This window comes from Verrucomicrobium sp. BvORR106 (assembly GCF_000739655.1).
In the GTDB taxonomy this organism is placed as follows: domain Bacteria; phylum Verrucomicrobiota; class Verrucomicrobiia; order Verrucomicrobiales; family Verrucomicrobiaceae; genus Verrucomicrobium.
This window is the reverse complement of record NZ_BATR01000137.1, coordinates 1-87,003: the sequence shown is the minus strand read 5'-3', so window position 1 is coordinate 87,003 and position 87,003 is coordinate 1. Positions and strand designations below refer to the sequence as shown.

General features: G+C 60.9%; 69 protein-coding genes and 1 tRNA gene. 40 read left to right on the top strand and 30 right to left on the bottom strand.

The features are described from left to right. Nucleotides 1–201: 201 nt before the first annotated feature. Nucleotides 202–711, bottom strand: coding sequence for a pyridoxamine 5'-phosphate oxidase family protein (locus BV106_RS25825; RefSeq protein ID WP_051946336.1), 510 nt, complete (start codon nt 709–711; stop codon nt 202–204). A gap of 64 nt (nt 712–775) precedes the next feature. Next, the gene (gene pssA, locus BV106_RS25820; RefSeq protein ID WP_038169513.1) at nt 776–1,645 is read right to left on the bottom strand and encodes a CDP-diacylglycerol--serine O-phosphatidyltransferase; all 870 of its coding nucleotides are present in this window, start codon (nt 1,643–1,645) and stop codon (nt 776–778) included. Between the two features lie 418 nt (nt 1,646–2,063). On the opposite strand from pssA, the gene BV106_RS36255 reads away from it, so the two are divergent. From BV106_RS36255 to BV106_RS25805, 3 genes are all read left to right on the top strand, one after another. Next, complete coding sequence (locus BV106_RS36255) at nt 2,064–2,618, top strand: hypothetical protein (RefSeq protein ID WP_265596070.1); 555 nt, start codon at nt 2,064–2,066, stop codon at nt 2,616–2,618. 147 nt (nt 2,619–2,765) lie between these two features. Continuing rightward, nucleotides 2,766–4,094, top strand: a complete 1,329-nt coding sequence (locus BV106_RS25810; RefSeq protein ID WP_265596069.1) for a gluconate:H+ symporter — start codon at nt 2,766–2,768, stop codon at nt 4,092–4,094. A 409-nt stretch (nt 4,095–4,503) separates the two neighbouring features. Further along, nucleotides 4,504–5,028 (top strand): hypothetical protein, encoded by a 525-nt coding sequence (locus tag BV106_RS25805; protein WP_038169511.1) that lies wholly within the window; start codon nt 4,504–4,506, stop codon nt 5,026–5,028. An 820-nt stretch (nt 5,029–5,848) separates the two neighbouring features. On the opposite strand, the gene BV106_RS25800 is transcribed toward BV106_RS25805, so the two are convergent. From BV106_RS25800 to BV106_RS25785, 4 genes are all read right to left on the bottom strand, one after another. Then, nucleotides 5,849–6,301 (bottom strand): hypothetical protein, encoded by a 453-nt coding sequence (locus tag BV106_RS25800; RefSeq protein ID WP_038169509.1) that lies wholly within the window; start codon nt 6,299–6,301, stop codon nt 5,849–5,851. Nucleotides 6,302–6,408: 107 nt separating this feature from the next. Next, nucleotides 6,409–7,824: a sulfatase gene (locus BV106_RS25795; protein WP_265596068.1), complete on the bottom strand. Its 1,416-nt coding sequence runs from the start codon at nt 7,822–7,824 to the stop codon at nt 6,409–6,411. 430 nt (nt 7,825–8,254) lie between these two features. Further along, nucleotides 8,255–8,326, bottom strand: a tRNA-Lys gene (locus tag BV106_RS25790). A 55-nt stretch (nt 8,327–8,381) separates the two neighbouring features. Continuing rightward, nucleotides 8,382–9,104, bottom strand: a complete 723-nt coding sequence (locus BV106_RS25785; protein ID WP_051946333.1) for an HAD-IA family hydrolase — start codon at nt 9,102–9,104, stop codon at nt 8,382–8,384. 216 nt (nt 9,105–9,320) lie between these two features. Here BV106_RS25785 and nusA point away from each other — a divergent pair, with 216 nt between their 5' ends. The 8 genes from nusA to BV106_RS25745 all read left to right on the top strand — a co-directional run bounded on the left by nusA (nt 9,321) and on the right by BV106_RS25745 (nt 19,755). Then, nucleotides 9,321–10,574, top strand: a complete 1,254-nt coding sequence (nusA, locus tag BV106_RS25780) for a transcription termination factor NusA (protein WP_038169507.1) — start codon at nt 9,321–9,323, stop codon at nt 10,572–10,574. A gap of 81 nt (nt 10,575–10,655) precedes the next feature. Then, entirely contained in the window at nt 10,656–12,968 is a 2,313-nt protein-coding gene (infB, locus tag BV106_RS25775) for a translation initiation factor IF-2 (RefSeq protein ID WP_038169505.1), read from the top strand. A gap of 102 nt (nt 12,969–13,070) precedes the next feature. Then, nucleotides 13,071–13,547 (top strand): 30S ribosome-binding factor RbfA, encoded by a 477-nt coding sequence (rbfA, locus tag BV106_RS25770; protein WP_051946332.1) that lies wholly within the window; start codon nt 13,071–13,073, stop codon nt 13,545–13,547. 141 nt (nt 13,548–13,688) lie between these two features. Further along, on the top strand, nt 13,689–14,669 hold the full coding sequence (locus tag BV106_RS25765) for a bifunctional oligoribonuclease/PAP phosphatase NrnA (RefSeq protein ID WP_038169503.1): 981 nt from the start codon (nt 13,689–13,691) through the stop codon (nt 14,667–14,669). Beyond that, nucleotides 14,647–15,375: a tRNA pseudouridine(55) synthase TruB gene (gene truB / locus BV106_RS25760; protein WP_038169501.1), complete on the top strand. Its 729-nt coding sequence runs from the start codon at nt 14,647–14,649 to the stop codon at nt 15,373–15,375. Before BV106_RS25765 ends, truB begins: the two co-directional genes overlap by 23 nt. A 106-nt stretch (nt 15,376–15,481) precedes the next feature. Further along, nucleotides 15,482–16,414 (top strand): bifunctional riboflavin kinase/FAD synthetase, encoded by a 933-nt coding sequence (locus BV106_RS25755; RefSeq protein WP_051946331.1) that lies wholly within the window; start codon nt 15,482–15,484, stop codon nt 16,412–16,414. An 80-nt stretch (nt 16,415–16,494) separates the two neighbouring features. After that, entirely contained in the window at nt 16,495–17,961 is a 1,467-nt protein-coding gene (locus BV106_RS25750; RefSeq protein WP_038169499.1) for an MBOAT family O-acyltransferase, read from the top strand. A 51-nt stretch (nt 17,962–18,012) separates the two neighbouring features. Further along, nucleotides 18,013–19,755, top strand: a complete 1,743-nt coding sequence (locus BV106_RS25745; RefSeq protein ID WP_038169497.1) for a hypothetical protein — start codon at nt 18,013–18,015, stop codon at nt 19,753–19,755. A gap of 372 nt (nt 19,756–20,127) precedes the next feature. Here the strand turns inward: BV106_RS25745 and BV106_RS25740 are convergent, their stop codons facing one another. The 3 genes from BV106_RS25740 to BV106_RS25730 form a co-directional block, all read right to left on the bottom strand. Next, nucleotides 20,128–20,676, bottom strand: a complete 549-nt coding sequence (locus tag BV106_RS25740; protein ID WP_038169494.1) for a hypothetical protein — start codon at nt 20,674–20,676, stop codon at nt 20,128–20,130. A 567-nt stretch (nt 20,677–21,243) separates the two neighbouring features. Next, nucleotides 21,244–21,780, bottom strand: coding sequence for a hypothetical protein (locus tag BV106_RS25735; protein WP_038169492.1), 537 nt, complete (start codon nt 21,778–21,780; stop codon nt 21,244–21,246). 56 nt (nt 21,781–21,836) lie between these two features. Next, nucleotides 21,837–22,547, bottom strand: coding sequence for a DNA alkylation repair protein (locus tag BV106_RS25730; protein ID WP_038169490.1), 711 nt, complete (start codon nt 22,545–22,547; stop codon nt 21,837–21,839). A gap of 155 nt (nt 22,548–22,702) precedes the next feature. On the opposite strand from BV106_RS25730, the gene BV106_RS25725 reads away from it, so the two are divergent. The 8 genes from BV106_RS25725 to BV106_RS25690 all read left to right on the top strand — a co-directional run bounded on the left by BV106_RS25725 (nt 22,703) and on the right by BV106_RS25690 (nt 32,760). Continuing rightward, nucleotides 22,703–24,031, top strand: a complete 1,329-nt coding sequence (locus BV106_RS25725; protein ID WP_051946330.1) for an MFS transporter — start codon at nt 22,703–22,705, stop codon at nt 24,029–24,031. A gap of 192 nt (nt 24,032–24,223) precedes the next feature. After that, nucleotides 24,224–25,147 (top strand): D-alanine--D-alanine ligase, encoded by a 924-nt coding sequence (locus tag BV106_RS25720; protein ID WP_038169488.1) that lies wholly within the window; start codon nt 24,224–24,226, stop codon nt 25,145–25,147. Nucleotides 25,148–25,165: 18 nt separating this feature from the next. Continuing rightward, on the top strand, nt 25,166–26,179 hold the full coding sequence (locus BV106_RS25715; protein WP_038169485.1) for an FtsQ-type POTRA domain-containing protein: 1,014 nt from the start codon (nt 25,166–25,168) through the stop codon (nt 26,177–26,179). A 41-nt stretch (nt 26,180–26,220) separates the two neighbouring features. After that, nucleotides 26,221–27,438 carry a cell division protein FtsA gene (gene ftsA / locus BV106_RS25710; RefSeq protein WP_009962556.1) on the top strand — a complete coding sequence of 406 codons (1,218 nt, stop codon included), beginning with the start codon at nt 26,221–26,223 and terminating at the stop codon, nt 27,436–27,438. A 183-nt stretch (nt 27,439–27,621) separates the two neighbouring features. Beyond that, on the top strand, nt 27,622–29,673 hold the full coding sequence (locus BV106_RS25705) for a cell division protein FtsZ (protein WP_038169483.1): 2,052 nt from the start codon (nt 27,622–27,624) through the stop codon (nt 29,671–29,673). Between the two features lie 67 nt (nt 29,674–29,740). Further along, nucleotides 29,741–30,136: a hypothetical protein gene (locus BV106_RS25700; RefSeq protein WP_038169481.1), complete on the top strand. Its 396-nt coding sequence runs from the start codon at nt 29,741–29,743 to the stop codon at nt 30,134–30,136. A 134-nt stretch (nt 30,137–30,270) separates the two neighbouring features. After that, a complete protein-coding gene (locus BV106_RS36250) occupies nt 30,271–32,445 on the top strand; it encodes a multicopper oxidase domain-containing protein (protein WP_051946329.1) in 2,175 nt (724 codons plus the stop codon). Nucleotides 32,446–32,505: 60 nt separating this feature from the next. Then, nucleotides 32,506–32,760 (top strand): hypothetical protein, encoded by a 255-nt coding sequence (locus tag BV106_RS25690; protein ID WP_265596067.1) that lies wholly within the window; start codon nt 32,506–32,508, stop codon nt 32,758–32,760. Between the two features lie 67 nt (nt 32,761–32,827). Here BV106_RS25690 and BV106_RS25685 read toward each other — a convergent pair whose 3' ends face one another. Then, entirely contained in the window at nt 32,828–33,064 is a 237-nt protein-coding gene (locus tag BV106_RS25685; protein WP_038169476.1) for a thioredoxin family protein, read from the bottom strand. A 182-nt stretch (nt 33,065–33,246) separates the two neighbouring features. On the opposite strand from BV106_RS25685, the gene BV106_RS25680 reads away from it, so the two are divergent. The 7 genes from BV106_RS25680 to BV106_RS25650 all read left to right on the top strand — a co-directional run bounded on the left by BV106_RS25680 (nt 33,247) and on the right by BV106_RS25650 (nt 44,723). After that, nucleotides 33,247–33,606 (top strand): helix-turn-helix domain-containing protein, encoded by a 360-nt coding sequence (locus BV106_RS25680; protein ID WP_038169473.1) that lies wholly within the window; start codon nt 33,247–33,249, stop codon nt 33,604–33,606. Continuing rightward, nucleotides 33,603–34,328: an MOSC domain-containing protein gene (locus tag BV106_RS25675; RefSeq protein ID WP_038169471.1), complete on the top strand. Its 726-nt coding sequence runs from the start codon at nt 33,603–33,605 to the stop codon at nt 34,326–34,328. Before BV106_RS25680 ends, BV106_RS25675 begins: the two co-directional genes overlap by 4 nt. Nucleotides 34,329–34,420: 92 nt before the next feature. After that, nucleotides 34,421–36,733: a UDP-N-acetylmuramate--L-alanine ligase gene (murC, locus tag BV106_RS25670; protein ID WP_038169469.1), complete on the top strand. Its 2,313-nt coding sequence runs from the start codon at nt 34,421–34,423 to the stop codon at nt 36,731–36,733. 221 nt (nt 36,734–36,954) lie between these two features. Continuing rightward, complete coding sequence (locus BV106_RS36245) at nt 36,955–40,665, top strand: PAS domain S-box protein (RefSeq protein WP_051946328.1); 3,711 nt, start codon at nt 36,955–36,957, stop codon at nt 40,663–40,665. 70 nt (nt 40,666–40,735) lie between these two features. Beyond that, a complete protein-coding gene (locus BV106_RS25660) occupies nt 40,736–42,175 on the top strand; it encodes a Gfo/Idh/MocA family oxidoreductase (RefSeq protein ID WP_038169528.1) in 1,440 nt (479 codons plus the stop codon). Between the two features lie 8 nt (nt 42,176–42,183). Further along, nucleotides 42,184–43,467: a hypothetical protein gene (locus tag BV106_RS25655; RefSeq protein ID WP_265596066.1), complete on the top strand. Its 1,284-nt coding sequence runs from the start codon at nt 42,184–42,186 to the stop codon at nt 43,465–43,467. Between the two features lie 47 nt (nt 43,468–43,514). After that, complete coding sequence (locus tag BV106_RS25650; protein ID WP_038169465.1) at nt 43,515–44,723, top strand: sialidase family protein; 1,209 nt, start codon at nt 43,515–43,517, stop codon at nt 44,721–44,723. 796 nt (nt 44,724–45,519) lie between these two features. Here BV106_RS25650 and BV106_RS25645 read toward each other — a convergent pair. The 13 genes from BV106_RS25645 to BV106_RS25580 form a co-directional block, all read right to left on the bottom strand. Then, complete coding sequence (locus tag BV106_RS25645; protein ID WP_265596065.1) at nt 45,520–46,059, bottom strand: hypothetical protein; 540 nt, start codon at nt 46,057–46,059, stop codon at nt 45,520–45,522. 189 nt (nt 46,060–46,248) lie between these two features. Continuing rightward, nucleotides 46,249–48,921: a secretin N-terminal domain-containing protein gene (locus tag BV106_RS25640; protein WP_051946326.1), complete on the bottom strand. Its 2,673-nt coding sequence runs from the start codon at nt 48,919–48,921 to the stop codon at nt 46,249–46,251. Between the two features lie 104 nt (nt 48,922–49,025). Next, nucleotides 49,026–49,682: a hypothetical protein gene (locus BV106_RS25630; RefSeq protein ID WP_038169458.1), complete on the bottom strand. Its 657-nt coding sequence runs from the start codon at nt 49,680–49,682 to the stop codon at nt 49,026–49,028. 14 nt (nt 49,683–49,696) lie between these two features. After that, nucleotides 49,697–50,395, bottom strand: a complete 699-nt coding sequence (locus tag BV106_RS25625; protein WP_038169456.1) for a hypothetical protein — start codon at nt 50,393–50,395, stop codon at nt 49,697–49,699. Nucleotides 50,396–50,448: 53 nt separating this feature from the next. Further along, the gene (locus BV106_RS25620) at nt 50,449–51,666 is read right to left on the bottom strand and encodes a PilN domain-containing protein (protein ID WP_038169454.1); all 1,218 of its coding nucleotides are present in this window, start codon (nt 51,664–51,666) and stop codon (nt 50,449–50,451) included. 10 nt (nt 51,667–51,676) lie between these two features. Then, entirely contained in the window at nt 51,677–52,624 is a 948-nt protein-coding gene (locus BV106_RS25615; protein WP_038169452.1) for a type II secretion system protein GspK, read from the bottom strand. Nucleotides 52,625–52,635: 11 nt separating this feature from the next. Further along, nucleotides 52,636–53,712 carry a prepilin-type N-terminal cleavage/methylation domain-containing protein gene (locus tag BV106_RS38865; protein WP_265596064.1) on the bottom strand — a complete coding sequence of 359 codons (1,077 nt, stop codon included), beginning with the start codon at nt 53,710–53,712 and terminating at the stop codon, nt 52,636–52,638. Then, a complete protein-coding gene (locus BV106_RS25605) occupies nt 53,675–54,112 on the bottom strand; it encodes a hypothetical protein (protein WP_038169451.1) in 438 nt (145 codons plus the stop codon). The genes BV106_RS38865 and BV106_RS25605 overlap by 38 nt, the downstream gene beginning before the upstream one ends. A 13-nt stretch (nt 54,113–54,125) precedes the next feature. Beyond that, on the bottom strand, nt 54,126–54,836 hold the full coding sequence (locus tag BV106_RS25600) for a prepilin-type N-terminal cleavage/methylation domain-containing protein (protein ID WP_038169449.1): 711 nt from the start codon (nt 54,834–54,836) through the stop codon (nt 54,126–54,128). 32 nt (nt 54,837–54,868) lie between these two features. Then, on the bottom strand, nt 54,869–55,333 hold the full coding sequence (gene gspG / locus BV106_RS25595; protein WP_038169447.1) for a type II secretion system major pseudopilin GspG: 465 nt from the start codon (nt 55,331–55,333) through the stop codon (nt 54,869–54,871). A gap of 66 nt (nt 55,334–55,399) precedes the next feature. Next, on the bottom strand, nt 55,400–56,635 hold the full coding sequence (locus BV106_RS25590; RefSeq protein ID WP_038169445.1) for a type II secretion system F family protein: 1,236 nt from the start codon (nt 56,633–56,635) through the stop codon (nt 55,400–55,402). A gap of 45 nt (nt 56,636–56,680) precedes the next feature. Beyond that, the gene (locus tag BV106_RS25585) at nt 56,681–57,109 is read right to left on the bottom strand and encodes a four helix bundle protein (protein WP_051946324.1); all 429 of its coding nucleotides are present in this window, start codon (nt 57,107–57,109) and stop codon (nt 56,681–56,683) included. 63 nt (nt 57,110–57,172) lie between these two features. Beyond that, nucleotides 57,173–58,867, bottom strand: coding sequence for a GspE/PulE family protein (locus BV106_RS25580; RefSeq protein ID WP_038169443.1), 1,695 nt, complete (start codon nt 58,865–58,867; stop codon nt 57,173–57,175). Between the two features lie 523 nt (nt 58,868–59,390). On the opposite strand from BV106_RS25580, the gene BV106_RS25575 reads away from it, so the two are divergent. From BV106_RS25575 to BV106_RS38860, 5 genes are all read left to right on the top strand, one after another. Beyond that, nucleotides 59,391–60,086 carry a hypothetical protein gene (locus BV106_RS25575; protein WP_265596063.1) on the top strand — a complete coding sequence of 232 codons (696 nt, stop codon included), beginning with the start codon at nt 59,391–59,393 and terminating at the stop codon, nt 60,084–60,086. Between the two features lie 498 nt (nt 60,087–60,584). Continuing rightward, on the top strand, nt 60,585–61,901 hold the full coding sequence (locus tag BV106_RS25570) for a hypothetical protein (RefSeq protein WP_038169439.1): 1,317 nt from the start codon (nt 60,585–60,587) through the stop codon (nt 61,899–61,901). 125 nt (nt 61,902–62,026) lie between these two features. Beyond that, a complete protein-coding gene (locus BV106_RS25565; RefSeq protein ID WP_265596062.1) occupies nt 62,027–63,292 on the top strand; it encodes a vWA domain-containing protein in 1,266 nt (421 codons plus the stop codon). A gap of 35 nt (nt 63,293–63,327) precedes the next feature. Continuing rightward, nucleotides 63,328–64,323: a hypothetical protein gene (locus BV106_RS25560; protein ID WP_038169435.1), complete on the top strand. Its 996-nt coding sequence runs from the start codon at nt 63,328–63,330 to the stop codon at nt 64,321–64,323. Continuing rightward, entirely contained in the window at nt 64,245–64,772 is a 528-nt protein-coding gene (locus BV106_RS38860; RefSeq protein ID WP_265596061.1) for a hypothetical protein, read from the top strand. The genes BV106_RS25560 and BV106_RS38860 overlap by 79 nt, the downstream gene beginning before the upstream one ends. Nucleotides 64,773–65,185: 413 nt before the next feature. Here BV106_RS38860 and BV106_RS25550 read toward each other — a convergent pair whose 3' ends face one another. Next, on the bottom strand, nt 65,186–65,506 hold the full coding sequence (locus tag BV106_RS25550; RefSeq protein ID WP_038169431.1) for a multidrug efflux SMR transporter: 321 nt from the start codon (nt 65,504–65,506) through the stop codon (nt 65,186–65,188). A 230-nt stretch (nt 65,507–65,736) separates the two neighbouring features. Here BV106_RS25550 and BV106_RS25545 point away from each other — a divergent pair, with 230 nt between their 5' ends. Next, nucleotides 65,737–66,567, top strand: coding sequence for an arylamine N-acetyltransferase (locus tag BV106_RS25545; protein WP_038169429.1), 831 nt, complete (start codon nt 65,737–65,739; stop codon nt 66,565–66,567). A gap of 30 nt (nt 66,568–66,597) precedes the next feature. Here BV106_RS25545 and BV106_RS25540 read toward each other — a convergent pair whose 3' ends face one another. Beyond that, nucleotides 66,598–67,515, bottom strand: coding sequence for a LysR family transcriptional regulator (locus BV106_RS25540; protein ID WP_038169428.1), 918 nt, complete (start codon nt 67,513–67,515; stop codon nt 66,598–66,600). Nucleotides 67,516–67,621: 106 nt separating this feature from the next. Between BV106_RS25540 and BV106_RS25535 the strand changes: the two genes are divergently transcribed. Continuing rightward, complete coding sequence (locus BV106_RS25535; protein ID WP_265596060.1) at nt 67,622–68,656, top strand: NAD(P)/FAD-dependent oxidoreductase; 1,035 nt, start codon at nt 67,622–67,624, stop codon at nt 68,654–68,656. Between the two features lie 378 nt (nt 68,657–69,034). Here BV106_RS25535 and BV106_RS25530 read toward each other — a convergent pair whose 3' ends face one another. After that, nucleotides 69,035–70,627 (bottom strand): phospholipase D family protein, encoded by a 1,593-nt coding sequence (locus BV106_RS25530; protein ID WP_051946323.1) that lies wholly within the window; start codon nt 70,625–70,627, stop codon nt 69,035–69,037. A gap of 155 nt (nt 70,628–70,782) precedes the next feature. Here BV106_RS25530 and BV106_RS25525 point away from each other — a divergent pair, with 155 nt between their 5' ends. The 4 genes from BV106_RS25525 (at nt 70,783) to BV106_RS25510 (ending at nt 78,622) form a co-directional block, all read left to right on the top strand. Further along, nucleotides 70,783–74,946, top strand: coding sequence for a translocation/assembly module TamB domain-containing protein (locus BV106_RS25525; protein WP_038169426.1), 4,164 nt, complete (start codon nt 70,783–70,785; stop codon nt 74,944–74,946). 89 nt (nt 74,947–75,035) lie between these two features. Beyond that, on the top strand, nt 75,036–77,069 hold the full coding sequence (locus BV106_RS25520) for a BamA/TamA family outer membrane protein (RefSeq protein ID WP_081892269.1): 2,034 nt from the start codon (nt 75,036–75,038) through the stop codon (nt 77,067–77,069). A gap of 135 nt (nt 77,070–77,204) precedes the next feature. Continuing rightward, on the top strand, nt 77,205–78,152 hold the full coding sequence (locus BV106_RS25515) for a hypothetical protein (protein ID WP_265596059.1): 948 nt from the start codon (nt 77,205–77,207) through the stop codon (nt 78,150–78,152). Further along, nucleotides 78,149–78,622, top strand: a complete 474-nt coding sequence (locus tag BV106_RS25510; RefSeq protein WP_038169422.1) for a hypothetical protein — start codon at nt 78,149–78,151, stop codon at nt 78,620–78,622. Before BV106_RS25515 ends, BV106_RS25510 begins: the two co-directional genes overlap by 4 nt. 186 nt (nt 78,623–78,808) lie before the next feature. Here BV106_RS25510 and BV106_RS25505 read toward each other — a convergent pair whose 3' ends face one another. Then, nucleotides 78,809–79,699 (bottom strand): protein-disulfide reductase DsbD domain-containing protein, encoded by an 891-nt coding sequence (locus BV106_RS25505; protein ID WP_265596058.1) that lies wholly within the window; start codon nt 79,697–79,699, stop codon nt 78,809–78,811. A gap of 37 nt (nt 79,700–79,736) precedes the next feature. After that, nucleotides 79,737–81,101, bottom strand: a complete 1,365-nt coding sequence (gene asnS, locus BV106_RS25500) for an asparagine--tRNA ligase (protein WP_038169420.1) — start codon at nt 81,099–81,101, stop codon at nt 79,737–79,739. 124 nt (nt 81,102–81,225) lie between these two features. On the opposite strand from asnS, the gene BV106_RS25495 reads away from it, so the two are divergent. The 3 genes from BV106_RS25495 to BV106_RS25485 all read left to right on the top strand — a co-directional run bounded on the left by BV106_RS25495 (nt 81,226) and on the right by BV106_RS25485 (nt 84,266). Beyond that, nucleotides 81,226–82,113, top strand: coding sequence for a M48 family metalloprotease (locus tag BV106_RS25495; protein ID WP_081892265.1), 888 nt, complete (start codon nt 81,226–81,228; stop codon nt 82,111–82,113). Between the two features lie 301 nt (nt 82,114–82,414). Beyond that, nucleotides 82,415–82,783, top strand: coding sequence for a 50S ribosomal protein L19 (rplS, locus tag BV106_RS25490; RefSeq protein WP_038169418.1), 369 nt, complete (start codon nt 82,415–82,417; stop codon nt 82,781–82,783). A gap of 196 nt (nt 82,784–82,979) precedes the next feature. After that, nucleotides 82,980–84,266 carry a glycosyltransferase family 4 protein gene (locus tag BV106_RS25485; RefSeq protein WP_038169417.1) on the top strand — a complete coding sequence of 429 codons (1,287 nt, stop codon included), beginning with the start codon at nt 82,980–82,982 and terminating at the stop codon, nt 84,264–84,266. Nucleotides 84,267–84,736: 470 nt separating this feature from the next. Here BV106_RS25485 and BV106_RS25480 read toward each other — a convergent pair whose 3' ends face one another. Beyond that, complete coding sequence (locus BV106_RS25480; protein WP_038169415.1) at nt 84,737–86,152, bottom strand: DUF1501 domain-containing protein; 1,416 nt, start codon at nt 86,150–86,152, stop codon at nt 84,737–84,739. A 22-nt stretch (nt 86,153–86,174) separates the two neighbouring features. Then, nucleotides 86,175–87,003: DUF1553 domain-containing protein (locus BV106_RS25475; protein ID WP_038169413.1), on the bottom strand; the 829-nt coding region annotated here is incomplete at its 5' end.

Genomic DNA, 87,003 nt, shown 5'->3' with positions numbered 1-87,003 from the left:
CATGATGCTGGTGCAGAAGCTCCTCCTGGCGCTTTTCCCTTGCGACGTGCTCTGCCAGCCCTGTGGCATCGGTAATCGTGTCCGTTTTCATATTGGCGTATGGGTGGGGGGGTTAAGATTGCAAGCAGGCAAGTCCGAGCAGGACCGCCAGTCGCCCGCCTGCGACCTCAAGAACGGTCCTGAAGGGTGGAGTGGCCGTTCTTAAAGATGGACGACGCCGTGCTCCTCACCTTCCTCGATGCGGGGCTGTCGTCCGGCGACATAGGCTGCGGCCGACTCCATGAAGGACTTGATCTTGCGAAAACCGGAATTGTCCCAGAACTCTCCGTCCTCGGGAATGACGGAGATCAGCACGAGATCGGGGTCCTCAACACCATCGGGGAACCAGACGCGGAAGGGCTCCTTCCAAATGGCTTCCGTCTTGGCGCGATTCTCCACCAGGGTGGCGCGCCCGCTGAGGGTGAGGTAGGCATCGTGCTCCCGCTGGCAGATCACCAGCACGCGGGTATCCGTCTGGATCTCGTGCGCCTTGGCAGACTCCCGGTGGGTGAGGAACCAGATGCGACAATCGGGCTCGATCTGGGCGATGGCCATCGGGCGTGCATGAAAGGAATCCGCCTGCCCATGAGTCACCAGCATGGCTGTGGAGAATCTGCTCAGCAGCCGACGGAAATGCTCCTGCTGCTCTTCCAGGGAGGGAAGCGTTTTCATAACTTGAAATCGGATCTCAATCCGCCTTCGGCCGTCTGGCTTCAGGGTTGGGGCAGGCTGAACTCTAGATCAGGGAAGCGGGGTCCTCCGTGCTGTCGTCACGCCGTGGGGCGGGAGGGGGCGCTTTGGCCGACTTTTCCTCCTCGTCCTCTTCCTCCAGTTGCTGTCGCCATTGACGGGAGATCCAGGGCCGCACCAGCCCGTAGGCCAGATAGGAGACAAAGAGCACCATGGGCATCCACTGCCAGTACCGCACGGTGAAAAAGAGGACCAGGATGCTCACCAGCACCCAGTGGAAGGAGCGGCGCGTGCGGAAGTTCACCGCCTTGAACGAGGGGTACTCCACATTGCTCACCATGAGGTAGGAGAGTGCCATCATCAGCACGGGCAGGGCATAGCGCCAGCGCCCGATCTCGCGATTGGAGCCGTCCAACCAGAGCAAGAAAAGGGTGAGGGACACGATCACCCCCGCGGCGACGGGAATAGGACAGCCCCGGAAATGGGTGGAGCCTCCCTGGTGGGGCATGGCGGCGAGGCAGTTGAATCGCGCGAGTCGCATGGCACCGCAGACGAGATAGATACAGGCGATCAACCAGCCCAGACCGGCCATCGATTGCTCAAACTCGGCCAGCACGATGTCGTGCATCAGCAGGGCCGGGGCCACGCCGAAGCTCACCACGTCCGCCAGTGAGTCGAACTCCCGACCAAAGGAGGATGACTGTCCCGTCATGCGCGCCAGGCGACCGTCCAGGAGATCGAAAAAGCAGGCCAGCAGGATGAGGCCGATGGCCCAGATGTAGCGCTGGTGCCCGTCGTCTGGCTGGAACCTGCCCACAATGTGCAGCGAGGCGAGGAAGCCACACAAGAGGTTGCCCGCCGTCATCAAATTGGGCAGGACGAATATCCGGGGCTCGCGTTCAGCGGTGTCTGACATGGATGGGTGCCTCAGGAAGGTTGGTGGGGGTAGGACGCCCGCTGTTCATTCAAGCGGATCAGGAATTTAGCCCGGGGCTAGTCTCCAGTGTATCGCTGGAAAAAGCGATCACGGATGCTGGAAAGATGGAGGAGGGGGCTGCGAGCATGGCCTTTGAGGAAGGATGTTTTTGCAATGGGAAGTGTGACGGATATGGATGCGAGTCATGGACGACAAGAAAATCTTCCGTCATGTCTGGGTAACAGCTGGGACCAGCGAGCTCTGGTGCGACCCAGGTGATGCCCACAGCACCTACCGGTCCATAGAGGGACCTCTGCTCCCAGAAATTGGTGTGGAAAATTTGCAACAGCATGGGCCGTGGGTGTGGCCTATTTCTGAACACGAATCTGCATTGGTAGAGGATGGTTGTGTGCTGCAGATGAGTGAGCACGGCTCCGCTGATCTGACCGTCGTGCGCAACACTGTGGCCAAGCTGGGATTGAGAGGGTCGGAGACCTTGGCGCGTCTTTTTGAAGACTCCGCTTTCCAGTCGAGAATCCTCACCTGCACCGGGTGTTACCTTGAGCTCTCAGAGCAGTTGGTACCCATCCCCACCCGCGGTGATTCAGGCTCCGATGGATACTTGTTAAGATTTCTTCATGACTCGCAGTGCTGCTACATTTGGTATCTGTGGTTGAGCCCCAGGGAACCCGCCGGTGTGGTGGCTGCACCGTACTTCTACGAGAAGGAATATTTCGATGCCCTCCAGGACGAAGAGGCACCGGTGGAGTATGACAAGGCCTTCAAAGAAGCAGTGCTGTGTGCCCACTCCCTGGAGGAGTTTCTCTACCGGTTCTGGATCGAGAACCAGATCTGGTATGCCCAATACAGAAAGCTGTCTCTGTCACCCTTGATGGCCGGCTATCTTGCCACGGCGCAGGCGAACCGTCGTGCAGATGTGGGAGGCGATACAGAGCGGGGGTTCGAGGTGTAATTTGACGCCGGGCCTCGGGTGCTGGCAGAGAGCCTGGAGGCGGTCGCCACCCGCGCCCCAACCCCCGGAGCCATGAGTAAAAACTTTCAATAAAACTAAACCGATACTTTATTGACGGAGCGTGGCGCTGCTGTCTTTATCAGCGCCGTGAGTCCGGAATCTATCAACCTGTTGTCACTCTCCCTTGGGGCGGTTGCCGTGCTGATCTTGCTGATCGCCTGGCTGCGTCTGAACGCGTTTTTGGCCCTGTTGTTCGCCGCCCTCCTCATGGGCCTGGGCGCGGGGATGACCCCGGCCAAGGTGGCCACCGCGTTTCAAGACGGGATGGGGGCTACTCTGGGCGGCATTGCCGGGGTGCTCGGTCTGGGCACGATTCTGGGCGGCATGCTGGCCGTGTCGGGCGGGGCCGAGGTGTTGGCCGTGCGATTGGTCAAGATCTTCGGGCCCAAGCGTGTGCACTGGTGTCTCATGATCCTGGCACTGGCCGTGGGCCTCACCACCTGGTTTGCCGTGGGCTTGGTCATGCTGGCCCCCATTCTCCTGACCCTGGCAAAGGAGACCAAGGAGCCTTTCCTCAAGCTCGCCATCCCCATGCTGGCGGTGCTCTCCATCATGCACGGCGTCATGCCGCCGCACCCTGGCCCGCTGGTGGCCATCGAGGCCCTGCATGCGAACCTCGGCAAGGTCATGCTCTGGGGCCTGGTGGCGGCCATTCCCGTGGCGGCCATCTCCGGACCCATCTTCGCCAAGTGGGCGGTGAAGAACGTGGAGGCCTCCGCGCCCCCACCGGTGGCGGCACCCTCCACCGAGAATGAACGCCCCAAGCCCTCTCTTCGTGCCACGGTGGCCGTGCTGAGCCTTCCGGTGATCCTCCTTCTCAGCCAGACGGCCGTCGAGCTCTGGCCAAAAGCACCTGAAGCACTCAAGAACATCGCTGGGGTGATCGGCAATCCCACGGTGGCACTTGGCTTGTCAGTCATCTTTGCCTCGATCCTCTTCCGATTTAAGCGTGAGGAATCCCTGAAAGTGGGAGAAAAGGCCATCGCCACGGTGGGCATGACCCTGCTCGTCGTCGGTGGTGGTGGTGGCTTCAACCGCGTGCTGCGTGAGAGCGGTGCGGCCAATGCGATCGGTGAGATGGCCATGGCCTTCCACCTGCCCACGCTGGTGTTTGGCTGGCTTTGCGCCGCCCTTATTCGCGTGGCCACCGGCTCCGCCACCGTGGCCATCACGGCCGCCTGCGGTCTCGTGGCTCCGCTCATGGTCAACTCCCCGGGCGTCAATCCGGAGCTGCTCGTTGTAGGCATCGGCTGTGGCTCGCTGTTCCTCTCCCACCTGAACGACGCCGGCTTCTGGATCGTGAAGGAGACGCTCGGCCTCTCCGTCTCTCAGACCCTCCGCACGTGGACCCTGACCGAGACCCTCGTCGGCATCAGCGGTCTGCTCGTGACCCTGGCGTTGGACGCGGTGTTTTAAGTCTGAGACAGCTCCCATAGAACGTGGTCAGTAAAGGGAGTGAGGGACATTCCTGTCCCGGTCCGCCCCAAGCGTCCCAACACATCGCCTTGCATCCCCGAGGCCAAACCATCAGGGGCTGTAGGGCAAGCGCTTCGCTTGCGGCGAATGTCCCCTGGGACAGGGTAACCGAAGCGGTCGCCCTACAGCCCAGGGCGAATGGGAGGCGTGGGTGAGAGGGCGACTTCCTGGGACGTTTGTTGCGGTCCGGGACAGAAATGTCCCTGCCTCCTTTTACTGAACTTCGCGTGCAGCATGCGCGTCGATGCACCAGCTCAGTTCTTGTGTCATCCTTACGGCGTACAGATTTTTGCTGATTGACTGGCAAAACGGTCGTGCCGTAACATCCGTTCCAATCTACACACTCCATATGAAAAAACTCCTCACCTGCTTCGCCGCCTTTGCCCTCATTCACGCCACCACCCTGCGCGGTGCGGATCTTGATGCTCTGCAGAAGTTCCCGGCCATTGTCGGCGTGCTGAACATGAAACCCGTCACTCTGCAGGTGGGGGAGGGGAAAGACACCTGGTCCCGGGTGCCGGACCAGCTGACCAATCGGAAGGCCATCATCTTCAAGCCTGATGGAGGGGTGAACGGGGTCGCGGACATCACCGTCGTGGAAGAGGGGTGGGTGCTAATCGCGGTGAACTACGACTACCAGGGCAACAGCGGCGGTGACTGGGACAAGGAAATCTGGACCGCCCGCAACTTCAAAAGCAAGGGATGGACTCAACTCTCTGCCAAGGAACTCGGCGGAGAGCTCGTCAAGTCGGACGGCCGAGCCCAAACCATCTTCGCCAAACGCCTCAAGAAGGGCACCAAGGAGCGCATCCGGTGCAACAAGTACGATCCTCCGTTTGTGATCATCCTGGACAAGGCGGGGAAGCCGATTTGATTCCTTGAACTGGTGGTGTGGAGTTGGTTGGTCGGGGGGGCAATTGATGAGATCTGGGACAAGATTGTCCTCGTTCCCTCTACTGATGTCCACGCCCAACACGACTTCGGAGTGGCGAGCCCTGCGTTTGCCGCGAGCGTTCCCTGATGTGGCAACTGGCAACTTCTCAAAACGACCTTTGCCGGATGAGTTTGGGGAACGCACGCATCTTGCGTGTTGTTCGCGGCATCTTGCCGGGAACGTCAGTCAGCGTGGGGCCTCGCGAGGTGCAACCAAGCATCCATGCCACATCGCCATTTGAGCGGGCGTTGAAGATGGTGGGAGGGAAAGCGGATGCTGTCGGCCTTCTCACCTGAGTATCATCGTTGGACGGCACCCAACGTAGACTCGCTGGAAGCTCGCCAACGTTGGGCTTTTAGCCGCATCCTCTTCGAGGAAGAACTCCGACTGAGCGCGTGGAAGACGTCGGTTCAGCCCGTCTGCAGTTTATCCCTGAAGGGGATATCTGGCACAGCCCAGTGGCTGGACGAGCCTCAAGGGTACTTCCGGGGAGGATGATCAGGTGGGGAGGCCGACAGCATCCGCTTTCTCCCCACCGCCATCAATGCCTCCACGTCAGATGGACGCGATGTCATCTGTTGCCTGCCGTTCGCGGCAAGATGCCGCAAACAGCACGCAGGGATACGTGCGCTCCCCGAGTTTCCTCCGCCCCACACCCCACTCAAGGATCCATCAGCTCCCGTTGCTCCCGCAGCCAGGCATCCAGCTCCGCTCGCAACGTGTTCAACCGATCGGCCTGCGCGGGATCTTGCGGACCGGTTCATTTCGATTTCATCGCCCTTTTTTTCAAGTTTTCCAGATGTTCGGAATGTAGCGGGCGTCCATCCGCCCCCTTGGCGACGTTGCTGAACTCGATAAAGACAAACCTCCAGGTGCCGTCGAATTCGGATGGCACCTTGGTATCGAGGAAACGCGTGCTCTGGGTGAACAGTTCGGGGTTTGGCGAGACCGCCAGCGCATTCATCAAAGTGATGAAGAACCCTTCCGTGATCCGGTTGATAGTCTGATCTTTTTCGGTCGGCCTTTTATCGCCTTTCGCCCAATCTTCCGACCACGCTTCGTATTCGGCCATGATCCCTTGGGCCGATTTGTCGATGGATATCAATAGCGGTTCTTTTTTCCAATCCGCCTCACTTCTAGCGGGTGGGGATCCGCAGGCTGCGGCAAGAAGCAGTTGCCACAAAATGATCGAATATGGTAGATGCGCTTTCATGCCTGTAGCTTTCCTGTGTAGATGAATTGAACGGTCATGGTTTGGGCTCCATCCACGCTGCCTCCGGTTCAATGGAATGTCATAGTATCCGCGTTCCTCACCTCCACTCAGGGCCTCATCAACTCCCGCTGGTCGCGTCTCCAATCATCCAGCTCCGCCCGCAACGTTTTGACGCGCTCAGCTTGCGCCGGGTCTGCGGCGAGGTTGTTCAACTCAAACGGGTCATTGACCAGATCGTATAGCTCGACGGCGGGACGATGATGGTAGCGATTGACCTTGGCGGCGATGGCGGGATCCGTCTCCGCGGCCTTCTCCCAGGTCTCCCAAAAACCGCCCCAATAGCCGGTGCCATTTCCTTTGGGGGCGAGGTCGATGTGAGTCGTGTAGTTGGCTTCTGGCGTAAGGTTCTGGATCAGTTTCCACTCTTGCGTGCGGATGCTGCGCATAGGGTAGTTGTTCATCTTGCCGTCCGCACTGTGGGTGGTGAGAATGCGGTCGCGCGCCACCTTGGTCTGGCCGCGCAGGACTGGTGCAAAGGATCGGCCGTCGATGCCCTCAACGTCCGTCGCGAGTTCCCAGTTCGCCATGTTGCGGACCGGCGGCGGCTTCCCGCCCCCCAGATCCACGAGAGTGGGCAGGATATCCACCCAGCTGACCATGGCGTCCACCCGCGATCCCGGGGCAATCACGCCAGGCCAGGACACGACCATAGGAACCCTGATGCCTGCGTCATAGCAGTTCCACTTGCCAAAAGGGAACTGGGCACCGTGATCGCTGGTCATCATGAAGGCCACCTGGGTACCCAGTGTCTCTTTCACCGTCGTCATCACCTGTCCGAGTTCATCGTCCATACGCTTCACCGCTGTAGCGTAGGCGAACCGGGCGCGACGGGTCTCCGGGGTATCGGCTTGGGAAGGGGGGAGCTCAGCCTTGCTCAGATCCGCATCCGCCGGTGGCGCGGGCCAGGGGACATGAGGCCAGTTCGAGCCGACAAAGATGCACAACGGCTTTTCACTCTTGCGCTGCTTCAGCCACCGGATAGCCGATGGGATGCCCTCAGGATCGTGAAATGTGTCGTGCTCGAAATGATCGAACCCATAGTCGGCCGTGTGCTTGTAGTGGGACACCTTGCCAAAGGACACGACCTCGTACCCAATCTCCTTTAGATAGGCTGGGAGCTTCTTGATCGCCGATCCCGGCTTTGAGTGGTTCACCTGGGCCCCATTGTGCGCCGGCGTCAATCCGGTCAGCAATGCGGCCCGGCTCGGGGCGCAACTGGGTGAGGCGACAAAGGCATGCGAGAACGTCATCCCTGCCGCGGCCAGTTTAGTGAGGTTCGGGGTGCTAACGTCTTTTGCCCCCTCGGATTCGGAATCGAGGAAACTATAGTCGTCCGCCAGGAAGACGACGAGATGAGGCGGGTGCCCAGATTCCACAGCGGTTTTTGGCTCCTGGGCGTGACTCGTGGCGGTACTGAGCAGGGTTGCGGCGCCTACTACGAATGCCAGTGCCAACAACTTCAATGAGCGTGAGGTTTGAGATCCAAGCCGCAAGAAGGAACTTGGAATCATGCCTGCTGTCCACTGAAAACGAGAGTCGCTTCGCTGCATGGCGTGATCCCAGCAGGAAACAAGTGGCCGCGCAAGTCATGACGTGTGGCCCACCTCGCGGACCTGGCACCGGACAAGGGATGTCTAGCTTCATTTAGACCCTCCCAACTCTCACACGATCAACGGGAATCTACTGTGAATCATCCTGTCTCAATGACCCGAGCATGTGGATTCGAGATAGGAGTTGGTGCGGACTGAGTATCTGCTTCGCTCAAACCAGCGGTGGATTGCTGCCCGGGAAAATTGTTTCAGCGAACGGGGCTGCACACATGTGGCATGCTAATCCCTGGCGGCAGAATGTGTCCCTCGAAGTATTTCCTCAATTCTAGTTTGAAGGAAAAAGTGCGTGGGCTGGGGATCGAACCCAGGACCAATTGGTTAAAAGCCAACTGCTCTACCGCTGAGCTACCCACGCGTTTTGGAAGGGGAGTTTTAGATATGCATTTCTGAGCTTGGTGCAAGTATCAAATTCACTTTTTCGCATTTTCTTTTTCATCGTCTCGGGTGGGCTTGGTGTTGGCGCCGAGTTCTGTCACCAGAGTGAGCAGGGTGGTGCCGGGGCGGTCCACGAGTCGCGAGTGCATACCGGCCTGTTGTGCGCCTTTGAGGTCGCACTTCCGATCGTCACCCAGATGGAGGCATTCACTGGCGGGGACGCCGGCGGCAGCGAGAGCTTGATGGAAGATGCGCGGGTGGGGCTTGCTGGCTCCGACCTCGCTGGAGACAAGGATGCGCTCGAAGCGGGAGGCGATGTCGAGGTCCTCCAGAATGGTGAAAAGGCGGCGGTCGAAATTCGAGAGAACGAAGAGCCGGTGGGAATCGCGGAGCTGGTCCAGGGCGGGGAGGGTGTCCTCGTACAGTTCCCAAACGCCGGGCTGGGCAAAGTGAGCGTACAGTTCCTCAAAAAGCGGACTCAGCGTCTCATCCGGTAAAGGGGCGCCGGTGACGGTGGCGAAGGTTTGGGAGACCAAGGCGCGCCACCAGGAGGCATCGTCATCGGCAGGAGGCTGGTCCTCGGGGTGGAGGAGGGGAGGCGTCGCCTTCCAGGCCTGGCGGAAGGCGGTCTCAACCGACTGCGGTTCGACTCGAATCCCGTGCTGGGCAGCGATCCTGGCATAGGACTCGCCCACGGGTTCTCGCAGGCGGATTAGGGTTCCGGCCGCGTCGAAGAAGACACACGAAACAGGGGGCATGCGCCGCTTGTCGCACGCGCTATTTCGTTCTGCCAGAGAAAGCTACGGCAGAGTTTGGTACATGAAGCCATTTTAGAGAAAACACTTGCCACATCCTCACAATCGAGTACTTTTATCGTTCCTTTCCGGGGCGAAGACTTGAGAGCGAATCTCCTGACGCAAGAGTGGGACGAGTCCCGCTCTTTTTCGTCCAGGACAGGCAGCCCTCAAAGTTTTATGGTCAGCGAACTCAAAGCCCTGTTTGAATATTACGAGAAGGAGAAGGGAATCGACCGTTCCAAAATGGTTGATGCCCTTCAGAGCGCCTTGCTGGCCGCCTCGAAGAAGAGCATCGGTCCTGCCCGGGAACTGCGCATCGAGATTGATCCCGACAAGGGTTCCATCCGCGCGTTTGCGCGTTTGCTGGTTTCAGAGACCGTTGAGAACCCCTTCGAGCAGCTTTCCGTCAAGCATGCCCGCAAGCTGAAGGCCGACGCCCAGCCAGGCGACGAAGTGGACATCGAAGTCACACCCAAGGACTTCGGTCGCATCGCCGCTCAGACTGCCAAGCAGACCTGGATGCAGCGCCTGCGGGAGGCCGAGAAGGCCAACCTGTATGACGAGTTCAAGGATCGCACCGGTGACGTGGTCAGCGGCACGATCCGTCGTTTCGACAAATCTGACGTCGTCGTGGACCTCGGCAAGTTCGAGGGCATCATGACCTCCCGTGAGCGAGTGCCCACGGAGGACTACACGTCTGGTGATCGCATGCGTTTCTACGTCAAGGCGGTGGAGAAGAGTACTTCCCGGGGTCCGGAAATTATTCTTTCCCGCAGCCACCCGAACTTCGTGCGCCGGTTGTTTGAATTTGAGGTCAGCGAAATCGCCGACCGCACCGTGGAGATCGTGAGCATCGCCCGTGAGGCGGGCTACCGTACCAAGGTGGCCGTGCATAGCGCAGACGACAAGGTGGACCCGGTGGGTGCCTGCGTCGGCCTGCGTGGCGCGCGCGTAAAGAACATTGTCCGTGAGCTCAACAACGAGAAAGTGGATATCATCCGCTGGAGCAAAGACGTTGCCGAGTTCACCAAGGAGGCGCTCAAGCCCATTAAGATCCTCTCCATCAAGGTGGATGAAGATCATAAGCGGGTGCTGCTCACTGTCAGTGAGGAGGAGCTCTCCAAGGCCATCGGCCGCAAGGGGCAAAACGCCCGTCTGACGTCCCGTCTCATCGGTTACGATCTCGTAATCGAGAAGGACGAGCACGCAGCCAAGGTGTTTGAATCCCATGTGGAGGAGGCGGTGCATCGCATCGCTGCTGACCTCGACATCGACAGAAACATCGCCCGCAAACTGGTGGGTGAGGGCTTCTCTGACCTTTCCAACTTTGCCGGTGCAGACGCCGACGATATCGCCCCCATGCTGGACGGCGACACGGAGCTTGCACAGCAAATCGTGGACAAGGTGGCCGCCTTCACTTCTGGTTCGTAATCGTTATTTCACCGATCTTTCGCCAATTTTCTTCAGCATCGCTCGTTCCTCTTTCAGTTTTTGAACTTTTCCAACTCTCGCATGGCAAACAAGCCCCCGTCATCCTCCAAGTCCGTCAAGCGCACCTCTTCCACCGAGGAGGCGCAGGGAGCGTCTGCGCCCGCGGCAAAGAGTTCCGGCAAACCCGGGGCGGTTTCGCTCATCGACGACGACGGCAGTCCCCGGAAAAAGCGTACGGGCGAGCTTAAGACTGGCTCTGCCTTTGCCCCCCTGGGCTCCCGCCCCCAGCAACCGGTGGTGCCTGTGGGCAAGCCTGCCTCCGCCACGCCAGAGCCTCCGAAAAAGACGCTGGATCAGGTGAAGGCTGAGGCGTTGTCCTTGTTTGACGAGGTGGAAAAGAAGGAAGCCCGCCGTGTGCGTCGTGCGGAGGAGGGGCCGAGCGAGGCTCCTGTCCGCCCGTTCCAGGTGACGTCTTCCAAAGTGTTGCCGCCCATTTCCCTCCTCCGTCATGAGGAGCCGCCGGAGCCGCCAGCGCCCGTCAAGGCTCCTGAGCCTGAGGCTCCCGTTGCGGAAGCGCCTGCCAAGCCTGCGGAGGACAATGCGGAGTCCAAAATCATCCACCTGAAGCCGCCGATCATCGTCAAGGAACTGTGCGAACGCATGGGCCTGAAGGTGTTCCACGTCATCAAGGATCTCATCGAGTTCAAGGTGTTCGCCAAGGCGGATACCGCCATCGAGCCTGACATCGCCGCCAAGGTGTGTGAGAAACACGGCTTTGTCTTCGAGAAGGAGAAGCGCGAAAAAGGCGCTGGCATCCACAAGGTCGAAGAGAAGATTGAAGAGCCGCCACCACCGCCGCCTCCCAAGGCTGAGGAGAAGGATGTGTTCGAGCTTCGTGCTCCCATCATCACCTTCATGGGTCACGTGGACCACGGCAAAACCTCGCTCTTGGATGCGGTCCGCAAGACCAGCGTCACAGCAGGGGAAGCTGGTGGGATCACGCAGCACATCGGTGCCTACAGCGTCAGCTACAACGATCGGCCCATCACTTTCATCGATACCCCGGGTCACGCCGCCTTCTCAGAGATGCGCGCCCGTGGTGCCAACGTCACGGACATCGTCGTGCTCGTGGTGGCAGCGGACGACGGCTTCATGCCGCAGACCGTGGAGGCTCTCAACCACGCCAAGGCGGCTGGTGTCACCATCATGGTGGCGATCAACAAGTGCGACCTGCCCGCTGCGAACTCCATGCGAGTGAAGCAGCAACTCCAGGAAGCCGGTCTCATGCCGGTGGAGTGGGGGGGCGAAACGGAAGTGCTGGAAGTTTCCGCAACGAAGGGCATCGGCATCGACAACCTGCTGGAGACCATGTCTCTGCAGGCTGAAGTGCTCGACCTGCGTGCCAACGCCAAGGCTCCGATGCGGGCTACGGTCATCGAATCCCGCATGGAAGCCGGTCGTGGCCCCATGGCGACGGTCATCGTGCAGAACGGCACCCTCAAGGTGGGTGAGCCCTTCATTTGCGGCCCTTACTGGGGCAAGGTGAAGAGCCTCATCAACGATCGTGGCCAGACCATCAAGGAAGTGAAGCCCGGCATGCCTGCCGAGGTGGTGGGCTTCAGCGGTCTGCCCAACGTGGGCGACGAAGTGGTGGAGATGGACAACGAGCGTACCGCCAAGCGCCTGAGCGAAGAGCGGCAGGAAGAGATCCGCCAGAAGAAGCTCGCCGCTCCGCGTCGCAGCACCCTGGAGGCCCTCTTTGCCAACCTCGAAGCAGGTGCGAAGAAGACGCTCAAGATCATTCTCAAGACGGACGTGCAGGGCTCTATGGAGGCCATCTCGAAGTCTCTTATGGAGATCAAGAGTGACAAGGCGAAGGTGCAGATCCTGCACAGCGCCGCCGGCCCCATCTCTGAGAGCGACATCCTCCTTGCCAGTGCCTCTGACGCCATTGTCATCGGCTTCAACGTGAAGGTGGAATCCACTGCAGTGGCGGTCGCCCGACGTGAAGGCGTGCAGGTGAAGCTCTTCAGCATCATCTATGAACTGCTCGATCAGATCAAGGAGGCCCTCCTCGGCCTGCTTGATCCGGAGACTCGCGAGAAGGTCCTTGGCCATGCCAAGGTGAAGGTCGTCTTCAAGCTGACCCGTGGTCGTGTCGCTGGTTGTGTGGTCACGGACGGACGTCTGGACCGCAAGGCCCGCGCTCGCGTCATTCGTGGCAACCAGCCCGTGTACGACGGCTCCATGGACACACTGCGCCGCTTCCACGAGGAAGTGCCGGAAGTTCGCAACGGTCTCGAGTGCGGTGTCCGCCTTGGCGGCTACCAGGAGTATGAAGAGGACGACGTCATCGAGTGCTACGAGCTCGAGAAGATCCAGCAGACGCTCTAAACGGTCGCCCTCACGATTACGATCCATCCCGGGGTTCGGGATTGTCCATGGGCTTCAGGCCCGGGAATGTCCGACCCCACAAACTTCTTTTCAAATACCGACATGAACCACCGCCTCTCGCGCGTCCGTGAGCTCATCAAGCGCGAGTTGGGGCCCATCCTGGACCGCAACTTCACTTTTGCGGGCTCTGTGGTGACCATTCACGAAGTCGATGTCACCCCGGACTTGAAGCAGTGCTTCATCTACGTGGGGATCCTCGGCAGGGAACACGCTGCGCCCAATATCGTGCGCAAGCTCAATGAGAACCGCGGCCTGGTCCAACGGGAGCTCTTCAAGCGAGTGATCCTCAAGAACTCTCCGTCGCTCACCTTCAAGTACGACACCTCCATCGAGCGTGGCGTGCGGGTGCTGACTCTCATTGAGAATCTCCCCGAGCCGCTTCCTGACGAAGAGCCCGTGGCTGAAGACGAATCCAAAAAGGATGACGTCAAAAAAGGAGATGGGGAGATTGAAGCGGGTGCTGAAGAGGAGGGGGACCACGGCGACGCCGCGGCTTCCCGCCCTGGCAAGTCCCGCTGATCACCGTTGCTTTTTGGTCCGTCCCGGCCAGAGCTGAACCGTCTTCACTGTACGGTGGGCAAGGCTGCCCCTTGATCCCGCGGGCTTCCTGAGTTCTGTGCGTGTCGGTCTTCCTGCTTCTTCCCCCTCACTTCTCCAGCTATGAATGACAGCCTGTCCCATTTGGGTGCCCTGCTTCGCGATGCGTCGAGGATTGGCATAGCTTGTCATGTGCGGCCAGATGGGGATGCCATCGGCAGCATTGTGGCACTGGGGCGTAGTCTGCAGCTGATGGGCAAGGCGGTCTCGATCCTGTCTGAGGATGGCGTGCCGCCCAACCTGACCTTTCTGTCTGGCTCGGATCTTGTGCAGGTCTCTCAGGCCGTGCCTCTGGAGCTGGATGTGGCGGTCGCCTTGGACACCGCTGCGAAAGACCGCCTGGGCGAACGGACGCTGACCGCGTTTCAAAACGCACCCGTGCTGATCAATGTGGACCACCACGGCACGAATCCGCGCTACGGCCATTTCAATCACATCGACAGTGCCTCGCCTGCGGCGGGACAGCTGGTTTATGAACTGTTGCAAGTCAGCCAGTTCCCCATGGATGCGATGGTGAGGGAGAATCTCTTCGCCGCCATCAGCACGGACACTGGCTCCTTTCAATACAGCAGCACCAATCCCCGCACGCATCGCATCGTGGCGGAGATGATGGAGGCAGGGCTGGACACTGCCGCCCTGGCCACCCAGCTCTACCAGACGAATCCCTTGCGTCGCGTGCTCTTGCAGAAGGCGCTGCTCAACGAGATGAAGTTCACCTGCGGGGAGCGGGTGGCAAGTTGGGTGCTGAGCCAGGCCCTGCAGCAGGAGATTCAGATCCTGCCGGGGGATACCGAGGGGCTCATCGACATCATGCGCTCTATCGAGGGCGTGGTGGCCGCTGTTATCTTTGAAGAATTGCCTGACGGACGCATACGGGTGAGTTCCCGGTCCAAAGATTCACGCGTCAATGTCTCACGGGTATGCAGTGAGTTTGGCGGTGGAGGCCATGTCATGGCTGCCGGGGCACGCCTGCCCGGGCCGGTGGCAGACGCAGAATTACGTTTCCTTGAAGCACTAAAGAATGAAATCGAACGAACCGATTAGTGGAGTCCTCCTGGTAGACAAGTCACCTGACATGACGTCGCACGACGTGGTGGCAGTGGCCCGCCGATGCCTGAACATCAAAAAGATCGGCCACTGCGGTACGCTCGACCCCATGGCCACCGGGATGCTCATCCTGGTCATTGGCAATGCCACGCGCATCCAGGACCTCCTCATGAGTGAGGACAAGGAGTACACCGGTACCGCGAGGCTGGGTGCCACCACCTCGACCCAGGATCGGGAAGGGGAGATCATTGAGGAGAAGGAAGTGGCTGCGTTCACGACCGAGCAGATCAAGGGCGCCTTCGACACCATGCGGGGTGATTTTTACCAGATCCCGCCCATGGTCTCCGCGATCAAGAAAGACGGCGTGCCGCTCTACAAGCTGGCTCGTCAAGGCCAGGTGATCGAGCGCGAGCCCCGGCTGGTGCACGTGTTTGACTACGAACTCACCCGCGTGGAGGTCCCAGAGATCGACTTCCGCGTGGTCTGCAGCAAGGGGTTCTACGTTCGCACGTATGCGCATGACGTGGGCCAGCACCTCGGTTGCGGCGCTCACCTGAGCGCCCTGCGCCGCACCCGCTCCGGCCACTTCACCTTCCAGCCCGGCAAGTTCACCACCTTTGACGTGCTCAAAGAAGGTCGCCGTGATGAAGCTCTGGCGGCCATGTATTCCTTGTACGATGTGTCGAAGCTGAGGGGGGCGTAGGATTTGGTAAGTGGTTAAAGGTAAGTGGTAAATGGTTCAGGATCTCAAGCGTGACCGCGCTTCTTTTCTGATTGCGTCCAACGGTTGAACCGTTCTGATTGACCCCATGCGGACTCACCCCTCCATCGGCGACCTCCGGGCTCTTCGCGGCCCGGTGGCGTTGGCCATTGGGGTGTTTGACGGGGTGCATCTCGGCCATCAGGAGGTGATTCGGGCGGCCATGGACCATGCGGCCACCCATCATGGGACGGCGGTGGTCATGACGTTTGATCCCCATCCGCTGCGGGTGTTGCGTCCAGAGTCGGCTCCCCGGCTCCTGTGCAGCACCCGGCACAAGCTTCAAATCCTGGAGCAGCTCGGCGTGACGGATGTGCTCATTTGCAAGTTCACGCCGGACTTTGCCAAGACGGATGCCGCCACTTTCGTTGGCGCGCTGAGCCAGAGCTGCCAGCCGCTGGGTTTCATCTCTGTGGGGTACACCTGGAGCTTTGGGAAAGGCCGAGGAGGCAACATTCACCAGCTCATGGAGCTGGGGCGGGATCTGGGCTTTGGCGTCTATGGGGTGCCGGAGGTGAAGCTTGGTGAAGAGGTCGTCAGCAGCACGCTCATCCGTGAAGCTGTGCGTGGGGCGGACTTCTCCCGGGCTACTGAGCTGCTCGGGCGCCCCTACACGGTGCTGGGGGAGGTGGTGGTGGGGCGTCAGCTTGGCCGCACCTTGGGCTTTCCCACGGCCAACGTCCGGGTGGAGAATGAAGAGCTGCCGCCCACTGGTGTCTATGCCGTGCGGGCCCGGCTGGATGGTCGGGACCTGCCTGGCGTGGCGAATCTGGGGGTGAGACCGACGGTGGACTCCAGTGGAGAGCGCTCGCTGGAGGTGCATCTCTTTGACCAGAGTGGCGACTTCTACGGGCACCAGATGGAGGTGACCTTCGTCCAAAAGCTCCGGGATGAACGGAAGTTCGACGGACTGGACGCGCTGAAAGCGCAGATCTCCCAGGATGCGGTTCAGGCGCGAGAAGTGCTGCGGGCCATGGCTTGAGGCACTGGGGTTGACTGTCCTCCCGGTCAGAGGGTGGCAACTCCCCTTGACCCATGGGCATTCCCGTTTAAGTCCAGCGCGTGGTTTTTAGTTCGCACATCTTCATTTTCTATTTCCTGCCCCTGGTAGTTTCCGGCTACTACCTGCTGCTGGGCCTGAAGACCAACACGACCCTGCGGCACCTGTATCTGACCATCGCGGGGATGATCTTCTACGGCTGGTGGAACCCGTGGTTCGTGCTGCTCATGCTGGGCACTACGGCGCTCGACTACAACCTGGGCCTGATGATCGCGAATGCGGACAAGCTCAAGGAGCGAGGGGGGACGGATGAGGATGTGCAGCGGCGGAAGAAGCTGGGAGTGGTGCTTTCCGTCACCTCGAACCTCGCCGCACTGGCCTTCTTCAAGTACACCGCGTTCGCCGTGGATTCCGTCCAGGGCATCTCCTCCGCTATGGGGTGGGGCAGTGTGGCTGTGCCCGCCTTTTTCCAGAACATCATCCTGCCGGCGGGGATCTCCTTCTACGTCTTCCAGAGTCTGAGCTATTGTGTGGACCTCTACCGTGGCCATGCCAAGCCGGCGCACTCCTTCCTGGACTTCACCTGCTTCGTCTCGCTCTTCCCGCACCTCGTGGCGGGGCCCATTGTGCGTTACGGCATCATCGATCACCAGATGCGCCACCGCGTGCACACGGTGGAGGGCTTTGCCCTGGGGCTTACCCGCTTCAGTTTCGGTCTCGCGAAGAAGATCCTGCTGGCTGATCCCATGGGGGCCATCGCTGACAGTGCCTTTGGCAGCGGGGCGGGCTCTCTCACCACCCTGGCGGCCTGGATCGGTATCGTGGCCTACGCCTTCCAGATCTACTTTGACTTCAGCGCGTACTCGGACATGGCCGTCGGTCTGGCCCGGTTGCTCGGCTTCTATTTCATCGAGAACTTCAACTCGCCGTACAAGAGCGTCAGCATCACGGACTTCTGGCGGCGCTGGCACATCTCCCTCTCCACCTTCCTGCGAGACTACCTCTACATTCCGCTGGGGGGCAACCGGAAGGGGCGGGCGCGCACTTACGTCAACCTCATGCTCACCATGATCATCGGTGGTCTCTGGCATGGGGCCTCATGGAACTTCGTCATCTGGGGGGGCATTCACGGCGGCATGCTGGCGCTGGAGCGCCTCATGGGGAAGAACTCCTTCTATGGCAAGGCGCCTGCCGTGGTGAAGATCCCGCTGACCTTCTTCATCCTGCTGATCACTTGGGTGTTCTTCCGTGCGGAGAACTTTGATGTCGCCTGGCGCTACCTCGGCACCATGTTTGGTCAGGGCAATGCCGTGGCCACCTCGCTGCTGCTGGAGTCTGAACTGCTTCGTGGGTTCAATCTGTTCCAGTTCTGCATCTGCGCCTTCGCCGTCTGGTTTATGCCCAATACGCAGACCATGCTGCAGCGATTCACCTTGTGGAAGGCGCTCATCGGCGTGCCGCTCTTCCTGCTTGCCGTCACGATCATGGTCACCCGTGGCCACAGTCCGTTTCTGTACTTCCAGTTCTAGTCTCGTCGGAGTTTTTCCGGGTTCGATTTTTCCTTCAGCCCCACTTCTGCCATGTCCCAGATGCACAACCCCTTCGCGGAGGAACGCTGCCGCACGGTCTTTGAGATCGGCAAAGGCGTCGCCACGATCTTCATAGCGGGCTTCATGCTCATGCTCATCCTCCCTGCGCTGGGCTGGCATGTGTACCTTGCCAGTCAGGGGCAGTGGAAGGAGTCCCCCGCAGCCCGCTTGCTGAGCTGGCGTCCTGGGCAGCAGGACATCGTCCACCATCTGCGTGAGGTGGAAAAAGTGACCGATAAAGCCGGCTACAGCGTGGCCCTGCGGCAGAAGGCCCAGAGCATGCTCTTGGAGTACGCTGACGAAGGCAACCTCAAGACCTATCTGGGTTGGGAGGGGTGGCTCTTCTACCACCCGGATTTGAAAGCGCTCACTGGCTATGGCCCGATCAAGCCAGAGCCCTTCAGCGTGATGAAGGATCCCGAACTGGGCAAGGTGCCGGAGACCCGCGAGCTCATCATTGAGTACGCCGCCCAGCTGAAGGAGCGGGGCATCGACCTCCTCCTGGTGCCGGTGCCGCTGAAGCCGATGATCTACAACGAGCAGGTGGCTCCGCTGTCCCAGCCCTCCTGGTTAACCCACCCGGATGCCCCGGCTTTCTACAGTCTGCTCCGCAAGAACGGGGTGGATGTGCTGGACCTCACGCAGGACCTCTCGAAGCTGCGCGGCGAGCGCAAGCGGGTGTTTTACCTCGAAGCCAATTCGCAGAATCGTGAGATCGCCAAGGAGAGCGAAGAGGCGCTCAAGCTGAAGAAGGACGCCTTCTTGAAGCAGGACACTCACTGGACGCCAGAAGCGATGCGCCTGGCCGCTGAGAAGGTGGCAGACCATGTGAAGAGCAAGTACCCGCAGGCACTGGGCCCTGGCTTCCGCACCATTCGTGCGGTGGATGGCGTGCATCGCAGCAGCCTGGGTGACCTCGTGAAGCTGCTGGATCTCAAGGATCCCTACCGGTTCTTTGATGAGGAAGAAGTGTTCCTGAATGTCATTGGTGAAGGCACGCAGAACACCCGCTCGCCCTTGGTCCTGCTGGGGGACAGCTTCGTGAACATCTATGACGACCCCACCCTGGGTTTCGAAAATCCGGACAAGCCCGATGAGCCCATCCGCTCCGGATTTGCCCAGCACCTCAGCCTGCTCCTCCAGCGTCCTCTGGATGTGATCGCCAAAAACGGCCAGGGCTCCACCGAGGTGCGGCGTGAACTGGCCCGTCGCCCCGACGATGAAGTGCGGGAGAAGAAGCTCGTCATCTGGGTGATCGCGGCTCGCGATGTGTTGCTTTCCACCAACGCCGCACGTGCCGCCAACATCACTTGGGCCCGTGTGAAGTTCAACGAGAAGACCTCGTCAGGCGCTGCTGGCGGGGTGTCGCAAGATCCCGCCGCCCCAGTTGGCGATGTGGTGGTAGAGGCCACGTTGACCGAGAAGTCCGCCAACCAGGACCCCAACGGTACCCCTTATACCAACGCCCTTCATACCGCCACCTATGAAGTGGGCAAGGTGGTGACCGGCGAGATGGAGGCCAAGCAGATCCTCGGCGTGCAGTGGACCTTTAAAGAAAAACAGATGCAACCCACCGCCGCCTTCGCCCAGGGCAAACGCTACCGACTGACGCTGGTGCCGTGGGATGTAAAAAAGGAGAAAGAGCCTGCCATTGGGAATTTCAACCTCAGCGATGACAGCACCGCGTTTGACGCCGAACGCTGGTTCGTGGAAAAGGCCGAGGAGATTCCGTAGGGGGGCGTTTGCATGAGCCTTCGGTGTCGGAGGTCACATGGCGTACGATGTTGCATGATGCATCCATCACCTGGATGCGAAGCATCTTTGGGACTGCGGCGAGAATCGCCGCTTTTGTGGCCCTTGTGAGTTCCTGAAACCGTGGGGGGTGAGCAGGGGTGGTGGCGGATGAGGTGCAACCGCCCTGCTCGACCGCGATCGTGGAGTGGGCCTCACAAGCTCCGCAAAAGCGGCGGTTCCCGCGCGCACTCCAAAGCGACTTCGTCGCCAGGTGTTGAGCGTACGGTGGTGGAGTGGGAATCTGCCTGGCTTGCGATGTCGGAGGGGCAGATGGCGTGCAGGGGACGCCCGAGCGTCAATGTACGCCTGGATCTATGGACTCGTTTGCATGCGGCTCACCAACTTTGGGATCGTCAGCAATTCGGGCCGATCATAAGTGTCGCAGGTTTCGTCTTTAAAGGTCGCTTGGGAAACCGTCTTGGTGCCAGACTTGACCTGCAGGCTGATCGTGTCGCTGGTGGTGCAGCCCCCTGCGCGTACGTGGCGGTAGAACTCGAAGAGTCGATCCAGTTTGACCGCATCGCTTTGCGTCAGCCTGATGTCATGGAGTTTGGATGCCTTCGCGCGCTCGTTTTTGGGTTGGCGCGGGCTTGAAGTGAGAGGGCTGGTGCCGGTCACAAGATAGCCGTCACCTTGAGGAACGATCTTGAGGTGATGTTTAACGTAGTGGAAACAGCCGGACGATTGGAATTGCACTTCGATCGACTGCCCGGGTGTCAACTTGCTCACCATCGGAGTGGGATTCTTGTCCTCGTTCTTGTTCTTGGAGGTTGATGTGGCGAGGCTGGAGCAGGAGGCAACCAGGAGCGGAAGTGCCAGAGAAATGCAAAAGGCGAGGGAGGGGAGAGCGATGGGCTTCATGGGCTTTGGGTATTTGATCGGGCGGGGAAGTTTTTGTCAATGGGTTGTTGTGGTGGGTCGGGAATCTGCATCCCTTGCGACATCGGAGGCCTGTTGGGCGTACAGATTATTGATCGGAAGCAACCCCTGGATGCGAAGCATCTTTGGAAGTGCGGCTAGAATCGCCGCTTTCATGCCCCTTGTGACTTCCTGGAACCTTGGGGTGTGAGCAGGGGCTGGCGGCGGTTGGGGGGCAACGGCCCTGCTCAGCCTCTATCGTGGTGGTGCCTCACAAACTCCACCAAAGCGGCGGTTCCCGCACGCACTCCACAGCGACTTCGTCGCCAGACGGAGGGGGAGAGGTCGCAGTGGAAATCGCCAAACCCTTCAATCTGGGAGGCCAGTTTCGGGTGAGATGAAGCATGCGCACTCTTGACCTGGATGCGAAGCATCTTTGGGACTGCGGCGAGAATCGCCGCTTTTGCGGATCTTGTAAGTTCCTGAAACCTGGAAATAGGAGCAAGGTGGGTGACTCGGCGATTGTCGCATCGCTCTGTCACACACAAACTCCGACCAAGCGACAAGCCCCTACCGCAACGGGTTCTCCGGCCTCATGCTGTAAACAAGTGCCGGGATGGACAAAAGCTCGGGCATATAGAGGTTGTCACAAGGGTCGCAGGAGTTGTCCATGAAGTACTCCTGATAGAGGGTCCGGGACCCGGATTTGAGCGTCACGTGCGTGGTGTCGACGGTGAGGCATCCACCGCAGGAAATGCTGCGGTAGTATTCGAACAGACGGTCCAGCCTGGCGCCGTCTTCGTGGGTCAAGTCCACCGGCAGGAGGGGCTTGTGGTTGAAGACCACCTTGGTATCTGTGACGGTGCGGGAAGGGGAGCGCTCCACTCCCGTGACGCGGTAGCCTCCGCGACGAGGGGTGATGGTCAGATCATAGACCACATAGTGGTAGCGGCTGGAGGACTGGAAGTTCAGATCCAGCTTTTGTCCCGGTGCCAGTCGAGTCACCACCGGGTAGGGGACCTGAGAGGGGGTGTAGTTGCAGCAACAGCTGGAGAGCAATGCCAAAGATGCGAGAGCCAGGCAAAAGACAGAGAGATGTTGTTTCATGGTAGTCGTTCTGGTTGGCGGCGCGGTGAATGAGTGAATGGACGGGGATTGCGGGATCAACACTTTGCGCTCTTCCTTTTCTTCCCGGTGGCTCCGCGCTCCTCCACCTTGCGGATGTAGTCCGGCGCGGAGAACACCTGGCATTGATTGTTTCCCAAGTCCGCGGTGACGGGACCGATGGCCTCGGCATGGCGGAGAGCTATGTCCTTGAGTGGTGCGACGAAGCTGCCCACGGCGATGACAAACTGGTTCATCTGATAGCGCGGCAGATCGGGTGCCTGATGGATCTCCCTTTCTACCCGCTCGAGTAGCGACCTCAGTTCGTCGAGGTCCAACTGGTCGTCGGGGGTGATGGAGACGATCGCACTCAGCGTGGCCCAGCCTGCGGCGGTGATGAGAGGCGCGTTGGACTCGATCCAACGCAACGCCATCGCATGTCCATGCGGACTGCCGGCGGCTACGGAGGGTACGGTTGTGCCGTACAGGCCTCCGCCATAAGCCTGCTCCACCCAGTGTTGGAGATCCGCCTGCGTCATGCGAGAGTCATCGGCGATGAGACCCGCCAGATACATCGCATCGTAGTTCCCGGTATCGTAGAGGTCCTTGGCGAGCTGATAGTCTTTCTTGATGCGTTTGCGGATCTTTTGCAGTTCGGAGATCGCCACCCCATAGCAGGGTTCCTTCACGCCATGGTTTTTCATCAGCGTGCGCTTGTAGCTCTCCTTGCCCAGAGGGCTGAGCTCTTTCAGGATTTGTGAGGCGTTCATGGGAACTCGGCTCGACCAACTGATTCTTTTAGAATCTCGACAAAAAGACAAGGCTCTTCGCGAAAGTCCTGCTATTCGCTGATCAGCGGATTGTTTCTTCCTCGCGGCACCCGGCGTACTGCCTTCCGACCTTCACCCACACGCTCTCGCCTCCCATGCCCCGCAACGCCGCGCTCTTTGTCTGGTTCCGCCTGTTGTTCAACTGCCGGTTCTACTACCCGGTGTACACCATTCTATTCCTCGACTTCGGGTTGAACCTCTCGCAGTTCGCGGCGTTGAACGTGATCTGGGCCTTGAGCATCGTGCTGCTGGAGGTGCCCAGCGGGGCCATGGCAGACGTCATTGGGCGGCGGAATCTGGTCGTGCTCTCTGCTGTCCTCATGGTGGTGGAGATGACGGTGTTCGCCCTGCTGCCGGTGGGAGGGCCGTGGGTCTTCTGGGTCTTTGCTGTGAATCGGGTGCTCAGCGGGGCGGCGGAGGCGTTTTCCAGCGGGGCCGATGAAGCGCTGGCCTATGACAGCATTCCTGAGGCGGATCGCTCCACCATCTGGCCGGCGGTCATTGGCAGGCTGAGCCGCTGGATGGCTTTGGGGTTCATTGTGACATCCCTGCTAGGTGCGTATGTCTATGACGTGCACCAGATGAACCGCCTGCTGGGCTGGCTGGGGGTAGGGGCGGGCGTCTTGGCCAAGGCGGACACGATCAAGTTCCCGATTTACTTGTGTGTCCTCACTGCCCTGGCCTGTCTGGCCGTCACCCTCGCGATGAAGGAGCCGGCCTCGGAGCGTCCCAAGGAGGCCTTTTGGGTCACCGTCCGGCAGAGCTGGCAGGGGATCCGGCACGCCGGAGCCTGGATCTGGAGCACTCCAGCGCCCTTTCTGCTGGTGGTGCTGGGTTTCCTTCTGGACAGCACCATCCGGCTGTTCCTTACCGTCTCCAGCAACTACTACCGGCTCATCGGCATTGCCGAGGCCTCGTTTGGCGTGATCTCGGTGGCCGGGTCGGTGGTGGCCTTCTTCACCACGAGCTGGATGGAGTGGCTGGTGAAGCATCGCTCATCGGCCTTCAACTTCGGTGTCGTCATTGCCATGACCCTCTGGGGATTGGTGGTTCTGGCGATCCAGATTCCGGGATGGTGGGGCGTGCTGGCCTTGGGGCCGCTCATTCTCGCCATCCGGTTCCTGCAGTTCTTCCAGTCCCACTATCTGAACGAAGTCACACCGTCGTCGCATCGGGCCACCGTCCTGAGCTTCAAGGGCATGACCATCAACCTGGCCTACGGTGGTGTGACCCTCCTCTTTGGCTGGCAGATGGCCTGGCTTGCCGGGAGGCTCCGACAGCCGAATGAAGCGCCTCCGGTTTTCGAGGCGGCGCTCACCTGGTGGCCATGGTATTTTGGGGCGACCTTGCTGGCCTATGTGCTGATTAGAAAGTGGCGTTTGGGCTCCTTAAAGGGGGCCGCCTCGGCTGGCTCGCAATTCTGAGTGTCACCAGTGACCCCCTAGGGGTTGTGTTGCACCACTGTTCAAATGAGGATATATGGTGTCCGAGAGGGCGTGCGAGGCAAAAATGAGTGTCCTAAATTAGTTAGAATATCTTGATTTTTAACGTGCTGGCTTTACACTCGGACCATAATTCCCAGCATTTAACCCACAATACTGACCGGCGCGATTCCCATGGCTCTAGCAAATCACAAAATCGCAGTCTTGAAAGGCGGACCAGGCTCTGAGAGGGCAGTGTCGCTGAAGTCTGCCGAGAGTGTGGTTGAGGCGTTGAAATCCCTTGGTGCAGAAGTGGTTGAGATCGATATCACCTCGACGGACTTCACAGTGCCTGGTGATGTGGTGGTTGCGGTGAATATGATTCACGGCACCTTCGGCGAAGATGGTCAATTGCAGACTCTTCTGGAGAAACAGGGCGTGGCCTACACCGGTGCCGGTGTGGAAACCAGCCGTGTGGCCTTCGACAAAAATCTCAGCAAAGACAAATTTGTGGCCGGTGGGGTGCCCACGCCGCAGAGTCAGGTGCTCAAGCTTGATGGCGTGGATCAGCTCCGCCTTTCCCTCCCTGTGGTGGTGAAGCCGCCGCGGGAAGGCTCCAGTGTGGGCGTGCACATCGTCCACACGGAGGAGGAGCTCGTCGCAGCGCTGGCCGATGCGAAGCAGTACGGCGCGGACACGCTGGTGGAAGAATTTGTAGATGGCAAGGAACTCACCGTGGGAGTGATTGGCGGCGAAGCGCTGCCCATCATTCACATTGAGCCTGTGAGCGGGTTCTATGACATCAACAACAAGTATCCGTGGATGTCAGGCACGGGCAAGACCAACTACCATTGCCCGGCTGATCTGGACATCGAGACAACCCAACGGGTTCAGGAAGCTGCGCTGGCCGCGATGAAAGCGGTGGGCGTGGAAGTGTACGGTCGCGTGGATGTGATGCTGCGGAAGGACGGCCAGCCGTTCGTTCTGGAGATCAACACCATCCCCGGTATGACTGTGAGCAGTCTTTTGCCCAAGGCCGCACGCGTGGCCGGGCTGGAGTTTCCGCAATTGATGGAGCGCATTATCGAGCTTTCGCTTGAGGTGCGGAGGGCAGGTTAACCACCGACTTTCATCAACATGTTCTTTGCCAAAAACACCCGACGCAAGCCTGGGGCGGCGAAAGGTAATTACGCGTTCCGTCGCCGCCGCAAGGTGGTGCGACTGGAAGTGCATCGCCTGGAACTGAATCCAGAGACTGCTGCCACCCGCCGTGAATCCCGCCGCAAGACGGCCCGCCTTGGCTTCAAGCTGGCTGTGGGTTTGCTTGCTGCCATGGGAATCTTCAGTGCCGGCAAGATCGTGGTCAAGGAAGCGTTCGTGGACAACTCCCGCTTCCATCTGCAGCACTTCTCCGTGGTGACGGATGGTGAAATTACCCCTTCACAGATTGTTGCCGCCACCGGCTTGCATGAAGGCATGAACATGCTGGGCATTTCGCTCGTGCAGGTGAAGGAGCGTCTTGAGGCCATGCCTCAGGTGCGTAGCGCAAAGGTCACCCGCGGTTATCCCGGCATGATGTTCCTGGACGTGGAGCAGCGTCACCCTGTGGCCTGGCTGGAATCTCCGGAGCAGAAGCTTGAGGCCAAGGTCTCCGGCTATGGCTGCCTGCTGGATGCGGAAGGCGTCGTGATTCCCAGTGGGGAGCTGACGGAGTCCCGTCGCAAGCTGCCCGTCATTCGTGTGGGTCGCGTCCATCGTCTGGTCCCTGGCCAGAAGATTGAATCCGCTCCTGCGCTCGCGGCGCTGTCGATGCTGAAGATGCATGACAACACCCTCGCCTCCCGCACGCTGGGGGTGAAGTGGGTGGATGCCACCCGTGCTCATGTGCTGGGTGTCACCTATGATTCCCGCATCCATGTGACCCTCCCTGTGGATGGCATGGAAAAAGAGCTTGCCCGATTCGACCGGGTTCTTGCAGAATCAGAGCGTCAGAAATGGCAACTGGCCACCGTTGACTTGCTGGTTGCCCAAAACGTACCCGTGACCCTTCGTGGAACGGCGATTGCTCCAGAGAATCTCGCACCCGAGCCCCCTTCTACTCCCGCCAAGCGCACTCCCGCCGGACGACGTACACTCGCCCGGGCGCAATAACACCCAAGATCATTTCCTACAACCTCAACACTTTCACCACCATGGCCAAGAGCACCATCTATGCAGGACTAGAGATCGGCACGTCCAAGATCTGCGTCGTTGTCGGCGAGGTGAAGAAGGACGGTGCCATCAAGATTCTCGGCGTAGGTCAGGCTCCCGCCCGTGGGATTCGCAAGGGCGAGATCACGGATTTCGACATCGCCCAGACCTGCCTCAATGACGCCCTCCTGCGGGCAGAAGACCGCAGTGATGTGATGATCCGCAACGTCTTCCTCGGCGTGAGCGGCACGCACATTGAGAGCTTGAACCACGCTGGTGTGTATCGCCTGCCCTCCGATCAGAACACCATCACGGAAGATGATCTTGAGGACGTGCGCGAGATCGCCTGCAACGTGGATATCGCTCAGAATCACGTGTTTCTGCACCGCATCGCGCGCAAGTACAGCGTGGATGGTCAGGAGCAGGTGCGCTCCTTGATCGGCCGTCCCGCAGAGAAGTTGGAGGCTGAGTTTCACATCATCCACGGCGTACGCAGCCGTGTGCAGAATTCCATCCGCTTGGTTCGTCAGATCCCGCTGGAGGTGGAGGACGTGGTGTTCCTGCCGCTCGCAGCAGCGCAGGTGGTCCTCAATAAAGAGGCCAAGCAGCACGGGGCTCTCATGATCGACTTTGGCGGCGGTACCGCCGACTACGTCCTCTATATCGACGGCATGCTCACCGCATCGGGTTGTGTGCCGCTGGGTGGTGATCACATCACGAACGACATCTCCCTTTGCTTCCAGATCCCACACGGCCGTGCGGAGCGTCTGAAGGTTGAGGAGGGGAGTGCTGTCTATGAAGACGTGGCTCCTGGCGAGATGATCCGTGTGGAGGATGAGAACGGCATGTTCGTCGGCGAGGTGGAGCGCGCCCTGCTGAATGAAGTCATCAGCCTGCGCACGCAGGAGATTCTGGGTCAGATTCGTGACCGGTGTGAGGAGCATGTGGGCCGCCTTGGTGCGGGCGTGTACCTCACGGGCGGCGTGAGCATGATGCGTGGCATTGAGCACGTTGCGAAGGAGATCTTTGGCGTCCGCGTCACTCGCGCGGGATCGTCCCAGATGGGCGGGGTCACCGCCACTTATGAAAACCCCTGCTACTCGGCTCCGATCGGATTGATCCGGTATGCGCAGCTCATGGATGCGGAGAAACCCTGGCTTTCACCTCTGGCAAAACTGGGCCGCCGGATGGCGGAAGTGTTCAGCACCTGGACTATTTAAGAAATTGCTCCTTGGGAGCGTGGAATTAGGCCCGGTATTTTTAAAATAACATCCCTGCGTAACCCGCTGGGATTCAACTTTCTTTCCAGACTCGATTCGTCTTGGAGTTTTGCCCGGTTTGTGGTTTATGTAATCACGGCCCATAACCCCGTTTTCCAACCCAATTTTTAACCACTCCGGCTTATGGTAGAATTTGAACGCACCGACGAACGCGAACTGGCTCCCAGTATGCGCATGAAGATCTGTGTGGCTGGCGTGGGTGGCGGCGGCTTGAATGTGCTCGACCGCATCTCGCTGGATCGTATGATGGACGCAACGCTGGTCTCCATGCACACCGATGTGCGTGTGCTTGGCCACGCGATGACGCCGGTGAAGATTCAGCTTGGCTCTGATCGCATGCGCGGCATTGGCAGCGGTGGTGATCCAGAGAACGGCTACGCTGCGGCGATTGATACGCGCGAGCAGATCCGCACGGCATTGCAGGGGCATGACATGGTTTTTGTTTGTTGCGGCCTCGGCGGCGGCACCGGTTCCGGTGCAGCTCCGGTGGTGGCAGAGGTGGCCAAGGAGATTGGTGCCATGGTGTTTGTGTTTGCCACGATGCCGTTCTCCTTTGAAGGACGTCGTCGCATCCAGCAGGCCGAGGTGGCGCTGGAGCATCTGGGCCAGGTGGCGGATGCGCTCATCCTCTTTGAAAATAACCGCATGGGCGAGCTCACGCTGCCCAAGGAGGGCATTCAAAAAGCCTTCAGCCAGGCGGATCAGCTGATTGGCCACAGTGTGCGTGCGATCGCCACCATGGTCATGCAGCCCGGCATTGTCCGTATGGGCATTGCAGACCTCCTCACCGCATTGCGTGGTCCCAACTCCCGCTGCTTGTTTGGCTTTGGCGAAGCACGTGGCACGAACCGCGTGGCGGATGCCCTCAAGCGTGCGCTCAAGAGCCCGCTGGTAAACCAGGGCATGCTGCTGCAGAATGCCCGCAACCTGCTGGTGCATGTGGCTGGCGGCGAGAGCCTGACGCTGGCCGAGGTGGAAAGTTTGATGAAACAACTCGGCAAGTATGTGCCCGAGGAGACGCAGATCATGTTCGGCCTCGCGGTCGAGCCCAAGCTGGGCGACATGATCTCCGTCACGCTCGTCAGCTCGCTGAGTGTGCATGAGATGTCTCCGGACTCCGTGCTGGGTCGCACGGAACGTTCCGCTCCCGTGGAGTCGCTCCCCGCTATTCCTGCGGTGGAGGTGCCCGTGGCCGAGACCTACATTGCTCCGCAACCTCAATACCAGCCGCAGCCCGCTCCCGTGCCGGTGCATGCTGCTGAGCCCGTTTACTATCAGAACGGCCAGAATGGTCATGCCCCGCAGCCTGTCGTGCAGGCCGCAGTAACCGCGGCACCCGCTCCTGCGCCGGTCCAGGCACCAGCGCCTGCTCCTGTGGCAGAGGTGGCTCCTCAACCCGTTTTCACAGCACCGGTGCAGGTTCAGGCACCGGCCCCGCAGCCCGCTCCCCAGCCTGAGCCTCAGCTTTTCCAACTGGAGTCTCCCGGTGTGGTTGAGCCTGATTTGTTCTTCATGGATGCACCCGCACCGGTCCAGAATCTGGCACCGGCCCCTGTGCCTGCACCTGTAGTCACCTCCCAGCCACAGCAGGCTCCTCAGCCTCAGTCGCAACCTGAGCCGATCAAGTCATCCTTCTTCATCGCGGACGATACGCCGGATGAAGAGGAGGTGGAGGCCCAGGCTCCGGAGCCTCAGAACTTCTACTCCGCTCCCGCCGAAGTGCCGGCTGAGGAGAATGAAGACGTGCTCCGTGCAGAGGAACAGCTTTACCAACAGCAGCCCCAGGCTCCTGTGGAGGCTCCAGCCCCCGCACCGGCTCCTGCCAAGTCTTCCATCTTCTCCATCATCGAAGATGAGGAAGACGAAGGGGGCAGCGCTCCCGCGAGTTATCCTGATGTCCCCGGTGGTCATTGGGCGGACAAATATGCCAACCAGTCCTCGTCACGTCCGGAGGCCGCTACCGCAGCTGTCGCTTCGACGGTGGTCGCAGCCGCTCCTCAGCAGGCAGCTGCCCCGGGTACTCCTGGCAAACCGGGTTCTGACTTCAAGCAGAGCACCTTTGACCTGAGTCAGGAAGAAGTTGCCCGCTTCAAGGGCACCGACAAGACCATCGTGGAAGGGGAGGACCTCGACGTCCCGACCTGGATGCGGATGCGTCAAAAGCTCAAGCGATAGAATCGGCTTAAATTGAACATTTCGGCAGTGGAGGTCTCTCATTTGTAGCGTATCTTCTCTAGTTGAAATGAATCTTCGCGCTCTGGCACTGCTGCTTCTCCTCCTGCTCACGCAGGCTGGGTCTGCTGTAGCCGGACCCTGCGAGAAAGCGGCACCCGCCCAGAAGTGCCCGCATGAGTGCTGCGCCCCGGCGGTCAGCACGCCTTCAATTCAAGAGACCGGATGTGCGTGCATCCAGAGTTCGCAGGAGAGTCAGTCCCCGGCGCAAGCTCCAGTGGTGCCAGCCTCTTCCAGCCGGGATCTTGCATCCCAGCAGGCTGTCTGGCTCTACATGGCATTGGCCGATCTCTGGCTGAGCCAGTCCCCGCGTGAGTTTCATCCGGTGGAAGCGGGTCGTATGGAGGTGGTGAAGCCTCTTTATGCCGTGCCTGTGCAGGTGTTGCACTGTGCCTTTTTGATCTGAGTTGTCCTCCTTCCAGGATGGATTGTGCCCTGATGCCACCTTGATGGCTTTCACAGGGACGTGTGGGAACCTCCGCCCACCAGCAGCGTGCTTCGCGAAATCTCGCGCAACGCAACTCAACTCAGATTCAGCTCATGCTCTCTTTCTCCCGTCGTCTGGCGGCGTGCCTTAGTGCAGCCGTGTTCATATCCTCCAGTCTGCAGGCCGCGCCGCTCGCCGCCCTGTGTGATTCATGCAAGTCGGCCCGCCCTCTGGCGACTGACAAGGTGGTCGAGTACGACCTCTACATTACCGAACAGAAAATCAGCCCCGCCGGCAAGCCGGTGCGGGCGCTGATGATCAATGGAACTTTGCCCGGGCCCACCCTGCGATTTCGCGAAGGCGAGTGGGCGCGTATCCGCGTGCACAATCAGTTGAAGTCCGAGGAGACCTCCACGCACTGGCACGGACTGTTGCTGCCCAATGAGCAAGATGGGGTGCCGCATATCACGACCCCGCCCATCAAGCCAGGGACCACGCATACTTTTGAATTCAAACTCCGGCATGCCGGGACCTACTGGTACCATTCGCACACGCATCTGCAGGAGCAGATCGGCGTGATTGGCTCCATCGTCGTCACACCCAAAGGAGGCGAACGCGAGAAGGTGGATCGCGACCAAGTCCTGGTCCTCTCTGACTGGACCAATGAGAAGCCCGAAGAGGTGCATCGCACCTTGGCACGCGGCAGTGACTACTACGCGCTCAAGCGCGGCAATGCGCAGTCCATCGTAGGGGCATGGAAGCACGGCGCATCGAAGGAATACTGGGAGCGGGAATGGGGACGCATGAGCCCCATGGACGTGTCCGATGTGGGCTATGACGCCTTCTTGATCAATGGCCGGAAGGAGTCGCAGATCGAAGGCAAACCCGGTGAACGGGTGCGCCTGCGGTTGATCAACGCTGCGGCGGCCACCTACTTCTACGTCACCTCTTCCACCGGGCCCATGACGATCGTGGCTGCGGACGGCCCCGCTGTGCAGCCTGTGAAGGTGGACCGGCTCTTTGTGGCAATCGCGGAGACGTATGACGTGATCGTCACCATCCCCAAGTCAGGACGCTGGGAAGTGCGGGCCACGGCCCAGGACGGCACAGGTCATGCCTCGGCGTACCTCGGGGCAGGGGAGGATCATCCGGCAAGCGATCCTCCGCGGCCGAATGTGTACACCATGGACGAGATGCTGAACCTCACCCTGGAGGAGCAGGAGGATGATCCGCGTGCTTCCTTGAACCTGCCCCGTCCCGGCTCGCCGTACCGCCTGCTGAAGGCGGTGGAGGACACCACGCTGCCCAAGGGGCGGCCGCAACGCAAGATCACCATGCGCCTGACGGGCGACATGACCCGGTACGTCTGGTCCTTCGACGACAAGACGATGGCGGAGGATCCCTATGTGCGCCTGCATCATGGCGAGGTGATCCAGCTTGAGCTGGTGAATGACACCATGATGCACCACCCCATTCACCTTCACGGGCACTTTGTGCGTTTGATCAATGGGCAGGGGCAGCGTTCACCACTCAAGCACACGGTGGATGTGCCACCCATGAGTCGTCGCACGGTCGAGTTCGAGGCCAATGAGGAAAAGGACTGGATGTTCCACTGCCACATCCTCTATCACATGATGTCCGGAATGGCCCGGGTGTTCAGCTATGACAAGCCCGCGAATCCTGCTGAAGGCAGTGCCGCGGAGCCTCAGATGGTTCATGCCTCTCACACGGCCTCCTCGGCGGCTGCCGGATCGTCAAGTGGTCACCATGGCGGGAGCTTGGGCGAGCATGCTCATGACATGTGGTTCCTCTTCGGCGCGGCCTCGGCCCAGTCTCATATGAGCGAGGGGAACATCACCCTCATGAATGCCCGCAACGACCTCATCCTCGGCTGGGAGGTCGGCTGGCAGGATGTGGATGATACCCAGTACGAGATCGAAGCGCTCTACCAGCGCTATCTCTCACCCGACTGGCAGGTCTTCGTCGGGGCGCGTCTCACCAATGACGAGGATGCCGAAAACCGGGCGGTGGCCGGGGTGAACTATCGCCTGCCGCTGATCACCTGGGCCAGTGCCAGCGTGGACAGTGAGGGCGACTTCCGGCTCGCGTTGGCAAAGCGCTTCCAGATCACCTCCCGGCTCGGCGCCTTTGGCGAGGTGGAATACGACACCAACACCGAGTGGGAATGGACCGCCGGGGTGGACTACACCCTGACCAAGGAATTCTCCCTCATCGGCCAGTACCACTCCGAGTACGGCCTGGGCGGAGGTCTGCAAATTCGATTTTGAGGGTGAACACCCTCCCTAAAACACCACACAAACCTAATAGAACAGAAAGAACCCAAGACTATGAAAACGAAGCTTACTCTTATCAGTACCCTCGCTGCAGTGGCTCTGGCGCTGACCATGGGCGTTCCCGCCGCCTCAGCGGCCCCTGCCAAACCTTATCCGTCGAAGGAGTGCATCGTCAGCGGCAATGAGTTGGGCAGCATGGGGAAAGTCGTCACCAAGTCCCATGAGGGACAGGAGGTGAAATTCTGCTGCAAACCTTGTGTGAAGAAGTTCGACAAGGCCCCTGCCAAGTACCTCGGCAAGCTCAAGTAAGTTGGGCTTCTGAGGCCTGACCCTTTGGTGCCAGCCGGATCAACGGCTGGCACCCAGAGGCCGTGGGTTATTTGAGATCCGACAGAGCCGCTCCAAAGTTGATGTGGAACGGCTGACCGGACAGCACGAGGGCGGGCACGGATTGCACCCCGGCCTGTTCAGCCTCGGGGATCCTGCCTTTGGCCTCACCCAGATGCACCACCTCCACGTCATAGCGGGAGGGATCGAGAGCCTGGGCGACGGTTTGTTCCGCAGCAACACAGACAGGACAACCGGCGTGGAAGAAGATGGCTTTGGATTTCATGGCAGTAGTCGTTGTTCGAGTTGGTTTGTTTTGATTTGGTTTCACCGGATTGATGACCGGTGCTTGTAGAGGAAACGACTCCTGTGCCAGACCCGCGAGTGGGTACTATTTGGGAGGGAGGGTACCGAAAAGTACCCACATGACACCCGGCGGCCGATCTGCCATGGTGGGAAAACCTCATCATGCCTGCCAAGCCCAAAAAGTTTCTCACGTTGAGCGAGCGTTCGGCCTACCACAGTCTGGAGGACGTGGTGGGCTGCAAATGGAGCGCGGGAGTGGTTGCCGCGCTTTCCCAAGGCGTGCACCGGCCCGGAGCGCTGGAGCGCTACATTCCCGGCATCTCCACGAAGGTGCTCAACGAACGACTGCGCAAGCTGCTCGCCTACGGGCTCATCATCCGGGAAGAAAGCACCGGACTGCCCGCGCATGTGGAGTATCACCTCACTCCCTCCGGAGTTCGGCTGGCAGAGATTCTGGGGCAGCTTCGCGTGCTCAACGGGGAACATCAGGCCACCTTGGCCGACAAGGAGGGCGCGCCGTGAAGGTTCTCGCGTTGCACACTGGCGCGGCCAGGGAGATCGCAGCGACAGGCACGGGAGAATGGTGGGACAAGGACTGGCGTTCCGGATTTGTGAAGTCCGCTCAGTCAGGCTCCGTCTGGCTGGGGTACGAGGGCTTCAGCGGAGATGAGCAGGCGGATCGCAAGCATCACGGTGGAGTGGAAAAAGCCGTCTGCGTGTACCCGGTGGAGCACTACGACTACTGGCATGAGCATCTGCCGGAACTGGCGCTGCCTCATGGGGCCTTTGGCGAAAACCTGACCACCAGCGGCCTATTGGAATCCGGGGTTTCGGTTGGGGACGTGTATGAACTGGGAGAAGCCATCGTGCAGGTGTCCCAACCCCGACAGCCGTGCTGGAAACTGGCTCGCCGTTGGAAGATGAAGGATCTGAGTGCCCAAGTGGAGCGCACGGGATTCACGGGATTTTACTTTCGGGTGCTGCGGCACGGTCATGTCGCGGTCGGGAATGAGCTGGTGCTGAAGGATCGTCCCTGGCCTCAGTGGACCCTGCAACGCTGCAACGAGATCATGCACCACCAGCGTCAGGACGCAGAGAGCGCCCGGCAGCTGGCGGAGTGTCCAGCCTTGTCCGGCAGCTGGAAAGACAACCTCTGGCGGAGAGGGCAGGCGGCAGGGGCGGGGGAAGCGGCTGCCGAGGCGGCCCGTAGGGCAGCGAGGCTGGAGGGGGGAGGGGTAGCTTGAAGCTTGGGGAGTGTGCCCAACACCTTGCCACCTCGACCGTGATTTTTGCCCTTTGTCATTCGTGCATTCCATTGTAATGCACGGCACAAAGCATGAATCACGCCGTCGTCAGTTTGTTGAAGGAAGGTCGCCACAAGATGCACGTGCACCTCATTGGGGTGGCGGGCTCTGGCATGAGCGGACTCGCCCTGTTGCTCATGGAGCTTGGGCACAAGGTCAGCGGCTCAGACAAAGTGACGACTCTGGAGACAGAGCGGATGGAGAAGAAGGGGCTGATCTTCCACTGCCCGCAGAGCGAGCGCGAGGTGGAGGGGGCCGACATGGTCATCTACTCCAGCGCGGTGAAGCCGGGGAACCCTGCCTATGAGGCGGCGTACCGGCACGGCATCCCGCTCGTCCGCCGGGCGGAAGCTCTCGCGGCCATCATGGCACGCAAACACGGCGTGGTAGTGGCCGGCACCCACGGAAAGACGACGACCTCCTCCATGGCGGCGCACGTGCTGCGAGTGGGCGGAGCCAAGCCTTCGCACTACGTCGGAGCGGAGATCCCCATCCTGGGGAGCAATGCCCACTGGGATGACGCCGGCGAGCTCTTCGTGGCTGAGGGGGATGAAAGCGACGGCACTCTCGTCAAGTTCGAGCCGCGGCACGCCATCATCCTGAACATCGAGGCCGAGCACCTCGACTACTATGAAGATCTGAACGAGATCAAGCTTGTCTTCCGCCAGCTCCTGGAGAAGACCAGCGGCTACAGCGTGTACTGCGCGGAGGATCCAGTCGCCACGGAACTCTGCCAAGGCCGGAAGAATGGCATCAGCTACGGCTGGAGCCTCGATCACGACTTCTCGGCGAACATCTTGGAGCTGCGTCCGGCTCAGACCCGCTATGAGGTTTTCCAAAAAGGGGAACTCATCGGGGAGGTGTTGCTGGGCATTCCCGGGCGGCACAACGTTTTGAACTCCCTGGCCGCCATCAGTCTGGCCACCAGCGTGGGCGTGCCATTTGCCAGCATCAAGCAGGCGCTGGAGTCCTTCCGCGGGGCCCGCCGGCGTTTTGAGGTCAAGTACTCCGGTGCCCACTACCAGATCATCGACGACTACGGTCACCATCCCACGGAGATCAAGGCCACCCTGGCGACGGCGAAGGCGCTCAATCCCAAGCGCATTGTCTGCCTCTTCCAGCCGCACCGCTACTCCCGCACCCAGTTGCTGAAGCAGGAGTTTGGCGGGGCCTTTAACGATGTGGATGTGCTCTGCGTGACGGATGTGTATGCCGCCAGCGAGAAACCGCTGCCTGGTGTCTCTGGCGAGACCATCCTGGAGGAAGTGAAGCTCCAGGCACCAAGCGTGGAGTGCCACAGCACGCCGAAGTTGCTGGACGCCCGTGACCTCATCGGCAGTAAGCTGCGCCCTGGTGATCTCCTCATCACCCTCGGTGCAGGGAACGTCCACGAAGTGGGCGGTGCCCTGGCCAAAGATCTCAAGGTGGCCGAGCAACTCACGACGGTGCTCAACCGTGAGGGCGGTGGCACGGTGAAGCTCTATGAGCCGATGGCCAACCACACCACCATCCGATTGGGGGGACCCGCGCAGTATTGGATCGAACCCATGACCATCCAGGGCTTTGCCGAGGTGGTGAAGGCGCTGCGTGCGGCTTTGATCCCGATCCGTGTCATCGGTCGGGGCTCGAACCTGCTCGTGCGCGATGGCGGCATCAAGGGGGCGGTCCTGCACCCCAGCAAGGGCGAGTTCGATGAAGTACGCGTAGAGGGCAACTTCATCTTTGCGGCCACCGGTGTCCGTCTCAAGAAGATCGCCAGCGCGGCACGTGCGGCCGGGCTGGGTGGCTTCGAATGGATGGAAGGCATCCCTGGAAATCTCGGCGGCGCCTTGCGCATGAATGCCGGGGCCATGGGCCTGCAGACCTTTGACCAGGTGGTGAGTGTCCGTTTCCTGGATGGCAACGGCGAGCTGCGGGAGAAGATGAAACATGAGATCGACCACCAGTATCGGAGTGTTCCGGAATTGGACCGGCACTTCGCCGTGAGCGCGGTGCTGCAGGGGCGGCCTGCGGAAGCGGCAGAGATTGACGAGAAGCTGGCGGCCTCCCATCAGAAGCGCCGCGGCTCACAGCCCATCGGGGCCAGCGCGGGTTGCATCTTCAAGAATCCTGGGCCGGTGCCAGCGGGCAAGCTGGTGGACGAGCTGGGCCTGAAGGGGCGCTCGTTTGGCAAGGCCATCGTCTCGGATGTGCATGGAAACTTCATCCTGAACTCCGGTGGCGGCACCGCCCGGGAGGTGCAGGATCTCATTGCCGATATCAAGCAGGTGGCGCTGCAGGAGCGGGGCATCATGCTGGAGACAGAAGTCCAGATCATTGGTGAAGAGGAGCCGATTCCGCTATAGCCGCATGCCGTCAAGGGGGCGTGGGCAGGGTTGATGTGGCCGGACCTCCGGCCCACTTGATTGCAATCCATAATGTCGATTGGCAATCAACTTGCTAGTGGCGGAGTGGAATCTCACTTCGCCGATGGAATCGTCCTCTACCCACCTGATTAAAGATTTTTTTGCCAGAAGCTTCCCGGCGGAGGCCGGATGCTCTAGGGTGTGATTTGCAAATGTAAATCATGCCTTACGGACGCCCGAACTTGATCGGCAACGATCCCGCGCCATCTGGCGTGGATCGGTACCGGAGCGTCTTCAATCTCCAGCACCAGTTTCTGGCGGTGCTCTCTCCAGACGGCATCGTGCTGGAGATCAATGACCTGCCTCTCAGGGTGGGAGGCGTATGCCGGGAGGCGGTGGTGGGCAGACCCCTGTGGGAAGGCGGCTGGTGGCGGGATCACCCGGAGATGCGCGCGGCGTGGCCAGTGCGTCTGAAGGCTGCCGCTGCTGAGGAGGGCCCGGTGCATCATGAGGGGCCTTTCAAGACGGGGTCGGGAGACTTGCGTTATGCCCTAGATACCATCACGGCGGTGCGCGATGCTGTGGGACAGCTGGATTATTTCATCGTCCAAGGGCATGACATTACCGATCGTGTCCGGGTTGAACTGGCGCTGCGGGAGAAGGATGCCCTGCTGGAGATGGCGGGGCAGATGGCCCACATGGGAGCGTGGACGGTGGACTTCCCCGGGGCGCAACTCACCTGGTCGGATGAGGTTTGCCGCATCCATGACATGCCGCTGGGGAGCCGCCCCACGCCAGATGAGGCGCTGGAGTTTTACCATCCTGACGCCCGACCGGAGATTGTGGCCGCCATCCAGGCGTGTCATGAGCAGGGTACGCCGTTCGACAAGGAACTGCAGATCACCACCCGCAAGGGCTGCGCCATCTGGGTGCGAGTGATGGGGGAGGCGGTGCGGGCGCTGGACGGCACGGTGAAGCGCATCCAGGGCGCCATTCAGGACATCACCCTGCCCAAGCTGGCGCGGGATGCGGTGATCGCGGGCGAGGAGCGCTTCAAGTTTGTGGCTCAGGCGACTAATGATGCGATCTGGGACTGGGATGTGGTGCAGAACAAACTGTGGTGGAGTGAGGGCTTCACACGTCTCTTTGGGTTCGAGCCCCACGAGGTCGCGGAGGGCATCGAGTCCTGGACGGGGCTGATTCATCCTGATGATCGCACGACGGTGGTGCGGGACTTTTACCGCGCGGTGGAAGGGGATGGGGACACTTGGGTCTCCGAGTATCGATTCCTCTGCAAAGATGGTCATGTGGCCCAGGTGCTGGACCGCGGGCGGATCATTCGCGACTCTGCCGGTCGGTGTGTGCGCATGGTCGGCGGGATGACGGACTTCACCGCCTACAAGCAGGCGGAGCTGGAGCTGGCTCGCTCCAACCGCGCGCTCAAGATGCTCTCGGACTGCAACGAGAGATTGATCCATGCCGCAGATGAACACGAACTGGTGGCAGAGATCTGCCGGCTGGCCGTGGAGAAGGGAGGCTACCGCATGGCCTGGGTGGGCTATGCGCAGAACGATGCGGAGAAGACCATCAAGCCCATGGCGCATGCGGGCGCTGAGCTGGGGTATCTGAAGGAGATCATCCTCACTTGGTCGGACCTCGAACCGCGCGGTCTCGGGCCGGCCGGTCAGGCCATTCGCAGCGGCACAGCGGTGGTGGCCAAGAACATTCAGGACGCGGGCACGGGTTTCCACTGGCTGGGACCGGCCTTGAGCCGTGGCTATCAGAGCGTCATCTGCCTGCCGCTCAAGGAGGAGACTCGCACCTTCGGCATCCTCGCCCTCTACTCAGGGGAGGTGCAGCCGTTTGCTCCGGAGGAGGTGCATCTGCTCCAGGAGCTGGCGGATGATCTCGCGTTCGGCATTCACCACCTGCGCTCACAAGGGGAGCGTCGTCAGCTGGAAGCCACCGTGCTGAAGGTGGCCTCCAGTATCTCCTCCAGCACGGGCCGGGAGTTCTTCGAGCAACTGGCGCGCAACATGGCGGAAGCCCTCGGGGCCCATGCGGGGTTTGTTGCAAGGCTGCTCCCGGGAGAATCCCAGCGAGTGCGCACCATCGCAGCAGTGGTGGGTGGCGAGGTGTTGCCCAACTTTGAGTACTCACTGGCTGGCACTCCCTGTGAGAAGCTCACCGATCAGGAGGAATGGGTGGTGCCCTCGGGCATGGCCCGGCAGTTCCCCAGTGTGCGGATGTTGCAGGAGATGCGCGCGGAGGGGTATGTGGGCTGCCGCCTTGCCAATGCAGCGGACCAGTTCGTGGGATTGTTGTTTGTGATCTTCCAGCAGCCGCTGGAGAAGACGGAGTTTGTCACCACCACGCTCAAGATCTTCGCCACGCGGGCGGCGGCGGAGCTGGAGCGCCAGGAGTCCGACCGCCGCATTCGTCAACAGGCCTCTCTGCTGGATCATGCCCGGGATGCCATCGTGGTTCGAGACCTGGACAACAAGATCATCTACTGGAACAAAGGGGCGGAGCGCATCTATGGATGGACTCAGGAAGAAGTCCTGGGGCGTGATGTGGCTGGCGTGCTCTATCGCGACACCTTCGCGCTAAACCAGGCCATGAAGTCCGTGTTGGAATCTGGCGACTGGTCCGGCGAGCTTCATCACGTGGGCAAGGACGGCCGCCAGCTGATCATGGAGGGGCGCTGGACGCTCATGCGGGACAAGACGGGGCAGCCGCTCAGCATTCTGGCGATCAATACAGACGTCACTGAGAAGAAGAAGCTGGAGCAGCAGTTCCTGCGAGCCCAGCGAATGGAGAGCATCGGCACCCTGGCCGGAGGCATCGCGCACGATCTCAACAACGTGCTCTCGCCGATCACGATGGCGATCGACTTGCTCAAGATGAGCAATGACAACCCGGAGAATCAGGAGCTCTATGCCACCATCGCGGACAGTGCCCGGCGCGGTGCCGACATGGTGCGGCAGGTGCTTTCGTTTGCCCGGGGCATGGAGGGGCAGCGCATTCAGATTCAGGTGAAGCATCTGATCAGGGAGATTGAGAAGATCACCCGTGACACTTTCCCGAAGAGCATCCGCGTCCGCACGAAGGTCGCACCGGATCTCCTGGCCTTGCATGGCGATCCCACCCAGCTTCATCAGGTGCTGCTGAACCTGTGCGTGAATGCCCGGGATGCCCTGCCCGATGGTGGGGATATCACCATCTCGGCCCGAAACATCATGGTGCACCGGGAGGACATTACGGCCGACTTTGACGCTCATGCCGGGCCGCACGTGCTCATCGAGGTGGTGGACACTGGCACCGGCATTCCCCAGTCCATCATTGAGAAGGTGTTCGACCCGTTCTTCACCACCAAAGAGATCGGCAAGGGGACCGGGCTGGGCCTCTCCACCTCGCTTGCCATTGTGAAGAGCCATGAGGGCTTCATGCGGCTGGAGAGTCTGCCGGGTGTGGGCACTCACTTCAGCATCTTTCTCCCGGCCTGGGCTGAAGATGGCCGCCCCCTGCTGGATCCCACGGAAGGGAAGGCACCCCGGGGCGCGGGCGAGTGGATCTTGGTGGTGGATGACGAGGAGTTGATCCGCCAGATTGCCCGCCAGACGCTGCAGGCCTACGGTTACCATGTACTGGTAGCCTGTGACGGGGTCGAGGCACTGGCCCTGTATCGGCAGAATCGCGACCGAATCGCGGCGGTGGTGACAGACATGATGATGCCCGTCATGGACGGGGCAACGACCATCCGGCGGCTCATGGAGATGAATTCAGGGGTGAAAATCATCGCCGCCAGCGGCATCGCCACGAATGACCAGCTTGCCCGCAATTCGGGGACGGGCGTGAAACGTTTCCTGGCCAAGCCGTATAGTGTGGAGGCTCTGCTGGCCGCACTGCGGGAGACTTTGGACTCCGAGTGAGCGGCTTTGCACTTGCCCGCGCCCGGTTGGTCCCGCTACCATGAGCGCGGTTTTTGCATTTGTTTCCTCCATGAAAGCCACACGCCCTGATACCACCGCCTCCACCACGTCTCGTCGTCGGTTCCTTTTCCAGAGTGCTGCGGCACTCGGATTTCCCGCCATCATTCCCGCTAGCGCGCTGGGGAAAGCCGGACGCCCGGCCCCGTCGGAGCGCATCACGGTCGCCGTGCTGGGCTGGGGCACCATCGCCACGCACTGGACTCCCAGCTTTCTGAACAACGAGAAGTGCCAGGTGGTGGCCGTGGCCGACCCCATGAAAGAGGGCTCGAACTATGGGTACAGTGGTGAACTCAAAGGGGGCCGCGAAGTGGGTCGCCAGTTCATCGACAAGTTCTACTCCGAGAACGCCAAGACCAAGGTCAAAGCCTGTGCGGCCTACACCGACTTCCGCGAGCTGCTGGAGAAGGAAGACATCGATGCCGTGCAGATCTGCACGCCTGATCACTGGCACGGCTACCAGACGATCTACAGCGCGCGCAAAGGCAAGCACCTCTACGGCCAGAAGCCGCTCTCGCTGAACATCGGCGAAGGCCGTCAGATGGTGAACGCCATCAACGAGGCTGGCATTACCTGGCAGACCGGCAGCCAGCAGCGCAGTGACGCTTACTTCCGCATGGCGTGCGAGTTCGTCCGCAACGGCCGCATCGGCAAGGTCAAGCGCGTGCGTATCGGCCTGCCCGGCGGTCACAAAAACTGGAGCAAGCTGGGGGACAAGACGGATCCCGCCCCCGTGCCGGCCGATTTTGACTATGACATGTGGCTGGGCCCAGCCGAGCAGATGGAGTATCGCCCTGCGTTGCTGCCGCTGAACTGGCGTCACAACTTCAACTTCTCCGGCGGCATGATCACCGACTTCGGCGCGCACCATATCGACATCGCCCAGTGGGCGATGGACCTGGAGAGCACTGGCCCGGTGGAGATCAACAACATCCGCGGCGAACTCCCTGACAAGAAGGCGCTCTACAACACGGCCTCCAAGTTCCACTATGAGTGCACCTTCGAGAACGGCACCCAGTACATCATCGCGGACGAAAGCGAGAAGCTGATGCCGGAGCTCGAAGCTCTGCAGAAGGACAAGAGCAAACCCGCGGATCAAACGGGCATCTTCTTCGAAGGTGAAGGTGGCAAGTGGATCTGGGTGAACCGCGGCAAGCTGCTGGCGAGCGATCCCAACCTCTTCCGCGACAAGATCCGCCCTGAGGAAGTGCATCTCTACGAGAGCAAGGATCACACCGACAACTTCCTGGACTGCGTGTACTCCGGCAAGCCGCCAGTGGCTCCGGTCGAGACGGCGCACCGCACGATCAGCATCTCCCACCTGGGCAACATCGGCCTGCGTCTGGGGCGCACTTCCCTGAAGTGGGATCCCAAGGCGGAATCCTTTGCGGGTGATGAGGATGCGAACGGCCTGCGCAGTCGGGAGTGGCGCAAGCCCTGGGTGCTGGCATAATCAGCACGGTGAGAGGAAAAACTCAGCATCAGGAAACTACCGGATCCGGCAGGGGCTGGATCCGGTGGATTGTGGGTACGTGGCTGGCGCTGGCGTTGGCGGCAACCACCTTGGCTCATCCCTTTGACGGGGACGGGGCGGGGGAGGCGGCCGATGCCAGCCGGAACACGCAGGTGTACCTGTATCTGGAGCCCGGCCTGGCCCGGGTGGAGTGTCTGATGTGGCTGCCCGCCGCGCTGGAGCGGCTCGGGCATCCGGCAGTGCAGGATCTGCTGCTGCCGGATGAGGCGCGGGCGCGATTGATCGCGGCCGCCCGGGAGACCGCCCCGTCCTGGTGTCGCCTGCGGGTGAATCGGGTGAACCAACAGGGGGGCATCGTCTCCGCCACCGTGCTCAAGGGCATGCCGGGGCGCAGTGAGACGATCGGGGCCAAGGATGCCACTCCGGTGATTGAGGGGATGATGGGGTTGATATGGCATTTTGACCTGCCTCCCCACGTGGAGAGTGTGGAGCTAGAGTGGGCAGGCTTCGACGGCACCGTTACCAAGGTGCCAGTCACGATTTTCTTTGGATCGCAGGCAGAATCAGGGCAGGAGCTCACACCGGACGGACCCGCGTTGTCGTGGAAGAACGATGGCCTTTTGCCCGATCCACCGCCGCTGGCTGCAGTTCCTCTGGTCGCGGGGAAAGCCTCCTATCCTCTGCCTGCCGGGGCGATGGTGTGGATGGTGCTGGGTGTGGTCTCGGTGATTGTTGCAGGGCGTCCTTTGCGACAGAAGCCGGTCGTCTTGGGCGGGGTGTTGCTCATGGTGGTGGCCGGCACCTGGCTGCTCTGGCCGGTCTGGCAGGTGCCGGTGGCGGTTCCAGGAGCCAAAGCCCCGGAAGTCACCACCGCCCAGGCGACGGGCATTCTCTCCAGCTTGGTGGAGAATGTTTACCGGTCGTTTGATCAGAACAGTGAGTCCGCGGTGTACGATGTGCTGAAGCGGAGCGTGAACGGCCCACTGTTGCAGAATCTCTATTTGCAGACCTCCCAAGCCCTCACGCTGGATGGGCAGGATGGCACCCGGGTGAAGGTGAACGACCTCTACGTGCACGTGGAAAATGTGACTCCTCTGCAAGGTCGCGAGGGCTTTGTGGCGGATTGCCAGTGGACCGCGCGCGGCACGGTCGGCCACTGGGGGCACTTGCATCAGCGTTTGAATCGCTACACGGCCAAGATTGATGTCGAACCCGTGGATGGTGCCTGGAAGATGACCGGGCTCGAGGTCCTGGAAGAGCGGAGATTGTAGGCGGTGGGGTGATAGGGCAGTTGTTCCAGGGGCGTATGGTCTCGTCCATGCTCACGAGAAACACGCTCCTCTTACCCTTCATTGCTGTTTGTGCCTTTACCGGTTTTGGTGGCGGTCTTTTTGCTGTGGAGTCCAAGTTGTTGCCTGCGGCCTGGGATGCCAAGGCAGAGGCGGATAAGGTGATGGGGCGACTGGTCAATGTGACCAAGCCTCAAGTAAAGGGGGCGCACGATGCGGAGTTCGTGATCGTGGGGGACAAGGCGTACATTGTGGCCGAGGCCAATGACGAAAAGCCGGGTGAAGCTGCGGCATGGCCCTTTGTCTATGTCACGCTGACGGTCGTGGATGTGCCCAGCATGAAGGTGGAGGCGCAGCATGACTTCGCCCGGGGTGGGCAGGCCTTTGGCAATGTGACGCTGCCTGTGGGAGCCTGCTTTGTGCCGCGGATCTTGAAACTCAACGAGAGCACCCTGCGGATCTACTTCGCGAGCGAGGAACCTGGGAAACGGCAATCGGTGACCTGGTACCTGGACTATGATGTGAAGACCGGGAAGTTGGCGAATGAGCTTCACAAAACGAAGATCAAGACCGCGGCCGGGACCTTTGACATGGAGCCCCAGTACTTCCATGCGGATGCCGTCACGGCAGGCTTCACGCGGAAGCCCGTGGATTTCGGTCTCTACATCTTTGATTCATTCAAGTGGATCGACGGCCAGTGGCATGTGACGCTGAACAACTATCCCGGCGGACAGAACGCCTTGGGTCGGCTCAATGCGGCAGGCGATACCTTTGAGGTCTTGGGACACTACAATCAGCCGACGGAACTGAAGCTCACGGAATCTTCCGCGAACCGCCTGCCCGATGGAAGCTGGCTGGCCATTTGCCGACAGGAGGGAGGCAATGGAAACTACACCTTCAGCACCAGCCCGGATGGAAAGGCGTGGAGTGTGAATGAGCACCGGACGCTGGTGCCGAACGGCTCCAGTTCGAAACCGACCTTGGACAAGTTCAGGGACGTTTACTACCTCGGCTGGCAGGAGAGCACCCGGATCAACAACGTGTCCCGCAGTGTTTTCAACGTGGAGGTGTCCAAGGACGGCAAAGCCTGGGAGAGGAAGTACCGGTTTGAAACCGAGAAATCGTTCCAGTACCCGGCATTCCATGACGATGGAGCAGGCGAGATCTATGTGACCGTGACGCAGGGCGATCACGACGCGAGCCGCAAGGAGCGGATTATGTTTGGGAGATTGGAGTAAGGGGGGGAGTCGGTGCGTCCGGTGCGTCCGGTGCGTCGGTGCGTCGGTGCGTCGGTGCGTCGGTGCGTCGGTGCGTCGGTGCGTCGGTGCGTCGGTGCGTCGGTGCGTCGGTGCGTCGGTGCGTCGGTGCGTCGGTGCGTCGGTGCGTCGGTGCGTCGGTGCGTCGGTGCGTCGGTGCGTCGGTGCGTCCGGTGCGTCGGTGCGTCCGGTGCGGGCAGTGAGAGGGGCGCGCGGCGTAGGGCGCCAGGCGAGGCGGCGTGCGGCGTAGGGCGCCAGGCGAGGCGGCGTGCGGGCAGTCGGCTTGCGTTATCTCATGAACCCGGAGGGTTCGCCATGCATAGCCATGGGTCGGCCGAGCGGAGCGAGGACTACCCATGGTGTGACGGGGTGTGAATTCTACCGCGGAGCGGTAGGCCCATGGGGTCCGATGGATCTGCCGGATGCATCGCGGAAATGTCGTCGGGAGTTGATGGGGGAGGGAACCTGCTTCGAAGGAGGTGTTGAGGTCTGGCGGGCTTGCGGACCACTCTGGCATCCCTTCAGGATGCATGCACTTTTCTGCCTGTTCCAGGGATAGGGCTCGTCAAACTCGCCCGATCCCTGGCTACCGTCTGGGATGCCTTCGGCATGGCCGGATAGTCGGGCCACGAACAAAATTGAGCGGGCGATGCTCTAGGTTGCGTTCGTGAGAACGCGATCAGCAGGGCGACTTGGTCGGGTGATGTCCAAGCGGTGAATCATTTGGCATGGGCCCGACCGCGTTTTTTGCAAAAGCAGCCGCCGCTTACTGGCCTGCTCACGGGATGGCGGCATTCATCAACTGCTCGAACCGCATCTCAATGGCGGGCTCGTTGCCTGACCGCACCAACTCATATAGCGCCATGACCTCGGCATCGTTGGCGGTTTCCATGAACTTGTCGATGCAGAAGCCGGGGAGTTCGAAGAATCCCTTGGGGCGTCCGCATGAGTAGGTGGTCCCCAGCACGCTTCGAGAAATCCGCGAATAGCTCTTCCACCGATGCTCCAGCTTTTCCGAGTGATGCTTGGCAAGATGAAACTCCAAGGCGGAGGGGGTGTACACCATGCTGGTATGGATGCCCAAGGGATACGCGATGTAGTCGCGCCTCGAACCTGTCCATTCACACATCTCGCGCACCTCCCAACGGAATGCCCCCAGAACGACGAGAGACAGTAGAAATCCGAGGACGATGGCGAGGAGGAAATAAAGCACGGGGAACCGCAGTCGCGGGCCAGGTTGCTCCCGGGAATAGTCCGATGCTGGGGCGGAGCGGGATTCGAGAGAGATTGCAGTAGAGGCTGATTCCGGGGCGTCCATAGGGCCAGTCATTGCCATGCGTTGATGGCATCCAGCACCGTAGTCTCCGCCCTTGGAGTGGCCAGCAGGGAAGGATGAATTCGCCGTGAAGCCCTCGTGAAGATTCTGCGAACTCCGGAAGCAAAAAAGCCCTGCTGGCTTGGCAACCAGCAGGGCTTGGAATGAGTGGAGGGGACGATGGCTCCGGTCTTACTTGGCCGCAGGCTTGCGGTTGAAGTTAAACCATTTGCGCTTCTCTTCGCGCTGAGGCTCCGGATCCACGAGGGTCGCCTTGGGCACGACGCGGTCCGGGAAGACCTTGTACGCATCTTCGCCCACCTTGGTGCGAAGGTCTTCGCGCAGACTGGCGCGCTGGAGGGAGCCGTCGTCATTCACCACCATGGGCTGGATGAAGATGACCAGTTCCTTGCGCTCCTTGCTGGTGACGTCTTCGCGGAAAAGACGGCCAAGTCCGGGGATTCGGCTAAGGACAGGGATGCCTTCGGTGTCTTTCTTCTCGGTCTCGGTGATGAGCCCGCCAAGCACGACGGTGTTGCCGGTGGGAACCGTGACGGTGGTGGCGATCTGTTCTGTGCCGATGATGGGCACGTTGTTCTGGGCCACGACCTGATTGCCGACCACGGTGTCATTCACTTGAGCCACGCGGAGCGTCACATCGCCATCAGGATTGATGAGCGGGATGACTTCCAGCTTCAGCACCACGTCCTTGTAGGTGATGGTCGTGGTGACGTTGCCCGTGCCGTTGTTGTTGCTGCTAGCGTTGGCCAGGCTGGACTCCGGGACGGGAATGCTTTGACCGCTGGTGATCACGGCGCGCTTGTTGTTCAAGGCAAACACGCTGGGACGGGAGAGCACCTTGAAGTTGTTGGTGGTCTCCAGAGCGGACACAAAGACATCCAGGGATTCACCGAGTTGGCCATAGAGGTTGAAGCCCTTTGCGTTGGCAATCGCGGTGGTGATCAGGTTGTCGCGCATGTCGGCGACGTTGTTGTTGGTGATGATGTCTTCACGCCCGGCAAGGAAGGCGCTGCTAACGCCGCTGTTGCTGCCGGTGCTGGCGAACTTCTGAAGATAGTCGACGCCCATCTTCATGCCATCGCCCAACGTGAGTTGGCCAATGACGGTGGCCAGGTACACTTGGGGAGACTTGCGGTCGAGTTTGTCGAGGAGTTGGTCCACCTTGTCCTGGTTTTCCTTGGGCCCGATAACGATGATCGCGTTCGCCAGCGGATCGGCAATGATGCGGGTCTTGTTGATCATGATCGAGATGGGAGCGTTGTCCTCCTCGGACTCGATCAACTGGTCAGGACGGCTGCCCACGCCGGTGGAAGTGCCTGTGGTGGAACTGGAGGTGGAAGCTCCGCTGAACGTGCCGCCACGAGCCGTGGTGGTGCTGCGGCCAGTGAGGAACTGGTTGCTGCTGGTGGTGAGCGCTTGGTTCTGCTGAGTGAGGGTGCCACCTCCGGGGAGCTGGGTGGAGCCTCCAGTGGACTCGCGCAGGAGATCGGCCAGCACGGAAATCACATCCACGGAGTAGATGTTCTTCAACTTGCGCTCGTAGGGAGTGGGCACATCCACGGGTTTGTCGAACTCCAGGATGAGGCTGGTGATGTACGTGTAGTCATCCGGCTCCGCGACGATGAGAACCTGGTTCAGTCGCGTGTCAGCGACCACCTGGGAACTGGCGCGCACCTTCTGGGCGTTCGGATCGTTGGGGTTGCCGCGGTTGCCCTGGGTGATCTGGATCTGGGGCTGCTGCTGTTGCTGGGGCTGCTGGTTGTTTCCTCCCAGATTGATGGCCTGGCCGCGGATGGTGGTGATGCCCTTGGTCTGGGAATCGGTGGCCTGGGCATCCAGCGTGGCCTGCACAATCTGCGCGACCGTGGCGGCATCGGCATACTTCAGGGCCACAAATTTCGTCACCAGGGCGCTGGAGGTGGCGGGAGCGTCGATGACCTCACGAATGGCCACCAGTTGCTTCACGATGTTGGCGTTTTCTGTGATGAGAAGACCTGCGGGAGCCAGCACCGGAGTGATGCGTCCGTACGGGTTGAGCCCCACATGGCCGCCGAGCATCGTCGCTGCCTCCGTGGGGTTCAGGTACGTGAGGGGCATGAAATAACTCACGATCGTCTCATTGCTGGGCAGATCGGAAGCGCTCTGGTAAAAGCGGACCCCCTGGGAGAACTGGGCGCCGGAGGTGCCCTGAGCCTTGGTCGAGAGGATGCGGGAACTGGTGCCACCGGGCTCCGCCACGATGGCGTAGCCGTTGGTGAGCAGGGCGGCCTCGATCAACTTGATGGCCTCGCCCTTGTCCACCGGCTTGGGGGTGACGAGACTGATGGTCTGGCCCTCAAAGATGGCGGTGTCCTTGATCAGCGTCTTCTCCGTCAGGCGCTCATAGATGCCGAGGATGTCGGTGATCGTGTTGTTGGGAAACTGGAGAGATACCTTGTCACCCTCGATGCGGAAGGTCTCTACCTCTGAACTGCCGCCGGGGCCGGAACCGCCGCCGCGGAAGCTGCCCCTTCCGCCAAAACCGCCGCCACCACCGAAGGGTGAGCCACCACCGGGACCTCCTGGGCCGCCGGGACTGGCCGGTCCACCCGGACCTCCGGGGCTGGTAGGGCCGCCGGGAGGGGGAGCGGGTGCATCGTTCTGTGCCACCAGGCCCTTGGTCTCCAGTCGATCACCGGCGGGCACGCTCTGCAGCGCCCGGAACTGGGAAGGACTGGTGGAAGTGCTGGGGTTCGAGGTGTTACCTCGAATCTGCGCTTGGGCCGCAGTGCTCAGGAGACATCCCGCCAGAAGGGGCAGGCAATGTTTCAGGCTGGGACTATGCGAAAGGATGGGGAGACGCATGAGGAAGTGAGAGAGTGAAAAGGGGAGTCGGTCGATGCGATGGCGAAACGAAGAGAAGAGGGGAGCGGCTGGGAGGGCCCGTTCTGACTGAGGCGGTGTGGCGATTAACGTCCGCCTTTGTCCTCCCGTTCCACGCGTTCGAAGATTTTCTTGGCGTAAGACGATCGCTCTTCAGGAGTGGCGTTCTGCATTTTCTCGCGGGAGTCGCGCATTTCGTGGATGAATTTCTCACGAGCTTTTTCTGAGAGGGACATAAAGCGCTGGCGATCTTCCTCGCTGGGGCCGCGGCGTTCGCGGCTCGGACCATCGCCGCCTCCGCGGTGGTCGGAACCGCCGGGGCGATAGCCGCCCTTCTTCATGGACTCTGGGGAGAGTTGCTCGTTGCTGTAGCGGACAGTGACCATCTCCGCCCCGACCATGATCTTGGCTTGCGTGCGATTGAGCTGCACGGTGGCGCTGGTCTCGGCCAGCTTCCAGCCCTGGGCATTAGGCGTCTCGCTGACTACGAAGTTCTCCTTGGTCTGCTTGTTCAGGATGGTGGCCACGGGCTTGCCCTCGATGTACGCGATGCCGGTGAGCACCAGGGAATCGGAAAGATCAAGCGAGCGGGTGAAGGGCGGGGCTGCCAGCAAGCCATCGGCGACACTGGGGTCAAACGTCTTGGGAAGATCGGGATCCGCGGCCGGCTGATCCGCAGCCATGACCAACACGGGTGCCAGGCCGAGGACGGCGGCGAGTCGGAGGAAGGAGGAAGCTTTCATGGCAGGGCTTGGGTTTAGCTGGCAAGGGGGTTGGGGACATCCAGGGGCGACGTCATTTCCAAAGGATTGTCCACCGGGACCGGAGCGGGAGCCGGGGCTGGTGCGGATGCAGGCACAGGCTCAGCAGCAGGCTGGGGCGGGATGTGCGGTTCCGGCGGGGCGGCATTCGGGGGCGGATTAGGATTGAACCACCGTGCGACCGTGATGTTGCACTGAGCTTGCGGAGTCTTTTCACGAGAGCGGGCGTCCAGCTCGAGTTCGATGTTCTTCACCGCGGTGAACTTCTCCGGAGACTGCAGCGTCAGCAGCCAGCGCAGCATGATCTCCTGGTCGCCCTTAAGGCGCAGATTGACGGCCACTTCATTGGCGTGGTCCAGCGCCAGCGCTTCGAGCAGGGTTTCGTTTTCCACCTTCAGACCGAGATCCAGCGCCTGGTTGCGCAAGTCTTCCAGCAGCTGGCCTTGCGACTTCCCGGCGGAGTTCGTGTAGGGCATGGCCTTGTTCAGCCAGGCTTGCCGCTTCGCCCAGAACGGACGGTCGTTGAGCAGCATGCTGTCGCCCACCGTCTGTTTCTTGAGCGTGTCCAGGTTCGAGGTCAGTGCTTTGCGCCGGGAGTTGAACTCCTGGAAGGCGAAGGCGTTGACGCCCAGAACGATGGTGACCACGCACAGCGTAAGCAGGCGTTTTTCACGGGTGTTGAGGCTTCGTTTCACTGGTGGAGGAAAAGGGGAAAAGGAAAGTGGGCTGGTGGTATCACGTCCCGGGGTTATGCGCCTTCAAGCTTCCCCTGAATGCGGAAGGAGGCGACCTTGTCCTTCATGGTGGGGGTGGGCATGGACCACGTGTAGCGGCTCAACGTGGCGTGCTTCTTCAAGTCTTCGAGAAACTGGGAGGCAGTCTGCGCATCACGGGCCTCACCGCGGAGTTCGACCTCGGCCAGCTTGGCTTCGAAGCGCTTCAGCACGATGCCGCTGGGGGGCATGAGGTTCGTGATGTGGCTGAGCTGCACCATGGGGTAGCGCTGCACATCGGTGGCTGCCTCCAGCGATCTCCAGCGCTGCGCGGTGGAGCGCACATCTGCGGCTGGCTGCTTGATCACAGCCGCCTTGTTCTCGAGTGTGGCGGCATCTTTCTGCAGCTGTTGCAGGTACCACCAGGCCATGGCGCAGACCACTGCGTAGATGAGCGCCATCAGCATGAGCACGGACATGAGGCGGCGTCGCTTTTCCTTGCTGGCCTGGGCTTGGAAGACCGCGACGGGCAGCAGCTTGGGGAAGGCATCAAGGCTCTGCGTGCGATTGGGCTGGAGCGCGGGCACGTGCTCGAGAGCAATCGGCGTGTGCTTGCGCAGCTCAGCTCGCAGGGAGCCGAGATGGGCACCCACGAGAGTGGCACCCCGCAGGACGCCGAAGCCTTCTTGTGCCTCCAGGCTAAGCCGGGCGATCTCCAACTCACGCGCCAGATCGACGGGGGCCATATCGCTGGTGCCAAGAATGTGGCAGTGCCAGAGCTTGCCCGACTGGCTGGCCGCCAGGACCAGATGCCCCTGTTCCTCCAACACCACGAGTTCACCCGGTGGCAGGGCCAGCAGGCGGAGGGCAGCGGTGTACTTCGCCGCATGCTTCACCGCCAGTTCGGCAGGGAAGGGCTGCAGCAACACGTCCACGCTCACGAGCATCTGACCACCTTGATTGCTCAGCACGTGCCAGACGAAGTTTGGCACGGGGGCTTTCTCCACCAGTATGCCACGTCGCTCCAGCTGGGCCTCCACCATGGAGCCCAGCAGGGCTGTCTCCACCTGTGGGAGGAGGAGACCGACCGTGCGACAGGCGGTGGCAGGAAGTCCGACGACGATGGGCTTGGACGTTTCGCGGCATTGCGCCGGCGCCTCCACCTGCTCGGAGGTGGTGGCGGAAGTGGATTTCCAGAGTCTCCAAGAGAGCTCGGAATCGGGAAGGAGGAAGCTGGCGGCGCCTGAGGACATGTGAGAAGGGCTACTCTTCGGTGCGTGCGAGATAGTTCAACGAGCCGTCATCCTGCCGTCTGGCAATCACGACGATTTTGTATCGTTGTTCACCGACCCGGCCCGTGCTTTCCACGCGGCGGGTGAGGTGATCGGTGGTGATGTAAGAAGCGAGGGAGGTGGACGTGGCGGAGTCCATGCCCAGGAGTTGCTCCGCCTTCGTGGTGGTGAGGGTGACGTCATCCTCCGTCCCAGCCACACTGTCGGGGCCGTTGCGCTCGCGGATGAGCGTGTCGGCATCGCCCTGCTCGGCATCTGCCACCGCCATGAGCACATCGGCCGGAGCGTAGTTGAGATCGATCAAGCCATCGCCATAGATGCTGAAGAAGTTCCGCCAGTCGGGCTTGGCGCGCTCCACTGCATCCATACCACGGACCAGGAGCATCTCCTCCAGGGAGGTGAAGCCCTGCTGGCGGGGGAAGTCGGCGAAGCCGCGGGACTCATAGTAGTCCTTCTCCGCGCCCTGGGAGCGCAGGTCTTCGTTGGTATCCACCCAGTCCGCCAGGGAGTCGGCGGCCACGTTGGCCTCCTCCGGGGTGAGCTTCCAGAGGATGAAGAGATTGTAGATTATTTCCCGATACTTGACGTCGGTGATGTAGTTGATGGGGATGCGGGAGCCTTCCGAGGAAATAACCACCTCAAAGCCGCTGTCCGTGCCCATCTGCTGCTTCAGCGCCGGATCGCCTGGTTTGATCTGGGGGTGCAGCCCGAGTGCGATGCCGCACTCCGCCAGATTCAGCGCGCGAAAGGCCTGGGCCTCCCGGCCGTTTTCCGCCTGGCTGTAGTGCATGAACTCCACCGTGCCCATGACGGTGAGGGACATCATGATGATGGCGGCCAGCACGAGCATGAGGGCGGAGCCGCGAGGTCTGCGCCCGCGTTTTCCCGCTGCTGTGTGCTCATGTGCAAGTGTCACCATTTGAGGAACTTCTACCTGCCGCCTCCCGTTGAACCACCGCCGCCGCCACTTGGTTGCGCGCCGCCGCCGGAATTTCCAGAAGCGCCGCCGCCACCACCGCGGGGACCACCGCCGCCGCCGCGTGGGCCGCCCTGACCTTGGCCCTGACCCTGACCACCTTGTCCTTGGCCCTGGCCTTGGCCGCCGCCATCACGGCCACCACCACCGCCACGATCTCCCCGGCCACCCCGGTCGCCGCCGCCGCGCCCACCGCGATCGCCACCACCCTGGTTGTTGTTCCCACCGCCGCCTTGATTGTTGTTGCCGCCCCCGGTCTGGGTGGAGCTGGAGGTGCTGGTACTGGGCCGCAGGGCGGCATTGGCCTCAGTCAGCTTCGTGGTAGGCAGGGCAAAGACGGCCCGCAGGGGCAGGGTGCGATCTTTCAAAAGGAGGTTCATCTCCACCAGCGGGGGGAGGTCAGTGTCCTCCCATTCCTCTTCCCAGACATCCTCATCTTGTTTGTAGAAGCGCCAGTTCAGGCTCACCACGTTGCTCAGCAGGGGCATCCAGTAGCGGCCCTGATCGTCCGGTGCAGCCAGGCCAGCGCCGACGGCGCGGGTGACGCCTGCCGACTGGCCCACCTGGGTGGGGATGATGTCCTCACGGCTCAGGCCCAGATAATAGAGACGGGTGCCCTCGGGATTGGTCTCCGCGGATTCTGTGGCGGGGTAGTCCGGCCGGATGCCCAGGATGGTGTCCTTGTAGCTCATGGGGGAGTACCCATAGCTGAAGGCCTCCGGGGCACCGCTGATGGTAAGCTCCTGAACCGCGGGGGTGCCGGACTCGGTCACCTTCAGCGTCAGGATGGCGGTCACCGGCAGGTTCTGGAACATGTGGCGGCAGAGCGCCACGTAGCGGTTCACTTCATCATTCTCCTGCTGGATCTGGCGGGTATCCACCGCGGTGCGCACGGACACGCGCACAATGCCGAACACCATGCCGCTCAGCAGGGCGAGCAGGGTGAGCGCCATGATCATCTCCAGCAGCGTGAAGCCGCCGGCGCATGAACGGCTAGTTGTTGCCGGATTGGGTCTGTTTCTTGTAAACATAGATGTCCAGCGCCTCCTCCCGCTGCTCGGCCCCGACGTCAAAAGTCACTGCGACCCGCAGGGTGTAGAGGTCGCTGAGCACGGTGCCATTACGGTCTTTCAAAGTCAGAGGTTCGGCTGTGCTGTTATAGGTCACGCCGAGACGTTGATCGGTGTAAGTCTGGGCCAGCTCTGCGAGCGGCTTGCGGCGGACTTCCTCCAAAAAGGAACGCAGGCCCATGCGGATGTCGTTCTCCCGATTGAGCACGGAGGACGTCTGGATGGCCATCTGCAGCGTGCGGGCCAGGCTCATCACCGCAATGGAGAAGATGATAAGGGAAAGGATCAACTCCAGCAGCACATAACCGCCGCGCCGACGGCGGAGGCCGGGGCGGGAGAGGTGGATGGGCACAGGAGTCATGGCGAAAAGAAGGTCAGGGGCTGGTCGCGGTTTCCTTCACGATGTCGGCAGTCAGGGCGCTGAAATCAGCGGTCAGCAGGTGTTCCTGCAACTGCAGGGTGACCGTGATGGGAGTGACCATGCCGCTGGGTTGGAAGACCCACAGCTTTACAGCATCGGCCGAGACGGGCACGGATTCGCTCTCATGCCACTCGCGCACGCTCACGGTCATGCCTTCGGGCAGGGCGACGGATTCCGTCCATTCTTTGAAGACGGGAGCAGGGGCTGGGGCAGCTTCTCCAGCGCCGGTGGGCGCGGAAACGACGGGTGAGTTCCCGTTGGGGAGCAGTCCAGCTTCCTCCTTCTGCTGGGTCTCGATGGCGGAGCGCTGGATGAATTCCTCGATCTGCGCTGCCTGGAGGTACGGGCTGATGTAACGGGTGGCCTTGAACCCGGTGCTGGTGAAGGCGATCTGGTAGGGCCTGCGGTCTCGCATGGCCCGCAGGCGGGTCTCCTTGGCCAGCTTGGCCAGGGCGGTCAGTGGCTCCCGGGCCTGGGCGGCCTCCCGCAGACCGTACACACTGGGGATGGAGGCCGCTGCGAGCAGGGCCAGGAGCGTGAGCACCAGCACCAGCTCGAGCAGTGTGAATCCCCGTGACCTGCCGGCACGCCTATGCCCACGGATGGCTCTCTTGTGAGGAGGGCCTCCAGTGGTCTGGTCGTGCCTGGTGATCCGGGAATTCATGAGGGGCTTTCTTCCTGAAGAGGGGGCGGGGGCTACTTGGCCTCCGCGGCCTTCCAGTTGCCGATGTCATCGGCCGTATTTTCCTGCCCGTCTTTGCCCACCGAGTACACATCATAGGGGTCCTTGGACTTCTGGGCTGGGTAGCGGTACTTGTAGGGCTGCTTCCACGGATCGCTGGGGATCTCGTTCATGTAGCGGTGCCAGCGGTCCGGTACCGGAGCGGTGGTGGGCTTCTCCGTGAGGGCCAGGATGCCCTGCTCCGTGGTGGGATAACGGCCAGCTCCGTAGGAGTAAGCGTCCAGCGCGGTGCTGATGGTCTGGATGTCGCCTTTCACACGGTCTTCCTGGGCGCCTTCTACCAGGCCGCCGCGGTTCAGAACGGTGATGGCTGCCCCCATGATGAGGGCCAGCAGCGTGAGCACGAGCACGAGTTCAATAAGGGTGAAGCCGCGCGCAGATCGGCGACGGCGAAGCGGGTTGGCAAAGGTCGTAGTCATGTGATGGGGTGTGGGTTGGAGGGGTCGTGGGTTGCGGTTGTGTTGAGGAAAAAAGGGTAAGAGGGATCAGGATCTGGCTCGCACGCTGGTCATGGTTTCGAAGATGGCAGTGACGATGGAGATGGCGACGACACCCACCACAACGAACAGGATGACCAAAACGATGGGCGTGATGAGAGCTGTCACTCGTTTGACCCTGCCATCGAGCTCCTTGTCATAACGGGCAGCAATCTTTTCGAGCGATTTCCCCAGGCGACCGGTCTGCTCGCCCATGGCGACCATGTCCACCAGCAGGACGGGAAGGTGGCCGACCTTGCGCAGCGCAGACGAGAGAGAAACGCCCTCCCCGATGATCCCAGCCGCCTGGTTGAGGAGGCCACGGAGGAACACATTCGCCGTGGACTTGGCGGTAAGCTTGAGCGCGTTGAGCAGGGGGATACCGTTGTTCACCAAGTTCCCCAGAGAGGCGGCGAACTGGGCGTTGAATCGGGCCGTGAGTACGGGGCCAAAAAGGGGGATTTTCAGCTTCGCGCGATCCCACCACATCCGCCCTGACTCCTTGGCGATGTAGGAGCGGAAGAGCAGTACGGAAGAGACAATGACGGCCAGCGCGAGCCACCACCAGTGTTTGACCAGGTCTGAGAAGGTGCCCAGCATCTCCATCACGAAGGGCAACTTCGTGCGGCTCTTGGACAACATGTCCACAAAGCCGGGTAGCAACACGGTGCTGAATACGATCAGCAGCATGATGAGCGCGCCAAACATGAAGGCGGGATACACCAGGGCCGCGACCACGCGGCTCTGCAGCTCATGCATCTGGGTGATGCTGGCGGAGAGACGTCGCAGGATCTGGGGCAGGGAACCTGACACCTCACCAGCTGTGGCGAGGTTGCAGTACATCTCATCAAAGCTGGGCGAGGCTTGCAGCAGTGCCTTGGAGAAGGTGGCACCTTCTCGCAACTGCTCCCGGATGCGACCGCTCACCTTTCGCAGCACGGGAGACTCCTGGCGTTCATGCATCACGCGCAGCGCCTGCTCCAGCTGCAAGCCGCCATCCATGAGGTCGGCCAGTTCCTCGGTGAAGAGAATCAACTGCGCCCGCTTCAACACCGGGGCGGGGGAGGTGTCCTTCGCCTCCTCCTTGGCCGCTTTCGCTGCCGCAGTCGTTTCCTCTGCCACCTTGATCGGCGTCAGTCGCTGCGACTCGAGTTGACGGTACACCTCCGCCCGGGTCGAGACGGCAAGCGATCCCGTGACCTGTTTGCCAGAGGTGTCGAGGGCAGTGTAGGCGAAAGCAGGCATCAGTCCGGTAAGTGGTGAGTGGTAGGTGGGTAAGTGGTGATGGCGCTAGGCACGATAGGGATTCGGCAGGCAGAAAGAAGAGGCATTCGCCATCATGCGGTTGAGCATCTTTCCAATCGATTTGATGCGGTCGGCAAAGGGCTCGCATTCTTCCAATGCGATGTACTGGCAGGTGAACGCGGTGCGGAGCCAATGCAGAGTCTCATTCAACTCCGAGTCTGCATCGGACAGCTTGCTGTAAAAGTGGGCTTCGTAACGGCGCTTTCCCCAAGCCTCTGCAATGCAAGCTCCCACAGAGCGACTGCTGCGACGGATCTGATCCGTCAGAGCGTACGTCTCCTCGCGAGGCCAGGCGCGGCTGGCTTTGTAGATGTCGAGCTGCAGGGCAAACGCGAGCTTGTAGACTTCCAGATCGCCGAACGATTCTGCAAATCCACCTGCACGCTTTGTTGTCCCTGTTGCTTCCAAGTCCATGAGAATTCCACTGCTTACCATTTACCTCTCACCACTTACCCCGTTCTTCATCTCCTGTAGTGTTCAATCTGAGCTTGCCGTCACCGTCATTACCTCCTCCACGGTCGTGACGCCCTGGATGGCTTTCATGAAGCCGTACTGGCGCATGGGGATCATGCCGTCCTTGAAGGCCTGGGCCTTGAGTTCGGCGATGGGCGCGCGGAGGTTGATCTTCTCACCCATCTGGGAGGTGACTTCGCAGATCTCCATGATGGCGAGACGGCCCTGGTAGCCGGTGCCACGGCACTGGCGGCAGCCTTCGGGACGGCGGAGTTTGTCTGCTTCAGAGAGGGGGAATCCGATGGCTTCCAGGTAGCTCTTCTCAAGCTGGGTGGGCTGCTTGCAGAAGGGACAGAGCGTGCGCACGAGCCGCTGGGCCTGGAAGGCGCGGACGGAAGAGGAAATAAGGAAGGGCTCGATGCCCATGTCCAGCAGGCGGCTGATGCCGCCAACGGCATCGTTGGTGTGCAGGGTGGAGAAGACCAAGTGGCCGGTGAGGGCGGCGCGGATCGCAATCTCGGTGGTCTCCAGGTCTCGCATTTCCCCCACCATCACGACGTTGGGGTCGCCGCGCAGGATGCTGCGCAGACCCGCAGCGAAGGTGAGGTTGATCTCCGGCTTCACGGCGATCTGGATCACGCCATCCAGCTTGTTTTCCACCGGATCCTCGATGGTGACGATGCGGCGTTCTTTGGTGTTGAGTTGCCGGAGGAAGGTATAGAGCGTGGTGCTCTTCCCGCTTCCGGTGGGGCCCGTCACGAGAATGATGCCGTTGGGTGAGCCGAGCAGGCGACGAATGCTGGTCTCGATGTGGGGTGTGAGGCCCAGTTTCTCAAAGTCGAACTTCTGGCGGGTGAGCAGACGAAGGCTCACGCTCTCGCCATTGACGGAGGGGATGGTTGCCACGCGGACGTCGATCGGGTCGCCATCGAGTTCGAGGTTGATACGACCATCCTGGGGCAGCCGGCGCTCGGCGATATCCAGGTGCGCCATGATCTTGAGGCGCGAGATGAGGGAGGCCTGCAGCAGCCGCATGTTGGGCGGCACCGGGACTTCCTGCAGCTTGCCGTCGATGCGGTAGCGGATGCGCAGGTCGCGCTCCAGAGGCTCCACGTGAATGTCGGTGGCCCGTTCCTTCAAGGCTTCGCGGAAGATCTGGTTCACGAAGTTCATGACCGTCGCCTCCTCATCCGCCTCGTCGAGGACGTTCACCTCTTGCTTCATGTCGTCGTGGCTGGAGTCGCCATCGCGGCCTTCCAGCAACTCCTCGAAGTTCTCAGCCCCCACGCCATAGCCCTGGTGCAGGGCTTCCAGGATGCGACGGCGCGTGGCCAGACCCCAGGTGATGCGCTTGCGCACCTCCTGGCCCACGGCTTGCCGGGCATCCAGATTGAAGGGATCGTAGGTCAGCAGGGTCAGGTCAGCTCCGCTCAAGTGCGCCGGGTACACCCGGTGGCGCAGGGCCAGCTTGGCAGGGAAGCGATTGTGCAGATTGTCCGCAGGCTCCAGGCTTTCGTCCGAGGTGAACGGCAGGCTCAATGACCGGCCGAGGTGCTCAATGAAGAGGTCTTCATCAACCAGATTGGAGTCCAGCAGGGCTTCCACCAGGGAACTACGGCGGGAAACCGCTTCCTCCAGAGTCTGGCGGCAGAGTTGGGACTGGGTGCAGCCAGCTTCAGTAGCTGTCTGGGCCAGGAGATCGGTAAGGGAAAAGGACATTGGGACAGAACGCTAAACGCAGCAAGCAGTCAGGAATTGCGAAAAACAGAGTCAGCCAAACAAGCTTCAACTCCCCGGCCGCGAACAGGTTGCGGGGGAATTTGATCTTGCTGCGTCTACTCCGGACCGGCAGCCCCCGAATTACATAGGAGCCTGCGATGAAACTCAAGCCTGCACTCGGACTCGTTCTGGTTTTTCTTGCTGGGGCGGGTGGGGGGAGTTGGATGAGAACGGTGCCACAGGCACCAAGGCGATGCGCTTGACCTCGCTTGTGTGTCATGGGTAACGCGCGTTCTGAGCCGTCCCGCATGCGGGACGGAACTCCAACCCCGGCGCGAAACGGAGGGCGTAGTCCGGCTGGTCCAGTCGGTCCGGGATGGGAGCGGAAAGGGGAGACTCGTCAAGCAAATCACCCTCATGTGACGCGCTTGTCACTGAGTGCGGCATTGCAAATTCGCGGGAATCACGCATGCTCATGGCGTAAATAATATTGGCCGCTGGATCACATCAGCTGCCGCTCTGCATGTCATCAGTCTCAGTTTCCATCCCACGTACTCCGCCAGTCGGGACGCCGAGTTTTGTCATCGATCCCGAAGAGAAAGGCCGGGATTGGATCTGGTTCATAGTGCACATGGTCGTCTGGCTCGTCTGGACGGGAGCCACGGTATTTGGCACTGTGTTTGCCCTGGCGGGAGGCCACTTGTTTCTCGTGATATGGCTCTACCTCGGCTATGCAGGGGTCATCTCTTTTGCGCTTCATCTCTGGCGCAGTGTCTGGCAGCAGGAAATCTTTGCCACGCCCGAAGGCATCTGGCTGCGAGGAGGATCCGTCTCCCGTACCCGCTTCAAGTTCCTGCCCGCGCACGAGTTGGACCACCTGCGACTCGGGACGGATTGGAATCGCGACGATCAAACTCCTGGCTTGTGCTTTGTTCTGCACCGGCAACGTCGGTCTCGGGTGGTGCCACGCGATGTCCCCGTCTGTCCATTCATCCGAACCGACGATCTCAGGGACTTGGTGCCCGATCTTCTGGCCTACCTCTGGGGGCAGGGGCTCTTTCTCCCAGCGGTCTTCTACTCACCCCAGAGGCTCTATGAGGGCGCGGTCATGCCAGAAGACTGGCTTGGCCAGCCAGAGGTTGAGTCGGGAATCGTCGAGGAGCTGTCGGCAATTGACTCGGCCTTTCATGTCAGGAAGCAGCCCGGCCTGATCGCGTAAACGCGGCGCTCCAAACCTGCTGCGGCGCAGGACCGTGGTACAAGCCCCGATACGGCGAGCAAACGCGTCCATTTATGTCCCTTCTCAATGCGCAAATTGACCATCACGTCTGCGCATTTTGGGAAGGTGGATGGATGTTGTTCATGGCGGTGAAAATCATGGGTGATTATTGATCAGATTTGGCGAAGGGGCTGAGTTTAAAATGATTGTAACCATCTCTATTTCAGAGCTATAAGAGAATAGTTTCGCCTGTGGCATAAGCTTTGCCTTATAGGCAGATTCGTCGGAATTTTTGACTATTTTCAAAGAGATTTCCCTTCTGAAAGTTACGCCTGTATGGACGCATCTTCCTCCTCCCAAATACCTTCCACAGGAACCGGTCCTACCCCCCAAATCAGAGTTCAGTCCCTGTCTGGAACGATGGGGGGAGTGGAGGGGGAGACGACGCCAGCAGCCGTCTCAAGTGTGCCTGCTACTCCCGCCGCCTCATCTACACCCGTGCCGATCCAGAAGGTGCACGTGCAGCATGCTCCCGGTCCGGTACTGCCACCACCCGCGTACTCGTCGCAAAACAAGAAGCCTAATCTCCTGGTGGCCTACTGGCGCAAGGTGGGTGGGGGATCGCTGGCGCTCAGCCTGCTCATTCACGCGGGCATACTGGTGATCGCCTACTTCATGGTGCAGACCATCGTGCAGGAGAAGAAGGTGGACTTCCTGCCCGGTGGCGGCAGCAAGGCGGGCCAGGATGCCTCGGCCGCTCTCAATACTCAGAGGCAGAAGAAGAAGCAGTCTGCCTTAAACAAGTCCATCCAGGTGAAGCGGGTGGTCACCCAGTCGAACATGGCGGCGATCTCCCTGCCGGATGCTCCGATGGACAGCCTGGACATGCCCCAGACCAGCAGCCCCTTGGGGGGTGGGATGAGCGGCGGCGGATTCGGTGGCATGGGTTCGGGCGGCGGCTCGGGCAATGGCATCGGCATGGGCAGCGTGAAGGGGTTCACGGGCATGACGTTCTTTGGCCGCACCGGGCAGAGTGATGGCCTGCCGGGCGCCTTCTATGACATGAAGCAGGACCGCGACCGGAAGCCTCTGCCGTACTCTGGTTCCTTCCCCGAGTACGCGGCGAACATCAACAAGGCGGCGGACAAGCGCTTCTCACCCACCTCTCTGAAGGATTACTACAAGGCCAACCAGCAGGTGAGCTTCACTTATCTCCTCGTGCCGGCCAACCTCCCTGCGGCGGAGGGGCCCAAGTGCTTCAATGCCGAGAAGGAGGTGGAGCCACGCGGGTGGTTCGTGCACTACAGCGGCATGATCACACCGCCCAAGGCGGGGCAGTGGCGTTTCGTCGGGTTCTTTGACGACCTGCTCATCGTGTACATCAACAACAAGCCAGTGCTGGACGGCTCCTGGGTGCCGATGGCGGGCGACGGCAAGGATCGCGATCCAGACATCCGCCAGGAGTTCAAAGGCCCGTCTATTTCCGGGAACCGCACCGCCTACTTCGGCAAATGGGTGAAGATGAACGAGCCGTTCAAGCTCGACATCGTTGTGGGGGAGACGCCCGGGGGGCTGGTGGGTGGTCTGCTCATGGTGCAGAACAAGGATGAGAAATACGAGACCCGTCCCGACGGCACGCCGATCCTGCCGCTTTTCACCACAACCAATCTGGAAATGGCAGATCTCACTCGCGTGCAGAACGACCCATTTGCCAAGCGGGTGCAGCTTGCCGCCAATCCACCCGTGTTCGGGGTGCGTCGTTCGGCCCTGAATGATGAGAACCCTCGCGGGCTGGGACTGCTCCCCATGCGCTGACGCGGATTTTTGATTCTTCGCCAATGGTTGCAGTCGCCCAAAGAAATGTGTCAGGTGGAACAGCACTGGATGTGCTGATCCATCTGGCTGGCGACAACTCTTGTAAGGAACCTTGTCCTTACAATATGAGTACAGAACCGACTGCCGACGCGCTTGACGCCGCCGTGCCGCCCGTGGGCGGAAATCCTGCCCCTGCGGGCACTCCCGTGGTGGTGCATGTCGCACCGCAAGTGCCGCAAGGGCTCATTCCACCCGTGCCTTCCAAGGAGCCTAACGCCATGGTGAAATACTGGCGCAAGGTGGGTGGAGGCTCGCTGGCGCTGAGCCTGCTGATCCACTTGGCCATCCTCGTGGCGGCTTACTTCCTGGTGGAGACTATCGTTCTGGAGAAGAAGGTGGACTTCCTGCCCGGTGGTGGCAGCAAGGCGGGCCAGGAGGCCTCGCAGTCGCTCGCGCAGCAGGTGCAGCAGAAGAAGCGCACCAACATCAGCAAGATGCTGCCGATACGCAAGGTGGTGAGCACCAGCGCGAACGCCGCGATTGCCCTGCCAGACATGCCTTCAGACAATCTGGAGATGCCGGAGATGAGCAGCATGATGGGCGGCGGCATGAGCGGCAGTGCCGGATTTGGCAACCAGGGGGCGGGTGGGGGCTTTGGCACAGGCATCGGCACTGGCGGCATGAAAGGCGTCACCTTCTTCGGTATGAGCTCGCCATTGGATCGCGTGGTTTTCGTGCTGGATTTCTCCGCCTCGATGAAGAAGAACCAGGTGGAACTGGTGGTGAATGAAATGGGTAAGACTCTCAAGTTGCTGCCCATGCGTTCGCAGTATCAGGTGATCCTCTTTGCGGGCGGCGCCCGATTCGCAGATCGCAACTGGAAGGTGGAGCAGCCCAGCACGTTCGAGCGCATCATGGTGCACCGGGGCAAGCAGAAGTACCGCTTCTTCTCGCCCACCAAGTCGCACACGGACTACGCTTTTGACGGCTCTGACAACGAGCTGCCCAAGGATGACTGGCTCACCTCGAATCCCGTGAATGTGGAGCGAACCAAGGAGGAGCTCGACAAGAAGGAAACCTGGGGCGGCACTGACTGGCGCTGGGCCTTCAAAACGGCGCTGAACATGAGCCCACCGCCGAAGGTCGTATACTTCATGACGGACGGATTGGGCGGCTCCAATGTGGAGCTCATCCTGGACTACAACAAGAAGAAGGCCAAGGCCACGCTCAACACCTTCCTCATGCACACCAGTGCGGGCGCGCCGCTCATGAAAGAGATCGCTGACAAGACCGGGGGCCGGTTCACCATCGTGAAGAACGACGGAACCACCATCCCCGGGGACATGTACTTCGGCAACAAGGCCAAGTACGACAAGGAGCTGAAGGATTAGCGATCCTCCTTCGGCTTGGACTATTTCATCGCACCATGGACTCACAGAACTCACCCTCGCCAGCCTCCCGGCCCGTCAAGATCCAAAGCCTCTCTGGAACCGTCTCCGGCCTCGTCCCGGAGTCAGCTGCCCCCTCAGCCCCGGTCCAGTCTGCCGCCCCAGTGCCGCAAGCTCCCCAGCAGGTGGTGGTGACCGCCCCGGCGGGCCCGGTTCATTTCCATGGTGCCACACACATCGCCCCCACCAAGCAGCCAAATGCGGTCGTCCGCTACTGGCGCAAGGTGGGTGGCGGATCCCTCGCGCTGAGCCTGCTTATTCACGTGGCCATCCTGGTGGCGGCCTACTTCATGGTGCAGACCATCGTGCAGGAGAAGAAGGTGGACTTCCTGCCAGGCGGTGGCAAGGCGGGTCAGGAGGCCTCCAAGGCCCTCAGCCAGCAAGTGCAGCAGAAAAAGCGCACCACCTTGAACAAGTCCATGCCGATCCGGCGGATTGTTTCCCAGAACAACACGGCGGCGATCTCCCTGCCAGACGCCCCGGCGGACAGCCTCTCTATGCCGGATACGAGCAGCCTCATGGGTGGCATGGCCGGTAGTGGTGGTTTTGGCAAGGCTGGGGCTGGTGGCGGTTTCGGCACCGGTCAGGGTATCGGCGGGGTGAGCGGGTTTGCGCCAGTCACCTTCTTCGGCAAGCGGGGTGGGGATGGCCTGGCAGGCACGCTTTATGACCTGAAGCAGGATGGCGACCGCAAGCCCATTGACTACAACCCGAACAACTACGCGGCCATCATTGCCAAGGCGGCTGAGAAGAAGTTCGCCCCTACGGCGATGAAGGAGTATTACCACGCCAGCCAGCAGATGAGCTTCACCTTCCTGACCGTGCCGTACATGGCGGCAGAGGAGGGGCCCAAGGCCTTCAACGTGGAAAAAGAAGTGCAGCCCCGTGCTGGTACGTGCATTACACCGGCGTCATCAACCCGCCCACGAACGGCGAGTGGCGCTTCGTCGGGAACTTTGACGACGCCCTGGTGATCTACATCAACAACAAGTGCGTGTTTGACGGTTCGTGGTTGAACATCGGCAATCACGGCGTGCAGACTCCTGATCCCGAGATCAAGCAGGCCTTTGGCGGCCCGCCCGTCTTGACCGGTACTCAGCACTGCTATGCAGGCAAGTGGGTGCGCTTCACCGGCCCTGCCAAGATTGACATTGTGGTGGGCGAGCGTCCCGGGGGTCGCGTGGGTGGCCTGCTGCTCGTGCAGAGCAAGAAAGGCAAATACCGCGAACGGCCGGATGGCAGCCCTATTCTGCCCGTTTTTACCACCACCAAGCCGGATGTGGGTGATATCGAGCGCATGAAGCAGTTCATCAATACCAAGCCCGAGTTTGAACTGGAACTGGAGAACATCCCGGTGTTCGAAGTGAAGAAGTCCATGATGGACGAGTCGCCGCTCGACCGGATGCGCGCAGGAGGGCGGTGATTCGGTAAATCAGTAATTCGGTAGGACAGTAATTCAGTGGAGCGGTGATGACGTCATTATGTGGATGGTTGTCATCACTGCTTGCTATGTCAGGGGGGGCGTACTGACCGCGTAAACGCGGAACTCCAACCCCGGTGCGAGACGGATGATGTAGTCCGGCTGTCCCAGCCGGGTTGGGAGCGGAGGGGGTGCGACTCTCTCCGGATGTGTTGTCTCATGAACCCGGAGGGTTCGCCATGCGTAGCCATGGGTGAAGCGAGCGTAGCGAGTGCAACCCATGGAATGCAGGCCGGGAGCCCCTACCGCGGAGCGGTAGACCCATTGGGTGGCCCCACGGCAGACGCCCGCCACGTTATCGAGGTGCCTCCAGGTCTACCGACTTACAGACCCACCGGATTACTGAACTACCGAACTCATTGCCCTGAGGTAAACTTCAGCCCGACCATGCCGGCGACGATCATGAGCGCGAATAAACAACGCGCCAGGGTCAGAGGCTCGTGGAAAAGCACGATGCCCGCGATGATGGCCCCCACGGCACCGATGCCCGTCCAGATCGCGTAGGCGGTGCCCAGCGGCAGGGTGCGGACGGCGTTGCCCAACAACGCGAAACTGATGATCAGCGCCGCGCCGGTCAAAAGCGAAGGGCCAAGCTTGGTGAAGCCTTGGCTGTATTTCAGGCCAATGGTCCAGGCGATTTCAAAAATGCCGGCCAACAGAAGGATGATCCATGCCATAAGAGGTACGAGGTGTGTGCAAGTGCTAGTCCAGGCCGTCCTGGAGATGGGATTTGCTACACGAGGTCGTCCTCATGAGGACCCGGTGGTGCCGGGTATTAAGCATTACGGGGTGTCGGCAGAAATAGATGCATGGTGTCTGCATTTTATTTTCTGCACCTTGTCGCCCTCGGAGTTTGGGACGTATCCACACGCAGCCCTCGATTCTGGCAGCGCTCCGTCTCCTCCCCATGTCTGAAAACCTACTCCCACCCCTGGATCTCGACGCCTATTTCGCCCGCATCGGCTACACTGGGCCACGGGAGGCCTGCTTGCAGGTCCTGAACGGCATTGCCTTGGGGCATGCCCAGGCCATCCCGTTTGAGAATCTGGACGTGATCTCAGGCCGTGGGGTCTCGCTCGACATGACATCCGTGCAGCAGAAGCTCATTCAGGCACGCCGGGGAGGCTACTGCTTTGAGCAAAATGGCCTCTTGCTCCAGGTGTTGCTCGCCATGGGCTTCGAGGCTCAACCCATCAGTGCTCGCGTGCGCATTGGTCGCACTCGCGACATAACGCCGCCTCGCACCCACTTGTTTGTGCGGGTAGAGCTGGATGGGGCATCCTGGCTGACCGATGTGGGGGTGGGAGGCCTTAGCGCCACTGCCGCCCTTCGGCTGGAACTGGATGTTCCGCAAAAGACGCCCCACGAGACGCGAAGGATCATCCACGAAAACGGCGTGTATTATCATCAGGCCCTGTTGGGCAACGACTGGACAGATGTCTCGGAATTCACGTTGGAGGTCATGCCGCCGATCGACCGTGAGGTCGCCAACTGGTACACCAGTATGCACCCTCAGTCCCATTTCCGGGATCGGCTGATGGTTGCCCGTGCCGCCTCCGGTGGAAGGCGATACACGATGCTGAACAACGAGTTTTCCGTGCGTGATGCAGAGGGGAAAGCCGTGAAGCGGGAACTGCACACGAAAGGCGAGTTGCTGGAGGTGTTGGACGAGGAGTTTGGCCTGAAGCTTGATCCCGAGGTGCGTTTCATCGTGCCGGAGTTGGCAGACTTGGCGTAGGTGGTGGTGGCCTCGAACGCACACACTCTCCTAAAATCTCAATCCCTCTTCCAGGCACACGGCATTCTTCCTACGCAGGGCGGCATTTTCTGCCACGAAGCTCAGCATACCTTTGAGCGTGGAATTGGGATTCTCCCGGCTCCATACGACTGAAACCGGCAGAGAGAGCTGTCTGATGGGCACGAACTTGGTTTCGGGAAACGTGCACTGCTGAGTTCCCAGAATCGTAAGCGAGACGCCTTTGCCGATGGCGACCAGCACCGGGCAGCTCTCCCAGTCACTCTTGACGTACACCCTTGGCTTGATGCCACTCTGGCGGAACAGTTGATGAACGGTATCGTGAAAGCGGTCGTTGTCCTTCCTGGGGTGGAGGATGATCGTCTCGTCTTTCAGCTCAGAGAATTCGAGCTGTTTCCTCCGGGCAAACGAGTGTTGTTTGGGCAGGAGCACGCCGAGTGCCTCATCGTGCACCGTGTCGGACGCCAGGTCCTCCTCGTCCACGCTGCCTTCCACGAACCCGACGTCGAACCGGCCTTGTCGTAGCCCGGCAAAGAGGCGTTGTCGTGTCTCCTGGTGGAGTTGGATCACTACCTTTGGGAACCGCTCTTGAAACGCGCCCATGATTTTGGGCAAGCTGGCCAAAAAGACGGTGGTGGAGAACGCCACCGAGAGAGCTCCGCCCTTGATGCGGCTGATGGCGCGCACCTCGTGCTCCAGTTTATCAGCGCGGGCGATGATCTCGCGACCTTCTTTGAGGAGGAAGATACCGGTGCCAGTGAGCTTCACCTGGCGGGTGGTGCGCTCGAAGAGTTTGGTTCCCAGATCATCCTCCAGCCCGGCGATCAGGCGGGTGAGGGGAGGCTGGGTCATGCCGAGGATCTCGGCGCTGCGCCGGAAGTTGAGCTCCTCAGCCACCACCACAAAAGCCTTGAGCTTGGAGAGGTCCATGATCGATTGATGCCGTTTGGGTATCAAAAAGTCAAGCCTATTGGTAATTCTCTCTTGTGTGGTCGCAGGTAAGTTGAAGGGCGATTCATACACCTTTTTCCCACCCATGCCCGCCCTGAGCCGACGCCAAGCCCTCAAAGCCACCGTGCTAGGCACCGGGGCGCTCCTGCAGACTCCGATGCGTGCGGAGGCGGCGGTGAAGGGGGCTGAACCCCACCTTAAGATGAAATACGACCACGATGTTTTGATCGTCGGCGGCGGTCCCGCGGGACTGAGCGCCGGCATGACCCTGGGCCGCATGCTGCGTTCCGCATTGATCTGTGACGACAGCCGTCCCCGAAATGCCCCGTCCGAGCACCTGAACAACTTTCCCACCCGTGAGGGCATTCACCCCGCCGAATGGAGAAAGGAGGCGCGCAAGAATCTCGGGAAGTATGACACGATCCAGTTCGCCGATGCGACGGTGCTATCCGTCGAGCGGAGAAACGAGGGCGGCTTCATCGCGGAGCTTTCCACGGGGGCTCGCCAGACGTTCAGCAGGGTAATCCTGGCCGATGGTGTGCAGGACCGGCTTCCCAGTGCCCCAGGGTTCAAGGAATTGTGGGGCAAGGCCGTCTTTCACTGTCCGTTCTGCCATGGCTATGAAGCGAGGGGGCTGGCTTTGGGCACCGTGGCCAATGGTGCAATGGCGGCACATGCGTTGCCGATGCACTTTGGCCTGACCCAGGACCTGATCCTCTTCACCAACGGCAAGGCGGACCTGCCTGTGGAACTACGGGAGGCCATCGACCGTCGAAAAGTCCAGCTCGTGGAGTCGCCCATTCGGGAGTTGTTGCATGAGGGCACGGTGCTGAAGGCCGTGGCGCTGGAGGACGGTCGCATCATCAAGCGCGATGCGCTCTTTGCAGCGCCCGTGCCGCCGTTTGAGACCAAGTCCAAGTTAGGTGAGATGCTGGGCTGCGAAAAGACCGAGTTGGGATTGTTCAAGGTGAACGAGATGAACGAGACCACGGTGAAAGGTGTGTACGCGGCAGGGGACAACATGACCCGGCAGCACTCCGTTCTCCATGCCAGCGGTCACGGCGTCACTGCCGGGGCCGGGATCGTGTCTGATATGCTCCATGGGGAGTTCATGCGGTAGAGGTGATCCGGCATGGAGACGGGAGAAAATCAGGAGTGATTGACGTGCCTTCTGGCACCCCTTCAGGGTGCGATGAAATTTTCTGGAAACCAGGGGCAGAGCTCGTAAAACTGGCCCGGCCCCTGGCTACTATCTGCAATGCCTTCAGCATGGCTGAGGAGGTTCTTGAAGGGGCGAGCCACGGACTGTCGGAATGCTCCGCCTGACTTGAAGGTGCAATCGCGTTCTGATAGGGATGCTGGTGTATTCTTGTTACTATGCCGAAGGCATCTCAGATGGTAGCCAGGGGTTGAGCGTAGCGATACTCCTGGATACTGATGAATTGAATGCACCCTGAAGGTGTGCCAGAAGACGTGGACGCAGGGAAAATGCCGCGGCCTACAACTGACTTTCAATCGGCAACAGCGCCACGGTGCGGATAAACAGCCGCTTGCTCCAGGTGGTGGCGGGTTCGTCGAGATAACGCACCTCCTTGCCGTTCTCCAGCGTCACCCACACGAGCCGGTTGCCTTCCAATTGCAGCTTGTACGAATCCGTTTTGAGATGCTCATCGATGGCCTGGGCCATGCGGGTGCCGAGCTCCTGATTCTCAAACACCATGCCGAGCTCGGTGTTGAGGTTCAATGAGCGGGGATCGAAGTTGAGCGAGCCAATGAAAGCGCGGTGGCGGTCGGCCACGAAGGTTTTGGCGTGAAGGCTGGCACCGGAGGATCCCCGCAGCCCGGCGCGACGGGCTCCAGTGGGCGAGCGGGAGATGAGGGAGGCGTTGGGCTTGGCCTCATGCAGCTCCACACCCATGCGCAGCAGGGGCTTGCGATACTTCGCATAACCACAGTGAACCCACGGGACCTCGGTGGAGGAGAGGGAGTTGGTGAACACCACTACCCGGATCCCACGCTGGCGCAGCTTCTTGAGGTACTTCATGCCGTCCTTGCCGGGGATGAAGTAGGCGGAGACGATGAAGAGCTCCTTGTGCGTCTTGTCCGCGAGGGGGATGAGCTGGGGCATCAGATGCGGGGTGCTGGGGCCTGCCCAGACATCTGCCTTCTCCGGCGGGTCGCAGTACACGCGCGCTTGTCCCCACAGGAGGCGGGCCGGAGTACGGGGCCAGTCGCGGAAAGGGTTCTCCATGAGGGCACGGTAGTAAGCGGTGCCTTTCATCTGGGCCTCGTGCTGGGCCAGTTGTTTCCTCAAAAGTGGCAGATCGTCAGACGTCGGGCCGGTCCAGGTGAGCAGGGCCGCCGGGGCCGCCGCGGGACTGTTCCAGTAGAGATTGTACGAGTGGGTCACCTCGGGCACGGGCGGCCCCACCACCAGGACGTCCAGGTCATCGTGGTCCATGTCCTGACGCGCTTCAAAATACTCGTCACCCACGTTGCGTCCGCCAATGACGGTGAGCTGGCCGTCCACGGTGAGGGACTTGTTGTGCATGCGCCGGTTCACGCGGTGGAACTCCAGCAGAAAGCCCAGCTTGGGCAGCGTGCGCAGGGAGAGGGGATTGAAGACACGCACCTCAATGTTGGGGTGCGAGTCCAGGATGCGGAGATACGAGTCGGAGGGCTTGATCCCGACATCGTCCAGCAGCAGACGCACCTTCACACCCCGGTCAGCTGCCGCGAGGAGGCGGCTTTCCAGCAGTTGGCCGGCCGTGTCCGACTTCCAGATGTAATACTGAAGGTCGATGCTGGTACGGGCGCGGTCGATGAGGGCAAGGCGCAGCCCCAAGGCATTCACCCCGCTGCGGATGGCGTAGAATCCCGCCTCACCGGGATGTTGCTTCACCTCCCGCTGCACGTGCTGGGTCAGCGTGCTCTCGCCCTTCACCGTCCTGGTTGGCGCGGAGGGCTCCACCGGCACCGCCTTGGCCAGGCTGCTCGCAGGCAGCACGGCGGTGCGACAGGCGGTCATCTGACAGAGCGCCAGGAGGCACAGCCAGAAGGGAAGGAGGGGAAAGGCTGCCGAGCGGGCCATAGGGGAGTCGTAGGGAAAGGTGGGTCAGGTGACGGTTTTGACAAGGAGTATCCCACGAGTTGCGCAGTGGGCTGTTCTCGGTCGAGAATTCCAGAGGGGCACCTTGAGGGTTCGCTGCGCTCACTCCACCCGTCAGATCCGTAATCAAAGCAACCGTGAGTGAAAACGCCTCTGCCGAAGCCAAGCAACCCCGTAAAGCGCCCCGCCCGCGCTGGTGGGTCTGGCTGAAGCGGGTGTTGCTGGGCATTGCGGCTCTTGTGCTGGTGTTGGTGATCTTTCACCGTCCGCTCCTGAGGTGGGGCGTGGACTGGGGGGCACATCACTTTGCCGGGAAGGCTGGCTATCAGCTGGACTGGCAGTTTGGCGGCTCTGTGATCTCCGGTTTTGAGGTGGGAAAAGTCCGCGTCGTGGGGCCGAAGGATGGGGTGCTCCAGTCCATCGAGCTCAAAAATGCGGGTGCGGAGTACAGCCTCATGAAGTTGCTGAGGCAGGGACTGGGGCGGTTCGTGGATCGCTTTGAGCTTTCAGACGCGGTGGTGGTGCTGGATCTGCGCAACCAGAAGCCTCGGCTGGAGCCCAAGCCTTCCGCCGAGAAGAAGAGCCTGCCCGATATCTGGCTGGATGATCTGGCCCTGCGTAATGTCACCGTGCGGGCCATCACCCAGGACGGAGAGATCGTCCTGAAGAACCTCACGCTCGTCCTGAAACAGGGGCAGACCGGGGAACTGCGGATCGAGGAATTGGTGGTCCCCCAGAAGAGTCTGCATCTGGAGCAGGTGCGAGGCATCACCGCTCTTCAGGACCGCTGGATCCGCTTTCAGGATCTGGAGGTGATGCCGGATCTGGCGATCAAGAAACTCGCGGTGAATCTGGCACAACTCAGTGCAGGGGAACTGCCTCTGGAGCTGGACCTCACCTCAGGTGCCAGTCACCTGCAGACGAACGGGAGCCTGAAGGGTGTGGGGAAGGAAAAGCTTTCTCTGGATCTGGAACTGGCGGTGGATCAATTCGGCGATGTTGACTTGCGGCGCTGGGTCGCCTTGCCCGCAGGGATGACTTGGCAGGTGGATCGGCTGGCCGGGCATGTCTCAGGGCCGCCCGCTGAACCGCAGGCTTTGACGGCGGACCTGGCCCTGCATGCCACCTCCTTCATCACCGGGCAGAATGGCTTCAAGGTGGATGATCTCAACACGCGTCTCACCATCAACTCCGGGAGGCTCGAGCTTCATGATGCCATCATTAAGGCAGGGCGGAACAACGTCAAACTCACGGGGCAGACTGACCTGCCGCCCTCCTGGCGTGAAACGGCCAGGAGTCCTGCCACGGTCAAGTTTGAGCTGGATGCGCCCGCGCTGGAGGAACTCATGCCCGGTCGCGCGATATTAACCGGGGGCGTCAAAGGCGGTGGCACCGTCTCGGTCAAAGATGCCCTCCTGGCCGGAGCGGATCTCAAGCTGGGCAGCAGGGATCTCACGATCTCGCAGTACGCCTTCAGCGACTTTCAGGTCAACATCGCCACGGATGCCAAGGTGGTCACGGTTCATGAAATACGCGCCAATCTGAATGACCAGACGAGCGCGGTGGTGGTCGGGCAGGTGAATCTGGAGGGGCGTCAACAGGCGGCGCTGAAGGTCACCCTACGTGGTGAAGATCTCAACACTCTCTCTGACCTCAAGCAGTGGCTGAACATCTACCCTCCCGCCTCTGGGGTGCTGGATGGGACGGCGGATGTCCGCTTCGACATCGCTGATCTGCGGGAGAAGAACTTCCGCCGGATTCAGGCCACGGGGGTTGTGGGGCTCACCGATCTGAAGTGGAATCAAGGCTCTCTGGAGAAGGGGGAGGTGAACTTTGAATTCAAGGAAAACAAGGTGCAGATCCGGGCATTGGACCTCGCGTTTGACGGCCAGAACACGTTGCATCTCACCGGAGACATGAGCCTGGATGAGCCTCGTCCCGCGAATGTGGCCTGGAAGGCGGAGTTTGCCCAGATCTCTGCGCTCACCAGCTGGATCCAGACGGAGTCGGTGGAAAGTCTGCCTCCCCCTCAAGCCGGGGCGCTGGTGACGGAAGGGAGGGCGAGTGTCAACCTCTCGGATCTGAAAGCGCGTGACCACAGTCGGGTGGCGGCGGTGGCAACGCTGAATCTGAAGGAGGTTCAGTGGCTCAACGCCGTGCTGGCAGACGCCGGCCTGGATCTGGAGGTGCAGCAGGGCAAGGTCTCGGCGAAGAAGCTGGACATCCGGTTCGATGAAAAGAACCAGGTCCACGGCGTGGCCTCCATGGAGCTGGCCCAGCCGAATGCGTTCACCGCTGATCTGAAAGGGGGGCTGACGGATCTGCCTGGACTTTCCGGCTGGCTGGAGCTGTTCAAGGGGCCGACCATCAACAGCGGGTCGGTGGTGCTCGACTGGTCGGGTTCTGGGAAACTGAAGCCTCTGGAGGTGAAGGGCAACGGCGTGGTGCGGGTCAAGGACTTCGCCCTCGCGGGCAATCCCAACCACTACGATCTGGACCTGAAGACCCGGCATGAGGGGCGCACGGCGGAGCTCACCCGTCTCTTTGCCCAGTTTGGGAAGTTTCGGCTGGAGGCGGCGGGTTCGGTCTCGGACACCGATCTGAAGCTCACCGGACTCTCTGTGAAGTCGGGTGCGGTTGCCCTGGCATCCGGGAAGGTTACCATCCCGCTCGCGCTGGGGGCGCAGCCGCGGCCTAAGATCCCCGTGGACCGCACCCGTCCCGTGGAGGTCGCCTTGGAGATGAAGGACCTGAAGTTCGAGGAGCTTTTCGCGGCCCTGGGGCGGAAGTCGCCTCCAGTCAGCGGCACCGTGGCGGGGAAGGTGCAGTTGCAGGGGCTCCTGGCGGAGCTGACGGGGGATGTGGATGTGAAGGTCAGCGATCTGGCCTCTGCGGCGTTGAAGGGCAAGCTGGAGCCCGCCAGCGTGCGTCTGCAAGGGAAGCTGGTGCCGGGCAGGCTGAGCGTGGAAGCGGAGGTGGTGCAAAGCCCGCTGAAGCCCATGGTCATCAAGGCCGCGCTGCCGCTGGAGGTGGAGAAGGTGCTGGCTGATCCCGCCACCCTGCAGGACGCCCCTTTGCAGGCAGAGCTGAGCCTGCCGGAGTCCGACCTGGGCTTTGTCGCCCGTCTGGTGCCCACCATGGAGCGGGTGCAGGGGACGGTGGGGGCGGAGGTGAAACTGGAGGGGCCGCTGCGTCGGCCCAGCTGGCGGGGCAGGCTGCGTCTGAACGTGCCCTCCGCTGAGCTCGCCAAGGGCCAGATGAGTGTGCGGGATGTGCGGACCAATCTCTCCTTCGTGGAGAAGAAGATCACCATCGAGGACGCTTCGGCAATCCTGGCTGGGGGCGAGATCCGTGCCTCGGGTGGGGTGAATGTGGAAGACCTCGCCAAGCCGGACATCAACGTCAACGTGGTGGCGCGGCAGGCACTCATCCTGCGGGATGACACGATGAGCCTGCGGGCCGATGGCAATCTGGCCATCCGAGGCCCGCTGGATGGCGCATCCGTCTCCGGTCGCGTAGAGCTGGTGCGAGGACGCGTCTTCAAAGAGATCGAGTTCCTGCCGCTGTCCCTGCCAGAGCAATTGCCTCCGCCACCTCCGCCCGTGAAGCGGAGCACCGGTAAACCGGCTGCGCCACCGCCGTTTGATAAATGGAAGCTGGACGTGAAGGTGGTGACTCGTGATCCCGTTCGCCTTCTGGGCAATGTGCTCAACGGCGCCGTCGTGGTGGACCTGCACGTCGGAGGCACCGGGGGCAGCCCAGAAGTGACAGGCCGCTCCACGCTGGACAATGCCAGGGTGCAGCTTCCCTTCAGCCGCCTGAACATCACCCGGGGGAACATCCTCTTTACCAAGGAGCGCCCGCTGGACCCGGAGCTGGACCTCCAGGGGGACTCGGTCGTGGGAAACTATGTCGTGAACGTTTTTGCCTATGGCCCGGCGTTGAAACCCAAGGTGAGATTTACCTCGAACCCGCCTCTTTCAGAGGGAGAGATTGCCACGCTCCTGGCTACCGGGTCCACGGCCGGTGACCTTACCTCGTCCGAGGGCGTGGCGGCCAACCGAGCCGCGTTCCTTCTGCTGAGTCAGACGTACCGCAAGCTCTTCCGCAAGGCGGCCCCGCGGCGCATCGACGAAGAGCCGCCCAAGCTAAGCTTCAGTTTCTCCCCCCTGAGCACGGGGAACACCCAGCGCGCGGTGACGGCCACTTATGAGATCAATCCCCGGCTCCAGGCCATCGGTGAGGTGAGCGAGCGGGGGACCTTCCGCGGGCTGTTGCACTATCTGGTGAGGTTCAGGTAGTCGAGGGCGGGCGGGATGAGATTTAACCACAGAGACACAGAGAGCACAGAGAGCACAGAGCACTGAGTATTAAGATTGATCAGGATAAGATGAAATTACTTCCTCCATGTCTGCTGGTATTGGTGGTGGCATTGGCCATGGCCGGGCTGGCGCATGGGCAGGCGTTTGTGATCGAGACCCAGGGGCTGCGTGTGGAGCTGACGGGCGTGGGCAAGGGGGCGGCGGATGATGTGAAGGCGGTGGTGCAGGAGCAGATCCAGCTCACGGAGGACAAGGAGATGAGTGCGCCGCTGGCGGATGACCTGGCCTTCTTTGTCCGGCAGCGCTATCTGGATCTGGGCTATCCGGACGCGGTGGTGAACTGGGAGATCCAGGGTGGGGCGGCCCTGCTGGCGGTGACCGAGGGGGATGTCTTCAAGGTGGGAGCCATCCGGTACGAGGGAAATACCAGCCAGGAGGAGGTCCAGCTCACGCGGTATCTCTTGCGGCCTACGCATGACAAGCTGGGCGGCAGCAGTGCCAGCCCGGTCTTTGTGGAGGCCGACATCAAGGCGGGTGCCCAGTTGGTGCAGCGCTATTTCCAGGCTCAAGGGTATCTGGAGGCCGCGGTGGCGGAGCCGGTGTTCGACTACAACAAGGCTACCATGCAGGTGGGCGTCCTGGTGAAGATCACAGAGGGCCGGAAGTATCTCTTCGGCAGCGTGCAGTTCACCGGTGATCTGCTGGGGCGGGACAAGGAGGTGCAGGAGGCCGTGTCGGAGTTCTCCGGGCAACCGTTCAGTGAGGTAAAAGTGGAGACCGCCCGTGCGAAGATCGCCAGCGTTTATCAAATGCGCGGCCACTTTGCCGCCGTCGTCAACGCCGTGGCCAATCCGGCTGCCAATGCCTCGGGCACGGTTCCGGTCTTGTACCAGATCCAGGCCGGCCCCGTGTACGAGATCAGCGCAGTGGAGATCGACCCCAAGTTCTCCGCAGGAGCCCAGCGACTCATCAAGGCCAGCTTCAAGCCTGCCGTGGGTACCACGTACTCGCCCTCGGAACTGGAGATCATGAACCGTCGTCTGCTGGATACGGGGGTGTTTGCCCGGATGGAGCTGGAACCCGTGGCCCAACCCGGAGGCACCCTCGTGCTACAGGTGAAGGGGGAGGAGGGCATGCGCACCACGGTGGGATTCTATGGCGGCTACGAGACCTTCCAGGGACCCATCATCGGTGCCGAGGTGCGGCAGGTGAACTTCATGGACAGCGGGAACACCGCCAGTGCGAAGGCGGAGTACACCGGGCGGGGCATCAACGGTTCGTTGAAACTGCTTGATCCAGCCCTCTTTGGATCCCGCTACAGTCTGGCGGCCGAGGTGGGGGCGGAGACCTTCTCCATCTTTGACTACGACCGGCAGTCCTATTTTGGCAAGCTGGCCCTGGAGCGTCGCTGGAACAAGCACATCACCGCCAGCCTCTTCGGCCAGGTCTCGGCAAACAGCACGGAGTCCACAGAGCTGACGCCAGAGGAACTGGGGCCGGATGAGTACAATCTGGGGTCCGTGGGGATGGCGTTGGTGTTTGACTACCGGAACAGTCCGGTGGTGCCGACAGACGGATGGATGGCCAGTGCGGGAGTGACGACATCTGGAGGGGACGTGCAGTTTCTCAAGAGCGAGATCTCCCTGGCCGTGTATCAACCGCTTACCAAGAAGCTCCGCATCGCGGCCGCAGCCCGGGCGAGGGCGGTGCAGATCAGCGGCGGCGTGGACGAGTTGCCCATCGACCTGCGCCTCTTCAACGGCGGGGCCACCTCGGTCCGCAGCTTCGCGGAGCGCGAGATGGGACCCAAGTCCAAGTCAGGCACGCCTCTGGGCGGCACCGCCACCCATGTCTTCAGCGTGGAGCTGTCCTACGAGATCCGGCCCAATCTGGAACTGGCCCTCTTTGGCGATGCCGGCACGGTCAGCCGGGAGGAGGACAACGTCTTCGCCTCTCCTTCAGACCTGCGCTATGCCATCGGCCTGGGGATCCGATACAAGCTTCCCATCGGTCCGCTCCGGGTGGACTACGGCTTCAATCCTGACCGCAGGGAGGGGGAGGACATGGGGGCGTTGCATATCACCTTCGGTTTTGCGTTTTGACGGAAATTTCGGGTTTGGGCTGTCACAGTGCCGCCCTCATTCACAAGCAGTGGTTGAATGATGCGCGAAATCGGCTTTTCTCAGTGCCCTGCCGATGCTGTATCTCCATCTCTGTTCCCATTTTCCACCGAGCACATGTTAAGCTGGTTGCGTCGTTTTTCTGTCTATGGGGATATCTGGATGCGCTACCTGCACTGGGGGGCCCGGCACTGCCCCTGGTTCATGGAGCCGGTCTTCATGGCGGGATTCACCTTTATCTTCTGGGCGCTGTGTGGCACCGCCCGAAATGCGGTGGCGCGGAACTTGACCTTCGTCCTGCCCGGAACTTCCCTGCTGGGCAACCAGTTCCGGGCGTTTCGTGTGTTCTGGAATTTCGCCTGGACCATGACGGATCTGGCCCATGTGAGAAACGGGGATGACATCATCACTTGGGAGGTCTCTGGCATGCCGGACCTGCTCAAGCTTCAGGCCAAGGAAGACGGTGCTGTGCTGATGACGGCTCACATGGGCAGCTACGATGTGGCGGCACCCATGTTCGCCAATCGGTTCAAGTGTCCCATCCACATGGTGCGCGCTCCTGAGCGCATGCGGGAGAGTCAGGAATTCCAGAAAAACAAGAGAGAGCGGCAAGAGTCAGAAGACTTCGTCGTGCACTACAACGAGCCTGGCAGCATGCTCGGGGTAGAGCTCGCTCGAGCCATTGGCGAGGGCGGCATCGTCGCCATTCAGGGCGATCGTGTGCTCTTCGATGTCTCGCCCATGCGTCTAGACTTCAAGCCCGGCGTGGAGTGGAATATTCCCCGCGGTCCATTCATTCTAGCCACCGTGGCTCGTACCACGATCCACCCCGTTTTTATCATCCGTATGGGGTATCGGCGCTACCGGGTGCATGCGGAGCCCTCCTTTGGTGTGGCGACCGCGGGCCTGGACAGAAACGAATCTCAGATGAAGGCCGCGAGCCAGTGGAACCAAGTGCTGCGCTCCGTGATCGAGCAGTACTGGTATCAATGGTTTGTCTTTGAAGATGTGTTTGCATCCCAACCGGATGCAGCGAAAACTCCCACTGCTCCTCCCGCTGTATGAGCCACGATTCTGCCATCGACACGGTCATTCCCGCCAGCGTGCGTCGCCCGGAGAAGGAAGTGTACGGGTTTGCCGCCGGGGTTTCACTGTGGACCTTCCTGGTGATCGAGCACTATTTCTCCCTGTGGGCAGGGGACAGCACGTTGAGGTTTGCCCTCACGTTTCTGTATGTTCCGGTGGTTTGCTTTTTCGTGTTGGTAGCCGTCACCATGGTGGCCCTCTGTCTGGCCGCTCTCCCCAGCCGTTGGTTGAAGCTGGGTCGCGACCAGTACGAGCGGCTCGCCTGCGTGACGCTGTTGAGCTTCTTCGGCCTTGCCTCGCTCGTGTTGTTGGGTGAGCTGGAGCCCACCGCGCATTTCCTCGGTTGGGTCTGGTGGGCAGGTCTCGCCTTTTGCCTGCTGATCCATGCTTTCGGTAAATCGATGGCCGAGGAGCCCGATGGAAGCCTGCAGTTGAAGCCGGAGAATTGAGGATGGGGCATTTCCAGGTACAGGGCTCGTCAAACTCGCCCGGTCCCAGGCTACCTTCTGGGATGCCTTCGGCATGACGGGTTCGCCCTCGCTAGGGGGCAAGGTTTGATTGATTGATGGGCTGATCTACGTTCGGCGGTTGGGCCCAACCGCTCTCACAAGTGCAGCCACGAGATTCGTGTTCGCCTATGGATCCACCGGTTCGATGACAATCAACGGCACATCGATCGCCACGGAGTTCGTGCCTTTTGCATCCCAACCTTGCTTTGACTGCAACACGCCCACCAGTCGCTTCGCCAAGGGTTGTTCGGCGTACTGGGAAACTTCAAGGGTGAGCCTCAGGGCTCCGTTGGCGAGTGGCTCCAGCACCTGATCTTTGTCGGCATTCACCAGGCCGTCGTCGGTGAAGAACAGCACGTCCTTAATCTTGCCTTTGGGCATGCCTTCGCTATTAGGGGTCAGGGTGACGGTGACATGCTTTTCATCCCGGCTCGCCAGCACCGTCCAACCCTTGAGCGGCTTGGGGCTGGAGGCCAGGGTGGCATCAAAGCGCTCCTGCCACTTCGTATTCACCAAGGTCTCCGGAGCTGCGTCCGCTGCCGCGACAGGCAGGTCCAGTGTCAATTCATTGAACCCAGGATTGCAGTCCCGACCGCAGCACATCCAGGAGGTCTTGCCTTTCAAGGTGACCTTCGTACCAGCTGCCAAATCACTGGGTGGGGTCAGGCGGACGGGGAGGAGCATGTCCCCGTGGTACCCTTGAGCCCGGATCTGAAACATGTGGACCTGCTTCGGCTCTGGCCAGGTGATGTCGTCTGCCTTCCAGCCGGGAGGGAGCGTCCAGTCCATGCTGGTGGGCACACCGACGATGCCGGGGAACTTCCAATAGGTGTGGTAGCCCTCGCGATGCACCAGGTGCAGCCCTGCGTAGAAGGGGACGCCGGGTTTCACCTGGGTCACATTCGCCACCAGGGTCACGTCCAGGGGCTCGGCGGCACGCGCCGGGGAGCCAGCCAGGGTGAGAACCAGAGCGGCGGGAACCGCCAGAAGAGCAGGGAGGGAGGAGCGAAAAGACAAGGCAGGCATCAAATCAATCAGTCTGGGGGAAATCGAATCAGAACTCAGCGTGCCCAGGGGTCCGGGCAAAGGGAATGACGTCGCGGATGTTGCTTACGCCGGTGGCGAACATGAGGAAACGCTCAAAACCCATGCCGAAGCCAGCATGGGGTACGGTGCCAAAGCGTCGGAGGTCAGCATACCAACGGTAGTTCTCCTCACTCAGACCATGGGCGGCCATCGCCTGCTCAAGCAGATCCAGTCGCTCCTCGCGCTGGCTGCCGCCGATGATCTCGCCAATGCCGGGAACCAGCACGTCCATGGCGGCAACAGTCCGGCCATCGTCGTTCTGTCGCATGTAGAAGGGCTTCAAGCTGCGGGGGTAGTTGAAGACCGTGACCGGGCTCTGGAAATGCTCCTCGGCGAGAAAGCGTTCATGCTCGGACTGGAGATTTTGACCCCATTCCACCGGGTACTCGAACTTGCGCCCCGACTTGATCAGAAGGTCCACCGCATCCGTGTAGCTGACGCGTTGGAAGGGCTTGTCCAAAGTGTGCTGCAGACGGGCGATGAGGCCGGTGTCCACGAACTTGTTGAAGAATTCCAGCTCCTCGCCGCAGGTTTCGAACAACGCCTTCAGCAGGTATTTCACATTTGCTTCGGCCAGGCCCATGTCGGCCTCCAGATCATAGAAGGCCATCTCTGGCTCGATCATCCAGAACTCTGCGGCATGACGTGCGGTGTTGGAATTCTCCGCCCGGAAGGTGGGGCCGAACGTGTAAATCTTGCTCAAGGCACAGGCGAACACCTCGCCCTGAAGCTGGCCGCTCACGGTGAGGAAGGTGGGCTTGCCAAAGAAGTCCTCCTCCGGCTTGGCCGCGCTGCCTTGGGGGAGTGTGGTCACGCGGAACATCTCACCCGCGCCTTCACAGTCGCTGCTGGTGATGATGGGCGTGTGCACGTAGAAGAAGTCCTGCTCCTGGAAGAACTTGTGGATGGCAAAGGCCATGCGGCTGCGCACGCGAAAGACACTGCCAAGGAGGTTCGTGCGCGGGCGGAGATGCGAGATGGAGCGGAGGAACTCCGGCGTGTGGCCCTTTTTCTGGAGGACATACGTGCCATCGGACTCGCCCACGATCTCCACGTTCTTGGCCAGCACCTCAAAGGCCTGCTTCCCGCCTGGCGATGCCACCAGATCCCCCGTGACGCGGACGGAGGCACCTGTGAGGATCTTTGGGTAAAGTTCTGCGCAGGCCAGCGCGTTGTCCGCCACGACCTGCAGGCCCCGCAGGCAGGAGCCGTCGTTGAGTTCGATGAAGGTGCAGGCCTTTGAGTCCCGCCGGGTTCGCACCCAGCCTTGCACCGTTACGTCCTGAACCGGTTCCTTGGAAGCGAGGAGGCTGCGAATGTTGGGAGTGACCATATGCGAAGGTAATCAGGCCGGGGGAAAAGCAAGACCTACCATCTGCCAGAGGCTCAGGGAAAGTTTGTAGCTTGGCTTGTCACACCAAACGCGATACAAAGATAAACATACCAACCACATCCTCATGAAAATCCGGAGCTTCCTGGACCAGTTGATGGCCCCCACCGTGCACAGTGCGTACGAGACCGGATACAGCGGGGGACGCCGACCGCAGATGTCCGGGTGCGGCATGCGGGTGGCCATCGGCCTCGCCATCGCAGCCTTTGCCCTCTTCAGCTACTTTAGCAGCACCAGCTCGGAGACGAACAACTTCACGGGTCGCACCCAGCGGCTGAAACTGAATCCCCAGCAGGAGATCCAGCTCGGTCTGGCCTCCCGGCAAAAGATGGCTGCCATGCACGGCGGGGTTTCCAGCGATGAGCAGGCCAGGGAGTTCGTCAATCGGGTCGGACAGAAGCTGGTGAAGGACACGGATGCTGATGAGACAGCCTACAAGTTTGAGTTCCACCTCCTGGCGGATCGCAACACGGTGAATGCCTTCGCCCTGCCGGGTGGGCAGATCTTCATCACGGAGGCGCTGTTCCGCCTGCTCAAGACGGAGGATGAACTGGCCGGGGTGCTGGGGCATGAGATCGGTCACGTGGTCGGTCGGCACAGCTCCGAGCAGATCGCCAAGTCCGAGCTGGTGGGGGGCCTCACCACGGCGTTTGTCGTGGCCTCCAGTGACGGCTCCAGCAACACCAATGCGCAACTCGCCCAACTGGTGAACCAGGTGGTGAACACCAAGTACGGTCGCGATGATGAACTGGAGTCCGACCGGCTGGGCGTGAAGTTCCTCTATGAGGCTGGCTACAATCCAGAGGCCCTTATCAAGGTGATGGAGATCCTCAAGCAGGCCAGCGGGGGAGGGGGCGGGCCGCCCGAGTTTCTGAGCACCCATCCCAGCTCCAAGAACCGGATTGAGCAGATCAAAGCAGAAATCGCCAAGATTCGAGCGTCAGGCAGGAAGTGACGGGAAAGGGAATTTTTTAGAATGGTGTCCTGGCGGCCGTGTGTTTTGCGTCAATGGCGTCGCGGGTCGCGTTTCGCGGGGGTTTATTTAAGAATTTTCGGGGCGTGTCTTGCGAGTGGGTTCATATGGTGTAAAGATTGCAAAATTATCAGGGATTGCGGGACATCGGCGACTCTGGAATTTCAGCTTCGCTCCTTCGGATTTCCGAAACAAAAGACTTGCACGGAATAGGAATGCTGGCAGTCTATGCGCCCTTTCCCGCCGCTGTGAAGCGGCCACCCTCATCGCAGGAGACCCCGTCATGAGCATTATCGCCAAGATCGAACAAGAACAACTGAAGTCGACCCTCCCCGCATTCAATGTGGGTGACAGTGTCAAAGTCCATACCCGCGTTATTGAGGGCGAGAAAGAGCGTATCCAGATTTTCGCTGGCATTGTCATCGCCCGTAAAGGTCGCGGTCTCAACAAGGCTTTCACGGTTCGCAAAATCTCCAACGGTGAAGGCGTCGAACGCGTGTTCCCCCTTCACACCCCCAAGATCGCCAAGATCGAAATCGTCCGTCAGGGCAAGGTGCGTCGCGCCCGTCTTCACTACCTCCGTGGCCGCCTCGGCAAGGAAGCTGTGACGGTGAAAGAGCGTGCCAGCGAGCGCACCAGCGCCGCGAGCTAATTTGGCAGGACGTCTCCAAGACATTTCTCAAAGCCGGATACCGTAAGGTTTCCGGCTTTTTGTTTGTCTGAGGCGCGACAATTTCGATGCTGTGGGACGTAAGAACCACGGAAGGGATGCGCGTTCGCGCACGTATTTCCCTGACCTCACTGCCCGCCCTCCTTCATCACCGCTTTCTCCCGCCTGCTCTTGCCCGATGCGCATCATTCACCTCACGCCTGGCACCGGTTCCTTTCACTGCGGAAGCTGTCTGCGGGACAACGCCCTCATCAAGGCGCTGCGAGCCCGGGGGCACGATGCGATGATCATCCCGCTCTACCTCCCCCTGATGACGGATGCAGACGAGGCGAACCCTGAGCAGTCAGTGAAAGTGGGGGGAGTTTCCTTGTACCTGCAGCAGCGCCTGCCCGGCTTTCGGTTCCTGCCGCGTTTCCTGCGCACCTGGCTGGATGGCGAGAATCTGCTGCGCTGGGCTTCGCGGTTCATGGGCATGACCAGTGCCCGCGACTTGGGGGAGATGACCGTGGGCAGCCTGCTGGGGGAGGAGGGGCGTCAGTGGTCAGAGTGGGATCGCCTCATCCAGTGGCTGGAGACTGAGGGCAAGCCCGACGTGATTTCCTTGTCCAACTCGCTGCTCATCGGATTGGCCCCTGCGCTGGTCCGTCGGGTCAAAGCGCCCGTGGTGGTCTCCCTTCAGGGGGAGGATTCGTTTCTGGACACGCTCACTGAGCCCTATCGCACGCAGGCTTGGGATCTCATGCAGAAGAACGCCCAGTCCGTGGCTCGCTTCATTTCCCCCAGTGACTTCTACGCCAGGGTCATGGCGCAACGTCTTGCGGTTCCTGCGGAGCGGGTGAGTGTGGTGTACAACGGCCTGAACTATGAGGGCTGGTCGCATGACCGTCGCGAACCGGAGGTTCCCACCATCGGTTACCTGGCCCGCATGATCCATGGCAAGGGGCTGACGACCTTGGTTGACGCTTTCATCGAACTCGCCCGACGCGGCAGCGTACCCGGCGTGAAGCTGCGTATCGCCGGAGCCAAGACCCCTGCGGACGACAAGTACATTGAAGGGCTGCAATCCAAGCTCGCTGCCGCCGGTCTGGCGGATCGCGTGACTTGGGAGCCCAATGTGAGTTTCGAGGAGAAGACTAAGTTCCTACACGAGGTCACTGTCTTTTCCGTGCCCGCCACCTACGGCGAAGCCTTCGGGCTGTATGTGGTGGAGGCCCAGGCCGCAGGTCTGCCCGTCGTCCAGCCCCGTCATGGTGCTTTCCCGGAGTTGTTGGATATTACCCAAGGTGGCGAGTTGTGCGATCCAGATGACGTGAAGAGCCTCAGCCAGACGCTGGAAAAAGTGCTGGTGGATCACGAGCACCGCACGGCGTTGAGCCGGAAGGGGAGGGAGAATACGCGGGCGCGGTTTAGCGCGGAGAAGATGGCGGCGGATTTTGATGACGTACTGAGTTCAGTAAATCGGTGATTCAGTAGCTCAGTAATTCAGTAGATCCGTGGGGCAGTGTGCTCGGGAGTAAAGGAGGCGGGGGTTCCCAGCCCCGCGTGAGAGCGGAGTGGGGAGATGTTTGATCGCTGATAGACGGTGTTACCGCATGCCACGTCAGGGGCAGCGCGTCCTGAGCCGCATAAATGCGGTACTCCAACCCTGCTGCGGAAGGGAGGGTGTAGTCCGGCTGTCCCCAGCCGGGTTGGGAGCGGAGGGGGTGACGTTCAAATGCCATTGTTCGTGCTGACCGTCTGGTTCGTCAGGGGTGGCGCGTCCTGACCGCGTAAACGCGGAACTCCAACCCTGCCGATGGAGCGGAGAGGGTTGGAGTATCTTCAGGCGGCCGAAGTTTTTCCTAACGCGTTTCCCGTCCCAAGCGCGATCCACCGACTCACTGGCCTGCTGAGTTACCGGTTTACTGAATTACTGAATCACTAAATCACCGACCCTCAGGTCAACAACTCCTTCACCACGTGCCCGTGCACGTCCGTGAGCCGGAAGTCTCTTCCCGCATACCTAAACGTGAGCTTCTCGTGATCCAGTCCCAGCAGGTGCAGGATGGTGGCGTGCATGTCGTGCATGTGCACCTTGTCCTGCACGGCGAAGTGGCCGAAGTCATCGGTGGCACCGTGGGCGTAGCCGGCTTTCACCCCTGCGCCAGCCAGCCATTGGGTGAAGCCCACGGGGTTGTGATCGCGACCGGTCCCATTTCGCTCGGCATATGGGGTACGGCCAAACTCTCCACCCCACCAGACGAGGGTGTCTTCCAGGAGCCCGCGCTGTTTCAGATCTGCCAGGAGACCGGCGATTGGCTTGTCCACCGCAGCGGCATGGTCGGCGTGCTTGGGCAGGTTGGAATGCTGGTCCCAGGCGGGATTGTTGGAGTTGTCCGTGTAGTTCACCTGGATGTAGCGCACGCCGGACTCGGCGAGCTTGCGGGCCATCAGACACTGACGGCCAAAGTTCTCGCTGGCCTTTTCGTTGATCCCGTACAGGTCCAAGGTGGCGGGGGACTCGTTGGTCACGTCGAGCGTGTCGGGCGCGTTCGTCTGGAGCCGCCAGGCGAGTTCATAGGAGTTGATCACCGCATCGAGCTCGGCGTCCGCCTGCCCCTGGGCCAAGGATGATGCACGGCGCATCTGCTCATCATTGAGGGATCGCAGCAGGTCGAACTGCCGCCCCTGTTGCTCCGGCGTGAGGAGCGGATTGCGCAGGTTCCGGATGGTGGCCTCCCGCGCGGGTAGCCCGGCGCGGCCTAACGTCGTGCCCTGGTGCACGGCGGGGAGGAAGGCGGTGCCGTAGTTGCGCGGGCCGCCGTTGCTCAGACTGGGACTGATGCTGACGAATGAGGGCAGGTTTTCATTCTCCGTGCCCAGCCCGTAGCTGATCCATGAGCCCATGCTGGGGCGAATGAAGTTGGTGGTGCCGGTGTGGAGAAACAACGTGGCCGGCCCGTGGGCCACGCCCTCCGTGTGCATGGAGTGCACAAAGCACATCTCATCCACCTTCTGGGACATGTGGGGGAAGAGGCTGGAAGCCCAGCGTCCGGACTCGCCCTGCTGCTTGAACTCCCAGAGCGGCTGCATGATGCGCTGGGCGGCGCCCATGCCGGTTTTGGCGATGGCGCGTTGATCCTCGAACTCCATCATCTTCCCGTTGTCGCGGATAAGCCGGGGCTTGTAGTCGAAGGAGTCCACATGGCTCACGCCGCCTGCCATGAACAGGAAGATGACCCGTTTCGCCTTGGGTGGGAAGTGGGTGTGCCGGGCGGCGAGGGGATTGGGGGCGCCCTGGGCCATGGCGGCGAGAGCCAGGGAGCCGAAACCACAGGCGGTGGTCTGGAGGAAGTGGCGGCGGTCAAGCATGGTGGGAGAGGGGCTGAAGGCGTCAGTTGAGGTAGCGGAAGTCCACAGAGGCGAAGAGCGTCTGGATCAGAAGGGACCAGTTGTCGAGTCGGCGGGCCTCGGCGTCCTGTTCGGAGGCGGAGACCGTGACGAAATCGAGCGCCAGGCGCAGTTCACGCGGACCAGGTGATCGGCCCAGAATCTCCCGGTAAGCCTGCCGGACCAAGGCCTCGTCACCCAAGTCGGACGCGACGAGACGCTGCGCTGCCAGCCGGGACTGCTCCAGCATGAAGGGGTGGTTCAGGAAATAGAGCGCCTGCGGGGCCACCGTGCTGCTGCTGCGGCGGCCAATGGGCTGGTTGATATCCGCAAAGTCGAAGGTCTCAAAGAGCTCCAGTCGCTTGTTGCGAAAGGCCGGGGTGTACACGCTGCGGCGCACGTCGGTGAAGACGTAGTTGTACTCCAGGTTCTGCGCGGCCCCGGAGTTGGAGTCGATGGCGTCTGCCTTGACGTTTGGGCCTCCCACCTTGGGGTCCAGTTGACCGCTCATCACCAGGATGGAGTCGCGAATAGACTCCGCGTCCATGCGACGGCGATTCTGTCGCCACCAGTGGCGATTGTCGGGATCGGCCTGAAGACTGGCGTCTGGGCCGGTCGAGGCCATGCGGTAGGTGCGGCCCATCACAAGCCGTTTCACCAGTCGCTTCAAGCTCCAGCCATCCTCCATGAACTCGACCGCCAGCGCGTCGAGCAGCTCGGGGTGCGTGGGCTTCTCACCCGTGGTGCCGAAGTTGTCCACCGTGCGCACCAGGCCTTCACCATGCAGCCACATCCACGTGCGGTTCACGAGCACTCGGGCGGTGAGGGGATTG

What these genes read in the sequence shown, in the direction of transcription:
- BV106_RS25825 (WP_051946336.1), bottom strand. Translation starts at nt 711, where the DNA reads ATGAAAACGCTTCCCTCCCTGGAAGAGCAGCAGGAGCATTTCCGTCGG.
- pssA (WP_038169513.1), bottom strand. Translation starts at nt 1,645, where the DNA reads ATGTCAGACACCGCTGAACGCGAGCCCCGGATATTCGTCCTGCCCAAT.
- BV106_RS36255 (WP_265596070.1), top strand. Translation starts at nt 2,064, where the DNA reads ATGAGTGAGCACGGCTCCGCTGATCTGACCGTCGTGCGCAACACTGTG.
- BV106_RS25805 (WP_038169511.1), top strand. Translation starts at nt 4,504, where the DNA reads ATGAAAAAACTCCTCACCTGCTTCGCCGCCTTTGCCCTCATTCACGCC.
- BV106_RS25800 (WP_038169509.1), bottom strand. Translation starts at nt 6,301, where the DNA reads ATGAAAGCGCATCTACCATATTCGATCATTTTGTGGCAACTGCTTCTT.
- BV106_RS25785 (WP_051946333.1), bottom strand. Translation starts at nt 9,104, where the DNA reads ATGCCCCCTGTTTCGTGTGTCTTCTTCGACGCGGCCGGAACCCTAATC.
- nusA (WP_038169507.1), top strand. Translation starts at nt 9,321, where the DNA reads ATGGTCAGCGAACTCAAAGCCCTGTTTGAATATTACGAGAAGGAGAAG.
- infB (WP_038169505.1), top strand. Translation starts at nt 10,656, where the DNA reads ATGGCAAACAAGCCCCCGTCATCCTCCAAGTCCGTCAAGCGCACCTCT.
- rbfA (WP_051946332.1), top strand. Translation starts at nt 13,071, where the DNA reads ATGAACCACCGCCTCTCGCGCGTCCGTGAGCTCATCAAGCGCGAGTTG.
- BV106_RS25765 (WP_038169503.1), top strand. Translation starts at nt 13,689, where the DNA reads ATGAATGACAGCCTGTCCCATTTGGGTGCCCTGCTTCGCGATGCGTCG.
- truB (WP_038169501.1), top strand. Translation starts at nt 14,647, where the DNA reads ATGAAATCGAACGAACCGATTAGTGGAGTCCTCCTGGTAGACAAGTCA.
- BV106_RS25755 (WP_051946331.1), top strand. Translation starts at nt 15,482, where the DNA reads ATGCGGACTCACCCCTCCATCGGCGACCTCCGGGCTCTTCGCGGCCCG.
- BV106_RS25745 (WP_038169497.1), top strand. Translation starts at nt 18,013, where the DNA reads ATGTCCCAGATGCACAACCCCTTCGCGGAGGAACGCTGCCGCACGGTC.
- BV106_RS25740 (WP_038169494.1), bottom strand. Translation starts at nt 20,676, where the DNA reads ATGAAGCCCATCGCTCTCCCCTCCCTCGCCTTTTGCATTTCTCTGGCA.
- BV106_RS25735 (WP_038169492.1), bottom strand. Translation starts at nt 21,780, where the DNA reads ATGAAACAACATCTCTCTGTCTTTTGCCTGGCTCTCGCATCTTTGGCA.
- BV106_RS25730 (WP_038169490.1), bottom strand. Translation starts at nt 22,547, where the DNA reads ATGAACGCCTCACAAATCCTGAAAGAGCTCAGCCCTCTGGGCAAGGAG.
- BV106_RS25725 (WP_051946330.1), top strand. Translation starts at nt 22,703, where the DNA reads ATGCCCCGCAACGCCGCGCTCTTTGTCTGGTTCCGCCTGTTGTTCAAC.
- BV106_RS25720 (WP_038169488.1), top strand. Translation starts at nt 24,224, where the DNA reads ATGGCTCTAGCAAATCACAAAATCGCAGTCTTGAAAGGCGGACCAGGC.
- BV106_RS25715 (WP_038169485.1), top strand. Translation starts at nt 25,166, where the DNA reads ATGTTCTTTGCCAAAAACACCCGACGCAAGCCTGGGGCGGCGAAAGGT.
- ftsA (WP_009962556.1), top strand. Translation starts at nt 26,221, where the DNA reads ATGGCCAAGAGCACCATCTATGCAGGACTAGAGATCGGCACGTCCAAG.
- BV106_RS25705 (WP_038169483.1), top strand. Translation starts at nt 27,622, where the DNA reads ATGGTAGAATTTGAACGCACCGACGAACGCGAACTGGCTCCCAGTATG.
- BV106_RS25700 (WP_038169481.1), top strand. Translation starts at nt 29,741, where the DNA reads ATGAATCTTCGCGCTCTGGCACTGCTGCTTCTCCTCCTGCTCACGCAG.
- BV106_RS36250 (WP_051946329.1), top strand. Translation starts at nt 30,271, where the DNA reads ATGCTCTCTTTCTCCCGTCGTCTGGCGGCGTGCCTTAGTGCAGCCGTG.
- BV106_RS25690 (WP_265596067.1), top strand. Translation starts at nt 32,506, where the DNA reads ATGAAAACGAAGCTTACTCTTATCAGTACCCTCGCTGCAGTGGCTCTG.
- BV106_RS25685 (WP_038169476.1), bottom strand. Translation starts at nt 33,064, where the DNA reads ATGAAATCCAAAGCCATCTTCTTCCACGCCGGTTGTCCTGTCTGTGTT.
- BV106_RS25680 (WP_038169473.1), top strand. Translation starts at nt 33,247, where the DNA reads ATGCCTGCCAAGCCCAAAAAGTTTCTCACGTTGAGCGAGCGTTCGGCC.
- murC (WP_038169469.1), top strand. Translation starts at nt 34,421, where the DNA reads ATGAATCACGCCGTCGTCAGTTTGTTGAAGGAAGGTCGCCACAAGATG.
- BV106_RS36245 (WP_051946328.1), top strand. Translation starts at nt 36,955, where the DNA reads ATGCCTTACGGACGCCCGAACTTGATCGGCAACGATCCCGCGCCATCT.
- BV106_RS25660 (WP_038169528.1), top strand. Translation starts at nt 40,736, where the DNA reads ATGAAAGCCACACGCCCTGATACCACCGCCTCCACCACGTCTCGTCGT.
- BV106_RS25650 (WP_038169465.1), top strand. Translation starts at nt 43,515, where the DNA reads ATGCTCACGAGAAACACGCTCCTCTTACCCTTCATTGCTGTTTGTGCC.
- BV106_RS25645 (WP_265596065.1), bottom strand. Translation starts at nt 46,059, where the DNA reads ATGGACGCCCCGGAATCAGCCTCTACTGCAATCTCTCTCGAATCCCGC.
- BV106_RS25640 (WP_051946326.1), bottom strand. Translation starts at nt 48,921, where the DNA reads ATGCGTCTCCCCATCCTTTCGCATAGTCCCAGCCTGAAACATTGCCTG.
- BV106_RS25630 (WP_038169458.1), bottom strand. Translation starts at nt 49,682, where the DNA reads ATGAAAGCTTCCTCCTTCCTCCGACTCGCCGCCGTCCTCGGCCTGGCA.
- BV106_RS25620 (WP_038169454.1), bottom strand. Translation starts at nt 51,666, where the DNA reads ATGTCCTCAGGCGCCGCCAGCTTCCTCCTTCCCGATTCCGAGCTCTCT.
- BV106_RS25615 (WP_038169452.1), bottom strand. Translation starts at nt 52,624, where the DNA reads ATGGTGACACTTGCACATGAGCACACAGCAGCGGGAAAACGCGGGCGC.
- BV106_RS38865 (WP_265596064.1), bottom strand. Translation starts at nt 53,712, where the DNA reads ATGTTTACAAGAAACAGACCCAATCCGGCAACAACTAGCCGTTCATGC.
- BV106_RS25605 (WP_038169451.1), bottom strand. Translation starts at nt 54,112, where the DNA reads ATGACTCCTGTGCCCATCCACCTCTCCCGCCCCGGCCTCCGCCGTCGG.
- BV106_RS25600 (WP_038169449.1), bottom strand. Translation starts at nt 54,836, where the DNA reads ATGAATTCCCGGATCACCAGGCACGACCAGACCACTGGAGGCCCTCCT.
- gspG (WP_038169447.1), bottom strand. Translation starts at nt 55,333, where the DNA reads ATGACTACGACCTTTGCCAACCCGCTTCGCCGTCGCCGATCTGCGCGC.
- BV106_RS25590 (WP_038169445.1), bottom strand. Translation starts at nt 56,635, where the DNA reads ATGCCTGCTTTCGCCTACACTGCCCTCGACACCTCTGGCAAACAGGTC.
- BV106_RS25585 (WP_051946324.1), bottom strand. Translation starts at nt 57,109, where the DNA reads ATGGACTTGGAAGCAACAGGGACAACAAAGCGTGCAGGTGGATTTGCA.
- BV106_RS25580 (WP_038169443.1), bottom strand. Translation starts at nt 58,867, where the DNA reads ATGTCCTTTTCCCTTACCGATCTCCTGGCCCAGACAGCTACTGAAGCT.
- BV106_RS25575 (WP_265596063.1), top strand. Translation starts at nt 59,391, where the DNA reads ATGTCATCAGTCTCAGTTTCCATCCCACGTACTCCGCCAGTCGGGACG.
- BV106_RS25565 (WP_265596062.1), top strand. Translation starts at nt 62,027, where the DNA reads ATGAGTACAGAACCGACTGCCGACGCGCTTGACGCCGCCGTGCCGCCC.
- BV106_RS25560 (WP_038169435.1), top strand. Translation starts at nt 63,328, where the DNA reads ATGGACTCACAGAACTCACCCTCGCCAGCCTCCCGGCCCGTCAAGATC.
- BV106_RS25550 (WP_038169431.1), bottom strand. Translation starts at nt 65,506, where the DNA reads ATGGCATGGATCATCCTTCTGTTGGCCGGCATTTTTGAAATCGCCTGG.
- BV106_RS25545 (WP_038169429.1), top strand. Translation starts at nt 65,737, where the DNA reads ATGTCTGAAAACCTACTCCCACCCCTGGATCTCGACGCCTATTTCGCC.
- BV106_RS25540 (WP_038169428.1), bottom strand. Translation starts at nt 67,515, where the DNA reads ATGGACCTCTCCAAGCTCAAGGCTTTTGTGGTGGTGGCTGAGGAGCTC.
- BV106_RS25535 (WP_265596060.1), top strand. Translation starts at nt 67,622, where the DNA reads ATGCCCGCCCTGAGCCGACGCCAAGCCCTCAAAGCCACCGTGCTAGGC.
- BV106_RS25530 (WP_051946323.1), bottom strand. Translation starts at nt 70,627, where the DNA reads ATGGCCCGCTCGGCAGCCTTTCCCCTCCTTCCCTTCTGGCTGTGCCTC.
- BV106_RS25520 (WP_081892269.1), top strand. Translation starts at nt 75,036, where the DNA reads ATGAAATTACTTCCTCCATGTCTGCTGGTATTGGTGGTGGCATTGGCC.
- BV106_RS25515 (WP_265596059.1), top strand. Translation starts at nt 77,205, where the DNA reads ATGTTAAGCTGGTTGCGTCGTTTTTCTGTCTATGGGGATATCTGGATG.
- BV106_RS25510 (WP_038169422.1), top strand. Translation starts at nt 78,149, where the DNA reads ATGAGCCACGATTCTGCCATCGACACGGTCATTCCCGCCAGCGTGCGT.
- asnS (WP_038169420.1), bottom strand. Translation starts at nt 81,101, where the DNA reads ATGGTCACTCCCAACATTCGCAGCCTCCTCGCTTCCAAGGAACCGGTT.
- BV106_RS25495 (WP_081892265.1), top strand. Translation starts at nt 81,226, where the DNA reads ATGAAAATCCGGAGCTTCCTGGACCAGTTGATGGCCCCCACCGTGCAC.
- rplS (WP_038169418.1), top strand. Translation starts at nt 82,415, where the DNA reads ATGAGCATTATCGCCAAGATCGAACAAGAACAACTGAAGTCGACCCTC.
- BV106_RS25485 (WP_038169417.1), top strand. Translation starts at nt 82,980, where the DNA reads ATGCGCATCATTCACCTCACGCCTGGCACCGGTTCCTTTCACTGCGGA.
- BV106_RS25480 (WP_038169415.1), bottom strand. Translation starts at nt 86,152, where the DNA reads ATGCTTGACCGCCGCCACTTCCTCCAGACCACCGCCTGTGGTTTCGGC.